91 protein-coding genes, 3 tRNA genes and 2 pseudogenes (1 of these 96 running past the window's edge) are annotated in these 115343 nt (G+C 47.2%); 62 read left to right on the forward strand and 34 right to left on the reverse strand.

Going from position 1 to position 115343, the window contains the following annotated elements:
- Positions 1-270: 270 nt before the first annotated feature.
- From HMPREF1254_RS09790 to mnmG, 5 genes are all read right to left on the reverse strand, one after another.
- Positions 271-666 (reverse strand): hypothetical protein, encoded by a 396-nt coding sequence (locus HMPREF1254_RS09790; protein ID WP_023058618.1) that lies wholly within the window; start codon positions 664-666, stop codon positions 271-273.
- A gap of 276 nt (positions 667-942) precedes the next feature.
- A complete protein-coding gene (locus HMPREF1254_RS09795; protein ID WP_036878494.1) occupies positions 943-1371 on the reverse strand; it encodes a hypothetical protein in 429 nt (142 codons plus the stop codon).
- 128 nt (positions 1372-1499) lie between these two features.
- Entirely contained in the window at positions 1500-3338 is a 1839-nt protein-coding gene (uvrC, locus tag HMPREF1254_RS09800) for an excinuclease ABC subunit UvrC (RefSeq protein ID WP_023058621.1), read from the reverse strand.
- Positions 3339-3488: 150 nt separating this feature from the next.
- Positions 3489-4019: an adenine phosphoribosyltransferase gene (locus HMPREF1254_RS09805; protein ID WP_004350676.1), complete on the reverse strand. Its 531-nt coding sequence runs from the start codon at positions 4017-4019 to the stop codon at positions 3489-3491.
- Positions 4020-4099: 80 nt separating this feature from the next.
- Positions 4100-5971, reverse strand: a complete 1872-nt coding sequence (gene mnmG, locus HMPREF1254_RS09810) for a tRNA uridine-5-carboxymethylaminomethyl(34) synthesis enzyme MnmG (protein ID WP_036878495.1) — start codon at positions 5969-5971, stop codon at positions 4100-4102.
- Between the two features lie 320 nt (positions 5972-6291).
- Between mnmG and HMPREF1254_RS09815 the strand changes: the two genes are divergently transcribed.
- On the forward strand, positions 6292-8853 hold the full coding sequence (locus HMPREF1254_RS09815) for a beta-N-acetylglucosaminidase domain-containing protein (protein WP_036891226.1): 2562 nt from the start codon (positions 6292-6294) through the stop codon (positions 8851-8853).
- Between the two features lie 85 nt (positions 8854-8938).
- Here the strand turns inward: HMPREF1254_RS09815 and HMPREF1254_RS09820 are convergent, their stop codons facing one another.
- Positions 8939-9859 carry a YitT family protein gene (locus HMPREF1254_RS09820; RefSeq protein ID WP_023058641.1) on the reverse strand — a complete coding sequence of 307 codons (921 nt, stop codon included), beginning with the start codon at positions 9857-9859 and terminating at the stop codon, positions 8939-8941.
- 908 nt (positions 9860-10767) lie between these two features.
- Here HMPREF1254_RS09820 and HMPREF1254_RS09825 point away from each other — a divergent pair.
- The 5 genes from HMPREF1254_RS09825 to HMPREF1254_RS09845 all read left to right on the forward strand — a co-directional run bounded on the left by HMPREF1254_RS09825 (position 10768) and on the right by HMPREF1254_RS09845 (position 15505).
- On the forward strand, positions 10768-11082 hold the full coding sequence (locus tag HMPREF1254_RS09825) for a DUF3467 domain-containing protein (protein WP_023058550.1): 315 nt from the start codon (positions 10768-10770) through the stop codon (positions 11080-11082).
- Positions 11083-11459: 377 nt separating this feature from the next.
- Positions 11460-12146: a succinate dehydrogenase cytochrome B subunit, b558 family gene (locus HMPREF1254_RS09830; protein WP_023058610.1), complete on the forward strand. Its 687-nt coding sequence runs from the start codon at positions 11460-11462 to the stop codon at positions 12144-12146.
- 34 nt (positions 12147-12180) lie between these two features.
- On the forward strand, positions 12181-14160 hold the full coding sequence (locus HMPREF1254_RS09835; RefSeq protein WP_023058515.1) for a fumarate reductase/succinate dehydrogenase flavoprotein subunit: 1980 nt from the start codon (positions 12181-12183) through the stop codon (positions 14158-14160).
- Positions 14161-14256: 96 nt separating this feature from the next.
- Complete coding sequence (locus HMPREF1254_RS09840; RefSeq protein WP_023058644.1) at positions 14257-14616, forward strand: four helix bundle protein; 360 nt, start codon at positions 14257-14259, stop codon at positions 14614-14616.
- A gap of 130 nt (positions 14617-14746) precedes the next feature.
- Positions 14747-15505: a succinate dehydrogenase/fumarate reductase iron-sulfur subunit gene (locus tag HMPREF1254_RS09845; protein WP_023058565.1), complete on the forward strand. Its 759-nt coding sequence runs from the start codon at positions 14747-14749 to the stop codon at positions 15503-15505.
- Between the two features lie 147 nt (positions 15506-15652).
- Here HMPREF1254_RS09845 and HMPREF1254_RS09850 read toward each other — a convergent pair whose 3' ends face one another.
- Both HMPREF1254_RS09850 and rbfA read right to left on the reverse strand, forming a co-directional pair.
- Positions 15653-16888: an FtsX-like permease family protein gene (locus tag HMPREF1254_RS09850; RefSeq protein WP_023058614.1), complete on the reverse strand. Its 1236-nt coding sequence runs from the start codon at positions 16886-16888 to the stop codon at positions 15653-15655.
- 32 nt (positions 16889-16920) lie between these two features.
- On the reverse strand, positions 16921-17256 hold the full coding sequence (gene rbfA / locus HMPREF1254_RS09855) for a 30S ribosome-binding factor RbfA (RefSeq protein ID WP_004350660.1): 336 nt from the start codon (positions 17254-17256) through the stop codon (positions 16921-16923).
- A 142-nt stretch (positions 17257-17398) separates the two neighbouring features.
- Between rbfA and HMPREF1254_RS09860 the strand changes: the two genes are divergently transcribed.
- Positions 17399-18316 (forward strand): acyltransferase family protein, encoded by a 918-nt coding sequence (locus HMPREF1254_RS09860; RefSeq protein WP_036878593.1) that lies wholly within the window; start codon positions 17399-17401, stop codon positions 18314-18316.
- Positions 18317-18350: 34 nt separating this feature from the next.
- Here the strand turns inward: HMPREF1254_RS09860 and HMPREF1254_RS09865 are convergent, their stop codons facing one another.
- Both HMPREF1254_RS09865 and aroQ read right to left on the reverse strand, forming a co-directional pair.
- Positions 18351-18992 (reverse strand): O-methyltransferase, encoded by a 642-nt coding sequence (locus HMPREF1254_RS09865; RefSeq protein WP_023058563.1) that lies wholly within the window; start codon positions 18990-18992, stop codon positions 18351-18353.
- Positions 18993-19133: 141 nt separating this feature from the next.
- Positions 19134-19550, reverse strand: coding sequence for a type II 3-dehydroquinate dehydratase (aroQ, locus tag HMPREF1254_RS09870; protein ID WP_023058570.1), 417 nt, complete (start codon positions 19548-19550; stop codon positions 19134-19136).
- A 108-nt stretch (positions 19551-19658) separates the two neighbouring features.
- Here aroQ and xerA point away from each other — a divergent pair.
- The 3 genes and pseudogenes from xerA (at position 19659) to HMPREF1254_RS09890 (ending at position 23121) form a co-directional block, all read left to right on the forward strand.
- Positions 19659-20623, forward strand: a pseudogene (gene xerA, locus HMPREF1254_RS09875) (site-specific tyrosine recombinase/integron integrase).
- 34 nt (positions 20624-20657) lie between these two features.
- Positions 20658-21548, forward strand: a complete 891-nt coding sequence (locus HMPREF1254_RS09880; RefSeq protein ID WP_023058617.1) for a LysR family transcriptional regulator — start codon at positions 20658-20660, stop codon at positions 21546-21548.
- Positions 21549-22080: 532 nt separating this feature from the next.
- Positions 22081-23121 carry a YeiH family protein gene (locus HMPREF1254_RS09890; RefSeq protein WP_023058634.1) on the forward strand — a complete coding sequence of 347 codons (1041 nt, stop codon included), beginning with the start codon at positions 22081-22083 and terminating at the stop codon, positions 23119-23121.
- Positions 23122-23216: 95 nt separating this feature from the next.
- Here the strand turns inward: HMPREF1254_RS09890 and HMPREF1254_RS09895 are convergent, their stop codons facing one another.
- Entirely contained in the window at positions 23217-24098 is an 882-nt protein-coding gene (locus HMPREF1254_RS09895) for a PfkB family carbohydrate kinase (protein ID WP_036878514.1), read from the reverse strand.
- 291 nt (positions 24099-24389) lie between these two features.
- Between HMPREF1254_RS09895 and HMPREF1254_RS09900 the strand changes: the two genes are divergently transcribed.
- The 14 genes and pseudogenes from HMPREF1254_RS09900 to HMPREF1254_RS09970 all read left to right on the forward strand — a co-directional run bounded on the left by HMPREF1254_RS09900 (position 24390) and on the right by HMPREF1254_RS09970 (position 43601).
- The gene (locus HMPREF1254_RS09900) at positions 24390-26273 is read left to right on the forward strand and encodes a DEAD/DEAH box helicase (protein ID WP_023058585.1); all 1884 of its coding nucleotides are present in this window, start codon (positions 24390-24392) and stop codon (positions 26271-26273) included.
- Between the two features lie 51 nt (positions 26274-26324).
- Positions 26325-29147: a M16 family metallopeptidase gene (locus HMPREF1254_RS09905; protein ID WP_023058543.1), complete on the forward strand. Its 2823-nt coding sequence runs from the start codon at positions 26325-26327 to the stop codon at positions 29145-29147.
- A 930-nt stretch (positions 29148-30077) separates the two neighbouring features.
- Positions 30078-31338: pseudogene (gene metK, locus HMPREF1254_RS09915) on the forward strand (methionine adenosyltransferase).
- A 3-nt stretch (positions 31339-31341) separates the two neighbouring features.
- On the forward strand, positions 31342-32364 hold the full coding sequence (locus HMPREF1254_RS09920) for a DUF4271 domain-containing protein (RefSeq protein ID WP_023058572.1): 1023 nt from the start codon (positions 31342-31344) through the stop codon (positions 32362-32364).
- Between the two features lie 7 nt (positions 32365-32371).
- On the forward strand, positions 32372-33121 hold the full coding sequence (locus tag HMPREF1254_RS09925) for a uroporphyrinogen-III synthase (RefSeq protein ID WP_023058619.1): 750 nt from the start codon (positions 32372-32374) through the stop codon (positions 33119-33121).
- 8 nt (positions 33122-33129) lie between these two features.
- A complete protein-coding gene (locus tag HMPREF1254_RS09930; protein ID WP_036878524.1) occupies positions 33130-33543 on the forward strand; it encodes a ribonuclease P protein component in 414 nt (137 codons plus the stop codon).
- A 29-nt stretch (positions 33544-33572) separates the two neighbouring features.
- Positions 33573-33791 carry a membrane protein insertion efficiency factor YidD gene (yidD, locus tag HMPREF1254_RS09935; RefSeq protein ID WP_023058623.1) on the forward strand — a complete coding sequence of 73 codons (219 nt, stop codon included), beginning with the start codon at positions 33573-33575 and terminating at the stop codon, positions 33789-33791.
- Positions 33792-33852: 61 nt separating this feature from the next.
- The gene (gene tyrS, locus HMPREF1254_RS09940) at positions 33853-35154 is read left to right on the forward strand and encodes a tyrosine--tRNA ligase (protein WP_023058571.1); all 1302 of its coding nucleotides are present in this window, start codon (positions 33853-33855) and stop codon (positions 35152-35154) included.
- 295 nt (positions 35155-35449) lie between these two features.
- A complete protein-coding gene (locus tag HMPREF1254_RS09945) occupies positions 35450-36208 on the forward strand; it encodes a glycerophosphodiester phosphodiesterase family protein (protein ID WP_023058633.1) in 759 nt (252 codons plus the stop codon).
- Between the two features lie 57 nt (positions 36209-36265).
- The gene (locus HMPREF1254_RS09950; protein ID WP_023058601.1) at positions 36266-36940 is read left to right on the forward strand and encodes a M15 family metallopeptidase; all 675 of its coding nucleotides are present in this window, start codon (positions 36266-36268) and stop codon (positions 36938-36940) included.
- Positions 36941-36985: 45 nt separating this feature from the next.
- A complete protein-coding gene (locus tag HMPREF1254_RS09955) occupies positions 36986-38242 on the forward strand; it encodes a class I SAM-dependent methyltransferase (protein WP_023058514.1) in 1257 nt (418 codons plus the stop codon).
- A gap of 408 nt (positions 38243-38650) precedes the next feature.
- A complete protein-coding gene (locus HMPREF1254_RS09960) occupies positions 38651-39799 on the forward strand; it encodes a hypothetical protein (RefSeq protein ID WP_023058537.1) in 1149 nt (382 codons plus the stop codon).
- 195 nt (positions 39800-39994) lie between these two features.
- Entirely contained in the window at positions 39995-41959 is a 1965-nt protein-coding gene (locus HMPREF1254_RS09965; RefSeq protein ID WP_036878533.1) for a DNA topoisomerase IV subunit B, read from the forward strand.
- A 70-nt stretch (positions 41960-42029) separates the two neighbouring features.
- Complete coding sequence (locus HMPREF1254_RS09970; RefSeq protein WP_036878536.1) at positions 42030-43601, forward strand: S41 family peptidase; 1572 nt, start codon at positions 42030-42032, stop codon at positions 43599-43601.
- Between the two features lie 186 nt (positions 43602-43787).
- Here the strand turns inward: HMPREF1254_RS09970 and HMPREF1254_RS09975 are convergent, their stop codons facing one another.
- Together HMPREF1254_RS09975 and HMPREF1254_RS09980 are read right to left on the reverse strand one after the other, a co-directional pair.
- A complete protein-coding gene (locus HMPREF1254_RS09975) occupies positions 43788-45080 on the reverse strand; it encodes an L-cysteine desulfidase family protein (RefSeq protein WP_023058586.1) in 1293 nt (430 codons plus the stop codon).
- A gap of 124 nt (positions 45081-45204) precedes the next feature.
- Entirely contained in the window at positions 45205-47253 is a 2049-nt protein-coding gene (locus tag HMPREF1254_RS09980) for a protein-disulfide reductase DsbD family protein (RefSeq protein WP_023058510.1), read from the reverse strand.
- A 1085-nt stretch (positions 47254-48338) separates the two neighbouring features.
- Between HMPREF1254_RS09980 and HMPREF1254_RS09985 the strand changes: the two genes are divergently transcribed.
- From HMPREF1254_RS09985 to dusB, 12 genes are all read left to right on the forward strand, one after another.
- The gene (locus HMPREF1254_RS09985) at positions 48339-48491 is read left to right on the forward strand and encodes a hypothetical protein (protein ID WP_155945461.1); all 153 of its coding nucleotides are present in this window, start codon (positions 48339-48341) and stop codon (positions 48489-48491) included.
- A 171-nt stretch (positions 48492-48662) separates the two neighbouring features.
- The gene (locus HMPREF1254_RS09990; protein ID WP_231385847.1) at positions 48663-50624 is read left to right on the forward strand and encodes a hypothetical protein; all 1962 of its coding nucleotides are present in this window, start codon (positions 48663-48665) and stop codon (positions 50622-50624) included.
- Between the two features lie 319 nt (positions 50625-50943).
- A tRNA-Gly gene (locus HMPREF1254_RS09995) sits at positions 50944-51016 on the forward strand.
- A 99-nt stretch (positions 51017-51115) separates the two neighbouring features.
- Positions 51116-51201: transfer RNA gene (locus tag HMPREF1254_RS10000), tRNA-Leu, on the forward strand.
- Positions 51202-51224: 23 nt separating this feature from the next.
- The gene (locus tag HMPREF1254_RS10005; RefSeq protein ID WP_023058520.1) at positions 51225-52898 is read left to right on the forward strand and encodes a tetratricopeptide repeat protein; all 1674 of its coding nucleotides are present in this window, start codon (positions 51225-51227) and stop codon (positions 52896-52898) included.
- 14 nt (positions 52899-52912) lie between these two features.
- A complete protein-coding gene (locus HMPREF1254_RS10010) occupies positions 52913-53908 on the forward strand; it encodes a DUF4369 domain-containing protein (protein ID WP_023058554.1) in 996 nt (331 codons plus the stop codon).
- 11 nt (positions 53909-53919) lie between these two features.
- Positions 53920-55461, forward strand: a complete 1542-nt coding sequence (locus HMPREF1254_RS10015; RefSeq protein WP_023058628.1) for a YifB family Mg chelatase-like AAA ATPase — start codon at positions 53920-53922, stop codon at positions 55459-55461.
- Between the two features lie 96 nt (positions 55462-55557).
- Positions 55558-57621, forward strand: coding sequence for a methionine--tRNA ligase (metG, locus tag HMPREF1254_RS10020; protein ID WP_023058556.1), 2064 nt, complete (start codon positions 55558-55560; stop codon positions 57619-57621).
- A 95-nt stretch (positions 57622-57716) separates the two neighbouring features.
- Positions 57717-59024, forward strand: coding sequence for a DUF2851 family protein (locus HMPREF1254_RS10025; protein ID WP_023058615.1), 1308 nt, complete (start codon positions 57717-57719; stop codon positions 59022-59024).
- A gap of 60 nt (positions 59025-59084) precedes the next feature.
- Complete coding sequence (locus HMPREF1254_RS10030) at positions 59085-59483, forward strand: acyl-CoA thioesterase (protein WP_023058530.1); 399 nt, start codon at positions 59085-59087, stop codon at positions 59481-59483.
- Positions 59484-59485: 2 nt separating this feature from the next.
- Complete coding sequence (gene dprA / locus HMPREF1254_RS10035) at positions 59486-60619, forward strand: DNA-processing protein DprA (protein WP_036878602.1); 1134 nt, start codon at positions 59486-59488, stop codon at positions 60617-60619.
- A gap of 102 nt (positions 60620-60721) precedes the next feature.
- A complete protein-coding gene (gene dusB / locus HMPREF1254_RS10040) occupies positions 60722-61711 on the forward strand; it encodes a tRNA dihydrouridine synthase DusB (protein WP_023058528.1) in 990 nt (329 codons plus the stop codon).
- 260 nt (positions 61712-61971) lie between these two features.
- On the opposite strand, the gene secDF is transcribed toward dusB, so the two are convergent.
- From secDF to HMPREF1254_RS10055, 3 genes are all read right to left on the reverse strand, one after another.
- Positions 61972-65016, reverse strand: coding sequence for a protein translocase subunit SecDF (gene secDF, locus HMPREF1254_RS10045; protein WP_023058625.1), 3045 nt, complete (start codon positions 65014-65016; stop codon positions 61972-61974).
- Between the two features lie 107 nt (positions 65017-65123).
- Positions 65124-66212 (reverse strand): endonuclease/exonuclease/phosphatase family protein, encoded by a 1089-nt coding sequence (locus HMPREF1254_RS10050; protein ID WP_023058561.1) that lies wholly within the window; start codon positions 66210-66212, stop codon positions 65124-65126.
- An 11-nt stretch (positions 66213-66223) separates the two neighbouring features.
- Positions 66224-67138, reverse strand: coding sequence for a rhomboid family intramembrane serine protease (locus tag HMPREF1254_RS10055; protein ID WP_023058551.1), 915 nt, complete (start codon positions 67136-67138; stop codon positions 66224-66226).
- A 212-nt stretch (positions 67139-67350) separates the two neighbouring features.
- Between HMPREF1254_RS10055 and HMPREF1254_RS10060 the strand changes: the two genes are divergently transcribed.
- Positions 67351-67623 carry an HU family DNA-binding protein gene (locus HMPREF1254_RS10060; RefSeq protein ID WP_023058604.1) on the forward strand — a complete coding sequence of 91 codons (273 nt, stop codon included), beginning with the start codon at positions 67351-67353 and terminating at the stop codon, positions 67621-67623.
- Between the two features lie 73 nt (positions 67624-67696).
- Here the strand turns inward: HMPREF1254_RS10060 and HMPREF1254_RS10065 are convergent.
- A tRNA-Gln gene (locus HMPREF1254_RS10065) sits at positions 67697-67767 on the reverse strand.
- An 838-nt stretch (positions 67768-68605) separates the two neighbouring features.
- Between HMPREF1254_RS10065 and HMPREF1254_RS10070 the strand changes: the two genes are divergently transcribed.
- The 15 genes from HMPREF1254_RS10070 (at position 68606) to HMPREF1254_RS10140 (ending at position 89116) form a co-directional block, all read left to right on the forward strand.
- Positions 68606-71434: a TonB-dependent receptor gene (locus HMPREF1254_RS10070; RefSeq protein ID WP_023058532.1), complete on the forward strand. Its 2829-nt coding sequence runs from the start codon at positions 68606-68608 to the stop codon at positions 71432-71434.
- A 25-nt stretch (positions 71435-71459) separates the two neighbouring features.
- Entirely contained in the window at positions 71460-72665 is a 1206-nt protein-coding gene (locus HMPREF1254_RS10075; protein ID WP_023058607.1) for a DUF4876 domain-containing protein, read from the forward strand.
- Positions 72666-72745: 80 nt separating this feature from the next.
- Positions 72746-74332 (forward strand): DUF6850 family outer membrane beta-barrel protein, encoded by a 1587-nt coding sequence (locus HMPREF1254_RS10080; RefSeq protein WP_036891230.1) that lies wholly within the window; start codon positions 72746-72748, stop codon positions 74330-74332.
- A 92-nt stretch (positions 74333-74424) separates the two neighbouring features.
- Entirely contained in the window at positions 74425-76593 is a 2169-nt protein-coding gene (locus HMPREF1254_RS10085; protein WP_036878548.1) for a HEAT repeat domain-containing protein, read from the forward strand.
- A complete protein-coding gene (locus HMPREF1254_RS10090) occupies positions 76586-78085 on the forward strand; it encodes a hypothetical protein (protein ID WP_023058638.1) in 1500 nt (499 codons plus the stop codon). Before HMPREF1254_RS10085 ends, HMPREF1254_RS10090 begins: the two co-directional genes overlap by 8 nt.
- Positions 78082-78477 carry an HmuY family protein gene (locus HMPREF1254_RS10095; RefSeq protein ID WP_036878551.1) on the forward strand — a complete coding sequence of 132 codons (396 nt, stop codon included), beginning with the start codon at positions 78082-78084 and terminating at the stop codon, positions 78475-78477. The genes HMPREF1254_RS10090 and HMPREF1254_RS10095 overlap by 4 nt, the downstream gene beginning before the upstream one ends.
- A 723-nt stretch (positions 78478-79200) precedes the next feature.
- On the forward strand, positions 79201-80607 hold the full coding sequence (locus HMPREF1254_RS10100) for a DUF6242 domain-containing protein (protein WP_023058509.1): 1407 nt from the start codon (positions 79201-79203) through the stop codon (positions 80605-80607).
- 19 nt (positions 80608-80626) lie between these two features.
- Positions 80627-81310: a type IX secretion system protein PorG gene (locus HMPREF1254_RS10105; protein ID WP_023058598.1), complete on the forward strand. Its 684-nt coding sequence runs from the start codon at positions 80627-80629 to the stop codon at positions 81308-81310.
- Positions 81311-81314: 4 nt separating this feature from the next.
- Entirely contained in the window at positions 81315-82094 is a 780-nt protein-coding gene (locus HMPREF1254_RS10110; protein ID WP_255325176.1) for an isoprenyl transferase, read from the forward strand.
- Positions 82091-84706, forward strand: a complete 2616-nt coding sequence (locus tag HMPREF1254_RS10115) for a BamA/OMP85 family outer membrane protein (RefSeq protein ID WP_023058591.1) — start codon at positions 82091-82093, stop codon at positions 84704-84706. Before HMPREF1254_RS10110 ends, HMPREF1254_RS10115 begins: the two co-directional genes overlap by 4 nt.
- Positions 84707-84811: 105 nt before the next feature.
- A complete protein-coding gene (locus tag HMPREF1254_RS10120) occupies positions 84812-85324 on the forward strand; it encodes an OmpH family outer membrane protein (RefSeq protein WP_023058525.1) in 513 nt (170 codons plus the stop codon).
- 28 nt (positions 85325-85352) lie between these two features.
- Positions 85353-85853, forward strand: coding sequence for an OmpH family outer membrane protein (locus HMPREF1254_RS10125; RefSeq protein ID WP_023058587.1), 501 nt, complete (start codon positions 85353-85355; stop codon positions 85851-85853).
- Between the two features lie 271 nt (positions 85854-86124).
- A complete protein-coding gene (locus HMPREF1254_RS10130; RefSeq protein ID WP_036873017.1) occupies positions 86125-86646 on the forward strand; it encodes an OmpH family outer membrane protein in 522 nt (173 codons plus the stop codon).
- A gap of 16 nt (positions 86647-86662) precedes the next feature.
- Complete coding sequence (gene murI / locus HMPREF1254_RS10135; protein ID WP_023058630.1) at positions 86663-87502, forward strand: glutamate racemase; 840 nt, start codon at positions 86663-86665, stop codon at positions 87500-87502.
- Positions 87503-87574: 72 nt separating this feature from the next.
- Complete coding sequence (locus tag HMPREF1254_RS10140; RefSeq protein ID WP_023058521.1) at positions 87575-89116, forward strand: sulfatase; 1542 nt, start codon at positions 87575-87577, stop codon at positions 89114-89116.
- A 580-nt stretch (positions 89117-89696) separates the two neighbouring features.
- On the opposite strand, the gene HMPREF1254_RS10145 is transcribed toward HMPREF1254_RS10140, so the two are convergent.
- Positions 89697-90890 carry an FprA family A-type flavoprotein gene (locus HMPREF1254_RS10145; RefSeq protein ID WP_023058642.1) on the reverse strand — a complete coding sequence of 398 codons (1194 nt, stop codon included), beginning with the start codon at positions 90888-90890 and terminating at the stop codon, positions 89697-89699.
- A gap of 38 nt (positions 90891-90928) precedes the next feature.
- Positions 90929-91873 carry a carbohydrate kinase family protein gene (locus HMPREF1254_RS10150; protein ID WP_023058605.1) on the reverse strand — a complete coding sequence of 315 codons (945 nt, stop codon included), beginning with the start codon at positions 91871-91873 and terminating at the stop codon, positions 90929-90931.
- Between the two features lie 173 nt (positions 91874-92046).
- Here HMPREF1254_RS10150 and HMPREF1254_RS10155 point away from each other — a divergent pair, with 173 nt between their 5' ends.
- The gene (locus tag HMPREF1254_RS10155) at positions 92047-93282 is read left to right on the forward strand and encodes a M16 family metallopeptidase (protein ID WP_023058606.1); all 1236 of its coding nucleotides are present in this window, start codon (positions 92047-92049) and stop codon (positions 93280-93282) included.
- Positions 93283-93397: 115 nt separating this feature from the next.
- On the opposite strand, the gene HMPREF1254_RS10160 is transcribed toward HMPREF1254_RS10155, so the two are convergent.
- The 6 genes from HMPREF1254_RS10160 to HMPREF1254_RS12090 all read right to left on the reverse strand — a co-directional run bounded on the left by HMPREF1254_RS10160 (position 93398) and on the right by HMPREF1254_RS12090 (position 98131).
- Entirely contained in the window at positions 93398-93946 is a 549-nt protein-coding gene (locus tag HMPREF1254_RS10160) for a DUF3332 domain-containing protein (RefSeq protein ID WP_023058513.1), read from the reverse strand.
- A 168-nt stretch (positions 93947-94114) separates the two neighbouring features.
- On the reverse strand, positions 94115-94747 hold the full coding sequence (locus tag HMPREF1254_RS10165; protein WP_023058608.1) for a WbqC family protein: 633 nt from the start codon (positions 94745-94747) through the stop codon (positions 94115-94117).
- On the reverse strand, positions 94740-95198 hold the full coding sequence (gene lepB, locus HMPREF1254_RS10170) for a signal peptidase I (RefSeq protein WP_036878568.1): 459 nt from the start codon (positions 95196-95198) through the stop codon (positions 94740-94742). The genes HMPREF1254_RS10165 and lepB (HMPREF1254_RS10170) overlap by 8 nt, the downstream gene beginning before the upstream one ends.
- A 36-nt stretch (positions 95199-95234) precedes the next feature.
- Complete coding sequence (gene lepB / locus HMPREF1254_RS10175) at positions 95235-96680, reverse strand: signal peptidase I (protein ID WP_036878571.1); 1446 nt, start codon at positions 96678-96680, stop codon at positions 95235-95237.
- A gap of 44 nt (positions 96681-96724) precedes the next feature.
- Positions 96725-97480 (reverse strand): 4-hydroxy-tetrahydrodipicolinate reductase, encoded by a 756-nt coding sequence (gene dapB, locus HMPREF1254_RS10180; RefSeq protein ID WP_023058558.1) that lies wholly within the window; start codon positions 97478-97480, stop codon positions 96725-96727.
- A 507-nt stretch (positions 97481-97987) separates the two neighbouring features.
- Positions 97988-98131, reverse strand: coding sequence for a hypothetical protein (locus tag HMPREF1254_RS12090; RefSeq protein WP_155945462.1), 144 nt, complete (start codon positions 98129-98131; stop codon positions 97988-97990).
- Positions 98132-98207: 76 nt separating this feature from the next.
- On the opposite strand from HMPREF1254_RS12090, the gene HMPREF1254_RS10185 reads away from it, so the two are divergent.
- From HMPREF1254_RS10185 to HMPREF1254_RS10195, 3 genes are read left to right on the forward strand one after another with little or no spacing between them, the layout of a single operon-like run.
- Positions 98208-98636, forward strand: coding sequence for a Fur family transcriptional regulator (locus tag HMPREF1254_RS10185; protein ID WP_036878575.1), 429 nt, complete (start codon positions 98208-98210; stop codon positions 98634-98636).
- 4 nt (positions 98637-98640) lie between these two features.
- Positions 98641-98874, forward strand: coding sequence for a hypothetical protein (locus tag HMPREF1254_RS10190; RefSeq protein ID WP_023058599.1), 234 nt, complete (start codon positions 98641-98643; stop codon positions 98872-98874).
- 12 nt (positions 98875-98886) lie between these two features.
- Positions 98887-99852, forward strand: coding sequence for a sodium Bile acid symporter family protein (locus HMPREF1254_RS10195; RefSeq protein ID WP_023058567.1), 966 nt, complete (start codon positions 98887-98889; stop codon positions 99850-99852).
- A 127-nt stretch (positions 99853-99979) separates the two neighbouring features.
- Here the strand turns inward: HMPREF1254_RS10195 and HMPREF1254_RS10200 are convergent, their stop codons facing one another.
- The 6 genes from HMPREF1254_RS10200 to prmC all read right to left on the reverse strand — a co-directional run bounded on the left by HMPREF1254_RS10200 (position 99980) and on the right by prmC (position 103841).
- Positions 99980-100555, reverse strand: coding sequence for a hypothetical protein (locus tag HMPREF1254_RS10200; protein ID WP_023058592.1), 576 nt, complete (start codon positions 100553-100555; stop codon positions 99980-99982).
- Positions 100556-100607: 52 nt separating this feature from the next.
- Positions 100608-101021 carry a hypothetical protein gene (locus HMPREF1254_RS10205; RefSeq protein ID WP_023058540.1) on the reverse strand — a complete coding sequence of 138 codons (414 nt, stop codon included), beginning with the start codon at positions 101019-101021 and terminating at the stop codon, positions 100608-100610.
- A 37-nt stretch (positions 101022-101058) separates the two neighbouring features.
- Positions 101059-101697: an orotate phosphoribosyltransferase gene (pyrE, locus tag HMPREF1254_RS10210; RefSeq protein WP_023058584.1), complete on the reverse strand. Its 639-nt coding sequence runs from the start codon at positions 101695-101697 to the stop codon at positions 101059-101061.
- A gap of 92 nt (positions 101698-101789) precedes the next feature.
- Complete coding sequence (locus tag HMPREF1254_RS10215) at positions 101790-102485, reverse strand: ComF family protein (protein ID WP_023058542.1); 696 nt, start codon at positions 102483-102485, stop codon at positions 101790-101792.
- On the reverse strand, positions 102478-102981 hold the full coding sequence (locus HMPREF1254_RS10220; protein ID WP_231385848.1) for a regulatory protein RecX: 504 nt from the start codon (positions 102979-102981) through the stop codon (positions 102478-102480). The genes HMPREF1254_RS10215 and HMPREF1254_RS10220 overlap by 8 nt, the downstream gene beginning before the upstream one ends.
- Positions 102978-103841, reverse strand: a complete 864-nt coding sequence (gene prmC, locus HMPREF1254_RS10225; RefSeq protein WP_023058640.1) for a peptide chain release factor N(5)-glutamine methyltransferase — start codon at positions 103839-103841, stop codon at positions 102978-102980. Before prmC ends, HMPREF1254_RS10220 begins: the two co-directional genes overlap by 4 nt.
- Before the next feature lie 29 nt (positions 103842-103870).
- Between prmC and ribD the strand changes: the two genes are divergently transcribed.
- Together ribD and HMPREF1254_RS10235 are read left to right on the forward strand one after the other, a co-directional pair.
- Positions 103871-104815, forward strand: coding sequence for a bifunctional diaminohydroxyphosphoribosylaminopyrimidine deaminase/5-amino-6-(5-phosphoribosylamino)uracil reductase RibD (gene ribD, locus HMPREF1254_RS10230; protein ID WP_023058512.1), 945 nt, complete (start codon positions 103871-103873; stop codon positions 104813-104815).
- A 470-nt stretch (positions 104816-105285) separates the two neighbouring features.
- The gene (locus HMPREF1254_RS10235; protein ID WP_023058643.1) at positions 105286-107277 is read left to right on the forward strand and encodes a sialate O-acetylesterase; all 1992 of its coding nucleotides are present in this window, start codon (positions 105286-105288) and stop codon (positions 107275-107277) included.
- Positions 107278-107282: 5 nt separating this feature from the next.
- On the opposite strand, the gene HMPREF1254_RS10240 is transcribed toward HMPREF1254_RS10235, so the two are convergent.
- The gene (locus HMPREF1254_RS10240) at positions 107283-108050 is read right to left on the reverse strand and encodes an ABC transporter ATP-binding protein (RefSeq protein WP_023058553.1); all 768 of its coding nucleotides are present in this window, start codon (positions 108048-108050) and stop codon (positions 107283-107285) included.
- An 86-nt stretch (positions 108051-108136) separates the two neighbouring features.
- Here HMPREF1254_RS10240 and HMPREF1254_RS10245 point away from each other — a divergent pair, with 86 nt between their 5' ends.
- From HMPREF1254_RS10245 to HMPREF1254_RS10255, 3 genes are read left to right on the forward strand one after another with little or no spacing between them, the layout of a single operon-like run.
- Positions 108137-110116: an AAA domain-containing protein gene (locus HMPREF1254_RS10245; RefSeq protein ID WP_023058595.1), complete on the forward strand. Its 1980-nt coding sequence runs from the start codon at positions 108137-108139 to the stop codon at positions 110114-110116.
- 31 nt (positions 110117-110147) lie between these two features.
- On the forward strand, positions 110148-110564 hold the full coding sequence (locus HMPREF1254_RS10250; protein WP_023058533.1) for a hypothetical protein: 417 nt from the start codon (positions 110148-110150) through the stop codon (positions 110562-110564).
- A 34-nt stretch (positions 110565-110598) separates the two neighbouring features.
- Positions 110599-111564 (forward strand): glycoside hydrolase family 43 protein, encoded by a 966-nt coding sequence (locus HMPREF1254_RS10255; RefSeq protein WP_155945464.1) that lies wholly within the window; start codon positions 110599-110601, stop codon positions 111562-111564.
- Positions 111565-111733: 169 nt separating this feature from the next.
- Here the strand turns inward: HMPREF1254_RS10255 and HMPREF1254_RS10260 are convergent, their stop codons facing one another.
- Both HMPREF1254_RS10260 and HMPREF1254_RS10265 read right to left on the reverse strand, forming a co-directional pair.
- Entirely contained in the window at positions 111734-112690 is a 957-nt protein-coding gene (locus HMPREF1254_RS10260) for an alpha/beta hydrolase (RefSeq protein WP_023058518.1), read from the reverse strand.
- Positions 112691-112701: 11 nt separating this feature from the next.
- Positions 112702-114519 (reverse strand): glycoside hydrolase family 2 protein, encoded by a 1818-nt coding sequence (locus HMPREF1254_RS10265; RefSeq protein WP_023058539.1) that lies wholly within the window; start codon positions 114517-114519, stop codon positions 112702-112704.
- 182 nt (positions 114520-114701) lie between these two features.
- Between HMPREF1254_RS10265 and HMPREF1254_RS10270 the strand changes: the two genes are divergently transcribed.
- A protein-coding gene (locus HMPREF1254_RS10270) for a calcium-translocating P-type ATPase, PMCA-type (RefSeq protein ID WP_023058552.1) crosses the window boundary here: on the forward strand, positions 114702-115343 show its 5' portion. Its footprint extends 2001 nt past the window's final position; only the first 642 of its 2643 coding nucleotides appear in the window; the start codon lies at positions 114702-114704; its stop codon lies off the right edge, out of view.

Here is a 115343-nt window from a genome sequence, read left to right on the forward strand (position 1 = left end):
CGCGCTTTTCCTTTGATCTATAGGTAGTTATGGAGGCGTTTTAATTGCATTGACTTTGGCGGCCAATCTCAATGACTTTGGTGCTTAAACTCATTGACTTTGACGGCCAATCTCCATGCAATTGAAAAGTCATGTTATTCTCCTTGTTTTGCTGATGTTGTGCATCACGTTGTATGTAGTAGTTCTGTTCATGAAAAATCTCCCATTTGTCATCGCTTGACAGATGGGAGATGAGTTGCCAAAAGCCCGATGAAATGGCTCTTTTTGGTCTTATAGCATTGCGGCAATGGCTTGTGCTGCTTCGCCCTCAAAGTATTTTACATCACAAATGGGCGTGTTGCGGAAGTCGGCATAACTCAGCACCTGGATGGCAACAAACTGTTTGTCGTCGGCTACGCACGCCTCCAGGCGATAGTTGCTGATGCTCAGTTTCGCGGGAGGTGTCATCTTTTTTGCCTGACTGACAACTTCCCCTTCCGCCATTTTGATAAGTTTCACGTATGCCTGGGCATCTTCTGCACTGTAGTAATTGATAACTGCTTTCAACTTGCTGTTTGTTGGTGTGTAGGTGGCTTTGCTGCCCATGCCTAAGAACCCCTTTGATATTTTGATATTTGGATTATTGTAAATGGTTTCTGCCATCTCTAAATTTTTTATGCTTGCCATAATTTTCTTCTTTTGATTGATTGTCTTGCTGATTTGTTTCCGAGCTGCTCAAAAACGTATATAATCTTGATATACAGGTTGTTGGAACTTCTTTTCGGACGTTTTGACCCGATTGAAGGTAAAGTAGCCATGTTTATGACCTCTCTGTGGGCGAATGGTAGGCTACCTTGCTAACAACATGTTTGAAGCAGCTTTTTACGATTTATTAGTTAAATCTCACTGTGCACACATGCTTTGATTGCTTGCGATGTGCGTAAGGATTAAAAAGAAGATGGATCAACGAATGATTTGCCTCAATGCGATGACGTAATAATCGCATACGGCAGAGGATGGAATAGGGGTTGTGACCGTTGTGAGGTAGCGGTCGATTCCTTGAAAATGAAGCGAATAAAACTTGTTGTGAAACATGTTTCGGCCAAGCAGATGTGTTGGCTTAGCTGTAAACGTGGGCAGGATGCGTTGTGGGCGAGTGTTGCACAGGCGTACGGTTTGACTGGTGTCGGTGATGTTGGCGGTCTGTCGTTGGGCCGGTTCTATTGTGTCTTCGTAGATGCGGTCTTTTCCCTTTCCATCATCGTAATAACCGGATGTGGCGCCTTTTTCAGCCATGTCTGGTCTCGTATCGTTGGCATGTGCTATGCAAGTGTTCTGGTTGCCCAGCAATAGGACCAGAAGAAGCAGTAGGGTTTGTATCCAGGTTTTCATCAGTCAGTTGACGTCTTTTGATAAGTTGTTTCTAAAAGATGCAGGTAGTGTGTACTACTGTCAGCGGCTATGAGATTGCGTTCAAATTGCTGTTGCGTAGCCTATTGGCCGCAAAGATAAGCAATTTTTTATGGATTGTTGGGGTGAAAGTGATTGAAAATGATTTTTGCCTTTGCTTCTTTGATGATTTCGGTGAGCGTTTCAAGATCTGAGTCTTTGATTCGTTTCACACTTTTCAGGGCTTTCAGGAGTTGCTCTTTGGTTTTGGGACCGATACCCTTGATGTCGTCTAATTCGCTGTGCAGTGCGTGTTTGCTTCGTTTGTCGCGATGGAAGGTGATGGCATACCGATGCACTTCGTCCTGAATGTGTGTGAGGAGGTGGAATAGTTCGCTATCTGCTTTTAAACCAACGACTTGCGGTGGAAAACCGAATAGCAGCTCGTTGGTTCTGTGGCGGTCGTTTTTTGCTAGTCCTGCGATGGGTATTTGCAGGTGCAGCTCGTCTTCTACCACCTCTCTTACTACCTCCATCTGTCCTTTTCCGCCATCGGTGATAATCAAGTCGGGTAGGGGTGTCTGCTCTTCCATCATCCTGCTATATCGGCGGCGCACCACCTCTTGCATGGAAGCGTAATCGTCTGGACCGCTCACGGTCTTGATGTTGTATTTGCGATAGTCTTTCTTTGAGGGTTTCATGCCCTTGAATACGATGCAACCTGCAACGGCATCGGTGCCGGATATGTTAGAGTTGTCGAAACATTCGATGTGATAGGGGAGCTTTCGGAGCTTGAGTTTGGTTTGTAATTCCTTCATTAAACGGGTCTGTTTTTGTTCCGGATTCAGCTTTTCCGATCGTTTGAGTCGATCAAATTTATACTGTTTTCCGTTCATTTCAGACAGGTCTAGAAGGTGTTTCTTATCCCCGCGTTGGGGAATAAAAAAGGTGGCGTTGTTCAAACTCCAGTTGATGTCGAAAGGTACGATGATCTCTTTGGCCTTGCTTTTAAACCTGCTTCTGATCTCTTGAATGGCAGTAATGAGCAGTTCTTCATCGTTTTCATCAAGTTTTCGCTTGTATTCAAAGGTGAAACTCTGGTTGATGGTGCCGTTTTTGACGTGGATGTAGTTGATAAAAGTGTTCTTTTTCTGGTCATCATCCGTGAGGGTAAACACGTCTAAGTCTTGTATGGTGTTGCTTACTACCTCACTCTTCGCCACGAAATTGTTGAGCATTTCGTACTTTTGCTTAAGCTCTTCAGCCTCTTCAAATTTCAGTTCTTCTGCCTTTTTTAGCATTTGTTGGTAGAGTATTTTGCTCACTTCGCGGGTGTTTCCCTTTAATATTTCACGGGCTTGAGCAATGTTTTCCTGATAGTTTTCATGTGTCTGTTTTCCCACGCAGGGCGCTTTACAGTTGTGAATGTGATATTCCAAGCAAGGTTTGTATTTGCCCTGAGTGATTCCTTCTGGTGTGATAGGGAAGCGGCAGGTGCGTGGTTTGTAGAGTTTTTTGATGAGTTCAAGAAGAGAATACATGATTGTGATTTGGCTATAGGGGCCGTAGTAGGTGCCAAATCTCTTGTCTATTCGCCTGGTTTTGAAGATTCTGGGTAGATATTCTTTCGTTACACAGATACTTGGGTAGGTCTTTCCGTCCTTTAGCAGTACGTTGTAGCGTGGATTGTACTTCTTGATAAGGCTGTTTTCGAGTAGTAGTGCGTCCTCTTCCGTATTTACTACGGTGTATGTGATGTCCCAAACTTTGCTGACAAGGACCTTGGTTTTGTAGCGATCTACTTCTTTTCGGAAATACGAAGAGACACGATTTTTCAAGTTCTTGGCCTTACCTACATAGATAATCTGGTGGTCTTGATCATAGAATTGGTAGCTGCCCGGCTTCCCAGGCATGCTCAATGCTATACTTTTTAGGTGGTCAATTCTCTTTAAGTTTTCCTCTTTGTTCATTGCTATAAGTCCCTGTATCACAGGAAATGATGGTCTAATTGTTTCATGTGAAACATCTGCGTGTCTTCCATTACGGAGCGCTCCGGCGCAAATATCGTGAGAGGGTAGTGGAGTTTACTTTCCACTACCGCTTACATTTGTTACTGTTGATTAAAATTGCAACAGTGATTCAATCTCGATGTCTTTGTCAAATTGCTCTCTGCAGTGTGGGAACTCGCTCTTGAGTTCAATGATAAAGTTCGCATAAATCTTTTTGGGATGGAACTTCTTCACTAGATCACAGGCCGCTTTCATCGTCCCTCCTGTTGCTAACAAGTCGTCGTGTAATAGAACAATGTCATTCTCGTTGATAGCATCTTTATGGATTTCGATGGTGTCGATGCCGTATTCTTTGGCGTAACTTTCTTGCACTGTTTCACAAGGAAGCTTGCCCGGTTTGCGACACAAGACGATACCGGCACCTAATTTGATGGCGATGGCCGATGACATCACAAAGCCGCGACTCTCGATTCCCACAATTTTTGTGATTCCTTTGTTTTTGTATAATTCGTACATTTCATCGCTGATGGTACGTAAACACTCAGGATTTTTGAATAGAGTAGTAACATCTCTGAAGTTCACTCCTTTGATTGGCCAATCTTGTATGCTGCGCAAATTGTCCAAAAGTAATTTGTTGTTCATTATTAATGTGTTATGTTATTATTAAATATCTTATTGTTTCATGTGAAACATATCTGTTATGTGATTCCTTTCGATATAAGTTATCTCCCTAATAGAACCAGAAGAACATTGATATCGCTTGGTGAAATACCCGGTATTCTGCTGGCTTGTGCGAGCGTGTCGGGGTCAATTCGCTCTAATTTTTGGCGAGCTTCCGTAGATAATTCATGTAATTCGCTATATTGAAAGCGTCCTTTTATCTTGATATCCCTTAGGCGGTGCATCTTTTCGGCCATGAGTTTTTCACGCTCAATGTAACCTTTATATTTGATCTTTATCTCCGTTGCCTCTGCAATCTCTTCCTTTCGGTTGCGAGGTTTGTTGAGCATTTCTTTCAAAGTCGTGATATGTTCGGCAAGTTGTGTCAACGATACTTGTGGTCGTCCCACGAGGTCAGATATCTTGGAGGTGCCGTGAAGGGGGGAAGTTCCTATGCTTTCAAGGAAATTGTTGATTTCATTCGGTTTAATCGGTGTTTGATCACAGAAGTCAAGAAGAACCTTAATGCTTTCCTTTTTCTCCATCCACCAATCGTAACGATCACGACTTGCCTGTCCTAATTGGTACGCTTTCTCCGTCAATCGGGCGTCGGCATCGTCTTGTCTCAATAGAATTCTGTATTCAGCGCGTGATGTAAACATGCGATAAGGCTCATCAACTCCTTTGGTAGTCAAGTCATCTATCAGTACACCGATGTAGCTTTCATCGCGGTGCATGACGAAAGGTTCGCTGTTAGAGCAATGCAGTGCAGCGTTCACTCCAGCCACTAAACCTTGTCCGGCCGCCTCTTCATATCCGGTAGTACCATTCACTTGCCCAGCCAAGAACAAACCTTTCAAAACCTTCGATTCCAACGTTAGTTTCAATTGCGTAGGGTCAAAGTAATCATACTCTATGGCATAACCTGCCCTGTAGATCTTTGCATCACGAAAAGCTGGTATCTTGTGGATTGCTTCCAGCTGTATTTGCAGCGGCATACTTGATGAAAAGCCGTTTAAATACATTTCGTTAGTGCATTCTCCTTCAGGCTCTAAAAACAGTGGATGTTGATCTTTGTCGGGAAAAGTAACAAGCTTTGTCTCCACAGAAGGGCAATAACGTGGGCCTGTACTTTGTATTTGACCGTTGAAAAGGGGAGAATCTGACAATCCTTGCCTCAATACTTCGTGACATTCTTGATTGGTATAACATATCCAACAGGGTAGTTGTTTCAGCTTTCTTGGTTCACTCATGTAGCTGAATTGATGGAAATCGTTCTCACCATCCTGACGCTCCATGTCCTCAAAATGCACCGTTCGCGCGTCAATTCTTACAGGAGTTCCTGTCTTCATGCGATCCACACGGATGCCGTGCCTCGAAATACTCTCACTCAAATTATACACAGCTGGCTCGGCACAGCGTCCGCCTGGCAGTTGATGTCGCCCGATATGCATCAGCCCATTCAAGAAGGTTCCCGCTGTGATAACCACGCTTTTCGCTCTGAACTCAACCCCCCAAACGGTAATTACGCCAACGGCTTCTCCGTTTTCTACGATTAATTCCCGGGCTTCATCTTGCCAAATGTCAAGAAGTGGGGTGTTGTCCAACACTTTTCTCCATTCCCAGATGTATTTTCCTCGGTCGCATTGTGCCCGAGGACTCCACACAGCAGGACCTTTACCCTTGTTGAGCATTCGAAATTGGATGGCAGTTGCGTCGGTGATAAGGCCCATCTGTCCCCCCAAAGCGTCAATTTCGCGAACGATTTGTCCTTTCGCTATGCCGCCAATTGCAGGATTGCAACTCATCTGCCCCACCTTGTTCATGTCCATGGTGATGAGACATGTCTTTGCTCCCATGTTGGCGGATGCCGTTGCTGCCTCACAACCAGCATGTCCACCACCTATTACTATAACGTCGTATTTGAATTTCATATTAATCAATTACCTTATTCCTCCATGGGCATTTCTTGTTTCTGCGGGCCTGAGATGGCCATTTTGTTGCCCAAATCCGTTATCCTTTCGAATCGTTGTGTCATTGCGCAGGCATTATTGTAAATGTCTGATAAACAAAGAACACAATACATCGCAAAAGTAAGCAATAAATTTTAATTATGACTTGATTACGAATTAAAAACCCTCTTTGCTCCGATTTATTCAGTATATTTTATCTATCTTTGCGTCAAATTGTCGTGGAACATCCCGGTAGAACAATGGTAGGATCGAGTTCCTACCGCCCCTTATCTTTTTAAATTATGAATTATCTTAAACTTGGAACTATTTTATTCGTAGGACTTTTGTCCTACAATGTGAGCATGTCACAGGTGTCTGCTTTCGATTTGTCATCCCAACGCAAGGAAAGTGCAGACGTACCAAAGTTGACAGGGCATCGAGTTGATCACAAAGGATTGATAATCAATCCTGTACCAAACTATCTCGATCTATCCATTAGTGGAACACTTGACGTCACGGCTGGTGTCAAATTATCTACTAAACTCGGTCGGCAGAAACGAGATATCAAAGAAGATTTGTCCTTTCTGTCCTTGCAATCCGCTGGCATTCCCTTGAACATTGCCTTGGAAAAGACAGTTAAAAGTCACGATGTGAAGCCTGTCAGTGGCGCTTATTCGTTGCGCATTCACCAGCAAGGAATTGATATTGTCGGCTATGATGATGCCGGTGTGTACTATGGCATCCAGACTTTGCGCCAGATTATGGAAAGCCCCATCGCACAAAACGGCAAGACCCTGCCTTATTTGGAGGTCAATGATTATCCCGTTTTCCCATACCGTGGCATCATTGAAGGATTCTATGGAACTCCCTGGTCACACAAGGTGCGCCTGTCCTTGATTGATTTTTATGGCAAATACAAGTTAAACACATACGTTTACGGACCCAAAGACGACCCCTATCACAGTTCACCCAACTGGCGAAAACCTTATCCGGCGGACGAAGCTAAGAACATTCATGAGCTGGTAGAAGCCTGTGATAAAAATAGGGTAGAGTTTGTTTGGGCCATTCATCCAGGCAAAGACATCAAGTGGAATGAAGAAGATTACAACAACCTGAAGCACAAATTCGACCTGATGTACCAACTGGGAGTCCGCTCGTTCGCCATCTTCTTTGATGATATCTCTGGTGATGGAACCAATCCAGTCAGGCAAGTAGAGCTGTTGAACCGCCTGACAAATGAGTTTGTCAAGGTCAAAGGAGACGTTTCGCCACTCATCATTTGTCCCACAGACTATAGCCGAGCCTGGGCCAACCCAACGCCAGAAGGCAGCTTGTCGGTGTATGGCCGAACCTTAGACCCATCGGTGAGGGTGTTCTGGACAGGCGATGTTGTATGCAGTGACGTCACACGAATGACCTTAGCGTGGGTTAATTCACGCATCAAGCGGCCGGCTCTCTTTTGGTGGAACTATCCCGTGACCGACTATGTGCGCCACATCGTGTTGCAAGGGCCCGTCTACGGACTTGAAAACACCGTCACCGCAGGCGAGATGACCGGTCTGTTGAGTAACCCTATGGAGCATGGTGAGGCCTCTAAACTTGCCTTGTACAGTGTTGCTGACTACGCTTGGAACCCCACAGCCTATAACGCATTGGACAGTTGGGAGCGCGGACTGGCTGTGATGGCGCCGCAGGCTAAGGACGCATACCGCACCTTCGCTATCCATTCTGCCGACACAGAAACGGGTTATCGGCGTGATGAATCATGGGAAACAACAACCTTCAGCCTGGACCATTATACCCCAAAACAATATGATGACCTCATGCGTGAGTTTGAAAAGATAGAGAAGGTGCCGGAACAGTTGGAACAAGGATTGGCCAATCGGGGGCTGTTCTGCGAGTTGCGTCCATGGCTCACCGAGTTCGGCAAGCTGGGAACGCGCGGTAAAAATGCGTTGAAACTCATGGAGAAGTTCAAGCATGAAGCCCCAGAGGCATTCTGGAACAGCTATGTGCAGAACCTCATGAGCGTGGAAGACAAGAAGGCTTACGACGCCCATCGGTCGGGAACCATGAAGCTACAGCCGTTCTATGAAAAGGCCATGGAGGACATGAGCGAGGCCTTCTATGAGCAACTCGCAGGGAAAAAGTCAGCCGTACAGCGTCCTATCGGGTCTTATCCCAGTGTGTATACCACGCAGAGCAAGAACATGCTGGATGACGATTCCCTCTCATTCTATCATTCGGGCATCGCACAAAAGACGGGTGATTGGATTGGACTGGACCTGGGAAAGGTGATGCCGATTTGGGAAGTTGACCTCAAGCAAGGCCGCAATGCGACAGATGACGTAGATTATTTCGACCACGCCATCCTCGAATGCTCAGCTGACGGACAGACCTGGCACCCGCTTATCGCCGACCTTCAGAAGCAATACGATATCCATTGGACGGGGCAGGGCGTGCAGGGACGCTATGTGCGCTTGCGCAAACTACCTTCAGAGAAGACCCATTGGTTGGCCATTCGCACGTTCAAGGTCAATCCTATCACGTTGTCACACCTGGATTTTGACGTACAGACAGCCCAAGGCGAGCAGGCCATCCGTGCTTTTGATGAACAACCTTTGACCTCTTTCCATCTCGCTGGCACCCTTTCGTTTGACATTCCAAAGCATATGCAGCGTTATATTTTGTTGATGAAGCTGCCCGAAAATCAGACGATTAGGGTGAAACAACATGACAAGAAGGGCCGTGTAGTGGCAGAAACTATCGTTAACTCATCCTTCTATCAGTGTGATGTCGCGAAAAAAGCTATCCGCCTATCCATCGAGGGCAATGCTGAAATCTTTGAAATCATCCGCAAGTAACGAATAAAAATAAGGTGTGCCAGTTTGATGACACACCTTATTCTTATGCCGATTCTGTGGCAAATCGACCCTTGTCCGGCCACAATCAGCGGACTGGTTCTTCTTTTTTAGCTTGCGCCACTCGTGGTGATTTCTTCTTTTTATTCACCTTGAACTTGTCAAATCCCAGTCCGTACACACCGATAACCGCACTCTGAGAGACAAAAGCCTCTGGGTCAATCTCGTCAATCGTTCTGAAAATCATGGACGACTCAGTTTGTTTGGCCAGCACGAAAAGCATTTTCATGTCGCGTCCCGAGTAAAATCCGTTGCCTGTGAGCGTGGTACATCCTCGTTGAACCGTCGTATTGATGGCCCTACCTATCTCTTCGTATTTTTCAGAGATGATGAAGAATTGAACCGAACGCCGGTTCATGTTCACCACTTTGTCCACGCAAGCCGAAGAAACAATAAGTACCACATAGCCATACAACACCTGCTCCCAGTCGTGCAACACCAGGTAGCTGGACGTGATGATGGTGATGTCGCAGAGCAAAATCACCTTTCCCAACGAGATGTCATGATATTTGTTAATCATGGCCGCAATGACATCCGTTCCACCTGTACTGCCGTTGCTCGACAATCCCATTCCGATACTCGACCCCATGAGCACAGCTCCCAGAATGGCCGCCATGAAAGGTTGGTCGTTGATGATTGCCTCATCGTGCGTCACTTGTCTGATGAGCCACACAAATATGGCGAACGTCAGGGCGGCATAGATAGTCTTGACGCAGAACCGCCACCCCAGAATCTTGAGTGCAAAGGCCAGCAGGGTGGCATTGATGACCAAGTAGGTGACCTCTACGGGAATATTAAAGCCCCAATAGATGATAGACGAGATACCTGTGATGCCGCCCATGCCGATGTGGTTGGGCAGCAAGAAGACGGTTAAGCCCAAGCTACCCATGAGCATGGCCAGTGTGATGATGACGTAATCTTTCAGTTCTGATTTCTTTTTTCTTGGCATGGTGAGTTTGTTTCTTTAGCGTCTTGTTATTCCTTGTTGCACCTTGGATGGTGCAAAATGATGTCGTCGGCAAAGTTACGAAAAAGTAGTTTATCTGTGTCGCATTGCCCCTAAAATGTGCAGATGATGGATAATCCGTAACTCCAATGTAGCTGTTCTTGGCGTATCTTCGAACCATTTCCAGAAAACGGTTTGATGATGTTTCGCGCAAAAATGTTCCGTTTCTTTACTAAAAAATAGCCCTAAAATGGCACTTCAAAACTTTCAATATAGAAAAAATCAATAGGCAAGGAGGATGCAAACAAGCTATCATGAAGCAAGAAAAATGAAATTTTAGAGCAATAGCAATGCGTTTAAGGTGTTAGATGCATGATATTGTCGCTCAATAGACATGGTATTGCGCAGCAAAAGCATGCAAATATCTGTCTAAGAGCTATGCTTTTGTGCTTAAAATAGCGTATCAATTGAAGAATATTCGTGTCTTGATTTTGTAAGATATTGTATGTTAGTCGAATACAAATTCTACTCATTTTGGGCGTATTTGCAACGAAAGTGAAGACTGTTCGTAAATACGCAAATTATAAGAGAGTGTGTTGTCAAGAAAATTCACACGTTGAGGCATGATTGATTGCGCTCCTCCTCATTGTCATGATGTTCCGCATCGTTGTCATGATGTTCCGCATCCTCGTTTATTAGGTTCCTCCTCGTTGCCATGATGTTCCGCTGCATCGTCATGATGTTCCGCCTGCATTGCCATCGTCTTTCATCGCATCACGCCCTATCTTTGTGCGAATGAAATCGCAGGTTTACCTTAAAAGTGTTAAAAAACAGGAAGTTCAGCCTTGCATGTTGAAAAAACTCACTATATTTACATTCATTTTAAAACAACTAATAAACGTTTTGTCGATATGGAAGAAAACGCGCAGCAACAGGGATTGCAATTGGAGTTGAATCCCGAGGTGGCTCAGGGTAAGTATGTAAATCTGGCCCTGATCTCACACTCCAGTTCAGAGTTTGTACTTGATTTTACCAGTATTTTGCCTGGTATACCTAAACCCCAGGTGGTGAGTCGTGTGGTGATGGCACCCGAACATGCTAAACGACTTCTCATGGCCTTGCAGGAGAACGTCTATAAATATGAGCAACAGTTTGGCAAGATTCAACTGCCAGAGATGGCTGGCCGCACCATTGCTCCTTTCGAAGGCACCAAGGGGGAAGCGTAGGTCGCTCTCCTTTTGGCGCTTGGCTTTGCCTCCTTTGGCGATAGATTTTGTTCCATTTGACGAATGTGTTAAAGACTGCGGTTCGTTCGTGAAACTATTTTCGCGTTCTCTTGCGATTTCCTTTTAGGCGTATCTGCGTAAAATCGTCCCATCATCTTTGTCCATCCTGGCAGCTTGATGAGTTTTCTCGTATTTTCAACGAAAAGCTTTGAGTTATCATTAAATTGTAGTATTTTTGCAAACGGCTGGCTGTATCTGATACCTATAAATGAGGATGTTTGATGATGAACATTTGTAAAGAACACCAGCCAAGGAACAACTATTTAAACGCACACATCAATATACTAACATTTAAATACTTTAATTATCAATCATTTATGTGGTTAATCAATTCATCTATTGGTAGAAAAGTGGTCATGTCGGTTACCGGCATTGCGCTTATTCTGTTCCTGACATTTCACATGTCAATGAATGTTGTCGCCCTCTTTTCGGGAGAAGCGTACAACATGATTTGTGAACTTCTGGGTGCCAACTGGTATGCGGTAGTAGCTACGATTGCACTTGCAGCACTAACTGTGTGTCACATCGTCTATGCCTTCATCCTTACGGCACAAAACCTGCGGGCTCGCGGCAACGAACGTTATGCCGTTACGCAAAGAAGCTCTAAGGTAGAGTGGGCATCTCAAAACATGTTGGTGTTAGGCATCATTGTTCTTTTGGGCTTACTTCTTCACTTGTACAATTTCTGGTACAACATGATGTTTGCCGAGATCTTTCACATTGCCGATCCCTTAGGCAATCCTGCTGACGGATTTGGTTACGTTCGTGAAACATTCGCACAACCTCTGTACGTGGTGTTGTATGTCATTTGGCTGGTTGCCATCTGGTTTCACCTCACGCATGGCTTCTGGAGTGCGATGCAAACACTTGGAATCAGCAACAAAATCTGGTTCAATCGATGGAAGATCATCGGCGAGGTGTACGCTACGTTGCTGATGTTAGGCTTCCTTGTTGTTGTTCTCGCATTTGCCTTTGGCTGCGCGCCAAGTTTGTGCTGTGCGTAATTGTTTAATCTGATTACATGTAAGGAAGAATATTATGACACAAATAAATTCAAAAATACCTGAAGGACCAGTAGCTGAGAAGTGGACCAATTACAAGGCTCACCAACGCTTGGTTAACCCAAAGAATAAATTAAAATTGGATGTCATCGTTGTTGGTACAGGCTTAGCAGGTGCCAGTGCTGCCGCTTCATTGGGCGAGATGGGATTCAATGTATTCAACTTTTGTATTCAAGACTCGCCTCGCCGTGCACACTCTATTGCAGCACAAGGAGGTATCAATGCCGCCAAGGATTATCAGAATGACGGTGACTCTGTTTATCGTTTGTTTTATGATACCGTAAAAGGTGGCGACTATCGTGCTCGCGAAGCCAATGTTTACCGTTTGGCAGAGGTGTCGAATGCTATCATCGACCAATGTGTTGCACAAGGCGTACCATTCGCTCGTGAATACGGAGGTATGCTCGCCAACCGTTCGTTTGGTGGTGCACAGGTAAGTAGAACGTTCTATGCCAAAGGTCAGACGGGTCAACAGCTGCTGTTAGGTGCTTACTCATCACTGATGTGTCAAGTACATGCAGGCAAAGTAAAGCTCTATACGCGTTACGAGATGGAGGACGTTGTCATTATTGACGGTCGTGCTCGTGGTATTATTGCTAAGAACTTGGTGACTGGTAAGTTAGAGAGATTCTCTGCCAATGCCGTAGTAATCGCCACTGGCGGATACGGAAATACTTATTTCCTTTCTACCAATGCAATGGGATGTAACTGTACTGCTGCCGTTCAGTGCTACCGTAAGGGAGCTTATTTTGCTAACCCTTCGTATGTACAGATTCACCCCACCTGTATTCCTGTACACGGTGACAAGCAGTCTAAGCTGACGCTGATGTCAGAATCGTTGCGTAACGACGGACGTATTTGGGTTCCTAAGAAGATTGAAGATGCCAAGGCATTGCAGGCAGGAACGAAACAAGGCTGGGAAATACCAGAGGAGGATCGCGACTACTACTTGGAGCGTCGCTACCCAGCATTTGGTAACTTAGTGCCTCGTGATGTGGCTTCGCGTGCTGCGAAGGAGCGTTGCGATAAGGGCTTTGGTGTGAATAACACTGGTTTGGCTGTGTTCCTCGACTTCTCTGAGTCAATCAATCGATTGGGACTTGATGAAATCATGCAGCGTTATGGCAACCTCTTCGAGATGTACGAAGAGATTACAGACGTGTTCCCAGGCGACATGGCGAACGAAATCAATGGTGAAAAGTACTACAAACCCATGATGATCTTCCCCGCTATCCATTATACCATGGGTGGTATTTGGGTAGATTACGAGTTGATGACCTCTGTCGCAGGACTGTTTGCCATCGGTGAATGCAACTTCTCTGATCACGGTGCTAACCGCTTGGGAGCTTCAGCGTTGATGCAAGGTTTGGCAGATGGTTACTTTGTGTTGCCATACACCATTCAAAACTATTTAGCCGATCAGGCTGTTTGGCCACGTCTTTCTACCGATCTTCCAGAGTTTGAAGAGGCAGAAAAGAAAGTACAAGCAGAGATTGACCGTTTGATGAACATCAAGGGTAAACGCTCTGTCGACTCTATTCACAAGGAGTTGGGTCACATCATGTGGGAACACGTGGGTATGGGTCGTACCAAGGAAGGACTCGAAGAAGGCTTGAAGATGATAGCAGACTTACGTAAAGAGTTCGATACCAACCTGTTTATCCCAGGTTCTAAGGAAGGGTTGAACGTTGAGTTGGATAAAGCTATCCATTTGCGAGATTTCTTATTGATGGGCGAACTCGTTGCTTACGATGCCATCTCTCGTAACGAGAGTTGTGGAGGTCACTTCCGTGAGGAGTACCAAACACCCGAGGGAGAGGCGCTGCGCGACGACGAAAACTATTTCTATGTAGGTTGTTGGAAGTACCAGAACAATGATGAAACCGCCCCCGAGCTGCTTAAAGAACCACTCGAGTACGAGGCCATCAAGGTACAAACACGTAATTATAAGAATTAAATTGATGAGTTGACGAGTTAACAAGCTGACGAGTAGACAAGATGATAGTGATTTCGTGAGGTTCTTCTCATAGCTAATATGTAATCCGAATTGGATATGAAATCTACGCACAAAGACTTGATTGTTTGGCAAAAGAGCATCATTCTTGTGAAAAGGATTTATCAAGTAACGAGATGTTTTCCACATGAAGAACTCATGGGAATCTCCTCTCAAATGCGTAGAGCTGCAATTTCAATACCTTCGAACATAGCCGAAGGTTATGGAAGAGGAACGACAAAAGAGTTGTTACATTTCTTATATATAGCCTTGGGTTCAGCTTCTGAATTGGATACTCAAATTATTCTCTGTAAAGAGTTGGGCTTTATTAATGATTTGGAGGCTTACCAAGAACTCTATCAATTAAATATAGAAGTCTTAAAAATGCTAACAGCACTCATTAAAAGTCAGCAACAATAGATAAAATATTCATCAAACCGTTGCATTTAGAAAATATAGCTATCTATCAATTTCTGTAACTATTGAACAAAAAGTCTATTAGCTTGTCAACTTGTCAACTCGTAAACTTGTCAACTAAAAAATAAACACCATGTCAAAAAATATAAGTTTTACAATTAAATTTTGGCGTCAGAACGGTCCTAAAGACAAGGGACATTTTGACACTCACGAGATGAAGAATATCCCAGACGATACTTCTTTCCTCGAAATGCTTGACATCCTCAACGAGGAACTCATAGAGGATGGGAAAGAACCATTTGTTTTTGATCACGACTGTCGTGAGGGTATCTGCGGTATGTGCTCACTCTATATCAATGGTGTGCCACACGGAAAGACGGAACGAGGTGCGACAACCTGCCAGTTGTACATGCGTCGTTTCAACGATGGCGATGTCATTACCGTAGAACCTTGGCGTTCGGCAGGCTTCCCAGTCATCAAGGATTGTATGGTAGACCGTAACGCTTTCGACAAAATCATCGCTGCTGGTGGCTACAATACCATTCGTACAGGTCAGGCACAGGATGCTAATGCTATCCTAATACCGAAGGAAAATGCCGATGAGGCCATGGACTGTGCTTCATGCATCGGTTGTGGTGCCTGCGTGGCAGCTTGTAAAAACGGCTCTGCCATGCTCTTTGTCAGCTCCAAAGTTAGTCAGTTGGCGTTGTTGCCACAAGGCCGTCCTGAGGCTGCTAAGCGTGCCAAAGCCATGGTTCTCAAGATGGATGAGCTGGGATTTGGTAACTGTACCAACACTCGTTCATGTGAAGCCGTATGTCCAAAGAACGAGTCGATTGCTAACATCGCGCGACTGAACCGTGAATACATCACGGCAAAGTTCAAAGATTAAGCAACTTTTGTTTTGCAAATCCACGCTTTAAACGAACGTATTTGCAATTCTTAAGCTCATAAAAATAGCCCATACGTCATCTTTGACGTATGGGCTTTTATAATGTTCATCATGAGGTGACGCATCAAATGGATGCGTGTTCGTGGTTTAACGATTGGCCAGAAGGCGTTTACTAAAGTATCTTACGGGATACCATACAGCCATCCAACCAACGGCAATCACCGTGATGAAGATTAAGAAAATATCCAAATAGTGCACACTAACGGGATAAGCATTGACAACAAAGTCACCAGATCTTTGCCCAAGTGATACGAAACCGAAGGTCTGTTGAAGCCAACAGAGCAACAAACCCAACAGAATGCCTATGAGAGCGCCTATGACTGATATCATTCGACCTTCGAAAAGAAAGATTTTAGTGATTTGTTTGTCGCTGGCTCCGATGTTTCTTAACGTCACAACGTCGTTCTTCTTGTCAATCATGAGCATGGAAAGCGAGCCGATGATGTTAAAGCATGCCACCACCAAGATAAACGTTAGGAAGAAATAAGCGATAATCTTCTCTATTTGCATAATCTTGAATGTGTCTGCTTGTTGTTCAAAACGGTCAAGCACTTTGTATCGACTTCCTACGATAGCTTGTATCTCTTTCTTCACCTCCTTGAGGTTACTGTTCTCTTGAAGTCGCAGTTCAAGCGAGGAGATGCGCCCCTTCATGTCAAAAAGGTTGCGTGCAAATTCAATGGAAGTGAGTATATGTCCCTTGTCATATCTGGCTTGATTCACCGAGAACACCACGCCTGGCGACAGAAGAGAGTCTACCGCAAACCCGCTGGCAGGATTACTCATGTCTAGTTGTCCTGACCGCTTGGGTGCGTAGATCTTGAGGTAGCCGTTCCAAGTTGCGCCTACATCAAGTGTTTGTGCCAATCGAATGCCGATGATACCATATTCTAAATTGCCGGCGTGCAATTCATATTCGCCGTCGCCATATAGGATTTCCTTGATGTGAGTGAGCTTATCAAAATTGTCATCCACGCCTTTGATGGTCACCATGGTTAGTTTGTCGCCATACATGGCCATTGCCATGTCCTCCACATTTTCTGTGGCTACATCCACCTGACGAAGCTGTTTAACCTTCGTTAGCAAGGGATCATTGGCGTTGGCTGATTTCCCTTCCGTAGGAACAACTTCGAGTTGTGGGTCGAAGTTGGTCAGAAAAGAGGCCACCAAGTCATGAAAACCGTTGAAAACGCTTAGCACTATGACCAATGCCATCGTTGCCACCGCAACACCTACCACAGAGATAATGGAGATGACATTGATGGCATTCGTGCTCTTTTTTGAAAAGAGATAACGACGTGCGACAAATAAAGGAAAGTTCATCTACTGGAATATTTGTACTCTGAGTCGTCGTTTTATTTCTTCAACAGTTCGTCGATGTGTTCGATGTAATCAAGGCTGTCGTCGATGAAGAATCGCAATTCGGGAACAATACGCAGCTGATTGCGTACGCGTGTGCCCAAGTCGTAACGAATGGTTTTCTCATTTGCTGTGATGTTCTTAATGATTTCCTCCGCTTTTTCTGATGGGAAAATACTTAGATAGGCGGTGCAAATACTCAAATCAGGACTGACACGTACCCGGGTGACGCTTACCATGACACCATGGGTAGCTCTTGTTTGCGATTGAAATATGATGGCGAGTTCTTTTTGAAGCAGTCGCGCGATGCGGTTTTGTCTTGTCTCTTGCATAAAATTTGTATTTTAAGGGTGTACAATTTAGTGGAAGACTTAGTGGAAGACAAAGATAATTATAATAGTTGACAATTAATTCTTTTTTCGTAATTTTGTGCCGATGGTGACTACTTCTCCTACAAAACCTCGGGCAAGAATCTTGGAATTAGATTATCTCAAGTGCGTGTTTATTCTCTTGATGATCGTCTTTCATCTTGTCTATATTGGCAATCGCTATCCTGTTGCCAAGGCTTTTGTGTACACGTTCCACATGCCTGGATTTCTCATTATTTCGGGTTATCTTCTCCATGTACAGAAGCCTGTCCCAAAGTTCTTGCGCTATATACAGTGGATTTTCGTACCTTATTTGCTGATGGAGAGTGGGTATGTGGTCATGGCATCTATCTTACCCATTCGTGAACATATTCAACAGTTAACCTTTGGTTTGTTTCTTGATAAACTGTTTTTACACCCTTTGGGTCCTTATTGGTACCTGCATACGCTGATGTTGTGTGGCATCGTTACATATTTCGTTGCCCAATTTGCGGGTCGTCATCGTTTGTTAATGCTGTTGGGCGTGTTACTGTGTTTGTGGGTGTTGGCACTTTTGGGACTTGTTATCTGGATCAATGCCGTGTATTTTTGTGTGGGTGTCGCATTGAGTCTGTATCATCGTCCTTTCGTTGATACATTTCACCCCGCATGGTGGTCGTTCATAGGTGTTGTATTAGTTGCCACTTGCGTGCCAAACGCGCTTCAACGGCACACCATAGGGGGCATGCTTATCGTGTATTTCGTCATCTCTTTCTTGCTTTGGCTGTATCCCCGTTTGCCCAAAGGTGTGGCAAAAATCTCCCATTTCATCGGTAGAAATTCTCTTATCCTGTTGCTTTTCTCTCCCATGTTTACGGCGCTTTCCAAGCTGTTTCAATCCTACCTGTTGTTCGAACCGTCAGGAATGCTTTTCATGTTGGTGGCTTTGCTGTTTACGGTAGTTGGCAGTTTCACCGTTGCCTATATCTTACAAAAGTTGCAGGTAGCACGGTATGTGTTTGGAATGTCAAGGATTATCAATTGACAGCCCAGCTGTTTGTCCTTTTAAGAGCTTCTTGTCATTCGTTTAACTTCTTTCTAATGATGGTCAAACCGTCGCGAATGGGCAAGATCACCTTTTCCACTCGTGCATCTTGTGCGATGAAATCGTTGAAATGGACGATTCCTTGTGTTTGCTGGTCGTGTTGATAGTGTTCGTCAATCACATGTCCATCCCACAACGTATTGTCGGCAAGAATGAATCCACCAGGTCGCAATAGCTTTAATACCGTTTCGTATGTCTCTATATAGGTGCGCTTATCACCGTCTACAAAAGCCATGTCAAACACGACATTTAGCTTGGGAGCTTCAACGTTTGCATCGCCAATGATGAAATGAATCTTTGACGCCACAGGACTGTTTTCTATCCATGGCCGTGTAAAATCCTCCATTTCATCGTTGATTTCAAACGTATACAGTCGTCCGTCTTCATCCAATCCCTCCGCCATACAAATAGCACTGTAGCCACTGAAGGTACCTACTTCTAAAACATTCTTAGGCCGAATCATCTCTACCAGCATCTTGAGTAGCCGTCCTTGCAAATGTCCACTGGCCATACGTCCATGCACGGTGTGGATGTTTGTGGCGCGATAAAGGCGGTATAGGTAATCGCCTTCGGCATCAATGTGTGCGAGCAGATAACGTTCTAATTCAGAATTCACGGGAAGTTTTTTAGTTTATGAGTTTTTTAGTTTATGAGTTTACAAGTTCACGAGTTGATAGTTTTTTTTGACTGACCTGTTCATCAGCGTTCAACTTGCAAGCCATTGACTCGTGAACTTGTCAACTCGTGCACTCGTGAACTATCCAACAATTCCCTCAATTGCCAGCTTATACGAGTTCAGCCCGAAGCCTGCAATGACACCAAGACATGCCGATGAAATCATACTTTTATGGCGAAACTCCTCCCGGGCGTGCACGTTCGAGATATGAACCTCCACGACAGGTGTGGTGAGCGAGCGGATACAGTCGAGCAAGGCAATGCTGGTGTGGGTGTAAGCACCTGCGTTGAGCACGATGCCGTCGTACGAAAAGCCCACTTCTTGCAACTTGTCAATAAGCTCACCCTCGACGTTGCTTTGGTAATAGTCAATCTCCGTCTGTGTAAAATCGTGGCGCAACTTCTGTAAAAACTCGTCAAACGAGCGGTTGCCGTAAATGTCTGGCTCCCGTTTGCCCAGCAAGTTGAGGTTCGGGCCGTTGATGATCATTATTTTCATAATTCGCCTTAATTGTTTATCTTTGCAGTATTGCTGCCACCCGCGCTTTTCTCTCTTTGATGCAGCGTGAATGCGTGGCAGGTGTATGTTGCAAAAATACGCATTATTATGGAAAGCAACAAGGAATCTATCGCGAATGTTGTCAAGGCCTATACGCGCTATCTAAAACTTGAACGCAACTATTCTCCCCATACGTTGGATGCCTATCAGCGCGACTTGCGTTGGCTGTTGGATTATTGTGAGAACGTTGGGATGCATCCCAAGGATATGCAGTTGAAAGATTTGGAGCTGTTCGCAGGCCAGTTGCACGAACACCATATCGGTCCAACTTCGCAAGCTCGCATCCTGAGCGGGGTGCGTTCGTTCTACCGTTTCCTGGTTCTTGATGGCTACATCGAACAAGATCCCACCGAGTTGTTGGAATCTCCGCGGCTTGGGGAGCATCTGCCGGAGGTGCTGTCCACCGAGGAAGTGGACATGATAGAGAACAGCATCGACCTATCCAAACCCGAGGACAGCGCAACAAGGCCATCATCGAGGTGTTGTTCTCGTGCGGTTTGCGCGTGTCAGAGCTGGTCAACCTGAAGCTCTCCAATCTTTATTTGGACGAAGGCTTCATCCGCGTCACCGGAAAGGGCAACAAAGAGCGGCTCGTACCCATCTCGCCCAAAGCCGTCAAAGAACTGAATCTTTGGTTTCTCGACCGCAATTTGATGAAGATAAAACCCGGTGAACAAGACTATGTGTTTCTCAATCGCCGTGGCGCTCATCTCACTCGCACCATGATTCTCATCCTGCTGAAACGCCAAGCCCAGGAGGCTGGCATCCAAAAAACCATCTCTCCGCACACCCTTCGCCACTCGTTCGCCACCGAACTGTTGAAGGGTGGGGCCGATCTCCGCGCCATTCAAGTGATGCTGGGGCACGAAAGTATCGGCACCACTGAAATCTATACGCACATAGACACCACGACTTTGCGCGAGGAGATACTCCTGCATCACCCGCGAAACGCCAAAGATAGGACTGATGAGGCCAGCAGACCGTCTGCCAACGACCTTGAAAGCCAACAATAGGCGCACGCTGACCAAAATGAACATGCAAACTCTCATGAATCTCGATTTACAAGTATTTAGAAGTGTGGCTCACCATCTGAGCTTCACCAAGGCCTCACAAGAGCTCTACATCAGTCAGCCTGCCATCAGCAAGCACATCCAGAAGCTGGAGGCCGCGTATCATGTCAGGTTGTTCGACCGACTGGGCAACCGCATCTCGCTGACACAGGCCGGGCGACTGTTGCTGAAGCATAGCGACGTGTTGGCGGCCGACTACCAGCGTCTCGACTTTGAGATGAACCGGCTGCGGCAGCGCGTCAGTGGCGGGATACGCATTGGTGCCAGCACCACCATCTCGCAGTATGAGCTGCCCCAGATGTTGGCCAGCTTTCTCAAAGCTTACCCGCAGACGGACGTCTCGGTCATCAGTGGCAACTCGCGGGAGGTAGAGGCCGCCTTGATGGATGGCAAGATAGACATTGGACTGGTAGAGGGCATCGTGCGGCAGCCGCCCTGCAGGTATTCTCTCCTGATGAAAGACGAGCTGGTGGCCATTGTCAGGGCGGGACATCCGCTGGCGCAGCGTGGTTCCATCGCTGTCGGCGACCTGCGCGTACAGCCGCTGGTGTTGCGCGAGATGGGGTCTGGTACGCTCGATGTCTTCGAGCGTGAACTGAAAAAACACCGGTTAACGCTCGCAGACATGAACGTTCAGATAAACCTCGGCAGTACCGAAAGTATCAAGCGATTCATTCTGCATTCCAACTGCATGGGCATCATTTCCATCCGCGCGGTGCGGAAAGAGGTGCTGGAAGGCGAACTGAAGGTGCTCGAGATAGAAGACATGAAGCTGGAAAGAGATTTCGTTTTTGTAGAAAAACACGGTGAGAGCGGCCAGTTGGTCAATGTCTTCAAGCGGTTTGTTACGTCAGAATGTAAGGGGTGAGGCTTGTCGAAATGCTATTCAAGGCAACTGTTAAAAGTTGCAGAAACACACATATTTATACATGCACGTTTTGTGTCGTTTTTTCTTTCAAATAGAAAAAACAAGACCTCAAATATGTGTTTTTCAGGGTACATTTTGCGTGTAGAAAACTTACTAATATGCTTTCGCCTTCCAATCTCTATGCTTTTATGCTCCAAAAGCATGCGGATTGATGACCGAATGCATAGAGATGACGAGGCAAAAAGGCTGTCTTTGCCGGGCTTTTTGCAGGGGGTCAATTAGCAAAGTGTTGATAATGAGTGCGGTGTATTTTTGCGATATTTTGAAAAATCTTATGCCTCGTTCAGAATACGCCAAGGATTTTAGTTAAAAAACGTAAAGATTTCTGCATGTTTGTATGGATATGAGGGAGGGTGAGCGTTGTGGGAATTCCGCCGTTATAACCGTGGGTTATAAGTCATAGTTATTTTCTATGCGTCGCGTCGGTTACTTTTGTGTACCTTTGCCGCTCAATCATCAAAAATTTAAATGAATGTTCAGTGAAAAAAGAAGCAGCATGCTGCATGGCGTGCTATTGATTACCTTGTTTTCGTTAGCCGCGTTCTATATCGGCGACATGGGGTTTGTAAAAAGCCTGTCGTTCAGTCCGATGATCGTCGGCATCATCCTTGGCATGCTCTATGCCAACAGTTTGCGCAACAATTTGCCTGACACATGGGTTCCGGGAATCCTGTTCTGTTCCAAGCGCATCTTGCGGATTGGTATCATCCTGTACGGTTTCAGGCTCACCTTTCAGGATGTCACGGCCGTGGGCGTGTCTGCCATTCTGGTTGATGCCGTCATCGTCATCGTGACCGTTGGCGGCGGCGTGCTGATAGGAAGGCTGTTGAAAGTAGACCGAAGCATCGCCCTGCTCACTTCCGTTGGAAGTGGTATCTGTGGCGCGGCGGCTGTGCTGGGCGCCGAGTCGGCCATCAACACCAAGCCCTACAAAACGGCTGTGGCCGTATCTACCGTGGTCATCTTCGGTACGTTGTCGATGTTTCTCTACCCAGTGTTGTATCGCAACGGCGTCTTTGACCTGTCTCCCGAGCTGATGGGGCTTTTCACCGGTTCCACCGTTCATGAGGTTGCGCACGTCGTGGGCGCAGGCAATGCCATGGGGCAGGGCGTGTCCAACACCGCCATCATCGTGAAGATGATTCGGGTGATGATGCTCGTGCCCGCCTTGTTGGTCATCAGTTGGGCGGTTGCCCGCAATCTCACCAAGCGCGATGGGGCCGAACAAGCCAAAGGAAAGATTACCATTCCGTGGTTTGCCATCTTGTTCTTGGTGGTCATTGGGTTCAATTCGTTCAACCTGTTGCCCGTTGCTTGGGTAGGATGGATTAATCAGTTTGACACCTTTCTCTTAACCATGGCGATGACAGCTTTGGGAGCTGAGACCAGTGTTGACAAGTTTAAGAAAGCGGGAGCCAAGCCTTTTCTGTTGGCAGCCATCTTATTTGTTTGGCTCATAGGCGGTGGTTATTGCTTGGCTAAATATGTCGTTCCTATGATGATGAATATATAAGGTACTTGATATAAAAGCCCTTTTAATGAACAACGCCACTTGGTTCCAGTAAAACCAAGTGGCGTTGTTCTATCTTTGGCAATGACGACGTGTTCTTATTTTTCGTGCTTTTCAATAATGGCTCGCACCTCTTCAATGCTTCTGTCAAAAGGTCCGCTGTGTTCTAACTTGAGTGTACACATGGCAGCGGCAAACTTTCCTGCCTCTTCAAAGCCTATTCCCTGTGAGCGACAGTACAAAAAGCCAGCCGAGTAAGTGTCGCCGCACCCCGTAGCATCTACTACTTCTCGAGGTGCATAGGCGGGGATGTCGTAAAAACGGTCGTTGGCATAAATGATAGACCCCTCACTTCCCAGTGTCACGATAACCTCTTTCACGCCCCATGCGTGTAGTTGTTTGGCTGCTTGGCGTGTGTCTTTGAGTCCTGTGATGACCTCCATCTCGTGTTCATTCACCTTGATGATGTCCGTACATGCCAAAATGTCCAGCTTGTCTTTCCAGTCAATGGGGTGTACATCCTGTCCGCGAACCTCGCGAAGATAGCCTTGTGCATCAATAGAGATTTGTCCTTTGGTAGATAAATACTTTACTACTTCGGGTGAAAAATCGTCATTTAGAAGCGAACCGATGTGGTATATCTTTCCCGTTAACGGCTTCATCTCCTCAATGGTGAAGGGATCAGCCTTCGCTAATACACGCTGTGAGCGAGTATTTTGATTTTCTCCGTAGATGTTTTCAAACCAAACAGTGTGTTCACTGGGGTACACTTTCACATCAATACCCGCCTCTTTCATCTCTTGTGTCACTGACATATCTTCGCTACCCACCTTGGTTACTAACTGAAAACTAACCTTCGAGGGTAGATGATTGAAAGCATAAGCAACATAGTAAGCAGTGCCTCCCGACATGGAGACGGTCTGTTTTTGTGTCGTATTCTTATCTCTCGTGATATGACCTAAACAACATACATCTGTCATCGTATTTTCCTTATTTAGGACAAAGATACTGAAAAACCGCGAATATCAAAGGATTAGCTTTACAAAAAACTGAAATGGGAGAGAAGCGTGTCGTGTCTTTTATGGGTATGAGGCGTTGGTTCTTCTTTTGTTCTTCGCAGCGTGTTGTGCCGATGCATCATGTTTGTTTGGCATTGATAATCAAAACGATGCTGAATGTTAATGTTTGTATCACAATAGGTAGAAATAAGTGCATTTACTTTGCGCATCCATGGAATAGCCGTACCTTTGTACCCGATTAAAGAAAAGAATTTGAAGACATTTGAAGAATTAGGCGTTAGCGAAGAGATTCGCCGCGCCATTGAGGAGCTGGGGTTTGTACATCCCATGCCAGTACAAGAAGAGGTCATCCCTTATTTGTTGGGAAACAAGAACGATGTAATTGCATTAGCACAGACAGGAACAGGTAAAACGGCAGCATACGGCTTGCCCCTTTTGCAGAAAATAGATGTTGCCAGCAAGCATACGCAAGCCATTATTTTAAGTCCTACACGCGAATTGTGTTTGCAAATCGCTGATGACTTGAAGGATTTTGCTAAATATATCAAGAATCTACATGTAGAACCCGTGTACGGAGGTGCCAGTATCGTCACCCAAATTCATGCGCTCAAACATGGCGCACAAATCATTGTGGCGACTCCAGGACGACTCATCGACCTGATGAACCGTGGAGTAGCAAAGCTCGACCATGTAAACAATGTGGTGTTGGATGAGGCTGATGAGATGTTGAACATGGGTTTCTCGGAGAGTATCAATACCATTTTAGCAGGTGTTCCCGACGACCGCAACACCTTGTTGTTCTCGGCAACCATGAGCAACGAGATAGAAAAGATTGCCAAGACCTACTTGCGTGACTACAAAGAGATTGTAGTGGGAAGCCGAAACGAGGGTGCCGAAAACGTGAACCATATTTATTATATGGTGAATGCGCATGACAAATACTTGGCACTGAAGCGCATCGTGGATTACTACCCACGCATTTTTGCCATTATCTTCTGCCGTACAAAGATTGAAACGCAAGAGATTGCCGACAAACTTATCAAGGATGGATACAACGCAGAGGCGCTGCATGGCGACTTGAGTCAGCAACAGCGCGACCTCACCATGCAGAAGTTCCGCCAACACGTCACCCAGTTGTTGGTGGCAACCGATGTGGCTGCACGCGGATTGGATGTGGACGACCTGACGCATGTCATCAACTATGGCATGCCCGATGATACCGAGAATTACACGCACCGTAGTGGACGAACGGGACGTGCGGGGAAGAAAGGTACTTCTATTTGCATCATTCACACCCGTGAGCGTTCCAAAGTGCGTGCCGTAGAGAAAATTATCGGCAAGGAATTTGTGGACGGCACGTTGCCTACCGCACAGGAAATTTGCGCCAAACAGTTGTATAAAGCCATGCACGACATCGAGAAGATTGATGTTGACGAAGATCAGATTGCTCCATTTATGGTTGAAATTAACCGACACTTTGAATATGTCGACAAGGATGATATCATCAAGAAGATTGTCAGTTTGACGTTTGGACGCTTCTTGGATTACTACGCGAATGCGCCAGAGATAGAGAAACCCTCGCTCAAACGTGGCGACAGAGGTGAGGAAAGGGGTATGCGTGGTGGTCGAAAAGCTCGTTCGGAGCGAGGCGGAGGCCGTTCTCGTACGCCCGAGAGAGGTTATCGTAGGCTGTTCATCAACTTGGGTAAGGACGACGGATTCTATCCCGGAGAGGTGATGCAGTTTATTAACCAGCATGTAAAAGGTAGGCAGCAAGTGGGACATATCGACCTGTTGGGAAAAATATCCTATATTGAAGTACCCGAAAAAGATGCCAACAAGGTGATGCGTTCTTTGTCGGGAGCCACCTACAAGGGTAGAGAGGTGCGCTGCAATGATGCCAACGAAGAGGGTCATGGACGCAAAGCGCAAGCCACAAGAGGTGGCGGAAGGGCTGCAGGAAGACGTGCGGAGGGCGGACGAAAGAATGGAAAAAGTGCGAAACGCCCCTCTTATCAGCAGGAAGATACGGGTGACTGGCGACAGTTCTTCCAGCAGCCCGAGGTGAAATTCAAGGGCGAGACCCCCGATTTCTCCGAAGAAGGTTGGGCACGCCGCAAGCCTCGAAAGAAATAGTGACGATGCAATAATAAATATAAGTTTCCATTTTATAAAATTATTTCACCTATGAAAATCAGACATCTTTTTAGTGCTTTGCTTCTGTTGTGTGCAGGTATGTTGCATGCCCAGATGCAAATGCCGCCCGTACCGGTAGACACTGCCGTGCGAATGGGTAAGCTTGACAATGGCTTAACCTATTTTATTCGTTACAATAACTGGCCCGAACACCGTGCAAACTTTTACATTGCACAGAAGGTAGGGTCCATTCAAGAGGAAGAAAGTCAGCGAGGATTGGCGCATTTCTTGGAGCACATGGCGTTCAATGGCAGCGACAACTTCAAGGGAAACGACCTGATAGAGTACCTGCGTTCCATTGGTGTGGAGTTTGGAAGCGACCTCAATGCTTACACATCCATTGACCAAACAGTTTACAACATTGACAATGTGCCCACTACTCGACAGAGTTCGCTCGACTCTTGCTTGTTGATATTGCGCGATTGGTCTACGGGTTTGACACTCGATCCAAAGGAGATAGACAAGGAGCGTGGTGTGATACATGAGGAATGGCGACTACGTACCAGTGCACAGAGCCGCATGTTTGAGCGCAATCTGCCCAAACTGTATCCCGGAAGTAAGTACGGTGTGCGTTATCCTATCGGTCTGATGAGTGTCGTAGACAACTTCTCGCCCAAGGAATTGCGCGACTATTATGAGAAATGGTATCATCCATCCAACCAAGGCATCATTGTGATTGGCGACGTGGACGTTGATCATACTGAGGCAATGATCAAGAAACTCTTTGGAGGTATCAAGAACCCAGCCAACCAAGCACCTGTGCTCGATGAGCCAGTGCCTGATACAGCCGAGCCTATCGTCATCATCGACAAGGATAAAGAACAGCGCACCAGCGATGTACAAGTGATGTTCAAGCACGATACTTACCCAGATTCGTTGAAAAATTCCGTCGAATATATCGTCTATGGTTATTTGAAAGGAGCCGCGCTTAACATGCTGAACAATCGCTATACCGAAGCAGCACAAAAGGCAGACTGCCCATACGTGGGAGCTGGAGCCAGTGATGACAACTATATTTTTGCGAAGACAAAAGATGCGTTCAGTATCTTTGCTCAACCCAAAGACCCCTCGCAACTTGCCGCTTCGCTCACCGCAGCCGTGGTAGAAGCACGCCGTGCAGTAGAATTTGGCTTCACCCCAACCGAATACGCTCGATACAAAGCCAACCTGTTGAGTAACCTTGACAAGGCATACAGCAACAAAGACAAGCGCAAGAACACGCAGTTCTTCAACGAATGTTTAGGTTATTTCTTGACCAACGAGCCTATGCCGTCCATCGATTACACCTATCAACTGATGAAGCAGATGGTTCCAGCCATTCCAGTTGAGGCGGTCAACGAATACATGAAGCAGCTGATTCCCAAGAATGACAGCAACATTGTCATTGTGAACTTTAACAACGAGAAAGAGGGTGCTGTGTATCCAACCCAGCAAGAACTGCTCACTGCCCTCCAAACGGCTAAACAACAGCAGGTAACGGCATACGTTGACAACGTGAAGAACGAACCGCTGATTACGAAAAAGCCCAACCCTGGAACCATCAAGAGTGAGAAGAAGAACGATAAATTGGGCTATACAGAGTTGAAACTGTCTAACGGTGCGACGGTTGTGCTCAAGCATACCGACTTGAAGAAGGATGAGGTGCTGTTGTCGGCAGAGGGCTTTGGAGGCTCTTCGTTATACGGTGAGAAGGATTACCTCAATGCCAAGATGTTTAATGACGTGATTGGAAACAGCGGATTGGGACAGTTCTCGCTGACCGAACTGCAAAAAGCATTGGCCGGTAAGATTGCCAATGTCGACCTGTCATTGGGCTTTAAAAATACCGAGGCTTCGGGGTCGTCCACGCCTAAGGATGTAGAAACGATGCTGCAAATGTTGTATCTCTACTTCACTGGCATCAATAAGGACCAGAAGTCGTACGACAACCTCATCAATCAGTATCAGGTAAGTCTGAAAAACCGCGCGCTCTCGCCGGAGGTGGCCCTCTCTGATTCGCTCACGGCGACGATGTATGGACACAATCCACGGTTGGCTCCCGTCAAGGTAGATGACCTTCCAAACGTGTCTTACGACCGTATCTTGGCCATGGCTAAGGAGCGTACAGCCAATGCGGCAGCATGGACATTCACCCTCATTGGAAACTATGATGAGGCTACAATCCGACCTTTGATTTGTCAATACATTGCCAGTCTGCCCTCGCAGAAGAAGATAGTGAAGGGGCACCGCGTCACCTTCCTGCAGAAAGGCAAGATAGACAATACCTTCAAGCGCAAGATGGAAACCCCAAAGTCAACGGCTTATAAGATATGGTACAACGAAGACATGCCTTACACCGTGGAGAATGATGTCAAAGCATCTATCGCCGGACAGGTATTGTCGATGGTTTATTTGCAGAAGATTCGTGAGGATGCCGGTGCAGCCTACTCGTGTGGGGCGCAAGGTGCAGCAACCATCGACGATGATTATCACGTGATTCAATTATTAGGCGTTTGCCCCATGAAGCCAGAGAAGAAGGATTTGGCCTTGAGCATCATGGAGAGTGCCGTGCAGGAGCTTGCTAAGACGGTAGATGCTACGATGGTTGACAAGATTAAAGCCGTGATGCTGAAGCAGGCGGATGATGTGGCTAAGACCAATCGTTATTGGAATGGTGTGGTGGATTTGTATCGTAAGCACGGTATTGACTCGCACACTGACTATAAAAAGGTGATTAGTGCACAGACACCACAGACCATCGCCGCCTTCATGAAAGAATTTTTGAAGGCCGGAAACTACATCTCGGTAACCATGTTGCCAGAAGAAAAGAAGTAAGGGATGGGGTGACAGCCCCACCCCCAACCCCTCCCCAAAAGGGAGGGGAGTGATTAGCTTGTTTGTTCACAGGTATTGCCATTGAACTTGATCAATAGTTCAATGGCATTTTTCATGGTGGTAGGTAACGGCACGTTACGATGCAGAAACATCAAAAGATGAATCAAACGAAGGTGCGTGATTCATCACGTTCCGCCCGCAATCATGCCCCTACGGCACCGTAACCGCTTCATCATACTGCCCCAAAACGTCCATGTTCAAAGTAGAATTTCAATTGTCCTTTTTCTTGACAAACACCTCTTCACCTTTGGGGTATTTGCCAACAACATCCCTGCTTGTTGTAAATACGGGAAATATGAGTCGATTTTGTAATATTATGTTTATCAACTAGTTGCGTGGAATTGTCGGCTTTTCAGTCCTTTTTGACGCCTGTTTTTTGTGCAAAAGCATTGAGATTGGCTGGCAATAGCAATGCTTTAACGCCGCAAACCCATGTGAATGACAGCCCAAACAGATGCAAATAGGCCGTCAATTGCGATGTTTTAAGTCGAAAATATCGATTTTCTACGCTTTTTATCCCATTGATGCATCCTGTAAGCATAGTTAATTTTTCTATTTCACCACTTTGCACATACCATTTTATAGACACTTTTTTAGGACAAAAAGCGTCAGCTAAACGTGCCAAAGGCACATCAAAACAATTCGGACATGCCTGTTTTTTGCTGTCGTCACCTTTTGGCAGGTGCTACGCAAAACCACCATTCAAAGGCGTGTAAACATCGCGCTTCCATACGTACGGACAGTATCGAGTTGACTCTGTTTGGTGCGCATGCGGAAACGTCTTAAAGGAGTTAAAATAAAGCAGATGCGTGACAGATTGTGTTTTTTTTGCTAACTTTGCATGTTCAATAAATAACAAGAATCATAGATATGGCCTATTTATTTTCATCAGAATCAGTTTCAGAGGGACATCCAGATAAAGTTGCTGACCAGATTTCAGACGCTTTGCTCGATCAGTTTTTGGCTTACGACCGTGACGCACATTGTGCCATCGAGACCTTTGTGACCACCGGACAGGTAGTGATCATGGGAGAGGTTCGCTCGAAAGAATACGTTGACCTGCAAACCATCGCGCGCAAAACCATCAAGAAAATGGGTTACACCAAGTCGGAATATCAGTTTGACGGCGATTCGTGTGGCATCATGTCGGCCATTCACGAGCAGAGTGACGACATTGACCGTGGGGTGAATCGTGCGAACGAGGACGAACAGGGCGCCGGTGACCAAGGCATGATGTTTGGTTATGCCATCAACGAAACCGAAAACTACATGCCGGTATCACTGGACTTGGCTCACCTCATCATGCGTGTGCTGGCCGATATCCGCAAGGAAGGCAAGGAAATGACCTATCTTCGCCCCGACTCGAAGAGCCAGGTGACGATAGAATACAACGACGACCACACGCCCCGTCGCATCCATACCATTGTGGTGAGTACGCAGCACGACGAGTTTGACAGCGACGACGACCGCATGTTGGCCAAAATCAAGGCCGATGTCATCAATATTCTTATACCCCGCGTTAAGGCAGCGTGTGATGACAAGACGCGCGCACTGTTTAATGATGACATCTTATATTATGTGAATCCTACGGGAAAGTTTGTTATTGGCGGGCCTCATGGCGACACCGGACTCACCGGAAGGAAGATTATCGTAGATACATACGGTGGCAAAGGTGCGCACGGTGGCGGAGCATTCTCGGGCAAAGACCCCAGCAAGGTGGACCGATCGGCAGCATACGCTTCGCGATATATTGCTAAAAACCTGGTGGCAGCAGGCGTGTCAGACGAGGTGTTGGTGCAGATTAGTTATGCCATCGGTGAGGCTAAGCCCATCAATATCTATGTAGATACGTACGGACGAGGCAAAGTTGGGATGACAGATGGCGAGATTGCTCAGAAGATTGGTGAGATGTACGATCTCAGACCGAAAGCCATCGAGAAGAAATTTGGCCTTCGCAATCCTATTTATTTTGTAGACGGCGGCTTACGGACACATGGGACGGCAGTACGAAGTGAAAGAAAAAACGTTTGAAAGTCGTTATCATGAAACGAAAGTCATGCAGGTAGAACTGTTTACTTGGGAGAAGCTGGACGACGTGGAGCGCATCAAACAAGCCTTTGGCATTAAATAATAAATGTTGCAGACCGACTCTCTTTCACAGTCAATCATTGCCGATACTGCGCATACTGGGTCCTCTATGGCACGACAGGCCAAGCAACTTACGCCGGCACAGGTGCTGAAGTGGTTGCCCAAAGATGCCACTCCGGCACAACAAGACTCGGCCATTCAGGCCCATATCAAGCCCGGCAAAATCAGTTGGAGCCAGATGCCGGACACCCTTCACTTGCCGGGTCATCCGGTAGGGAAGAGTTTTCGCGATGTCAGTCTGCCGCAATATTACAAGGAGTCGTTCTTTTCAAAAGATTCGATGTTCCATCCTGAACTCGATGGAGGGCGCGTGGGAGTGGTTGGCGACCCTGTTCCATACACGGTGTCGGGTGACGACTTGATTACAGGTGTGCTGCTGGGGTGCTTTATCCTGGCCATGCTCGCCTTTTCAAAGTCTAAACGATTCTTGGAAAAGCAGGTCAAGACCTTCTTTTATCAACCGCGAGGACGAACGACAGAAGTCACGGAAACGGGTGAAGAAATACGGTTCCAGTTCTTTTTTGTCTTTCAATCGTGCCTGCTGTTGGCCCTCTTGTTCTTTTTCTATTCACGCACCTATGTCACCGATATCTTTGTGCTGGAATACTATCAGATGATGGGTATTTATACCGCCGCTCTCGTTTTGTATTTCATGGCGAAGACCTTGATTTATACATTCACCAACTGGGTATTCTTTGATAGGAAAAAAAACGGACAATGGATGAAGGCTCGGTTGTTCTTGGTGTCGATGGAAGGCGTGGCATTGTTTCCCATCGTCATGCTGTTATCCTATTTCGATGTCTCGATGAAAAGTGCTGTTATTTATGCGGTTTTCGTCATCATACTGATTAAATTGCTTACACTCTATAAGGCGTACGCCATCTTTTTCCGTCAAACGGGGTCTTTTCTGCAAATAATTTTGTACTTTTGTGCACTTGAAATCATTCCAATGCTCGCCTTGTGGGGCGTTTTTGGATTGGCAAACAATCATTTTAAAGTAAATTTTTAGGACACTGATGGTCAAAAAAATATTGGTATCCCAGCCGCAACCAACAAGTGAGAAGTCGCCGTATTATGATATTGAGAAGGAATATGGTGTGAAGTGTGTGTTCCGACCTTTCTTCAGAGTGGAGGGACTCTCTGCAAAAGAATTTCGTAAGCAACGCATTAACATTCTCGATTATTCAGCTATTGTGTTCACTTCTCGCCATGCGATAGACCATTTTTTCACGCTGGCCAAGGAGATGCGTATCACCATACCGGAAGACATGAAGTACTTCTGTGTACTTGAAACCATTGCGCTGTACATCCAGAAATATGTGCAGTATCGCAAGCGCAAGGTGTTTTTTGGAACAAGTGGCAAGATTGCCGACCTGGTTCCGTTGATGGTGAAGCATAAAACCGAGAAGTATCTCGTTCCGATGAGTAGTGTTCACAACGATGATCTCAAAACCTTGTTGGACGCAAAGAAGATCAAACATACCGAATGTGTAATGTATCGAACGGTGAGCAATGACATGACAGAAGAGGAAGTGAAGACGTTTGATTACGACATGATTATCTTCTTCAGTCCTACGGGCGTGAAGACATTGCAACAAAACCTGCCTCATTTTGAACAAGGTGACATTAAGATTGGTGCCTTTGGCCCTGCCACATGCAAGGCAGTTGAGGCAGAAGGGTTCCGATTGGACTTGCAAGCACCCGATGCTGACAATCCTTCGATGACGGGAGCCTTGAAGGCTTATCTGAAAAAACATAAAAAATAAAAAGTCAATTGCCGACCGTTAGGCCTTTTAAACTCAGTAAGTGGGAGCGGATATGTGGTAGAACACTGCTGGAAAAGCTCTTCACCGGAGGCAAAAGTAAATCCTTTTCGGTGTTTCCTTTAAGGGTTGTCTATTTGCTAACCGATCAACCTGATGGTGATTTGCAACATGTAGTACCCGTCAAGATGATGGTGAGCGTGTCGAAAAGGCACTTCAAGCGAGCCGTTAAACGCAACCGCGTGAAGCGTCAAGTGCGCGGGGCATACCGGCTGAACAAAGAGATTGTGGTGTCAGCCATGGCAGATTCACCCAATCGTCAGTTGTTATTAGGCTTTATATGGATGTCTGATGAGCTTCATGATTCGGACACCGTGACACGAAGTATGCAGGTGTTGTTAAAACGAATAGCTGATAAACTGTGAATATCCTAAGGTCTATAAATCACGGTATGATGCAGATTCTCCAAGGAATCTTGCTGACTCCCATCTTGTTCTATCAGAAATTCATCACGCCTTACACGCCCCCGTCTTGCCGATTCACGCCGACATGTTCGGAATATGCGCGGCAGGCCATCATCAAACATGGGCCGTTCAAAGGACTGGCGTTGGCCGTATGGCGCATCTTACGATGTAATCCGTGGGGTGGTAGTGGATATGATCCAGTGCCGTAAGTTTCTCTTTGAATAGAGGCCCCAGCTTCATAATACAAACGAAAAATATAAATTTGATTCGATGACAAAGAACTTTGTTGAAGAACTGAAATGGCGTGGCATGTTAGCGCAGATGATGCCAGGCACCGAAGAACTGCTTGAAAAAGAACTCGTGTCGGCTTATTTGGGCACTGACCCAACGGCCGATTCCTTGCATATCGGCCACTTGTGTGGCATCATGATGCTCCGTCATCTGCAAAGATGTGGGCACAAGCCCTATTTGTTGCTGGGTGGAGCGACGGGAATGATTGGTGATCCGTCGGGAAAGAGCTTGGAACGCAACCTCTTGGACACTGCTACCTTGTACCATAATCAAGAGGCTATCAAGCAACAGGTGTCCAAATTCCTCGATTTTGATGGTGACACACCCAACAAAGCCGAGCTGGTGAATAACTATGACTGGATGAAAGACTTCACTTTCCTTGACTTTGCACGCGAGGTAGGCAAGCACATTACCGTGAATTATATGATGGCCAAGGACAGTGTGAAGAAGCGTTTGAACGGTGAAGCCAGCGATGGTTTGTCGTTTACCGAGTTCACTTACCAGCTGTTGCAGGGCTATGATTTCCTTCATCTCTATCAGAAGCATGGCATCAAACTACAACTTGGCGGTAACGATCAATGGGGAAACATGACGACGGGTACTGAGTTGATTCGCCGAACATTGGGCGCTGAAGAGAATGCTTACTGTCTGACGTGTCCCTTAATCACGAAGGCTGACGGGAAAAAGTTCGGCAAAACGGAGAACGGTAACATTTGGTTGGACAGAAACCGCACAACACCGTATGCGTTCTATCAATTCTGGTTGAACGTTAGTGATGATGATGCCGAGAAATACATCAAGATATTTACCTCCCTGGAGCGTGAAACCATCGAAGCTCTTGTGCCCGAACATCAGCAAGATCCCGGCCGCCGCATTCTTCAAAAGCGTTTGGCTGAGGAGGTAACGGTGATGGTTCATTCGCAGGAAGACTTGGACATGGCAATTGAAGCCAGCAACATCTTGTTTGGAAAAGCCACCAAGGAGAGCCTTCAAAAGCTCGATGAGGCTACCTTCCTCGATGTCTTTAACGGAGTTCCGCAGTACGAAATTGGTAAGGAACAGTTGGGTTCGACGGCCGTAGACCTCTTCAATCAGGAGGGAATGGAGATTTTCCCAAGCAAAGGTGAGATGCGGAAACTGGTGAAAGGTGGCGGCGTTTCGCTCAACAAGGAGAAGCTTTCGTCCTTTGACCAGGCCATTACGGCAGACGACTTGATAGACGGTAAGTACCTGTTGGTGCAACGTGGAAAGAAGAATTACTTCCTCATTACCGTGAAATAAAACAGCAACTGGTTGCTCTCAGTTCTGTTTTTAGAAACATAAACAGCCTATGTGTCACCGGGAATCGTGCCTTTTAGACATCGTTTCAGTGACAGGTAGGCTTTTTTATGTTAACTCATGGATGGACAAACAGTCAACCTAATCCAAGCTATCCATGGCGGTCAACTACTGATGTGGCGGGAGACAATGCTGCGTTTCTCGCCTGTTTCTCGTGTTTTGGTTTGGTTGTGTCACGCCAACTTCTTATCTTTGCAGATACATACATAAATCATAAACAATCAATACGCATACCATTATGAAAAAATTATTTTGTACACTGGCCCTTGTCGCTTTTGCAACAGCCAGTATGTTTGCAGGTTCAAAAGTCATTGCTCACCGTGGTTACTGGACCACACCTGGCTCGGCTCAAAACTCACGGACGTCGCTCCAAAAGGCACTCGACTTGAATATCTATGGTTCTGAAATAGATGTATGGCTCACTACCGATGGGAAACTAATGGTGAATCATGACGCTGATTTCAATGGCGTGGTACTTGAAAAAGCTTCTTACAAGGAGTGTAAGAACCTAACACTTAAGAATGGGGAGAAGATGCCACAGCTGAAGGACTTGCTGAAGATGATGAAAAAGACCAAAAGCAAGACCAAACTCATCATTGAAATCAAGACCCATTCAACGTTAGAAGCCAACAAACGCGCTGTCCAAGCTACGTTGAATGCCGTGAAAAAATATGGAATTCAAGACAAAGTAGAATACATTGCGTTCAGTCATGACGTATGTTTGGAATTGGTGCGTCTGGACAAGCAGGCGAAAGTGGCTTATCTTTCGGGCAACAAGACGCCGGCTCAGCTCCATCAGGAAGGTATCACAGGAATTGATTACCATATCGGTGCTCTGCGCAAGCACCCCGAATGGATCAAAGAGGCGCACGACTTAGGCATGACAGTCAACGTATGGACCGTAAGTGACAAGGCGGGTATTGAAGAAATGAATAAGGCTGGGGTGGATTACATCACCACCAACGAACCCGTATTGGCCATTGAGTTGACGCGATGATGAGGCTGATGGAAAGAAAAAATCCATCTCTTCGTTAACAGAACATCCACTCAAAGCATGCGTAAAGTTATCTTTTTGCTTGTCTTGGCCACCACTTTTGCCGTGGCTCAAGACAAGCAGAAACTCGGTAAGACGGCACAGTCGCTCGAGCGTCGGGGCTATGTCAACGTGAAACAGCTCGACAAGACCATCCAAGTATCCTTGATGTACGCCCGCGCAGACAACTTCACTGGCGGCGTATTGTACGACGATTTGTGCGAAGCCTATCTCCATCCGCACGCAGCACAGGCGCTGGTTAAGGCACAAAAGCGGCTCAGGGAGTTGCGTCCTGATCTCCGGTTGAAGATTTATGACGCTGCCCGTCCCATGTCCATTCAGCAAAAAATGTGGGACAAGGTGAAGCATACCTCCAAATATTTCTATGTGTCCAATCCCGCACGCGGCGGAGGTTTGCACAATTATGGACTGGCTGTCGACCTCACGTTGTGCAATCTGAAGGGTGATACCGTTGACATGGGTACCAAGATTGACTATATGGGAGCTGCGGCCCACATTGATAACGAAGCCCAACTGGTAGCGCAGAAGCGCATCAGTGCGCAGGCTCGCAAGAACCGTCAGTTGATTCGTAACGTGATGACCTACGCTGGTTTCAAACCCTTGCGTACCGAATGGTGGCATTTTAACTTCCGTTCACGGGCGCAGGCAAAGCGTTATTATCAGGTAATCAAGTAGCCCAAGGGCTACTTTTTTTGCTTTGTTTCCGATGAAGACATGGGTATGATGAACGAAGTAACCGCTGCATTCATTCGACGGCACGCCGAAGAAGACGTGCGGCAGCTGGCTCTCAAAGGAGGTCAACACCCGGGTGTGGACATGCCTTTGGCCTTGCAACAGATTGCGGGACGGCAAACTGCCCGACAAAAACTCCCGTCTTGGGCGGCCATAGACGCGCTGTTGTACCCGCCCCATCTATCCATGGAACAATGTTCTTCCGAGCAAACGGCGCGCTACAAGGCGCAGTTGGCTGCGCGGCTCTGTGCCCATTTCGTTCAAAAATCACGGCCGCACAACTCAAAGAAACTCCACCTGCCCCATGAAATAGAGCCATCTTTGGTCGATTTGACGGGCGGTTTTGGGGTTGATTTCTCCTTCATGGCCCGTCAATTCGAGCGTTGTGTCTATGTAGAACGGCAACAAGCGTTGTGCGAGGTGGCTCAACACAATTTCTCACTCTTAGGTCTGCGGCAGGCAGAGGTGGTGTGTGCCGACGGGGTGGACTATCTTCGGCGGATGAATCACGCTACGGTAATCTACCTGGATCCTGCCCGTCGTGACCAACAGGGCGGCAAAACGGTGGCCATCAGCGACTGCACACCTGATTTGTTGAGCCTGAAAGAACTGCTCACGGACAAGAGTCTTTTCGTCATGGTGAAGCTCTCTCCGATGCTCGACTGGCACCAAGCCGTGGCTCAACTTGAGACTGATGAAGTGAAGGTGTGCGAGATACATGTTCTGTCGGTGAGAAACGAGTGCAAAGAACTGCTATTCGTCTTGAGCAAGCAACGGCATAAGCCGCTCACCCTCCATTGCGTGAACGATGACCAGGCTTTTGTTTGTTCGGCCGATGAACCGTCAGTCGTCACGCCTCCTTACGTTAGTCCCGAAGAAATGCGGCCGGGACTGTACCTCTACGAGCCGCATGCGTCAATCATGAAGGCCGGTTGTTTCCCGGCCGTGAGCGCCCAATTGGACGTTCGGAAGATAGCACCCAACTCGCATCTCTTTATCTCTGAGCGTGATCTCCCGTCGTTTCCAGGGCGGAAGTTCCGTATGCATGCCGTTTCATCGATGAACAAAAAAGAACTGAAGTCAGTGCTTCGCGACGTGCGCCAGGCCAACATCACCACCCGCAACTTCCCACTTTCCGTGGCCGAGTTGCGCAAACGGCTCAAGCTGAAGGATGGGGGAGCGGTTTATGTTTTCGCTACCACGCAGGCAGATGGGCGGCATGTTCTGTTGATTTGCGGCAAGTAATCGGTAACATTGTCATCATCCGCTGATGCGTAAGATGGATAACAACTTGCTGTTCGGCATGCATGTGGCGGTGGATGATGAACTTGTTTGATGTCACTATCACGGCAATGTATATCATTGATAAATAGGTATTTAAACTATATTCTTGCTAATTGGTAGAATACTCATAAACGCTTGTCTTCCAAACTCTATGACTTTGGGCTCTAAAATCAATGACTTTGGGTGCCAAACTCAATGACTTTGGACGTCAAACTCAATGCAATTGAAATGTTCATCTGTAGGGGCGTAATTCCATCTGCCATGCTCGTGCCCTGCGGTTGATAAAAAATGTAGGTATTTTATTTTGAAAATAGGCCAAATAAGCGTAACTTTGCCAGCCTATATTGCATACAATCTTATTAAAAAAGAATGCCATCTGTACAAATTAAGAAGGTCGAGTCGCTGCGCGATTTGAAAACGTTCGTTGACTTTCATTACGACCTTTATGAGGGAAACCCATACGATGTTCCGAATCTTTTCCTGGATGACGTGAATACATTGCGTAAAGATAAGAACGCTGCATTTGAGTTTTGTGAGGCAGAATATTATATTGCGTACAAACAAGGTAAAGTAGTGGGGCGGGTAGCAGCCATCATCAACCATCGAGCCAATGAGAAATGGAAGACTAAGTGCGTGCGGTTCGGCTGGATTGACTTCATAGATGACCTGGAGGTGTCTCGCGCCTTGTTCGATCAAGTGGCTGCCTATGGCCGTTCAAAGGGTATGACCGAGATGGTGGGACCATTGGGTTTCACCGACATGGATCCCGAAGGAATGCTTACTTGGGGCTTTGATAAGCTCAGCACGATGATCACTATTTACAATTATCCTTACTACCCACAGCATTTGCAGAAGTTGGGTGGATGGGATGTTGACCAGAATTATGTGGAATATTTCTTGGACGTTCCAAAAGAAATCCCCGAGAAATATGCGAAGATAGCCGAGGTGGTGGAAACGCGCTACAACCTGCACATCAAGAAACTTACCCGCAGGGAGGTGAAAAAGTACAATTACGGACAAAAGATTTTCGCCATCATCAACGAGACTTATAAAGACCTTTACGGCTATTCGGAACTCAGTGCGAAGCAGATTGATCACTATGTGGATATGTATCTCCGCTTTGCCGATTTGAACATGATTACGCTCATTGAGGATTGGAACAAGGACAGGAAGCTCGTTGGCGTAGGCATTTCAATTCCATCCCTGTCGTATGCCTTGCAAAAATGCCGCAGGGGGCGCTTGCTTCCATGGGGCTGGTGGCACCTGTTGCGGGCCATCAAGTTTCAAAAAACAGGAGGGGGCGGCGATTTACTGCTGCTGGGTGTGCTGCCAGAGTATCGAGCCAAGGGCGCCAACGCCTTGTTGTTCACCGACCTGATACCCGTGTTTAACAAGTATGGGTTTACTTGGGCCGAGAGTCAGGTAGAGATGGAAACCAACGAAGGTGTGCAAAGTCAGTGGGGACCGCTGAAGCCCACCAATCATAAGCGTCGCAGCTGCTTCAAGAAGAAGATTTGATTCTTGCCCACGGTCATATCGGGTAAGTGGATTCTTTTTGGGGCTTCAAACGTTCTTTCGTGCGTGACGATGGCATGTAGAGTGTGCTGATATGGTAGGAACTATCCCCTACGGCACAGCTGAAAACGAATAACAACCAACAGACCGATGACTGATAAAAACAAGCAAGAATTGCAATCAACGAATCATGATAATATGGCTTCTGCTCCGATTGGGGCAGAAGAAACCGTTTCTTATACAGACGACAACATCCGACACCTGTCGGATATGGAGCATGTGCGTACCCGTCCGGGCATGTATATCGGTCGATTGGGCGATGGAAACTTGCCGGAGGATGGCATCTATGTGCTGTTGAAAGAAGTGATTGACAACTCCATCGACGAGTTTAAGATGAAGTCGGGCGACCGAATTGAGATTGACGTGGAGGACAACCTGCGCGTGAGCGTGCGCGATTACGGTCGTGGCATTCCGCAAGGAAAACTGGTTGAGGCCGTGAGCATGCTGAATACGGGCGGAAAATACGACTCGAAGGCGTTTAAGAAGAGCGTGGGATTGAACGGCGTGGGTCTCAAAGCCGTGAATGCTTTGAGCGCGCATTTCGAGGTGAAGTCGTACCGCGATGGAAAAGTTCGCTCCATCACGTTTGAAAAGGGTGAGCTCAAGAGCGATCAGACCGATGACACGCAGGACGAGACGGGTACCTATATTTATTTTGAACCCGACAACACGCTGTTCAAGAGCTACTCGTTTCACGACGACATCGTGGAAACCATGCTGCGCAACTATACCTATCTGAATGCCGGACTCACCATCATGTACAACGGACGGCGCATCAGAAGCCGTAACGGGTTGGAGGATTTGCTCAACGACAACATGACAACGGACGGATTGTACCCCATTGTTCATGTCGTTGGCGATGATATCGAGATCGCCTTCACGCATACCAATCAATACGGAGAAGAATACCATTCGTTTGTCAACGGGCAGCATACCACGCAGGGAGGCACGCATCAGAGCGCTTTCAAGGAGCATATCGCCAAGACTATCAAAGAGTTTTACGACAAAAACTACGAGTACACCGACATTCGAAACGGTCTTGTGGCGGCCGTAGCCATCAACGTAGAAGAACCTGTTTTCGAGAGTCAGACCAAGATTAAATTAGGGTCTACGCTCATGGCACCGGGAGGTGAGACCATCAACAAGTATGTGGGTGATTTCATCAAGCGTGAGGTGGACAATTACTTGCACATCCACAAGGAAGATTGTGCGGACGTGTTGGAGGCAAAAATCAAGGCCAGCGAACACGAACGCAAAGCCATGGCGGGGGTAACGAAGCTCGCCAGAGAGCGTGCCAAGAAGGCGAACCTGCACAATAAGAAGTTGCGTGACTGCCGAATTCATTTCAGTGACGAGAAAAATGACCGCAAGGAGGAGAGTTGTATCTTTATTACCGAGGGCGATTCGGCCAGCGGTAGCATCACCAAGAGCAGGGATGTGAACACACAAGCGGTGTTCTCGTTGCGGGGAAAACCACTCAATTCGTATGGATTGACCAAGAAAGTGGTGTACGAAAACGAAGAGTTCAACCTCTTGCAGGCGGCTCTCGACATAGAAGACGGCTTGGACACGCTGCGCTACAACAAGGTGATTGTCGCTACAGATGCCGATGTCGATGGCATGCACATCCGTCTGTTGATCATCACTTTCTTTCTACAGTTCTTCCCCGAGCTTATCAAGAAAGGACATGTGTATGTGTTGCAGACACCTCTTTTCCGTGTGCGTAACCGCAGAACGAAGATTAAAAATAAGCAAGTGATAGCGGATGCGGACGCAAGTCGTGATAAAAAAGAGCGAAAGAGCGATTTCATCACCCGTTACTGTTATAGCGATGAAGAGCGACAAGAGGCGATTAAGGATCTTGGACCCGAGCCTGAAATCACCCGATTCAAAGGATTGGGAGAGATATCTCCTGACGAATTCGTCCATTTCATCGGGCCTGACATGCGATTGGAACAGGTGACGATGCACAAAAACGACCAAGTACAAAAACTTTTGGAGTATTACATGGGCAAGAATACCATGGAACGACAAAACTTTATCATTGATAATTTGGTGGTCGAGGAAGACCTCCCGGAAGACGAACCTACGCCGATTGACTGACAATCTTTGTCGTTTAGACGGAGAATCGAGGTCATTGGGGCGAACAATTCTTTTATATAAAATCAAACAAATGAGACGACTCGTTGCTTCATGTTGGGCACTATTGATAGTTTATTCAGTATCCGCACAAATCAATATCAATTTCGGAAAAGAATCACCGCTTCGCAAGTTGCAAATTGCGGAGATGGCCATCAACAATCTTTATGTTGATACGGTGAACGAAGACAAACTGGTTGAAGATGCCATTCGTGGCATGTTGGAGAAGTTAGACCCGCATTCTTCGTATACAACGGTGAAGGAAACCAAGGCCATGACTGAGTCTTTGCAGGGTTCTTTTGAGGGTATCGGCATTCAGTTCAACATGATGCAAGACACACTCATGGTCATTCAGACCATTATCAATGGTCCATCGGAGAAGGTGGGCATATTGGCTGGCGACCGAATCGTGAGCGTTAACGACAGTAGCATTGCGGGTGTCAAGATGGCACGCGAAGAGATTATGCGGCGGTTGCGTGGAAAGAAAGGAACAAAAGTGAAGTTGGGCATCCTCCGTAGAGGCATTGGGGAGCGGCTTTACTTTACCGTAGTGCGCGATAAGATACCTGTTAAAACGGTTGATGCCAGTTACATGCTCCGTCCCCAATTAGGTTATGTGCGCATAGGAAGCTTTGGTGCGACCACTTATGATGAGTTTATGACCTGTATCACCGCACTGAAAAAGCAGGGAATGCGTGATCTTGTCTTGGATTTGCAGGACAATGGAGGCGGCTATTTACAAGCTGCGGTGAAGATAGCCAATGAGTTTTTGCAGCGCAACGACTTGATTGTTTATACCAAAGGACGGCGTGCGGAGCGTATGGAATATACGGCACACGGGAACGGTAGTTTGCTTTCGGGCAAGGTGATGGTGCTGGTGAATGAGTTTTCTGCATCCGCTGCCGAGATTGTTACAGGTGCTATCCAGGATCAAGACAGAGGACAAGTGGTTGGACGACGTTCGTTTGGGAAGGGTTTGGTGCAGCGTCCGATCGATTTTCCTGATGGAAGTATGATGCGACTCACCATCGCTCACTACTATACGCCATCGGGACGTTGTATTCAGAAACCATATACTAAAGGTGATAACGAAAGCTATGCCCGTGAATTGGACACTCGTTTCAAGCATGGAGAGCTGTATAGTGCCGACAGTATTCATTTCGCTGACTCATTGAAGTATAAGACCTTGCGCCTCAAACGCACGGTATATGGTGGCGGAGGCATCATGCCTGATTACTTTGTTCCACTCGACACGACCAAATTCACACCATATCATCGGCAGTTGGCAGCCAAGGGAATCATCATTACAGAGAATCTCAAGTATGTTGACCAACACCGTAAACAGTTGCAAAAACAATATCCTACCTTCGCAAAGTTTGTGCGTGAGTTTGACGTTCCGCAGCAGTTGGTGGATGCAGTGATTCGCTCTGGTGAGAAAGAAAAGGTGAAACCGAAGGATAAGGAGGAATTACAAAGCACCTTACCCGCTGTGAAAAACCAACTCAAGGCATTGGTTGCACGCGATTTGTGGGACATGAACGAGTATTTCCAGATTATCAATGAGACCAATGACATTGTTCTCAAAGCCGTTGAACTGATGAAATAAGGCGAAGAAGGGACAAGCCATGAGAAATCTTGTGTTATCTCCTCAATGGCGCATGTCTTATTCTTTGCTGCCTCCAATAGCAGCAAAATGAGGTCATACTCATGACGATAGGCGGCATTGATGCTATCGCCAGCATTGGATGTCCATGGACTTTACGGGGGAATGATGCAGGTTTGGGAACGATACTTAGCACCGTTGTTTGCTGGTCATGATACTTAGAACCATCTCATCAGTCGTGCCCATGGCATCTTTGCCAATGCTGGTGAGGTTGCGTATCGAGCGATCCACGTCCTCGTCGATGATGCCTTCTGCCGACGTTACATGCTTATTTTCCATCGATAGCAGTGCCGAGAGCACCGCAGTGCTGACACCCGAGCTGATTTTCAGTGAGCAACTGGGCTTGGCTCCGTCGCAAATCATGCCGGTAAGGTTGGCAATCATGTTCTTGATAGCATGACAGATGTGCGCATAGTCGCCGCCCATAAGGTAGGTGATGCCGCAGCTTGAGCCAATGCTGGCCACCACACAGCCGCACAGAGCCGACAGTTTGCCCAGGCTCTGCTTGATGTAAATAGCCGACAGATGACTGAGCGTCAGTGCGCGAATAAGCTCTTCTTCCGTATTCTCGTTTTCCATGGCGTACACCACCACTGGGTTTGTAGCGCAGATACCCTGGTTTCCCGACCCACTATTGCTCATCACCGGTATCATGGCCCCACCCATTCGGGCGTCGCAGGCCAATGCTGTCTTGGCGATGATGTGCGAGTAGATGCTGTTACCGAATATCCCTCGGCTCAATGGGCGATCCATTGTCTTGCCTAAGCAGTGCCCGTAGTTGCCCTTCAGCGACTGCTCGGCAGCATTCATGTTATACTCTTTGGTTTTCAGCATGAACCTGATTTCGTCGATGGGAGTGGTGGTGGCGAAGTCGTAGACCATCCGGAAGGAAAGCTGTATGTCGTTCTGCTCCTGTTCATCTTGCTTCCTCAGGCCTTTGTCGAGCAGGATTTCCCCATTTTTACATAGGTGTACAAAGTTTGTATGCGCACCTGCGATGATGGCTTTTGCCGTTTGATGGTTTGCTTGGCATGTCACCTCAATGTACAGTTTCTCGGTAATTCCCTGTTTCAGTTGGATGTCTATGCGTTTTTCCTCTATATATTTCTTCGCTTCTTCCAGCGTCTGAGGTGTGAGATCCTTAATCACCTCCAGTTGATATTCAGCCTTGCCGACGATGCTACCCAAGGCAATGGCGATGGGTAGTCCAATCATTCCGGTGCCTGGAATGCCCACACCCATGGCGTTTTTCAGGATGTTGGCACTCAGTAGGGCGGTTATTTTCTCGGGCCGACAGCCCAACATCTCCGTTGCTTTGGCCGTACATAGTGCCACGGCCATGGGCTCTGTGCATCCAACGGCAGGCACTACTTCCTGGTGGATGAGCTGTATGATTTGTTTTCGGATATGTTCTTCAAGCATGGTTTTGTAGATTCAAATGGTTATTATATCGTGGTTTGTTTGTATGTAAGATTGCTTTACCCGTGCAAAGCAGGCTGCCTTGCCACGCGGCACAGACCGTATCGCGTGGCAAGGGCGTGCAAGGTTAGTCGCGATTGCGGTATGCCTCCAGTCCTTTCTTTAAGAAGTCGAGGTACGCCGACACATCTTCTTTATAGCTGTATGAGCCAGTCAGCGGTTTTCCTGCATTGTCCAATGGCACATAGAAGGGCTGCGTGTTGGCGCCAAACTTACTGCTTTGCAGGTAACTCCATTTGTCGCCAACGGTGCGAAGCGTGCGCTTTTTGCCGTTATCCATCACTTCCACCTGCTCTTTCAACGGTGTTTTGTCGTCCACGAACAAGGAGATGAGTACATAATCTTTTGTCAATACCTCCGCAACCGATGGATCAGTCCACACGGCCGCTTCCATCTTTCGGCAGTTGACACATCCAAAGCCGGTGAAATCGATGAAAGCAGGCTTGCCCTGAGCTTTGGCGGCAGCCATTCCTTCTTCATAATTAGTATAGGCGGCGTGAACCTCTTTGTTGTTCAGGTTGAAGTCTTGTGTGCTGATTGGGGGTGCAAAAGCACTCACGGCCTTAACAGGTGCGCCCCAAAGGCCAGGCACCATGTACACCGTGAAGGCCAGGGAAATCATGCCCAGCATAATGCATACCACCGGCATGGGTTTGCTCTCGCCGCCCACCATGTCGCTTTGGAACTTGAGGTGCCCGATGAGATAAAGTCCCAACATACCGAAGATGACAATCCACAGCGACAAGAACACCTCACGATCGAGGATGTGCCAGCCGTATGCAAGGTCGGCTACGGAGAGGAACTTTAAGGCGAAGGCCAGTTCGATAAAGCCCAATACCACCTTGATAGTGTTCATCCAAGAACCCGATTTGGGTGCTTGCTTCAGCCAAGAAGGGAACAGAGCGAAGAGTGTAAACGGCAGAGCCAGTGCCAAGGCGAAGCCAAACATCCCGATGGCAGGCCCCACCCAGTTGCCCGACGTGGCGGCTTGTACCAGCAAGAAGCCAACGATGGGTGCGGTACAAGAGAAAGATACCAGAACCAACGTGAAGGCCATCAGGAAGATAGAGAGCAATCCGGTGGTGGAAGAGGCCTTACTGTCCATTTTATTGCCCCATGACTCGGGAAGCCGCAGCTCGAACCATCCGAAGAAAGAGAGTGCAAACACCACCAGCAGCAGGAAGAAGAAGATGTTGAAAACCGCACTGGTTGCCAGCTCGTTGAGCTTGTGTGGATCAGTAAAAGCCGTCACAAGCAGTCCCAGCGACAGGAATATCACGATGATGGCCAAGCCGTAGGTGATGGCATCGCGCATGCCTTTGGCCTTGTCTTTGGTGCGTTTGAGGAAGAAACTTACCGTCATGGGGATGATGGGCCATACGCATGGGGTGAACAGCGCCAGCAATCCGCCGGCAAATCCCATCAGGAACAGAAACCACAGTGAACCGTTCTGCTCGCTACGACCATCCTGTTGTTGCAATTCTTGGATGACAGGTTGCCACAAATCTGTGCTGACAGCCACCTTATTAGTATCCACCGATGCGGGAAGTAGCGTGTCGGCTACCATGCTCTGCACGGAATCTGGGACGAGCGATGACGGCGAATCCTCATCTTTCGCCTCTTTTTCAGTCGGTTCCTGTGGTGTTGTTGCAGCCTCAACGGCCGGCGATTTCCCAACTTTCTTGAAGGCTACTTCTTGCGGTGGCATGCACGTTTGGTCGTTGCAGGCGCCATATTCCAAATAAGCATCAATGGTATAATTGGGTTTGGTGAACCTTACTTTCTGGACAAACTGCGCCTTATGCTCAAAAAAGCGCAGCTTCATGCCAAACAGGTTGTCCATCTTCGAGATTTCGTTGCCGCGCGCCACCAGGCCGCCCACTTTCTCTACACCGTCCATTTTGTTAACATGGAAAGAGGCTTCGATAGGCCCACTGCTGCCAAGGTTCACGGAATAGACGTGCCATCCCTGTTCTATATCAAGGTTGAAGACAATCTCACCTTCAGCAGTTTTGCCCGTCTTGAGTTGTACAGACGACTGTATGGGGTCCACAATTTGTGCTTGGGTGAATAGGGTCGTCAACGACAATAATGCCAACACTAAATACTTTTTCATGTTGAATGCTGTTTATGGTTGTAAAAACAATATTATATATCAAAAAAGCCGCATGCTACTACCACAGTTTATTGATGACTTCTGTCTATTATATTGGGCTGTAGATACAAAGCACTCTCACGACTTGTCCGACTTATAAAGTCGGTCTTGTTTGCAAAAATATATATTTCTGTTGATATCGACAAACGTAGGAGTGAAAAATACTTGTTTGAGAAAGCGCATTTTCAAGCCATTCTCAGCAGCCGCAGTCATCGTTGCTGTAAGAATCAAACATTCAGCACGAAGAAGGCTTAGTGTGATGAATTATCTTGACAACGAATGCGCTCATGCTTGGCTTGTAAATCAGCAACCCCAGTTCTTGCTTCAAATTCGCCCAAAATAAGAGAGTTTTCTATCTTGTAGTCCTACAAGAAGTTACGCGTATCTGTCACTGCCGTGGCTTCCTTTTTCTGACCTTTTACGAGTAAAAGCATTGCTTTTGGCACGCAATAGATATGCTGTTTCGCTGTAAGTACTTATATATTGAGAGCCAAAATGATGGTTTTAGCCACATCATTGCCTTGCTATTGGGTTGAAAGTTGATATTTTCTTCTTAATCAACGCCTTGTTTGCATCCCGTTTGCCTATTGATTTTTTCCAGATTGAAAGTTTTTGAAGGCCGTTTTAGGGGCGTTTTCTTTCAAAAATATTTTACACATTCTGTGAGGTATGGCCCCATGAGTTTCCTTATACCTCATTTTTACTTGGTTGTGGATAAGCTGACTTATTAGAATTCTTCTTCCGCTCATGCTCAGCAACTTGGACACTGTTGTTTTGTCTTTTGTAATTTTGTTAAAAACGATTAATTAGCGTTAAATTTGGAGGGGGGGGTAATTTGGAATGTTTCTATTTTTATACTTTTGCAAAAATTTTTTGTAAAGGCGCATAAGTCAACGGGATAACAGGCTTTTTCGTTTGCCAAAAATATACTATTTATCGCACTTGAGAGCGATTTTATGACAAAATTATACTTATCACTTAATCGAAATTTAGGAATTATGACGATGTGTTATGAAGATGGAAACAAACTGGAAAGATGTCTATTCATGGCATCTAAGAAAAAGGAATATGTTGCACCTCACACGCATGCTATATTTATAGAAGTTGTAAATTTGTTGGCTGCTTCTGATCCAGAGGCAAGTGTGCATGATATTGATTACGGTGGTGACCTCTATGATGAAGACATTGATGACCAATAAGCAATGGCAAAATCTGCGCTACCGTGGAGCATAAAACGTACCAGCAATTGTAAAGAAAGAAAAATGATAACAACAAACAAAATCAAAAATACGTATCACATGACTTCAAAAATATTTTCTATAACCATTATTTTTGTTTCGTTTCTATGCTTTTCGTGCAGCGAAACAGACATGGATAACGAGTTGAACCCAAACACCCCTCCTTCTACTCATGCGTCAACGACTTACGATGTAGACATCGAGGCACAAACAAACGCCCCCGAACGTCAGCATGCGTCTGCCAAACCTTTTGACATGTCATTCAAGGTCAGCGAAGAAAACATCGGTGGAAAAACGGTTTTGTACCCTAAGCTGAATATCACCAAAGAGGTCATACCGTCACTCGTGGTGCTGTACGACAAAAGAAACAACAAAAAGGAAATCGTAGAAGCCAACTGGAAAGTTGTCAAGAAAGGAACAGACGTGAGGCTGATATTAGAAAAACTGTCTCTTCAAAGCAACATAGCCGATGGCGAATGGTACTTGATGTCGATGATAGGTGGCGGAGAAAGGAAGGGCGATAACTTAGAAGTGAACACCGAGACTGCTATCAATGTCGTGGAAAAGAATCAGGAGTTCACCACGTCCTGCCCTTTTGCAACGACTTGGCGACGCATTGTTAAAAACGGCAATCAGATAAAGCTTGACAACAAAGATAAGAAAATGGTGTTCAAGCCGCAAGGGGTCTTTTTGATGGTATGGGTAGAAAACCGCACGACACTCGATACAAGGCTTCGTCGGGAAATTAGAATGGAGAGCAACGCCTTCTGTGCTTCGGGTGCGTATAAGTTCGATATCAACAAAGACCAAATTGCAGAAGATGCAGATTTGGCTGCAAGTTACTGGGAACCCAACAGCGCAAACACCATTCAGGGGCTTTCTCCTGTTTACGAGAAATACAATGCGAAGCAATATGCCACCACCATCAAGCTCAATTACCAAGATGGAAAAGACGATGGAACGCTTCGTCAAGGTAAGGGTGACCTCAACAATTATATCTATTTCAACAGCTATAAGAAACCGGCAACAGGTGTTACTGCAGCCAAAAATACAAAAACCACACGAGGATTTCTTGTGTGCCTGATGCCAGTTAATTATAAAAAGACAAGCAACTACGGTAGTATTATAGGCGAAACCTTATTCTATGGAAAGGTGGATGTCACCACCCCCCATAGGACAAACTTCACCTACGACTCCTCCATATACGGAACCGCTGGCAAGTCAGATCCCAACACATGGTGTCCATATATGGGCAACAGATATCTCTTGGGCAGCTTCTGTAAGGAACTCGAAAAAGGCACATGCTACAAAATGATGCTAAGAATCGTGCGCCCCATGCTCCCCATTGAGCGGTTGTGGGCTCATAGGCAAAATGGACAAATGCAACGGCGAAACTATAACGATGCAGAAGGTATCGCTGAGGGCACGAAAGTGGAGAAAGCTCCTTATCCCACATTGGATAGCAAACTTTATCGGTTGCCCAAATACTCTGAATTTGTCCCCATCTTCAACAACCCGAAGAAACAATTAGATAGTGGCGAGGGCTTGGGAGGTGTTAAAACCTTTGATGCTGGAGAAGGATACGGAAACAGTATACTGATGGGCTCACATCTTAATTTTGTAGACATCAATGGAAAGCAGAATAAATTTGACAACTGGTTCTGTTCGGTGAAAGACAGCAAGGTGTTATACGGAGTCATGTATATGAAACCTTACAAGGAACGAGATACATCTGCCACTAACAATTATAAAGTGGCAGTAAGAATGACTTTTCCAAATGCTAAAGCGAAAGGTGGAATAGCAACAGTAGACGTATATTATTTGGGACCAAATTATAATATAGATATACAAAATACTGGCTATTATTTGGCGCACGAAGATTTCTGGAAAAGGCTGAATAAGGAAGACATCATCCAACGTAAATTTCAGTTAGGTAATTATTGGATTAGCGACAAGAACATTACTCATCCATACGAGCCTAAATTTTCAAATGTAGATTTTACCTTGGATGGTATTTCACAGAAAGGTAATAAAAATCTTACTACAACGGGAGGGCATTATTTTCTTCCTTGGTTGAAAAGTCCGGCATGGTAATTATTAGAAAGCAATAACGTGGGTAGGAGGTAAATACGGATAGAAGTATTTACCTCCTTTGCGATGATTTCCTACCGATTGCCCTATCACACAAGCTGTGCAACTATTTATTTCATATAGTTGATTTGTCATGTTTGTAATGACGGCTAAAATGCATGGTATAATATATATTAAGGTGACAAGGTTTTTTAGAGAGAAGATTTCTGTATTAGCTTTTCGCTTGTTTATGATATTTGGCTTTACCAAACTTAATCAATAAAAAAATAAAATTTTTTTGTGGATATAAAGATTATATGCTACCTTTGCAACGTATAAAAATGCGGCAATAGCTCAGTTGGTAGAGCACAACCTTGCCAAGGTTGGGGTCGCGAGTTCGAGTCTCGTTTGCCGCTCATTTAAATATTTGTTCAGGCTGCTGTAGTCTGGTTGGTGCGACATGAAAACTTTTTTCCGTGGACAAACCTGGCAGATACAGTCGGTTTTGGCTGATTGCCGCAATGGTGGAATTGGTAGACACGAGGGACTTAAAATCCCTTGGCCAGTAATGGCTGTGCGGGTTCGAGTCCCGCTCGCGGCACACTAAAACTAAAAATGATTACTATGCGCAAAAATCTCATCTTTACTTTATCAGTATGTTCAGTGCTGGCATTCACCTCATGTTCTAAAATGGGAGCGTTGTCAGCAGACAATTTCACGGTTACCCCCAATCCGTTAGAGACAAAAGGCGGTCAGGTTCCTGCTACCATCAATGGTGCTTTTCCTGAAAAATACATGAAGAAAAACGCTGTTGTGACAGTGGTTCCTGAACTAAGATATGGAAACGGTCAGGTTGCCAAAGGGGCGGGATCTACGTTCCAAGGCGAGAAAGTGCTGGGAAACGATCAGATGATTTCTTATCGTTTGGGCGGACGTTACACCATGAAGACGGCGTTTGATTTCGTTCCAGCCATGCAGAAAAGTGACATGTATCTTACTTTCAGCGCTCGCAGGGGCAATAAGAAGATTAATATACCGGCCGTGAAGGTGGCCGAGGGCGTGGTTGCTACGTCCGAACTGTACAAGCAATTGCTGCTGGGTGACGGTGGTTGCATCGCTCCTGATTCATTCCAGCGTGTCAATGCGCGGAAGCAAGAGGCCAATATCAAGTTTTTGGTGAATCAAGCCAACTTGCGCCGGAGTGAATTGAAAAACAATTCTGTCAAGGAGTTCGTTGCCATGTTGAAGCGTATCAACGCCGATCGCGAGAAATTGAACATCCGCAACGTTGAGGTTCAGGCTTATGCATCACCGGAAGGTGGATTCAGTTTCAACGACAAGTTGGCTGGCAAACGCCAGAATACATCTGAGGCTTATGTTAAATCGCAGCTGAAGCAGACGGGTGTGGCCACTGGTATTGACGCTCACTACACCGCACAAGACTGGGATGGTTTCCAGAAATTGGTTCAGGCCAGCAACATTCAAGACAAGGATGTCATCCTGCGCGTGCTGTCCATGTACAAAGACCCCGAGCAGAGAGAGCAGCAGATTCGTAACATGAGCGCGGCTTTCCGCGAATTGGCAGACGGCATTTTGCCTGAGTTGCGTCGTTCTCGCCTGATCATTAACTATGAGACTATCGGCAGAAGTGATGAACAAATCAAGGCACAGTATGCCACCGATGCTACCAAACTTGGCGTGGAGGAAATGCTCTATTATGCTACTTTGGAAGACAATGTGGCCAAGAAGGAAGAAATCTACAAGCGCACGGCAGAATATTATGACAAAGACTATCGGGCTTTGAACAACCTGGCAACCTTGGCATTCATGAAGGGTGACGAGATGGAAGCCACACGTTATCTCGAACGTGCTTTGCGTGTTAATCCGCAAGCTCCTGAGGCTTTGGCTAATCTGGGTATCATGGAACTGGTTAACGGCAACGTGAAAGAGGCCGAAACCAGCATCGCCAAGGCACTGGGCGAACAGAATGTAAACGTGGCTATCGGCAGTTTGAATCTGGCAAAGGGCAATTTTGCACAAGCAGAGAAAGACTTTGAAGATGTTAACAGCAACAGTGCGGCACTTGCACAGTTGATGAACAAGAACTATGCTGCAGCAGCGGCTACGCTTGACAAGGTAGCTAACCCCAATGCTTTGACCGACTATCTGCACGCCATCGTGGCTGCACGTCGTGGTAACAAGTTTGCTGCAGAATCTTATTTGAAAGAGGCTTTGAAGAAAGACCCCTCATTAAAGACATACGCTGACAACGATTTAGAATTGTCTATCTTGAGATAAGGCAACAGTTTGCTATGAAGCATATTGCCTATTTCTTTTGGCTCACTTTGGTTTTGATGTCGTGCGGTACCGACAGTCATCATTTTAAACTCGATGGCCGGCTGCTGCATCTCAACCAAGGTGAGTTTTACGTTTACAGTCCCGATGGCATCATCGATGGAATGGACACCATCAAGGTGACGGGAGGGCGGTTCACGTACGAGATTCCTTGCGAGAAACCAGGAACGTTGCTCATCGTGTTTTCTAACTTTTCAGAACATCCCGTCTTTGCTGTACCTGGTAAAAAGGTTGAGGTGAAGGGGGATGCTTCGCATTTGAAGGAATTGGAAGTGAAAGGAACGGATGACAACGAGCTGATGTCTAAGTTCAAGAAGAAGATAGCCAACGCATCTCCTCCAGAGGTATTGAAATACGTAGAACAGTTTGTGAACGACCATCCCAGCTCGGATGTAGGCAGGTATCTTGTTGCCAAGTACTTTCTCAGAACGCCCAAGCCCAACTACCCCAAGGCCAAACAGCTGGTGGGTGTGATGGTGAAGAAACAGCCCAAGAATGGGGCTTTGAGCCGGTTGCAACGGCAACTCTCGGGAGGAAATGTGGTAGAAGGTGACCGATTGCCATCCTTCTCGGTGACTGATGTGAACGGCAATGTGGTGACCAGCGCAGTTTTGAGTCAGGCTCCACTGGCCGTCATCAATGTTTGGACTTCGTGGAGTTACGAAAGTCTGGATATACAGCGGCAGCTCAATCAGTTCCAGAAGAAACATGCTGGTCGCCTCAAGGTGGTTGGACTATCGATTGACCCCAGCAAAAAGGCCTGCAAGGAGACGTTGGATCGTGACTCCATTCGATGGTCGAACATCTGTGATGAGGCGTTGTTCGAGGGCAATCTTGTCCGACAATTAGGCATTTCATCCATACCTTATAATATCATCTTGAAAAACGGACTCGTAGTAGCATGTGGACTTGACGCTCAGGCTCTCATGAAGAAGTTGGAAGAGTTGATCTAAAGCGACTTATCATGCTGGTTAAAACCTATTGTGCAGCTGTCAACGGAATGGAAGTGACAACTGTGACTATTGAAGTTAGTTTAACAAACGGCATCATGTACCATTTCACCGGACTGGGAGATGAGGCCGTGAAGGAAGGGCGTAGCCGTATTGCTGCCGCCATGCAGTTCAATGGTTACAAGTTTCCGCATGCTGACATCACGGTGAACATGGCACCGGCCGACCTTCGTAAGGAGGGTAGCAGCTTCGATTTGCCCTTGGCAATTGCCATCTTGGCCGCTAATGGCAGCATCGTTTCTGAGGTGCTCGACCAGTATATGATGGTGGGTGAGTTAAGTCTTGATGGTACCTTGCAGGCAGTGAAGGGCGCACTTCCCATCGCCATTCGTGCCCGTAAGGAGCATTTTAAGGGGTTGATTGTCCCCAAACAGAATGTGCGTGAAGCCGCGGTTGTCAACAATTTGGAGGTCTATGGCATGGACTCGATGGTGGATGTCGTGCAGTTTTTGACGGGAGCCAAGTCGTTTGAACCCACCGTCATCGATACCCGAAAAGAGTTTTACGAACACCAATATCGGTTTGACCTTGATTATAGTGATGTTCGAGGACAGGAAAACGTGAAGCGAGCGTTGGAGGTAGCGGCGGCCGGAGGGCACAACCTCATCATGGTGGGACCGCCCGGAAGTGGAAAATCCATGATGGCCAAACGCCTGCCAACCATTCTTCCACCCCTCACGTTGGCCGAAAGTTTGGAAACAACACAGGTCCACAGCATCGCAGGTAAGCTGGGTGCTGATATGTCATTGATAGCGCAGCGCCCATTCCGCGCCCCACATCATACCATTAGTGAGGTGGCATTGGTGGGCGGCGGGTCCACGCCGCAGCCCGGAGAGATTACGTTGGCCCATCATGGCGTTTTGTTCTGTGACGAGCTTCCCGAGTTTAATAAATCCACGTTGGAAGTGTTGCGCCAACCATTGGAAGACCGGAAGATCACCATCTCGCGTGCGAAGTACACCATTGAATACCCTTGTAGTTTTATGTTTGTGGCGTCGATGAATCCCTGTCCGTGTGGTTATTATGGCGATCCCACGCATACATGCGTCTGTACTCCCGGTCAAATCCAGCGATACCTCAATAAGATTAGCGGTCCATTGCTCGACCGCATTGACATACAATGTGAAATCACGCCCGTGCCTTTCAAGGATATTTCCAAGGCAGCTCCTGGAGAACCTAGCGCTAATATCCGTGAACGTGTCATTGCGGCCCGTGCCATTCAGATTGAAAGGTATAAAGACTGCAAGGGTACTTATTGCAACGCGCAAATGACGGAGCGCATGATTCATCGCTTTGCCGAACCCGATGCCGATGGCATCAACATGCTCCGCATGGCGATGGAACGGCTGAGTTTGTCGGCTCGAGCCTACAATAGAATTCTGAAAGTGGCCCGTACCATCGCAGATTTGGAGGGTAGTGAGCATGTCAAGACCGAACATTTGGCTGAGGCCATAGGCTATCGAAGTCTGGACAGGGGCGACTGGGCTGAGCGATAGCACAGCAGGATGCTGTTTTAACTGCTCCCATTATTTTGCCATCTCTTTGATTTGTCGTAATTTTGCATGAAGAAACATTAAAAAACAGCTATACTCATGGAGGAGAAAAAATTCAAGCGGACAACCGTTACGGCGGCCTTGCCATACGCAAACGGTGGAGTTCATATCGGCCATCTGGCTGGAGTTTACGTGCCGGCCGACATCTATGTGCGCTACTTGCGCCTGAAAAAGGAAGACGTTATCTTCATCGGTGGCAGCGATGAGCACGGTGTACCCATCACCATCCGCGCCAGGAAAGAGGGCGTAACGCCGCAAGATGTGGTGGACCGCTATCATTCGCTCATCAAAAAGAGCTTCGAGGAGTTCGGCATCAGCTTCGACATCTATTCCCGAACTACCTCAAAAATACATCATAAGCTGGCTTCTGACTTCTTCAAGAAGTTGTACGAGGATGGGAAACTGTTGGAACAAGAAACTGAACAGTATTATGATGAGGAAGCACATCAGTTCTTGGCCGACCGCTATATCACGGGCGAGTGTCCCCATTGTCACCATGAAGGCGCCTATGGGGACCAATGTGAGCATTGCGGCAGCGACCTTTCACCCATGGAATTGATTAATCCGAAGTCGGCCATCAGCGGTTCAAAACCGGTCATCAAGAAGACCAAAAACTGGTATCTGCCGCTCAACGAGTACCAACCATGGCTCAAGAAATGGATTCTGGAGGGGCATCAAGAGTGGCGATCCAATGTGTATGGCCAGTGTAAGAGTTGGTTGGACCTTGATTTGCAGCCTCGTGCCATGACGCGTGACCTTGACTGGGGTATCCCTGTGCCTATAGAAGGAGCCGAAGGCAAGGTGCTTTACGTTTGGTTCGACGCCCCCATCGGGTACATATCGAATACTAAGGAGCTATGTGAGAAAGAACCTGAACGCTGGGGTTCATGGGAAAAGTGGTGGAAAGACCAAGACACCCGACTGGTACACTTCATCGGCAAGGATAACATCGTGTTCCATTGTCTGATTTTCCCCACGATGTTGAAAGCCCATGGCGGCTATATTTTGCCCGACAACGTGCCGTCTAACGAGTTCCTCAACCTGGAGGATGATAAGATATCTACCTCTCGCAACTGGGCTGTTTGGTTGCACGAGTACTTGGTTGACCTTCCTGGTAAGCAGGATGTGCTGCGCTATGTACTCACAGCCAATGCTCCTGAAACCAAGGATAACAACTTTACTTGGAAAGATTTTCAAGAACGTAACAACTCGGAATTGGTGGCTATCTACGGCAATTTCGTGAACCGAGCGTTGCAGTTGACCAAGAAATATTTCGGCGGAGTGGTGCCTCCATGTGGAGAATTGCTCGATGTTGACAAGCAAGCGCTTGATGAGTTTAAGGACGTGAAGAACAAAGTGGAGGGTTATCTCGATGCGTTCAAGTTCAGAGAAGCGCAGAAAGAAGCTATGAACCTGGCCAGAATCGGCAACAAATACATGACCGAATGTGAGCCATGGAAAGTTTGGAAGACCGATCCAGAACGTGTGAAAACCGTTTTGTACATCTCATTACAGTTGGTAGCCAACCTCGCCATTGCCTTCGAACCATTCTTACCGTTCTCTTCAGAGAAGCTTCGTCGCCTCATTAAGATGGATACTTGCGACTGGAATTTGTTGGGGAACCATGATTTGTTAAAGGCTGGTCACCAGCTGGCTGAGCCAGAATTGCTTTTTGAGAAGATTGAAGACGAGATCATTGAGCTGCAACTTAAAAAGTTGGAAGATACGAAGAAGGCCAATGCTGCTGCTGCCTACACGGCTAAACCCATCAAGCAGACAATTGATTTCGCTGATTTTGAGAAGTTAGACATCCGTGTTGGACATATCAAACACTGTGAGCGTGTGAAGAAAGCCAATAAGTTGCTGAAGTTTACCATCGATGACGGTTCGGGTAAAGACCGCACCATTGTCAGTGGTATTGCCAAGTTCTACGAGCCAGAAAGCCTCATTGGTAAGGATGTTTGCTTCATTGCCAACCTGGCACCGCGTAAGTTGATGGGCATAGAGAGCCAGGGTATGATACTTTCTGCCGAGGACTTTGACGGTTCGCTCAGTGTCACGGCCCTCGAACATCCTGTCAAACCAGGTAGTCAGGTGATGTAGAGAGCCTTTCATGGGCATGCATCATCGGGATGAACCCCCATCTGTTGCCGCTCGTTTGGCCACATTTCGTCGAGCTTGAAAACAGTTTTAAAATCATGGAGCAGCTATTGCATTATTGTTGGAAGCATCGCCTGTTTACATTACGGCAACTCACTACCACTGACAACCAAGCGTTGGAAGTGATAGATGTGGGGCTGCATAATGCCAATTCGGGTCCTGATTTTCTCAATGCTAAAGTCAAGATAGGCAACACGGTGTGGGTGGGTAATGTGGAAATACACGTCAGGACGAGCGACTGGTATGTGCATCGCCACGAGCAAGATGCGGCTTATAACAATGTGATACTGCACGTCGCGGGTGAAATTGATGCGGAAGTAAAAACCGAGAGTGGTCGTGTTGTGCCCCAGTTGCAGCTTTCTGTGCCAGCTTCGGTTGCGCAGCATTACGAGCAATTGCAGACCATCGACACCTATCCTCCGTGCTATGAGATTATTCCCAACCTGTCAACTTTGACGATTCACGCATGGATGTCGGCCTTGCAGACAGAGCGTTTAGAACAAAAAACGCATGACATCGAACGCCGTTTGCAGCAGTGTGACGGCGATTGGGAGGCTGCTCTCTTCATCACATTGGCGCGCAACTATGGATTTGGCATCAATGGAGAGGCCTTTGAACAGTGGGCAAGGTCGATTCCGTTGCACGCTGTGGATCATCATCGCGATGACCTGTTTCAGATAGAGGCGTTCTTTATGGGGCAAGCAGGATTACTCGAGCGTCATCTTATTCCGCAGAAATATCACGGAACGATGGATGAAGAGGGCTATTTTGAGCGTCTGCGAACAGAATATCTCTATCTGCAACGAAAGTTCTCGCTACAACCCATCGATGGAAAAATGTGGAGATTCTTGCGATTGCGCCCGCAAAATTTTCCCTACATCCGCATCGCACAGTTGGCCAATCTATACCATTCCCGTCGGTTTGGATTGCGTAATTTGGTGGAAAGTGAGACCCTTGACGACTTAAAAGTAGCGATGAAATCGGCTGTTTCGCCCTATTGGGAAACTCATTATGTGTTTGGTTCGGTGAGTAGGAAGAGCGAAAAACGGCTTTCGGAAGCGTCACTGAACGTTCTTCTCATCAACACCGCCATTCCATTTTTGTTCGCCTATGGTCGGCACGAGTCGTCAGAATCGCTTTGCGAACAGGCCATTCATTATCTGGAACAGCTCAAACCAGAGCGAAACCACATTGTCACCATGTGGCAACAATGTGGCCTTGATGTACAAAATGCTGGCGACACCCAGGCTTTAATCCAACTCAAGACGCAATATTGTGACCGGAAAGAATGTCTGCGTTGTCGTTTTGGCTATGAATATTTGAAAGGTAAACAACAGAACATGTAAGAGAATCATTGGCTATACGCCTTCTCTAAATATTATTTTTAAACCAAGGAATTTGAAATAATGGAATATATTTTTGAAACGGAAATGGAAGTTCGCGACTATGAATGCGACATACAGGGTATCGTTAACAATGCCAATTATCTGCATTACACAGAACACACGCGCCACTTGTTCTTAAAATCATTGGGCGTGAGTTTTGCCAAACTGCACGAAGAAGGTGTAGATGCCGTGGTGGCACGTATGAAATTGGAATATAAAGTGCCACTGAAATGTGATGACCACTTTATATCCAGACTATCGATGAAAAAGAAAGGATTGAGATATGAGTTTTGTCATGACCTATATCGTGCCGCAGATGAAAAGTTATGTTTCTCTTGCCAAGCTGATTTGGTATGCTTAATCAATGGGCGACTGGGACATAGCGAAGACTACGACCGCGCGTTTGCTAAATATCTATGAACATGACAGACCCACAAGAACTCATCAACACCATCGCTTTGACGCGCATCAACCATTTTCATCTTACGGGAATGGTTCAGTTGTATCGTAGGTTAGGCTCGGCGACAGCCGTGATAGAGCATCGACATGACATCCGAGAGGTGCTGCCCGATGCTTCGCCTAAGTTGGTGTCATCGCTTCAAAACGTAGACCAATACTTGCGTAGAGCAGAGGAAGAGCTCGAGTGGGACGTGTCAAATGGTGTCATGCCGCTTTGCATGAATGACGAAAACTACCCGCAACGGCTCAGGGAATGTGACGATGCACCGTTGATGTTGTTTTACAAAGGGTCGGTCAACCTGAACCAACGCCGTGTTATCAGCGTGGTGGGAACTCGAAGAAACACTGTCTACGGAGAGGATTTAATTCGTCGGTTCATGGCAGAACTGCGGCAGTTGTGTCCACAAGTACTCGTGGTTAGCGGCCTCGCTTATGGCGTAGATATCCTCGCTCACCGCCATGCTTTGCAAAATGGATACCCTACAATGGGCGTTCTGGCGCATGGATTGGATTATCTTTATCCTCCCAGACATCGGCAAACAGCCGATGAAATGGTGCAAAAAGGAGGGTTGCTCACAGAATTTCTCACGCAGACCAATGCGGACAAAGTGAACTTTGTGAGAAGAAATCGCATCGTAGCAGGAGTTTCTGATGCATGTATCGTTGTAGAAAGTGCTGCCCATGGTGGAGGTTTAATCACCGCCAGTTTGTCTCGAACCTATAACAGAGAGGTGTTTGCCTTCCCTGGTAACGTGGGTAGCCCATATAGTGAAGGATGCAACAACTTGATACGAGACAACGTGGCAGGGCTCATCAATCATGCTTATGATTTCGTTAAAAGCATGGGATGGGAAGATGATGCAAGGCTCAGTCGTGCACATCATGAAGGAATAGAGCGACAGTTATTCCCGGATTTATCGGCTGAGGAACAGCAAGTTGTTGGCGTGTTGCAAAAAAACAACGACTTACAAATCAATATGCTGAGTGTTCAGGCGGGCATTCCCATTGCCAAACTCTCTGCCATTCTCTTTACTTTGGAAATGAAAGGCGTGTTGAAAGCCTTACCTGGTGGTATTTACCACTTGCTCTTGGGTTGATAGGAATCTGCTCATGGATTGACATCGTTCATGAGCATTCTATGCCATGTCGTTTAGGCTTGGCAGCTTAATACAGATGAAATCAGTAACCTTTTCAGGAAAATGAAGATAGGAAACATAGACTTAGGCGTGCAACCAATCTTGTTGGCTCCGATGGAAGACGTGACAGACATCGGTTTCAGACAGTTGTGTAAGCGTTTTGGTGTATCCATGGTATATACCGAATTCGTCAGTGCAGAAGCACTTGTGCGGTCCATTCAAGCCAGTTTGAACAAGTTGACTATTAGTGACGCCGAACGACCCGTAGGCATACAAATTTACGGAAGGGACGTCGAGTCTATGGTGGAAGCTGCCAAGATTGTTGAACAGGCCCATCCTGACGTGATTGACATCAACTTTGGATGTCCTGTCAAGAAAGTGGCAAGCAAAGGTGCAGGCGCTGGTATGCTGCGTAACATACCGCTTTTGTTGGAGATTACCCGAGAGGTGGTCAAAGCTGTGCGTACGCCAGTAACGGTGAAGACACGCTTGGGATGGGATGAAAACAATCTTATTATCACCGAATTGGCCGAACAACTGCAAGACTGTGGTATCCAAGCGCTGACCATTCACGGCCGCACACGCAGTCAGATGTACACCGGAAATGCTGATTGGACGCTGATTGGCGGGGTGAAAAACAATCCTCACATCCACATTCCTATCATTGGCAACGGCGACATTACCTCGCCTCAGGAAGCCAAACAGGCTTTCGAGCGTTTTGGTGTAGATGCCATCATGGTTGGCCGGGCAGCCTTTGGACAGCCCTGGATCTTTAAAGAGATGCGTGACTATCTCGACGGAAAACCTTACGATGCGTCGCTTGACATCAATAAAAAGATAGACATATTGAAGGAACAGCTGCACATCAATGTATCGCGCATCGATGAATACCGTGGTATCTTGCACACCCGGAGGCATTTGGCAGCCAGTCCCATCTTCAAAGGCATCCCCGATTTCCGACAAACCCGCATCGCCATGCTGCGGGCATCTACCGTTGTAGAACTGGAAAACATTTTGGAAGCGTGCAGAAAACGATTAGTGGATGAACGCTAAGTTCTCTGTTTTAGAACATCGCCAATACGCTATCTTTGTCTAAATGGAATGTGCTAAGAGAATGCTTCTCGGTCGTTTATCTGTCCATCGAGCCTGTGCTTCTCTTGATATTCTGCTCTGTTCTACAAGGCTATAGGCGTTCGTTCCGTCCCAGCATCCTCTTTTCATCTTCCTCATTCCATAAATAAAAGCGGCATAACCTCACCGAGGTTATGCCGCTCTTGTTAGTGGTTTATTTCTTTGTTCAGCGTTCCATGTCGTTATGATACAACGACAGCCTCTTCTTCTTGTTCTTTCTTGATTTTGCGTCCCAATACTATGTAAGCGATTGGTGATGCCAAGAAGATAGAACTGAGCGTACCAACGAAGACACCGATGATTAAGGCAAAGGCGAAACTGCGAATGCTGTCAGCACCGAGGATGAAGATTGGAACCAACACAATCAATGTAGACACTGAGGTGTTGATGGTACGAGCCAATGTCTGGTTGATAGAATCGTTGAACGTCTTTTGTATATCTTGTTTTGGATGCAACTTCAAGTTCTCACGGATACGGTCAAATACCACCACCGAGTCGTTGATGTCGTAACCAATCACCGTCAGGATAGCACCGATGAACGTTTGGTCAATCTCCAAGGAGAAGCCTATCCATCCGTAGCATAACGAGAACAAGCCGACCACAATCAAGGTGTCTATAATCAATGCTGCAACTGAACCAATGGAGAAACCAATGTTGCGGAATCGCAGTAAGATATACAAGAAGATACATATCAGTGCAATTACAACGCTCTTGATGGCGTTATTTGTGATGTCCTTAGCGATGGATGGCCCCACTTTAGAAGAACTGATGATTGATCCACCTTCGCGGATATCAGGATTCTTGAATGCCTCTATACTGGATTGCTTCACAAGTCCGGCTTTCTTCAGCGAGGTATATAGAATCGTTTCTGCCTGATCATCCATCTGCGGGTCATTGCTTTCCAGATTGTAGTTGGTAGATACGCGGAAGGTCTTGCCGTCGGTACCGATGGCAATCACGGTGGTGGTTGCGGGTTTGCCTATATTCTTACCTACCGTGTTTTGGAATGCATTGTCCAAAGCGTTGCGTACTTCCTCCACATGTGTGTTCTTATCAACCGTCACAACGTAGTTGCGTCCACCCGTAAAGTCAATGCTCTGACTCAAACCACGAACAACAAAGCTGCCGATGCAGATGGCAATTGCAATGGCGTAAATCGTGCCACTGGTCTTGAACATGCTCATAAATTTATAGCGTGTGTTCTGCATCATGTGCTCTGATATGCCCGTCCAGAACTTGAGGTTCTGCCACTTGTCTTTGTTCAGCTTGTGTTCATAAACCAAACGAGTCAAGAATACGGCACTGAAGAACGAACAAGCCAGACCAATTAACCATGTGGTAGCAAATCCCTGGATGGGCCCCGTACCGAATATCAACAGGATAACACCCGTGATGGCTGATGTCAAGTTGGAGTCGAAGATGGCACTGAAGGCGTTGCTGTAACCAGCTGCTACCGCCTGTTTCATATTCTTTCCGGCTCGCAGCTCCTCTTTGATGCGTTCGTATATCAGCACGTTGGCGTCGACGGCCGTACCCAACGTAAGCACCATACCGGCAATACCCGACATGGTAAGGGCGGCTTGAAATGACGTTAGAATACCCAAGGTGAAGAATACGTTTACTATCAAGGCGCAGTTGGCGATCATACCTGGGATGAAATTGTACATCACAATCATGTAGATCATCAACAGCACGAAGGCTATCACGAATGAGATGATGCCTTGCTGGATAGATTGTGCACCCAGCGTAGGACCAACAACCTCTTCTTGTACGATGCGTGCAGGTGCCGGCATACGACCTGATTTCAGGGTGTTGGCCAAGTCTTTGGTGTCTTCGATAGTGAAGCTACCCGTGATGGATGATTGTCCACCATCAATTTGGCCTTGGATGCGAGGAGAGGTGTACACCAATCCGTCCAACACAATGGCAACAGCTCTACCGATGTTAGCCTTGGTGATGGCCGACCAGCGGCGTGCACCGTCTGCGTTCATGGTCATGGAAACCTCTGGCTTACCTGACAAGTGGTCAAACTGGTCGGATGCGTCAACAATCACATCGCCTTCCAACGGAGCGCGTCCGGTGGTGGTTGTAATCTTCAAAGCATGCAGTTCATAATAGTTTTTCACTTGCAGTCCATCTGCTGGTTTGGCACTCCAAAGCAGTTTCAAGTCAGCAGGAAGAATCTGCTTGGCGAGGTCTGAATGGATAATTCTGTTTACTTCTGCGGTATCGCGTACACTGGCATAACCTACGAGGCTCAGTGCATTGCGACCTGTGGTACTCAAGATGGCCAACAGTGGGTGCTCTTTCTTGGCAGCAGCGATTTGTTTTTCATTCGAAACTTTTACGTCGCCTTCTTTCTGGTCTTTCTTAAGTTGGAACTTAGGATCTGCTTTTTTAACGGCTTTCTTTTCACTGGCATCCGCAACGGCCTTGGCCGCAGTGGTGTCGGCAGCGGTTGTGTCGGTCACATGTGTGTCGCCATTGGCCAGACGAGCGTCCAGTTGTGTCAGGTAAGGAATGATTTCTTCAGCATTGAAAGTCTCCCAGAATTCGAGATTGGCACTACCTTGCAACAGTTTACGCATACGCTCTGGCTCACGAATACCCGGCATTTCAACCATGATGCGACCTTGTTGTCCCTCCAATTTCTGGATGTTCGGCTGAACAACACCAAATTGGTCGATACGCGTGCGCACGACGTTGAACGAGTTGTCGATGGCCGATTGGGTTTCTTGGCGCAATGCTTTCTCTACCTCGGCGTCGGTGCTTTGTGGGTTCACCTTGCCTTGAAGTTGCTGCGTGGCAAAGATTTCAGCCAATCTGTGGCCTGGCGCATTCTTCTTGTACGCTTTAATAAAGAGAGAGATAAAGTCTTCCTGGCTGGTTTCTTCCTCTGCTCTTGCCTCTTTCATCGATTTCACGAAGGCGGCATCTGTCTTGTGGTCAGCGAGCATTTCTACTACGTCAGGCACCGATATCTCCAATATCACGTTCATACCACCTTTCAGGTCAAGGCCCAATCCGATTTGAGTTTCCAAACATCTTTGGTAAGAATAGATGCCCAGATACTTCACAGAGTCTTTGTACTCTTGTTGTGCAATCGGATCTTTCAGCTTTGCTGCTTGGCCATCATAATAGCGAGTGGCAACTGAAAATGACAAATAGAAGATGCTTGCAAGCGTCAGTAGGACAGCCGTTACAATTACAATTCCTTTGTTTTGCATTTTAATTTATTATTATTGATGATTGTTTTTTCACAACTTTTGATAGACGTGCAAAGATACTATTTTTTTGTTAGTATGAAAAATTTATGGCATTTAAATGCACATTTTTAAGCATTTGGAGCCTTTTTCAGCCAGCAATAGATGGGATAGTGGTCGCTTGCTTTTATTTTGTTGTCTACCTTGCAGTTGTAGGGTGTCCAGTCTTTCGAGCACATCATGTGATCGATGCGCACATAAAACCCACCAATGTGATAAGAAATGCCAGGCCCGTTTGCCGTTTCAACGTAGCAGTCGCGCAGCTGTTTGGCAATGGTTCGGCGGGCATACGAATTGGGTCCGTCGTTGAAGTCACCGCAAACAATCACGCTCTTGTTCCGATGTGCTGCGATGTATTGGGCTATTGCATCGGCTTGAGCGGCTCTAATGCTTGACGCCTCTCCCAGTTTTCTAATGAGTGTTTTGGTGCTTACTTGAGCTAATTCGCCCTTGATGTCGCCTTTGACAACACCCTTAAAGTTGGCTTTGTCTTCTGATGACAGACCGATGGACTCCAGATGGTTGTTGATGACAATCACCGTGTCGCCATGAATGTTCAGATAGAAAGCCGTTGAGTGGTTGCCTTCAGAGGGATAGTTGATGTCTTCTTGGCTGATGATGGGGTGACGGCTGTAGATATCCATGATGTCTCCTTTGTTCTTGGCGTGCGAACCGGCATGGTATGGATATAGTGAGTCCATCTGTGCTTTTGCTTTGTCTGCGTACTTGCCCCATGCGTCAGACTCCTGAAGACATACGATGTCTGCGTCTTGCTCTTTGATAAAATCCAGCACGGGGTTGTTCTCGTGTTCAAAACCATTACCACCAAAGAACCAAACATTGTAGGAAAGCACCTTGATGGCACCTTCGGGTGTCTGTTTGGGAAGGTTGATGGGGAAGTAAGCCCTGATAGGTTGGTAGCATGCGAGAAATCCCAACAGGGGAATCCAGACATGCTTTGGATGGAAAAAAATCCAGAAAACAAGAAATCCTAAATTGATGCAGAGCATCACGGGGAGTAGCAATCCCAGGTTGGATAGTGAAGGGTGGAGGGCCGGATTGATTCGGTCGGCGTAGCCAACCAGTAACATGGCGATGATGGTGGTGATATTTGCTCCGGCAAAGAGCTGGAAAACAAACTTCTTGATAGCTTTTCCCATTCCCCTTCTGCTTATCGTCGATTGCTGCTGTCAAAAAGTTTTTGTTTCTCTTCTGACGTTAAACTGTCGTAACCGCTTTTGCGAATTTTATCAAGTATCTTGTCTATTTCCTCTTGCTCACGCTTCTTCTGGGCGTTATAATCCCAGTCACTTTGGCGCTCGTTGTAGGCATCGTGCTTCGCGCTGTCAGCCTTCTTGTGGGAGTGCTCTTCCCACTTCTCCCGCAAGTTGTCAAAGAATTGTTGCCCGTCCGATCGCGATGACCCCCCGTAAGGATGATGCTTCCAATAGCGAATCATGAAAAATCCGAATGCCATGCCACCGAGATGAGCAAAGTGGGCCACGTTCCCGCCGGTTGTGGTCAAAGCCATCACCAGCGAAAGACCTGCGTAGAAAATCACGAACCACTTGGCTTTGATGGGGATGGGCAGCGGGAAAATAAAGATTCTCTCTTCTGGGAAAATCATGCCGAAAGCCAAGAGCAGTGCGTACACGGCTCCCGAAGCGCCCACGGTGGTCCATTTGTTGAGAAAGTCGCCCATGGCGATGCGCATTCCGTCGAACGACACGCTGTCGTAAGCGGCAAGTCCTTCGGCCATATAAGATCCGTATTGCGCCAGCTCTTGGAATAAACCGGCTCCGATACCGCACGAAAGGTAATAGAACAAAAACTTCTTTGGCCCCCATACGCGTTCAACCACGCAGCCGAACATCCACAAGGCAAACATGTTGAAAAAGATGTGTTCGAAAGAAGCATGCATGAACATATAGGTCACTAATTGGTAAATCCGGAAGTCGGAAGCCAAAAAGAAATGAAGCCCTAAAATATCATTCAGGTCTACCTGTGACCTGAAAACGTACATGGCGGCAAAAGCCAATACATTAATGATAAGCAAGTTCTTGGTAACTGTGGGTATACTGCGCATAGATAATTCGTTGTGTAAAAGTCTTTTTAATGTGCGCAAAATTACGAAAAAACTCCATCATTCGGCATAAAATCGGTGATTTATCGGTATTTTTTGAGCAAATCGTATAATTTTCCTGGTTTTTTGTTTGTTTTCTGAAATGTTTGACTTATATTTGTCCACAATTAGCATGCACATTAATTTTTATTAATCATTTTATAAACACAACAGTAATGAATAAAACAGAATTAATCGACAAGATTGCTGAGGCAGCAGGCATCAGCAAGGTAGCTGCGAAGAAGGCATTGGATGCAACAACAGATTCCATTAAGGAAGCTTTGAAGGAAGGTGACAAAGTACAGCTCATTGGCTTCGGTACTTTCAGTGTTTCTGAGCGTTCGGCTCGCGAAGGAATCAATCCTTTGACAAAACAGAAGATCAAAATCGCAGCTAAGAAGGTTGCTAAGTTCAAGGCTGGTGCTGAACTTACAGACGCCCTCAACTAATTATTGTAGTTAAGACAAATAAAAAAGGTGATTTCCGATGTGGAATCACCTTTTTTTATTTTTCTTTTGTTTGTTGTCCTAAGCGGATTCGAACCACTACAAACAGAACCAAAACCTGTTGTGCTACCATTACACCATAGGACAAACATTTCAGTCTTCTCATCCTCTTGTTTTGCTTCATGAAAAGCGTCACTCGCTGAAAAGACGGTGCAAAGGTAATCGTTTTTTAGTCTTCCGCCAAATTTTTACGTTGATATTTTTTTGGCAGCTTTACTTTCATACTGCGATTCCTTATGAACCCCACTATCGTTAATTTAAAATTAAATGGGTTTTAGTTGTGAATTTTCTTGACAGGCAACCTCTTCATATTTAGCGTATTTAGTAATCGCTCCTCTCTTTGTCGCAAATACGCTAAATATGAGCGAAATTTGCAAGGTTTTAGTTATCAACGTTTTACAACAAAGTCTATCTATTTGCACCGCAATTTTCAAGTAATAAAACGACAAAAGCCTTCATGTTGTACCGCAATCATCATGCATTTATGGTGCAAAGTCATGTAATTTACCCGTCAAAGTGATGTGTCTAATAAAGTAATACGATTGCTTTTGTGGTAAAAATCGTTTTACTCCAACTCAATCATCATCTGTTTGCATCTTGTGTGCCTATTGATTTTTTCCAGATTGAAAGTTTCGTAGTGCCGTTTTAAGGCCGCTTTTTTATGAAAAAACATGACATTTATGGCGGCTTTCTCTGGTTCTCGCAGGGGCGTGATTTGTCACGCTCTGCTCTAATCAGCCAAACAAGCGGTCGGTAGGTATTGGCTTTTGGAGGGCTAAGTGTGACTGTACGTGAGGCGACAAACAAGTAAATACCTATTTTTAGGTATTGTCGAAAAATGGCGAAATGAGTACTTTTGCAAATTATTGGTAGTTATGGTCTTAAAAATTTTTGTTGTTTTCAGCAGTCCTATTCCATTTCTCTTATGAAAAGATTGACCGTTTTTATCTTTTTCATCAGTATCAGCGTGTTGTTGAACCAGGCTTACGCACAGTCGCAAGGCTGTAAGTTTGCAGGTAAGGTGACTGATGAGCATGGCCAGGCCATCGAGTTGGCCTCGGTCAGCCTCAACAACAGCTTGGTGGCATTTACGAACAAGGACGGGCTGTTCGAGTTTCTCAACGTTCCGGCCGGTCGTTATGATTATCGCATCACGTTCGTTGGGTACGAAACGGTCAGTGGAGTGGTGGCGATAAACGCCCATACCCCACAGCTCAAGGTGCAGATGCGTGAGTTGGGCTTGCAGCTCAAGACGGTAGAGGTTACCGCCCGACAGCAGGCAATGGGTTCGAAGTCGCTCATCGGGCAAGATGCCATCAGGCACATCCAACCCAAGAGCGTGACCGACATCCTGCAACTGGTTCCGGGTAATCTGATTGAGAATCCCACGCTGAACAAGTTAGCGCAAGCCCATATCCGTGAGATAGACGGTGACAGAAACAACGCGCTTGGTGCTCTTGTGGTGGTGGATGGCACGCCGGTAAGCAACGACGCCAACCTGCAAGTGTTGGGTACGGCCCGGTTCAGGGCTTCTTCGGGAGCGCAAGCTGACGGTATGGGCGACCAGACCACGGCCGGACGTGGAGCCGACTTGCGTACGGTGAGTGCCGGCAATGTGGAGAGCGTGGAGGTAATTCGGGGCATTCCGTCAGTCGAATACGGCAACCTTACGTCGGGCATGCTCATCGTCAAGACCAAGATGGGGTATACGCCGTGGGAGGTGAAGGCGCAGGCTGACCCGTTTTCCAAGCTACTTTATGTAGGAAAGGGCTTCAACTTGAAACGCGGAGGCGCAGTCAACTTCAGTGCAGACTGGAGCCAGTCGTGGGCTGATACGCGCAAACATAGCAATGGATACGACCGCCTGACGTTCACGGGAGGGTATTCAAAGACCGCCGGGCGTAATACCTTTAGTATCAAAGGGGCTTTCTACAGCAACGTCAACAATCGCAAAGACGACCCACAATACCGGGAAATGCAGCTCCGTTTCACCAATAAGAACATTGGAACGCGCCTGTCTGTATCCGGAAAATATCATGCGCGCAGTACCTTTCTTTCGGCATTGTTGTACAATCTGTCGTTACAATATTCCAAAACCACTGACCAACACGACAATCTTGTGTCCAATCCCGACGGTGTCATCACGGATGTCCGCACGCCGGGCATCCATCCTGCCATCTTCAAGAACAAGAGTTATTTCTCCAAATACGAGATTCTTGGGGCCCCACTTAACCTCTATGGTCAGGTTGTGGGCAACAAGTATCTGCAATTGGGAACCGCCAATTATACCAATGTAAAGCTGGGCGTAGAGTTCGTTCATAGTGCCAACCATGGCAAGGGCTTGCTGTTCGACATGCAAAATCCGCCTCAGTCAATGGGAACGCAGACCCTTCGCCCCCGTGCTTTTAAGGATATTCCTGCGCTGAACACCCTGTCGGCATTCGTCAGTGACAAGCTGTCGTTGCAGGTTTTTCAGCGGCATCTGACGGTGGAAGGTGGCCTTCGGGTAAGCAACTTGTTCCTGAACAAGCGAAAGAGCGGCGGAAAGCGAGGAATGTTTGTTGCAGAGCCTCGACTGAATGCTTCGTATACGCTGCTGGACAAGACGTGTAATTCATGGATAGACGAACTCTCTTTGACGGGTGGTTATGGCATTTCCAACAAGATGCCCACCTTGATGTATCTCTACCCCGACAATGTTTATTATGACAACGTGTGCCTGAGTAAATACGGTGAGCGTGAGGAAGACCGGTTGGCTCTGCTGCAGACAGATGTGATAGGGCAGGTTGGCAACCCCGACTTGATGCCTACGCATACTCAAAAATGGGAGTGTGGGCTTACTTTCCGAATCGGGAAGGTTAGAGGCTTTGTGACTTATTACAACGAGCGTCATCATCATGAGTTTGGATTTGAAAGCAGATTGTATTGGAATAGATACCCTAAATTCAGCCTGCCGGTGGAGGCTACCCTCCCGAAATATCATGAAGAGACAGGGGATGTGAGCTATCTGCACAATGGTGTGCGTATGATGGCCGGAAAAACTGAGCAGGTGGATATGTCTACTTGGAGCCGACCAACCAACAATACACGGTCGCACAAGCATGGAATAGAATATGGCATAGACCTGGGGTCGCTCAGTCTTTTGCGTACATCCTTGAGCATCAATGGCGCTTGGTTCCATACGGAGCGTACTGATGAGAAAGACCAGCTTAGGTATGTTGACTACAACTACGACTATGTTCCTGTCATGCCAAGCGGTTCGGGCTACATCCGGGACCGCGTCAACTCTACTTTCCGCTTCGTTACCCATGTGCCGGCAGTCAAAATGGTCTTCACTACGGCCGTGCAAGTGGTGTGGTATGAAAGCGAAAGGGCGGTATATAAACAGCCGGATGGCAAGAGTCGCTATCATCAGTTTACTTATGAGGGGCATGAATATCTGGGTGTCGCGCCTATAGGATATTACACACGGGACGGTCATTACTATCCCTGGTCGGCCGATGCAGAGCGTGATGTCGTGCGTCAACGCATGATGGGACGTTATTATCTATACGACTTTGAGAAAGATGTAACGCATCCATGGGTGTTGTTGAGCCTGCGGTTTACAAAAGAAATAGGCAAGGTGGCCGAACTTTCATTCACGGCCAACAACTTTCCTAATGTATCACGATGGCACACCAATCCTCACAGTCTGTCACGAACACAGTTGTACTCTGCTCCTTATTTTGGTGCGGAAGTGAAAATCAAATTATAAAAAACAATTTAAATCAGTAATAAGTATGAACAAATGTATTGGAAAAATGGTCTCGGCTCTGTTGCTGCTGACCGTTGTTTTAGGCTTCGTTTCTTGTAATAAAAACGATGAGCCGAGTATTGCGAACTACGAGTTGACGCTGTCTTATCAACTTCCTGACGGATTGAAGGCAGACGATGTCAGCGATGCTAAGCTGGTATTGACAAAGGGAACGAAAGAGGATACTCTGGTGTTGAAGGATATGAAGGACTTATCAACAACGCTTCCGCAGGGGCAGTACAACTTGCTGCTCACGGCAAAGGTCAAGGATGAGGCCAACGCTTACCTCACAGGGACGCTCTCAGTAGACCTCTATGCGAACAAAAAAGCCACTATTGAGTTGCAAAAGGTGCGCAAGTCGACGCTCATCTTCAAGGAAATCTATACCACAGGAGGCAAAAAGGGCTATGTGTTGGATAACTATTTTGAGATTGTGAACAACTCTGATGAGGTGCAATATCTCGACGGTGTTATCCTGATGACTAATCGTGGAGGACAAAAGAAGGAGCAGAACGTTTGGCAAGCTAACGGCTACAAAGACCGCTATGCTTGTGGACAAGGTACCGTTATCGCCTTCCCCGTAGGTAAGGACGGTAAGTCGATTGCCCTCAAGCCTGGCGAAAGCACCGTGATTGCCAGTGACGCTGTGGACCATGGCAAGAAGGCTCCAGAGGGAAACCATTGCCCAGACCTGTCGAAAGCACAGTGGGAGGTATATATAGACAATGTAAAAGGTGAGGTGGATTATCCCGCTCCCAACATGGATGTCATCTTCCAGAACAATAAAAACATGAAGGCCTTTGGGGCAAGTTTCTTCCATGGTGGCTACATCTTGGCCAAACTGCCCGCCGGCATCACCCCTAAGAAGTTTGCTGCCGACCAGAATAATTTAAAGACTACGCCAGGAACCACATCAAAGATGCAATTCTTGCTGATGCCAAACAAGTATGTGCTGGATGCTGTGGATATGTCAGAATCCGATGCAGAGACATATTTCCCACAATTTTTGCCTGTTGACGATGCCAAAGCTGTCAAGGCCAGCAAGGCTTGGGAGGGCAAATGCCTGCGTCGCAAGGTGGAGAAAGTGGTGAACGGGCGTGCTTATTTCAAGGACACCAATAATTCATCGGTCGACTTCCTCAACAACCAGCCACTTCAGCCGGGGCGTGTTTTCACGGAGGTTGATAAATAATCCAATTCATTCAGCTATCATTTCCGCTGCCAAGACCATCGTCGTGAGGTCTTGGCGGTGGAACCTTTATTCAGTCATTTATGATACATGTTCCATCCATTCGCGTCTTGTGCTGCCTGTCGTGCACGTTATTTGTGCAGGCTGTTGTTGCACAAACCGTCTTTATCCATACTGATGACCCGTGGCATGAGGACCATCTGAACGAGTTGACGAATGTCAGATATTCCGGCAATAACCCCATTCGCATCGCTTATAATCAGCGGTCTACGGCAGGAACAGCGAGGGTAGCCTATGACGAACATAATGGATTGTTCAAGGCTGTGGATGCTGCCAAAAGGCAACGGCAGCTGGATGTGTATGTCGGTGGGCTCAAAGATTTGAATCAGGTCAAGCTTAGTGGACATCTGCAATATCAAAACAGGCAGGAAACAGACCGTCGATGGAACTCGTCATTCTATCTCATGCCGGACAATCCCTTTGTATTGGGTGATTCTGTTTGGAGCGAACCTTCCTCCGAAGTGTTCCGTATGAGCGCCGAGTTGGCATGGCAATGTTCCAAAAGATGGCTGTTGGGAGCCGGTGTCGGTTTGATGATGGGCAGCTCTTCCGACCAGGATGACCCTCGTCCCAAGACGCTCTCATCCTCCTTCCCCGTTTTGCTTGGTGCCGAATGCCAACTAAACGCAGCCTGGCACTTGGGCGTATCGGTGGGTATGGAAATGGTTCGTACAAACATAAGCTATACGGTTGTCAATCCGCTTAACAACCATCGTTTCTTTCTCATGAAAGGACTTGGCGAATATTTCAGGCGGTCTACAGCCAGCAATCCTGGCTATCAGCGCAAATATGACGGTCAAACAGCACAAGTTGGTACCCAACTTACCTATACGCCCACGGCCTCTCGATGGAGCGGTTTCACAGAGATAGCGTTCTCACGTGGGTATGAAAACGCTGTAGACGGTGGTGAGGCTTACGTCTTCAAAGGTGGAGATTATCAGTTTTCAAGCCTGAAAGGACAAGCCCGGCTTATCTTTCATTCTGGACGCAGCACGACTCATCAGCTTCTGGCGCATGTACATTTCCATCAGGGAGATGGCTATTGGTACGACCAGAAGGCAGTAACAGACATCGAACATGGCAACCGAACCGATTACAAGGTATTGGGAAAGGCGCGCGTACACCAAGACTATCGGTTGTCAACCGACTTGGGTTATCGGTTGGACATGCCATTTTTTGTGGAGGGCAAGATAGGAACAACGCAAACATGGATTAAACATGCCAGTGATTTGGGGGCACAAAAACAGGCATGGATGCTTGCTTTCATGCAGGCAACAGTGGGTACAAGCGTACAATGGAGGCATTATACGCTCAACACTTCAGTACATGGAGGGTTCTATCTCCCATTGTCAGAACGCCAATTTGCATCAGCATCTGAAGAAACGGGTAACATCACCGACCGCTATGTCGCTCCTCAATTTGAGTATTTGAGTGCGAAGCGTGTGCGCATGGGCGGCATGTTGGACGTGCAGCGTTCCCTGAAACGGATGAATGTCGGACTGAACATCAAGGTGGATGCATGGCTTCATGCGGACGATGCCGCATTCGCTCGTTCGCTGAGTCATACATCGCGGGTGGGTATCAGTACCGGTCTTTACATGCAATTTTGACATGTTGAAATCCAAGAAGACTGAATGAGCATACATAAGACAAGCATCAAAAACGCCTAATGAATACTTTTTTACATCTAAAAAACATTGAAATGAAACGAATCATCATCATATCGCTCTGCCTACTTGTGTTGGTAGGGCATGGTATGGCCAAGAGTGGATTTGCCATTGTGGTTGATACCAAAAGTTACCAATATGCCCAAGCTGAGTTGAAGGCTTATGCTGAGGCTGTAGAACAAGTCAATGGACTCAAGGTTTATACGGTTGTTGACCGTTGGGGGATACCCGATTCTATCCGTACCGCACTTCAAAGACTCTATTCTCAGAAGCGTGACCCAATTGTAGGAGCCGTCTTCGTGGGTGACATTCCTGTGCCTATGATACGCGACGCACAGCATCTCACCTCTGCCTTTAAGATGAATCAAACCAACCCCAGGCAGGAGTCGTCGGTTCCTTCAGACCGATATTATGACGACTTCTCCTTGCAATTCAAGTCTGTGGGGCATGATGAGGGTACGCCTTATTATTACTATTCACTCATGGCAAAGGGTTCTCAACGCCTGCAACCCAACATTTACACGGGAAGAATACGACCCACCGACGTAGGTGGCACCAGTAGATATGCCAAGCTGAAGGCCTATCTTCAGAAGCTGGTGGCACTCAAACGGACGAACAGAAAGCTGAACAACATGTTCTATTTTGATGGACATGGATACATCTCGGCTTCCAAAGATGCCCGGATTGACGAGAAAATGTCTTATTTCGAGCATTTTCCACAGCTCAAACGGCGCACCCATCAAGTTGGTTATATCTCTCACGACGATGTCAATCCCGTGAAGGAGCGACTGATGAGCGAGCTCATGCGCAAGGATATGGACCTTGCCATGCTGCACCATCACGGTTCTTTTGACACCCAATACCTCAATAATCTGATCTTGCCCAACACGGTAGCCAGTGCCAAGACCTTCATCATGCGCAATCTTAGGGAGCATATTTATCACGCTAAGCAGCGCAATAAGAATGCCGACTCGCTGTCTACCGCCCTTTTGAAGAAGTTTGACCTGCCCGATTCGTGGGTTCTGCATGCGCAGAGTGATTCGTTGGCTCGCCTGGACTCCATCTACGAGGCCGCAGCCGACCTGCATCTTGAAGACTTCCGCGCATATCAGTTCACTCCCAACACGCCTGTCGTGGTGATTGATGCCTGCTTTTGTGGGTCGTTTCATCTGAATGACTGCATCGCCAACGAGTATGTCTTCCAGCCCGGGAACACCGTGGTGTGTATCGCAAACAGCGTCAATGCGCTGCAAGACAAATGGGCAGACAAACTCATTGGACTGATCGCGGATGGCGGTTGCGTGGGTGATGTCGTGAAGTACGCCCATTACTTGGAGCTGCATGTCATTGGAGACCCCACCTTTAAGTTCGCCACTGAGGGCAAGGCCATGGACGTAGACCGGTTGGTGAGCGAGAACAAAAAGGGCGCATGGCGCAAACTACTCAAGTCAGACCAGCCTGAACGCCAGTGCTTAGCTATGGAGGCTCTTTGTCAGCTCAAGGCGATGTCATCGGCCGAATTGTTGAATATCTACCGCAATTCGCCTTCTTATATCGTCAGAATGCAAGCCTTTACACTCATTTGTGATTACAAAGACGACAATTTCATCAAGTTGTTGCAGCTGGCTGCCAACGACAGTTACGAACTGTTGCAGCGTTGTGCCGTGGTGATGATGGGTAAGAGCGGTGACGAGCGGCTCATCCCGCAGCTCATCAGCATTGCCATCGCCAATGCCACGTCTGCCCGAATCAATTTCGATGCGCTCAACTCGTTAACCGTATTCCCCAAGAGTCAGCTCCTGAAAGAGTTCGCACTTCAGTTTGACCGACCTGAAGTGTGCTACATACATAAGGACTCTGTCCGTACGTTGATATACAATGCCATCGATCATGCTTCAGAACGCTGGGTTGAGGACACGCGTAAGATTTTGGATCCTACCGTTCCCGTAAAGAAAAAGCTGCAGCTGATACGCTTCACACGCAATTATATGATTCATGCCATGATTCCAGATTTGTTGCGCTATCTCGAGCAAGAGAAGAATGAGCAGGTTGAGATAGCTTTGCTGGAGGCCATGGGTTGGCGTACGCATTCTTATCAGCGTCCACTTATCTCGGCTGCATGCCAGCGCATCATCAATGGCGACGGTTATACGCAAGCAGTAAAAGACGAGGCGCTGAAAACGTATAAACGGATTAATGAATAAAATAATCTTTTGTTGGAGCTTGTGCCTGGCGGTGGGAATAGGTCGGGTACAAGCTCAATTTGTACAACGCAAGATCTACCCACAACCACGCCTCACGCAGGCGGTGGTGGACATTCGGCAGCTACGTACCACCGTTAGCGAGTCTGCGGAAGATGCCGTTCAGTTGCCCACCTCGGTGGATAACAGCAAGACGAAGTATTTTCCACCCATCCTTTCACAGCGTGGTGGCTCGTGCGCACAGGCTTCGGCCATCGGCTACATGCTCACTTACGAAATCAACAGACTGTTGGATCGTGACGCGTCGGCCAGTGCTGAGAATCGCATGGACTATCTGTTTTCATGGAATATGCTGAATGGCGGTGAGGACCAGGGAGGGTTTGCAGAGGAAGGACTGTACCTGGCCCAACGGTATGGCATGATGAGCGAGGCCGATTATGGCGGGTCGGCCGTCTCGCAGTTCAGATGGTGCACCGGCTATGACAAATACTTGCGGGCCATGCAGAACCGGGTGGAACGAATTCTGGTCTTTGATGACAGCATCCCTTTGCTCAAACGCTATCTTTATGATGCAGGAAACGGCAGCAGACCGGGTGGAATATTAACCTTTTCCACGCAGAGTGACGGGTGGAAGATAGATGAACAATACAAGGGACCGTCGGCAACAGGCTACCACTCTTTGCTGAAAAAACTGGCTACCCGCGGCGCTCATGCGCTGACCATTGTGGGCTATGACGACCTGGTGGAATACGAGGATGAGAAAGGACGACTGCACAAAGGTGCTTTCATCGTGGCCAACACATGGGGCTCGTGGGCGCATGACCATGGCCGCTTTTATCTGCCGTACGATTTCTTCCGTGACCCCAGTGTAGGCAATCGTCTGCTCAGCGGTGAGTTGCAGGGTGTGGTGCCTAAGCGGTATCAGCCCAAAGTGGTCTTCAAGGTGCGGTTGAGCTATGACTCGCGCGACGACTTGAAGTTTTCCATGGCTGGCGTTGAGCGTGGGGAAGGCGACGCACTGCCCAACTATCACTATTGCTACGCCTTTCACAACCAAGGTGGCGACTTGCCCATGCAAGGCAAGTGGTTGGAAAACCGCATAGAGTTTGCCATGGATTTCACTGAGTTCATGTCCAGCCCGGAAGCGCAATACGCCTCTTTCAAACTGAATGTCGTCAAATCAGCCATCGGGCAAAAGGTAGGGCAGGGGTGCCTGGAAAGTGTCTCTGTCATCGATTACCGTACGCAAGCGCCGACGGAGTATGTCTTTCAGCCAAAAGCACCAGTCGAATTGGTTGGCGGTGACAACGTCTTCACCATCGAACCTTTCAAGACCTTTGATGTGAGCGTTTCGCCTTATCGGTATACCGATGAAGGTCAGCCCTCTGCCAAAGTGTTCTTGCTCAGGACTGCAGATGGCAAGGCAGCCAAATTGAAAATAGAAAAGACGGATGCCAAAAGCCAAAAAGTAACCCTCAAATATAAAACAGAATGAAACGTGTATGCTTATGGATGTTGGCTGGCATGATGCTGCTTCTTGCAAGCTGTGCCACAGAAGATGCTGTCGGTCGTGGTGTTCAGGATGTCTCGTTGACGGTCAACGATGTCCCTAACCGGTGGACGTACGTCTCGCTGTCTGCCCATGAGGTGGTGGGAAGCAGCTCCTTGGGCGATACCCATGAGGATGCCCTGTGGATGCTGCGCACCGACTGGGATATCGCCTTTTGTAACGGAATGATTCGGACTAACAGTGGCTCTTCTGGCAAAGGGAAGGGTGGTATCACGTGGACACCGGTGGATTATGATGACGTTGACAATCTAAGGGCACCTTCCTACCAAACGGACACACGGCAGACGGTAACGGTAAAAAGTGTAGAGATAGAATGAAAATACTCTTTTTTCTTCCCCTATTTTTGTTTGTTAATGTCAATTAAAATGACAATAATCTAACACTTCTCAATAACTTATTCTAGAAAGATAATACGAGAAAAAAGTTGTATGGGAAGCCATTTCTCTCTAATCTCTATCGTTTTGGAGATCAAACTCAATGAGTTGATGCCCGTAAAGCATTGACTTTACCCTGAAAAGTGGCGATGAAATCGGCCGATTTTGCACGTTTTTTGGCAAAAAAGCACCTGATTTTCAGTCCTTATTTTGGCCGTTTTCTTATAAGTGTTTGTGAGTCAAAGCCATGTAAAAAGCTTCAAAATTCGCGTATTTCTGAGCAGAAGACCATCTTGTTCAAAATAATCGAAGCATACGAAAGTTAATGTAAAATAAATTCTGAATTAATTCTTGCTTTTTGGTTAGCTGTGGTTTTTGTAGAAGCAGCTTTGCGTTTTTATGCTGTTCGCTTGTTCATTTGTGTTTGAAACACTCCATGGAGGCAGGTCGTTGGTGGTATGTAAGTTGATAAATCGCACTCCTGCTTTGCAAATATAGGAAGCCGCATGTGAGTAATCAGCCTGCTTGTGAACAGCCGCGGCTTAAACCCTAAACAACCTTAAAAAACGTTCTATAAATCACTATTTTGCATAATTAAGCCTTAAAAAGATGTGCTATTTGCGGAATTCTATATAAATTTGCAGCTAAAATCATAATCAGAAGTAAATGAATAGAAGATTTTTACCGCTTCTCATGCTGTGCTCAGTGATGCTGCTGTTCGCCTCTTGTCTTGGTGGCAACGACGATGAACAGATGTCATACGACGATGCGGCCATTATAGGGTTCTCGGTTAAAAATGTCAAACGCTTGGTGCATACCAAATCGAGCAAAGGTACCGACAGCACGTATACTACGACTTTTGCTGCAAGCGACTATCGGTTTTATATTGACCAAATCAACAGGGTGATTTATAATCCCGACTCGTTGCCGGTAGGTGTTGACGCTTCGAAAGTGGTAGCGACCATTTCGGCTAAGAATGCGGGTGTGATTGGCATCAAGAGCGCTACCAGCGATACGATTAAATATTTCAATTCGGCCGATTCACTCGATTTTACCAAGCCCCGTCAGGTTGTTGTTTACAACAATTCGGGTACGGGTATGAATACCTATACCGTCCATGTGAACGTTCACCAGCAGGATGGTGACACGTTCAACTGGAACAGTCAGACAAAGAATGAGCCTAAGCTGGGCGAGCTAACAGCCATGCGCTTGCTCGCAAATGGGGAAAACTTGTATGTTTTTGGCAACAAGGGATCGGAAGCAAAGATTTATACGGCCGCACGAAAGGCGGCAGGACAGTGGCAAGATATCAAGCCCAACATCCAGTTGGCAAGTGACTTTTGTCGTCAGGTAGTATTACAGGGCAACACGTTCTATGGCTATCATGACGGCCAAGTGGTGAAATCAGCCGATGCCAAAAACTGGTCTGTTGTGTTTACCATCGCACTGAAACAGCTGGTAGGTGCCAGCAAAGCTAAGTTGTATGCCCTGACTGAAAATCATGAAATAGTAGTTTCGGCCGACGGAGGTGCTACCTGGACGACGGAAGCCTTGAGTCCCTCGAACGCGCTGTTGCCAGAGGCTGACTTGAATTTTGTGGTTCAACCCTCGAAAACCAATGCGGGTGCCAATCAGCTGTTCATGGCAGGAACCACTGATAAGCGTGTTGCGCAGTGGGGAAAGCTTGAAGAGAACGATGAAAAGGCCGAGAATCAGCCTTGGACATGTTATACGCCATCGGCCGGAAACCGGTTCGCATTACCCAACTTGACCAACCTTCAGGTGGTGAAATATGGCGACGCACTCGTGGCTATGGGTGGTGCCGGAAAAGGCGAGAGCAGTGGTGTGAAAGCGTTTAGTGAGATATATGGCAGCGTGGATGGCGGTTTGACGTGGAAGAAACATGCCACGTTGGTCGTCCCAGAAGGCTTTCACAGCAGTGAAACCTCGTTTGCCATGACGACCGATGCCGACCACTACCTGTGGATTGTCTGTGGAAAAACCGGACAAGTTTGGCGGGGGCGGCTCAACAAGATGGGCTGGCCAGTGGTGAAAAGGGTGATTACTGAATAGCGATACAACATAACGAAACATGCGTCAAGGTCTGCTCTCCATATTGTTGCTCGTGGCCGCTGTGCAAACGCAGGCGCAGGACGACGTGGAATATCGTATGGAGGTGGGGGCCGGAGCGGGCTTGGTGTCGTATCTGGGCGACTTCAATGGTAGCGTAGTGAAGAACATGCAACCCATGGGTTCGCTTGTGTGGCGATGGGTACTCAACCCTCGAATGGCCCTAAGAGCCAAGGGTAGCTATGGCAAGCTCAAAGGCTCGTCGGCCGATGTGCAGACTTATTATCCTGACATGCAGGCCAAACCTTACCAGTTTAATCATTCGTTGGGTGACCTGGGCGTTACCTTCGAATATAATTTTTGGCCATACGGCACGGGCAGAGACTATCGGGGAGCCAAACGGCTCACCCCTTTCATCTTCGGAGGAGTGGGAGGTACGTATGTTTCGGGTGGACCGAAAGACGTGTTGACCGCCCATGTGCCTTTGGGATTGGGTGTGAAATACAAGCTTGGCGACCGTGTCAATGTAGGATTGGAGTGGGCGGCACACTTCTCGTTGAGTGACAAACTCGACGGCGTGGTTGATCCCTATCTCGTCAAAAGCAGCGGACTGTTCAAGAACACCGATGGCTATTCGGCACTGCTGGTGACGCTTACTTACAGTTTCCAAGCCAAGTGTAGAACGTGTCATAATGATGCTGAGTAACAGAATGACTACAAGAACAACGATGAATAACGAACTGGACATGAAACGTATCCCGACACATGTCGCCATCATCATGGATGGTAATGGGCGTTGGGCAGCCGAACGCGGCAAGGAACGCAGCTTCGGACACCAGGCAGGCGTGGAAACTGTGCGCCGAATCACGTCAGAATGTGTCCGGTTGGGCGTTAAGTACCTCACGCTGTACACCTTCTCTACGGAGAATTGGAATAGGCCGGAAGATGAGGTGTCGGCTCTCATGGGCTTGGTATTGAGCTCTCTGGAAGACGAAATCTTCATGAAGAATAATGTCCGTTTTCGGGTCATTGGCGACATCAAGCGTTTGCCGGAAAGCGTGAGAACAAAACTTCGTGAGACCGAGGAGCATACCGCACCCAACTCAGCCATGACCATGGTGGTGGCTCTGAGCTATTCGGCACGGTGGGAAATGACCCATGCCCTGCAAAATATCGTGGCGGATGTGCAGGCAGGACGTGTTCATGCAGATGACGTTGATGAGGAATTGATAGGTCAGCATCTTGAAACATCTTTCATGCCCGACCCCGATTTGCTCATCAGGACGGGTGGAGAATTGCGGGTTTCCAACTTTCTGTTGTGGCAGATAGCTTATTCGGAATTGTATTTCTGCGATACCTATTGGCCCGACTTCAACGAGGCTGACCTGCACCATGCCATTATGGACTTTCAAAGTAGGCAGCGACGATTTGGAAAGACAGAGCGTCAGATAGAAGACCAGATTAAGATTGATAATAATTCAACAAGATGAATCATATATATAAGGTGTTGATGGTAGCAACGGCAATCACCTGTGGGGTGACCGTTCATGCACAAGATAAGATAATACATCCTGACATCAATTACGCAGGGACGCCCCGAACGGTAGTTATTGGGGGCATTGCCGTGTCTGGTGTGCAGGGGTATGAAGACTATATGCTGTCGGGTATCTCCGGCTTGTCGGTGGGACAGACCATCTCGGTGCCTGGTAATGACATTACGGATGCCGTGAAACGCTATTGGAAGCATGGTTTGTTTTCCGACGTTTCGATATCGGCCGACTCCATTGTTGGTAACAAGATTTATCTGAACATCTATCTGCAAACGCTGCCTCGCGTGTCTGAAATCAATTATATTGGACTGAAAAAGTCGGAACGCGAAGCCATGGAGACGAAGTTGGGGTTGCTCAAAGGAGGACAGGTAACACCCAATACCATCAGTAGAGCGAAGTTCCTGGCCAAGAAATACTTTGATGACAAGGGGTTCAACAATGCCGACATCGACATTATGCAGCGGGATGACGTGTCCAACAAGAACAGTGTGATTCTGGATGTCATCGTGGATAAGAAGGCAAAGATGCGCGTTCGACACATCGAGATTGTTGGTAACAAGGCTCTCAGCGACAAGAAAATCAAGGGTACCCTGTTCACCAAGGGTGCCTTTAAGAAGATTCATGAGTCGGGAAAGTTTGGCAATATCTTCAAATCAAAGAAATATACGCCCGAAAGATGGAAGGAAGATAAGCGCAATCTCATCAAAAAATACAATGAATACGGGTTCCGCGATGCTGTCATTCTTGAGGATAGCGTGTGGAATGTGGATGACAAACATGTCAACATCTTAGTAAAAGTAGACGAGGGAACCAAGTATTATCTCCGCAATATCACTTGGGTGGGCAACACGGTGTACGCTACTGATTATCTGAATGCGCTGCTGGGCATGAAGAAAGGTGACGTGTATAATCAGACTTTGTTGAACAAGCGACTGACCGAAGATGAGGATGCGGTGGGTAATAAGTATTGGAACAATGGTTATTTGTTCTACAACTTGCAGCCAACGGAGGTGAATATCGTGGGCGATTCCATTGACCTGGAGATGCGTATCACCGAGAATCAGCAGGCAAGATTGAACCATGTACGCATTAATGGTAACGACCGACTGTACGAAAATGTGGTGCGTCGCGAGCTAAAGACAAAGCCGGGCGATCTCTTCTCCAAAGAGGCACTCATGCGATCGGCTCGTGAATTGGCATCCATGGGACACTTTGACCCGGAAAAGGTGAATCCAGATGTGAAGCCAGACCCAGAGAATGGAACCGTTGACATCAACTGGAATCTTGAACAAAAGAGTAATGACCAGATTGAGTTTTCACTCGGTTGGGGACAAAATGGTTTGATTGGGCGTGTGGGATTGAAGCTGAATAACTTCTCTATCCGCAACCTTTTCAATAAGAACAGTGAGCGACGAGGCATCCTGCCCATTGGAGATGGTGAGGTGTTGTCATTGGGTGTGCAGACCAACGGCCGTTTTTATCAGTCGTACAACATGAACTATTCTACCAACTGGTTTGGAGGTAAGCGACCTACCCAATTCTCCGTCGGTGCTTATTATTCAAAGTCAACGGATGTGTCCAGCAATTTTTACAACAGTTCATGGCGCAACAATTACATGAATTACATGTACGGGTACGGAAGCTATGCTTACAATAATTACGAAAACTACCTCGACCCTGACGCCTACATCAAGATGATGGGAGCCAGTTTGGGTTGGGGTAAGCGCCTGAGATGGCCTGACGATTACTTTATGTTGTCGGTACAGCTTGCCTATACACGCTATATGTTGAAAAACTGGAAGTACTTCTTGATGACGACCGGTAATGCCAACAACTTGAACTTGAACTTCTCTATCAACCGTACTTCAACGGACAACCAGCTGTTCCCACGTCGTGGATCAGAGTTTACGGCATCGGTTTCGCTCACGCCACCATGGTCTAAGTGGGACAAGAAAGACTATAAGAACTTGGCATTGGACCGCCAATCAAGTACTTTCTTGGCGGAACAACAGGAGAAATACAAATGGGTGGAGTATCACAAGTGGAAATTTAAGGCCAAGACTTATACGGCTTTATCAGGTGGACAGAAATGTTTTGTCTTGATGACGCGTGTGGAATTAGGACTCTTGGGCAGCTATAATCGGTTTAAGAAATCACCCTTTGAGACCTATTATGTGGGTGGTGACGGCATGAGTGGCTATTCTACTGGCTATGCGGAGGAAACCATTGGACTGCGTGGATATGAAAATGGCTCGCTGACACCATACGGATACGAGGGTTATGCATACGACCGCATGTCGCTGGAGCTTCGTTATCCATTCCTTTTAGGTAACACCACCATCTACGGACTGGGCTTCCTTGAGGCCGGAAACGCTTGGGATGACACCCGAAAGTTCAATCCTTTCGACATGAAACGTAGTGCCGGACTTGGCGTACGCATCTTCCTTCCCATGGTGGGCTTGATGGGTATCGACTGGGCTTACGGCTTTGATAAAGTGTTTGGAAAGAAAGGTGGTAGCCAATTCCACTTCATTCTCGGTCAAGAATTTTAAGGAAGTTAAAACTGGTTTGCCAGTGGTTAAATACTCTTTAGTGGCTAAACGAAAGGACATTGCATAACGTCCATCTAATAATACAATTAAATTAAAAGAGAGCTGATGAAGAAAATAATATTGATGAGCTTGATGTTGATGGCGACATTAGGTATCGGTGCGCAGAAATTCGCACTGGTTGACATGGAGTATGTGTTGAAGAATATCCCCGCATACGAACGTGCCAATGAACAATTGAACCAGGTGAGCAAGAAATGGCAAGCTGAGGTGGAAGCCCTGAATACGGAAGCAACCACGATGTATAAGAACTATCAAAACGAGGTAGTGTTTCTCTCGCAAGAGCAAAAGAAGGCTCGACAGGAGCAAATCATGAAGAAGGAGAAGGCCGCCAGCGAGCTGAAACGCAAGTATTTCGGGCCAGAAGGCGAACTGTTTAAGAAGCGTGAAAGCCTGATGAGCCCCATCCAAGAAGAGATATATAACGCCGTAAGGGATATATCCGAATTGCGTGGATACTCATTGGTCGTTGACCGTGCGTCCAATTCGGGCATTATCTTCGGCTCACCCAAGATAGACATCAGCAACGAAGTGTTGCAGAAACTGGGTTATTCGAATTAATAATTAATCAAATAAAGAACAAAAGAAAATGAAAAAGCTTATTTTAATGTTGATGCTGTTTGCACCAATGTCGATGTTTGCACAAAAGTTTGGCCATCTGAACTCACAGCAGGTAATGAACGACATGCCTGAATTTGTGAAGGCACGCGGCGAGATTGAAGCCACTGCCAAGCAGTATGAGAATGACTTGAAGGCCATGCAAGACGAATTGCAGCGCAAGGCTGAGGAATATGAGAAGACAAAATCGACCATGAATGCTACGAAGCAAAAGGAGACAGAGGATGAGTTGATGAAGCTGAATGAGAAGATTCGCACGGCTTACAACGACAATTCACAGGCTTTACAGAAGGCTCAACAAGAGAAAATGCAGCCCATCACGGCCAAATTGGTCAACGCCATTCAGGCTGTAGGTAAGGCAGGAAACTATGTTTACATCATGGATGTCACATCGGGTATCCCTTATATCAGTCAGACGCTGAGCGAAGATGTCACCTCAAAGGTAAAGGCTGAGCTGGCCAAGACAAAGTAATTTGAAGTGTTTCCGACACGCTTCCTCGGGTTCATTAACATTGAAAGAACCAATTGATGGGAAGTGAAGACTTGGATAAAACTTACAATTAAACAGAAAAGGAGTTGGCAGACAAGGGCTGATGTGCAAGACACAGACAACTGTTTGCTAACTCTTTTCAGCTTTTTTCATACGGCAAATGGCCATCACTTGTGACGGAATGCCGCATGAAAGAATCAAGAAGAGGAGGGAAACACAACCCTCCGATAATAACAACATAAATCATTAGATGATGAAAAAGCAACTCTTATTTCTATTTTTGTTGATGATGCCCTTCGTGGCACAGGCCCAACAAATGCTGCCGAAGTTTGGTTATTTCAACTTAAGCACCTTGATGAAAGCCGTTCCAGAGTATGCTACGGTTCAGAAAAACATTGCTGACCTGCGCGTAAAGTATGAGGCTGAAACCAAAAGGTCGGAGGATGAGTTCAATAAGAAATATGAAGAATTTCTCGATGGTCAACGTGATTTCGCACCAACCATTATGCAGAAACGCCAAGCCGAACTGCAAGATATGATGGAAAAGAACATCGCTTTTAAGAAAGAAGCACAACGGTTGCTGGCACAAGCCGAACAAGATGCCATGGCACCTGTCAAGGGAAAAGTGCTTGATGCCATCCGGAAGTTGGGGCAGGAGCGTGGTTACGCCTTCATACTGAACGCCGATGGCGATGCTGTGCCTTATATAGATATGGCTTACGGCGACAACCTCAATGACGCCGTGCTGAGCCTCTTGGCACGAGGAGGCAAGTAATCGCGGCAGCCACCCTATGACTCAAATGCCTCAAACGCCAGGCCCCATCGGGGTGTTCGATTCTGGTTATGGCGGATTGACCATCCTTCATGGCATCCGTCAGTTGCTGCCCGAATACGATTATGTGTATCTGGGTGACAACGCTCGTGCGCCTTATGGAATGCGTTCGTTCGATGTGGTGTACGAATTCACGCGGCAAGCGGTAGTCAAACTTTTCGAAATGGGGTGTCATCTCGTCATCTTGGGGTGCAATACCGCATCGGCCAAGGCACTGAGAACCATCCAGCAACATGATTTACCCTCGCTCGATTCCAACAGAAGGGTATTGGGCGTGATTCGTCCAACGGCCGAAGTCATTGGCAGTCTCACCAAGAATCGGCATGTAGGTCTGCTGGCTACCGAAGGAACGGTGAAGAGTGGGAGCTACCAACTCGAGATACAAAAGTTTTTTCCAGACATACAAGTCTCAGGAATTGCCTGTCCTTTCTGGGTGCCATTGGTTGAATACAACGAGGCTGACAGTCCAGGAGCCGACTATTTTGTCAAGAAGCGACTGGACGCATTGGCACGAAAAGATCCCCTGATTGATACGATTATCTTAGGATGTACGCACTATCCGCTGCTCATGCCCAAGATAGAGAAATACAAACGTCCGGGCGTTCGCATCGTCGCACAAGGCGAATATGTGGCCAATAGCTTGAAAGACTATCTGAAACGCCACCCGGAAATGAACGAAAAGTGTACTAAAACTGGCACTTGTCAATATTTTACTACCGAAAATCCCATCCGTTTTCAAGAGCAAGCCCAAGTGTTCTTGCATGAAAAAATACAGGTGAATCATGTTAATTTAGTTTGATTTTCCAGTTTTGTATCAATGAACTAACCAGAGAATAAGCGTGGGCTTCCCGAATCATATCCTACCTCATTTATGACCAACAAACTCTTCACAACCATGGCTGCTGCATCCTTCTTGAGTTGTGGCACCGCTTGTGCGCAGCAGAAAGACAGCCGCCCCAACATCATCGTCTTCATCGTTGATGATATGGGATGGCAGGATACGTCGGTGCAGTTTTGGAATCAGAAGACACGCTACAACGAGATGTACGACACACCCAACATGGAGCGGTTGGCCAGTCAAGGCATGATGTTCACGCAGGCATACGCCTGTCCGGTCAGTTCGCCCACGCGTTGCAGCTTGATGACGGGCATGAACATGGCACGTCACCGTGTTACCAACTGGACTTTGCAGCGGGATGTGATGACGGATGCCAGAAACGACAGCGTGAAGCCTGCCGACTGGAACTGCAACGGCATCGCGCAGGTGTCTACGGTTGCGCATACCACCACGGCTAAGTCATTCGTCCAGCTCCTGAAAGACAACGGCTATCACACCATTCATTGCGGTAAGGCGCATTGGGGAGCCATCGACACACCGGGAGAGAATCCGTGTCATTTTGGCTTTGATGTTAACATTACGGGCACGGCTGCTGGTGGTTTGGCCACTTATCTCAGCGAATTGAATTACGGTCACACCAAGGATGGAAAGCCATACGCAATTAATGCTATCCCTGGGCTGGAGGCTTATTGGGGTACGGGAACGTTTGCAACGGAGGCTCTCACCAAAGAAGCGCTCAAGGCGCTTGACAAAGCCAAGCGTTATCAGCAGCCATTCTATCTCTACATGTCGCACTATGCGGTGCATATCCCGATTGACAAGGACATGCGTTTCTTCCCCAAATATGTCCGCCGGGGGCTTTCTGACAAGGATGCTGCCTACGCTTCGCTGGTTGAAGGCATGGACAAGAGCTTGGGCGACATCATGGATTGGCTCGAAAAGAACAAGGAGGCCGACAATACCATCATCATCTTTTTAGGAGATAACGGCGGACTGGCTTCTTCTCAGCAGTGGCGCGACGGACCGTTGTACACCCAAAACGCTCCCTTGAAAAGCGGAAAAGGTTCGCTCTATGAAGGGGGAATCCGAGTTCCCTTTATCGTGAAATGGAACGACGTGGTAAAGGCAGGCGTGCGAAACGATGCCAGCATCATGGTGGAAGATTTGTATCCTACCATCCTTCACATGGCACAAATCACCCATTACCAGGTGCCACAGACCATTGATGGTATGGACTTGGTGCCCTCGTTGCAAGGACGTACTGACAAGGCTCTGCAACATAGAGCCATTGTGTGGAACGTACCGAATATATGGGATGGCTCCGGACCGGGCATCAGTCTTAATTGTGCCATACGCCAAGGTGATTGGAAACTGATTTATGACTATCCCACTGGGCGGAAAGAGTTGTACCATGTTTCCTCGGACATCGGGGAGAACGAGAACGTGGCCCAGCAGAATCCGCAGAAAGTGAAGGAACTTTCTGCATTGTTGGGCAAGAAGTTGCGCGGCATGAAAGCCCAGCGTCCCATGTTGATTCGTACGGGTAAGCCATGCAAGTGGCCGGACGAGGATTAGTCTGTTTCCTTCTTTTTTGTCCTGAAAAATGACAATAAAATGGCTTCTGTAAACTCCTGAAATAGAAATGGAGACGGTGTAAACTGTGCGTTTTAATGGCTTTGAAAGTCAAGTAAAACCGTATTTTGACTATAAAGCGTAGCGATAGTTTCGTTTTTCACGCCCTTTTGGGCGACAATTGACATGGGTTCGTGGTGCAAAAGCATTGTGTTTGGTAGGTAAACTCAATGCTTTAATACTCCTAAATGGCGTCTTTTGATGTTTAATAATATCGATTTCTTTGTAACACGTTGTGTCTTTGCGAGTTATAAAACTTGCGCATAATTCGCGTATTTGCGCCCAACAGGTTGGTTGGTTGTAAATAATGCAAGTAGAAAGGGGTTGTTGTCAGAAGAAATGACAGTGTGAGTTTGTCTGCGTTCGGCGTGTTCCGTATAGGTATAAACGAGGTGTACGATCGCTTCTTTCGCATGCGTTAATGTGCGATACGCCAAAGAATAGGTACCTATCTATAAAAGAAAAAATCCATAGACCCATGATAACAAGAAGTCATGGGTCTATGGAAATGGCCTAAACAACACTATTTTCGGTCGGCTTTCAGGCGTTCTGCCATGGCCTTCCCCAGTTCTTCGCACTGGCTGCGTACGTCTTTTGACATGGCTTGTTTCATTTCTACGGGCGTTCCCACAGGCTCAAATTTCAGCTTGGTGTTTACCCATTCGGCGATGGTGGGTACGGCCTTGCTGGCCCATCCATAGCTGCCAAACCATCCGATGTAATGGTTCTTGATGTCGTGGTTGGCTATTTCTGACAGCAGTTCTGACATCTCGTGGTACAATCCGTTGTTGTAGGTTGGCGCTCCCACAATCAATCCACGGTAACGGAAGATGTCACGAAGGATGTAAGAGTGGTGCGTCTTCGAGATGTTGTACATGCAAATGTTCTTGATGCCGGCCTGACTGGCTGCTCTCGCGATGGTTTCTGCCATGCGTTCGGTGTTGCCATACATGGTTCCATAGCAGATTACGATGCCCTCATCGGTTTCGTATTTGGACATTTGGTCATAAAGATCTATCACTTTCGCTGCCTTCTCGTGCCATACAGGACCGTGGGTGGAGCAGATGTAATCAATCTGTTGATCGGCCAACTTCTTCAGAGCGTTCTGCACGGGTACGCCATATTTGCCCACAATGTTGCTGTAATAGCGCACCATTTCCAACCAAGCCCAGCTGGTGTCTATCTCTTCGTCCAAGATACCACCATTCAATGCGCCGAAACATCCAAAGCCGTCGCCCGAGAACAGCATGTGGTCGGTTTCGTCGAGCGTCATCATCGTTTCGGGCCAGTGCACCATAGGCGTCATGAAGAACTTCAACTTGTGATGACCAAGGTCTATCACTTCGCCATGTTTCACTTCAATCGTTTGGTCTTTGATGCCGTAGAAGCCGGCCAACAAATCGAAGGTTTTCTTGTTGCCGATGACTTGAATGTTGGGATAGTACTTCTTTAGCAGTCCCATAGAACCGCTGTGGTCGGGTTCCATGTGGTTCACTACGAGGTAATCGATGGGTCGGTCGCCCAGCACCTCATGCAGGTTTTCGATGAATTGCGTGAAGAAATCCACTTGAACAGCGTCGATGAGGCACACTTTTTCATCGTCTATCAGGTACGAATTGTATGAAACACCCGCTGGCAGAGGCCACAAGCCTTCAAACAGAGTCTTGTTGCGGTCGTTCACACCTACATAATAGACTTTATTCTTGAGTTCTATCATATTTGAATTTATTATGTGATTAATGAGGTAAAATCTGCTTATCGTTGTGCCAATTCGTCTTTCATCTGGTTGGCAAAACTGGTGTCAACATAGTTATGTATGCTCTTACAGCTCTCCGAGGCGAAGCGTAAACCGTAGCTGATGATTTGATCCCATTGCTTCTCCGACAGGCCTTGTTCCAACATCTGGTGCGTAATGCCATGTTTGAGCAGCCCAAACAACACGCCTGCATTGAAGTTATCGCCCGCTCCGATGGTACTCACGGGGACTTCATCAGACACGGGGTAGGCCTTGTGGAAATTGTTTTCTGCGAACAATTGCACGGCTTCGGCTCCTTGTGTGTAAATAAATCGTTTGCAGTAGAATGATATTTCGGCCTGATATACTTTGGCTGCGTTGTCAAGTTTGTACAGCGTCTGAAAGTCTTCTCTGCTGCCTCTGACGATGTCGGCATACTCCAAATTCTCCAATAGATTAGGGGTGATGCGCATCACGTCATGCTGATGAGCCGGTCTGAAATTGACATCATAGTAGATGATGGCGCCATGATTGCGGGCATAGTCGAGCAATCCAATCACTTGAGGCCTGATGACGGGGTTGACGGCATAATAAGAGCCGAAGATAACGATATCGTCTGGTTGGATATCTGGGAAGGCAAAATCAAGTTGGTCGTGAGGGTGATCTTTGTAAAAAAGGTACTCCGCGTCGTTCTTCTCGTTGAGAAAAGCCAGGGAAATGGGCGATTTGCTGTCGGGAAAGGTGTTTACATGACTGGCATCCACGCCGTTCTGTTCCAGGAAACGGTGAATCATGTTCCCTACACGGTCGTTGCCAGTCTCGCTAATGAAGGTGGTGTGAACCCCCGATCGCCCCAATGAAATAAGGCCATTGAATGTCGAACCACCGGGATAAGCCCCGATGGGCTGGTCGTTTTTGAAAATAATATCGAGCACAGTCTCGCCGATACCTATTACCTTACGCATAACAAACTTGATTTTGCTCATGCAAATATACGGTAAATAGGTAGTAACTCAAAATAAAAAGAAGTATTAAATTTTAAATCTGTCTAAATTGATTATCTTTGCAAACCATTGGCTTGGTCAAGTCTGAAACCGTAGAAAGATGATTTGATACCGAGCTATGTAAGAACGAAATCATGCTGAATTATCATACATTTGTGCTCGATAACGGTCTGCGAATCATTCATCGTCCTTCGCAATCGTCGGTAGTTTATTGCGGATATCAACTCAATGTGGGTTCAAGGGATGAGGAACCTGGTGAAGAGGGCATGGCTCATTTCTGCGAACATGCCACGTTCAAAGGGACGCAGCGGCGTCGTTCATGGCATATCATCAACAGTCTGGAGAGCGTGGGAGGCGACCTCAACGCCTTTACCAACAAGGAAGATACGGTATATCATGTGGCCATTTTGAAAGAACATGTCGCCCGAGCCATCGACGTACTGACCGACATCGTCTTTCACAGTACCTATCCGCAAGCGGAACTGACAAGAGAAAAGGAGGTGATTTGCGATGAAATCGAGAGTTATAACGACTCTCCGGCCGATTTGATATACGATGATTTCGAGAATACCATCTTCCAAGGACATCCCCTTGGACACAATATTTTGGGCACAACCGATACGGTTCGCTCCTTCATGACGGCCGACACGCAGCACTTTACTCACAAGTTTTACCGGCCGGAGAATGCCATTTTCTTCATTGATGGGGATGTTTCGTTCGACAAAATCGTCAAATTGCTCTCCAAAGCCACCGCAGACATGCCGAAAAATGCACCTGTGATGCCAGTAAATCATCCGCATCAGTGGGCCAAGAGCAATGACCCGACGGTCATTGTGCGTAAGAAAGACACGCATCAGGCGCATGTCATGATGGGCAACCAGGCGTACGACATTCACAATCATGAGCGGATTCCGCTGTATTTGTTGAACAATATCCTGGGTGGTGCTGGCATGAATGCCCGCCTTAACCTATCTCTTCGCGAGCATCATGGGTTGGTTTATACGGTTGAAAGTTCGATGGTGAGCTACACGGACACGGGGTTGTGGTGCCTATACTTTGGCTGTGACCCACACGATGTGCCGAAATGCCAGCGGTTGGTGCGTAAAGAGTTGGATAGAGTGATAGAACAACCGCTGACAGATTACCAACTCAAAGCGGCTAAAAAACAAATTAAAGGGCAGATAGGTGTGGCTTGCGACAATCGTGAAAGCTTCGCTTTAGACTTCGGGAAGGCCTTCCTACACTACGGATACGAGAAAGATATCAATTGGCTGTATGAGCAAATCGATGCTGTCACGTCACAAGAAATCCAACAAGTGGCACAAGATATCATGTCAGTAGACAAGCTTACCACGTTGGTTTTTCAATGACAAGCCGATTAAATATAAGCGGATGTGAGAAACAAAACAGGCTGCTTTTGTAAGTAACATCATCGGGTTACCTGCAAAAGCAGCCTGTTTTATATTCGTATTACCGTGCGTTTGCTTATTTCATGGCCCAATATGTGCCGTCATTCACAGCCATGTGTACCTGATAAACACCTGCTTCAGTCAAAGCAACATCCATCTTTTTGCCGTTTGGTAGGGTGGCTTTGATGGTTCCATCTTCATTGAAACGGAACAACTCTGTTTGCTTTCCGTTGGCTATTTGTGACCAAGAGTCGGTAGACTTGTCGTACAAGAACTTCGTTACCTCGCCAGTTGGTGCCGTAATCTCATAGCCGTCTTTCAGAGTTTTCACAGCATAGTACTTGCCGTCTTGGCCCATCACTTGCCTCGTTTTGCCGATATTGGCCATGGGATTGTCACCCGTCCAGAACTCAATGGTGTTGAGTACCACGACATCGGCAGTGCCACAGATAGCGTAGGCCGGAGCGAGAATCAGGAAGATGATTTCGTTTAGGAACTTGCTGTCTGTGGCTGTTTTGTTCCAACTCAACAGCTTGTTGAACAAACCAAAGCTTCCTATGCATGACGTTGTTAACATAGCACCAGCTAATAGCAGCGTGGCAACTTTCAATTTCTTCATTTTCATAATTCGATGTTTATTATAGGTGATTACAAAAGTCAAAGATACAAAATAATTAAGAATGGCCGTTAATGCTGGCATTTTTTTTACGTAATCTTCACAACGCGATCATTCTTCTGCGTCTAAAAGTGATGATGATGAATCCAATTTCTATCCCATTACCAGCTTTCCATGTTACATGAGGTAAAGCACGGCTTCGTTTCCTTCGTTCATGAGCAAGTCGAGAATGCTCAAATTGGGTAAGAATCCGTGTTTTTGGGCATACACTTGGTAATAGGGTTTGGGCGTGAAAGCGTCATCAGGGAGAGGATGTTTGGGGCGAATGGCATCCCTTAGATCTGTTATTTGGGGCATCTGCAGGGATAAGTCATCAGCGTTCAGATAGGTGGTGGTTTCCTGTATGTTCGGTTCTATGTCCAACAACTGGCACATCTTCATCGTGATTTCAAGATTGAAATCGTACAGAAAAGTCCATTTCTTCGTGAAAAAAGGGTACAAGTCATCCGCATAATACTCAAAGAAAGGGCTCTCACCGTAGGCTGACTGTAGGGCGTTCCAGTGCAGATGACGCCAGTTGGCATGGTCGCTGATGCGAATATCGCGCATTGGACATTTGAGGGAATCATACTTTTCCACCGGAATGCTCAACACCTGAACGCCGTTTGTCATGGCGATGTTGCAACGGTTGCGGTACGTTTGTTTGACATAGTTGTCGTGACTTTCTAGATAACAAACGTCATAACGATTGAGTTTCTGGTACCACTGCACGGGACCAAAGTAGGTGGAAGAAAGAAGAACGCTATTCATGATGCTTTTCAAGATGTGGCCAACGCTTCCATCTGAACAGCGAATAAGCCTTCCCGGCGATGTCACCATGCTGTACCAGAGTCTGTCTTCGGCCAATTCCCAGCAACAGATATTGGCAAGTTCCGCAGCGACAGTGTGCGTTGCAGTGGTTGGGAATGAGATATTTTTCACCCTTGACGGTAATGGTGTCGCCGGGAAGCGCCATCACTTGCCCCAACGCCTGCTGTTGCTGTCCGAACAACACCACCTCACCGCGCTTGAAGTCAGTGCGTGCCAGCCTGTTTACCAACACCCTGTCACCCTTTCGAAGCACTGGCTTGAGTCCCTCATCGGGTACGGTAAAGATGGTAAAGGCGTATGCACGGATAGCCAACATGACTATGGTGCAAACAGCGATGGATAACATCCATTGTAAGAGGTTTCGCAAAAGAGATGCTTTGTTTCTCATCATCGGCTGGCCTGTTGCGGTCAGACGGCGTTCATACTGCTATTTAATGTTGTCAACCATGTTGAACAATCGGTTCCAACGGATTCCACCCAGTCCCTTACGGTCAGGGTCGGAAGACCACCAAATGAAGATGGGTTTGCCCACGATGTGATCCTCTGGTACAAATCCCCAATAGCGGCTGTCTGCCGAATTGTGACGGTTGTCGCCCATCATCCAATAATAATCCATTTTGAAGGTGTAGCTCTTGGCCAGTCGTCCGTTGATGTATATCTGGTTGTTCGTAATCTTCAGCTCGTTATTCTCGTACACGCGGATGGGACGTTCGTACACAGCGATGTTGTTCATGTCCAGGTTGATGCTTTTTCCCTTGGCCGGAATCCATATCGGACCGTAGTTGTCGCGTGTCCAATTCGTCACGGCATTCAGCGGATAAAGGTCGCCCACGGTGGCATCGGTGTTGATGCGGATGCTCTCAACGATGTCTTTGCGCGCCGCAAGAGCCTTTGCCGTAGCCTTGGTCAGCGGCATGCAACCACGTTGGTTCAGGCTGCCAAGGTCTTCCATGGATATGCCCAGCTCTTTCATGAGGTCGTCTGGAATATGCTGTTTCAGTTTGATGTAATAGGTATATTGTACGTTGTCAGGCTCCTTGTTGGGCTTACCGTCCAAGTAAACAATGCGGTTTTTGATTTGAAGCGTCTGCCCTGGCAGTCCAACGCATCGCTTCACATAGTTCTCGCGACGGTCGGTAGGGCGGCTGTCGATAGAGCCAAACTCCACAGGATTGCTGGCTATGTATTGTCTTCCAAGTGCATACACCTGCTCAAAGTAGTCGTGTTGTTGCTGCTTATTCAGCGTGTTGAGGTCGATAGGCGCCCCGTTGTTCTGCTCAAAGATCTGTTGTCCGAAGCCATACACCATGCTGTAGTATTCAGTTTGATAGGGCAATTCGGTGCAAATGGTGTCCCCCGCAGGATAATTGAACACCACGATGTCGTTGAGCTTCACGTTGCCCAGTCCTTTCACCCGTCGATAGTCCCAGTGCGGAAACTCAATATAGCTCTTCGTGTTGATGATGGGAAGCGTGTGTTGGGTAAGCGGCATGGTCAATGGCGTTTGCGGAATGCGAGGTCCGTAGCTCACCTTGCTCACAAACAGGTAATCACCAGTGAGCAGTGACTTTTCCAATGACGAGGATGGAATGACGTAATTCTGAAAAACAAACAGGTTGATGAAGTACACAGCCACCAGTGCGAACACCAGTGCGTCTACCCAACTCATCACGAAACGCACGGGTGCCTCGGCGTCTTTCCACCACTGCCAGCGTATCTTCTTGGTGATGTACACGTCGTAGATGAAAGGAATCACCAGCAGTCCCCACCAACTTTTTACCCAATATAGAAACAAAAGATACAAGGCGAGAACCACGATAAACTTGGTCCATTGTACCTTCATATTTAGTTTTGCTTTCTGTTTATCAATCATAGTGATAACAAGATGAATTTTTAAATGTTCAAAAATAAGATTGCTTAGAACCTAAACAAGTCGCTCGTGGTGAGCAATCCTGTGTGTGTTGCGGTGTACTCGGCCGCCAACACTGCCCCCAAGGCAAAGCCCGTGCGATTGTGTGCATCGTGCGAAATGGTGATTTTATCGGCCTCGCAGTCGTAGGTCACGGTATGAATGCCTGGCACTTCTCCACGGCGTACGCTGTCTATGGGTAGCTGGTCAGCCGCCACGTCGTCTGTGCCGGACGTACTTCCGTCAGCTGCCTGCTGCACTCCTTTCACCCAACTGCGTTTTCTGCCCATTTCATCGATGATTTCTTCGGCCAGCGTGATGGCTGTTCCGGAGGGCGCATCCAGTTTATGAACATGATGGGTTTCCTCTATTTTTACCTCATATTGCGGGAAATCGTTCATGATTTTGGCCAGATAACGGTTCACAGCCGAGAAGATGGCCACGCCCAAGCTGAAGTTTGATGCCCAAAATAGCGTCTGTCCGCCTTCGCTGCACAGTCGCTTCACGTCGTCACCATGCTCTTTCATCCATCCCGTAGACCCGCTTACCACCTTCACGTTGTGTGCGAATGCGCGCAGATAGTTGCCGTAGGCGGCCGTTGGCGTAGTGAATTCGATGGCCACGTCGGCACTTGCAAACGCTTCACTGTCAAAATCTTCCTGATTTTGTACGTCGATGATACTCACGATTTCGTGACCTCTGTCCTTGGCAATCTGTTCAATCATCTTTCCCATCTTGCCATATCCTATCAATGCTATTTTCATTTCGCTTGTTCTTAAATGATGACAAAGATACTTTAAATCGGCTGAAAATCAAAATATTGTACTTTGTTTTTTGCTTTTATTGACGCTTGCGTTCCCTGTTTTTCTTGCCTTTGTGTGCGAAGAGTATCAGACCTAATTTGCCCCATGGTCAGCGGTTGAAACTGCTCAGTCACGCCCATACGGATGATGTGCAGGTGATATTTTTCTTGACAACAACCCCTTCAAGATTCGCTTATTTGCAACCAGCCATGTCCTTGGTCTCAAATACGGCAAATATGCGGCGCTTTCGCAACGTGTTGACATTCAACTTTTTCCATGAATTGTGCGCACTTTTCCTGTCAATTGTTATGCTCTTTGAGGTCAATAGCATTGCTTTTGGCTGCCAATAGCCACGCTTTTGCGTTTCAATCTCATGTAGATAGCACGGTAAAGTGATACATTTTTCGTTGAATTGGGTGGAGATGGGATGGCAAAAGCTATGTTATTGGCGACGAAAGTGATATTTCATTAACCTTTTTCACATTGCAAATGGATTTCTGATGATGCGTTTTTTCCTATTTTATCATTTTTAATTGCTCGTTTTATTGTCATTTTTTCTAACAAAACGGTTGAAAAACAGGCAGGAAAACGAACCGATAACTCCAGAATCATTCAATGATTTTTCGGCAAGATAAAGTAGCCACCAAAATTTTGAAAATACGAGAATTGTGTGTATTTTTGCATGAAAATGGTACATGAAGATTATTACACCCAAAAGTTAACCCATCGGGAAATCAAGCCAACAGCATCCCGACTGCTCATTCTTCGCGAGATGATGCGTGGCGATGAGGCCGTATCGTTGCCCGATTTGGAGCGTTATCTGCCCACTGTTGACAAGTCAACCATATCGCGAACCTTGTCTTTATTTCTCCTTCATCGCCTGATTCATGCCATTGATGATGGTTCAGGTGCGTTGAAGTACGCCGTTTGTGACGACGATTGCGACTGTTCGATTGACGAAGAGCATACGCATTTTTATTGCGAGCACTGCCATCGCACGTTCTGTCTCAAGCACATTGCCGTTCCCGTAGTCCCACTTCCGGAGGGATTCAGCCTGCATAGCATCAATTATGTGCTGAAAGGCTTGTGTCCGGAGTGTACCGAAAAACTGAAATAACACGATGGCCAACGGACGAACCACGCACATGAGAGAATCCGCTTGGACGTTGACGACGGTTACTAAACAAAGACGCGTTAAGATAGGTGCGTTCCCGTTTGGTGGTGATAAACGCAAGGACAGACAGCCCCTGGCACAGGTGTTCGCACCCATGTGCATCAGGTGCTCTTGGTTCATGTGGATTGTGTCAGCCGTGTTTGTGGGTGATTGTTTTACAATGGATGATGGTATTGGTTAATTTAAACATCTTATGAGTATCATTAGATTTATCAAAAACTGGACGTTGCCCATATCGATGGTGATAGGAGTGACAGCCTATTCTGTGTTTGCTTTCATCCCTTCTTTGGATAAAGCCGCAAACTTGTTTGCTCCTCTTTTTGACACTATTCTGCCTTTGTTCATGTTCTTAATCCTGTTTGTGACCTTTTGTAAGGTCAATTTCAGACGTTTAATTCCGGTCAAGTGGCATTTTTGGGTGAGTGTTTTTCAGGTGTTGTTCGTCTTTGTCATCATTGCCATCATCCTGTCTTTTCGCCTCAAGGGCAACAGTCTTATTTTGATGGAGGCTCTTCTCACGTGCATTATCGGCCCATGTGCGGCCGCTGCAGCGGTGGTGACGCAGAAATTGGGTGGCAATCTCGAGGAGATGACCACCTATACCTTCTTATCTAACTTTATTACCGCTTTGCTCATTCCCATTTGTTTCCCGTTAATTGAGAAAACAAGTGACATTACTTTTATGGGTGCATTCTTGAAAATACTCAATCAAGTGTGTCTTGTTTTGGTTGTTCCGATGGGCTTAGCTTATGTCGTTAAGCATTATTTTCATCGGTTTCATCGGTGGGTTGTGGGGATAAAAGACCTTTCTTATTATCTTTGGGGATGTTCCTTAATGATTGTGACGGGCACCACGATGAAGAATATCGTGCATGCAGAAACGTCCGTTCCTTTTCTCTTGCTCATCGCTTTGCTGGGCTTGCTGCTCTGTGTGATACAGTTTTCCGTCGGACGTTTCATCGGTCACTATTTCAATGCCACCGTCAATGCTGGTCAAGCACTGGGCCAAAAGAATACAGCCTTTGCCATCTGGATAGCCTACTCCTACCTCAATCCCATCTCATCCGTTGGCCCTGGTTGTTATATCCTTTGGCAGAACATCATCAATAGCGTTGAAATCTGGATGTATCGGAAGCGGGGTTTGGAACGGTCGGCATAACTGAAATCGTGTTGCCAACTTGCGTATTTACAGGAAGTTACATATGTTTTCGCACCTTCCTGGTTGCGTTGATATTAGAAAAGAATGTAAATTGGTCTGAAAGTAGGGCTAGATGAGGATCTTCCGCTTAGTGTATGGTCAACAAACCAAATGGACCTGACGTGGAAGCAACATAGCGAGTGAGGTAATTTTTCTCACCTCGAGAGCCCTTAATGATATTTCCACCCGTATTCATATTGTATTCACGGTGACAATTGTTACACGTTGCAATACCGCTGGATGAGAGGGTTAAAGGGTAATTCCTGCGTGGTATCGTGAGCCAGTCGAAGCAGTTGGGACATTGGTTGTCGTAAGCATAGAAGACGGGAGGATAGTCTAAGTTGCCAAAGCCAACGATTACGCCATTATTATAACCAAAGGTGAGAGCCGTTCTTTGGTCCCTCGAGTTGAAAATGGACATGCTTTGGCTGCCTCGGTTGTTTTTGAAAACAAAATAAGTTGCACCGCCTTTCATGGTTTGTTGTACCAAACAAAACACGCCAGGCGACGTGGCGTTCATCGCACTGGCAAGCGTTGCATCGTTGTGTTCTTGATTGTTAATCGCCACGAAGCACCGAACAGAACTGTATTGGTTCTGATTTTCTCCGCACGATGACAGCAATAGGGGCAGGAAAAGAAATAGGAATGTTCCTTTTCTATTCATCTTAAGGATGCGTTTCAGGCGTCTTATCCCAGTTCTTTGCCTGCTTTTATCCTTATTCATATTGTATCATTTGCAAGGCATCAGCCACCTTTTCGATACCTTCTTGCAACGGTTTTTTCACCATGGCCTTGATGAAAGGGTTCACTTCGGCCTTTATCGTCAGCTTCATCTTGCTCGAATAGTCGGTCACAGGCAATACCTGAATCCATAAAGTGATGGGAACCGGACTCTTCTTCGTCTCGAACTTGACGCACTTAGGTTCGTCTCTTTCGATGATGTTGAGTTGTATGTCGCCCATTGGAGAATGGATGGAGATGGAATCAGCGTTGAAGGTTAGGTCCTTAATCTTGTCTTCCGGTATCTTGTCGCGTACCTTCTCGATGTTTGTAAGGTCGCTCAGCATGTTGTAAACAGACTGCTGTGAATAGGGAATCTCGCGTACGGAACTTTCAAATTTGCTTGACATAATTTTATAGCATGTATGATTTTTACTAAATGGAGATTTACTTTCTCCAGCCGGATGGGTTCTTTCGCCACTCGTTTAGCAACTCGATGTCGCTTTCTTGGATATAACCTGTAGCCAGTGCCTCAGCCACTACATGGTCATAGTCGGTCAGGGTAACCAACTTGACGTTGGCATCTGTGAACGCTTGTGCGGCGACAGGGAATCCGTAAGTGTAAGAGGCAACCATGCCAACAACGTCTCCTCCGGCTTTTCGAATGGCCTCTACCGCCTTCAAAGAGCTGCCTCCGGTAGAGATAAGGTCTTCGATGACCACCACCTTGGCGCCCTCTTTCATCTCACCTTCGATGAGGTTTTCCAGTCCATGATCCTTTGGTTTGCTTCTTACATATATCAAAGGCATGTTCAAGACATCAGCGATGAGGGCGGCTTGTGGGATGCCTGCCGTCGCCACACCTGCGATGACGTCAGCCTCGGGGAAGTGTTTTAAGATGGCATGCACCATCCCTACCTTCACGAAAGTGCGTATGTCGGGGTAAGAAAGCGTTTTCCTGTTGTCGCAATAAAAAGGCGATTTCCAGCCTGAAGCCCATGTGAAAGGATCGTTGGGCTGTAGCTTGATGGCTTTGATGCGTAATAGTTTGGATGCAAAATCTCTTTTTAATGTGTTATTTTCCATATCGTAAGTTGTTGAGTATATATTGCAAAGATAGTTGAAATCTCCTATATTTCAAAGGGATGAGCGGCTTTTTTGGCGCCATTCGTGCTGTTCTATCCTTTTGCCCAACCCAAAGAGAGTACGCTGACGTGTACCATTCCGTCCCGCTGCAGAGCCTTTCCGCAGGCGCAGATGGTGGCCCCGGTGGTCACGATGTCATCGATGAGCAGCACATGTTTGCCCACCAATCCTGCGTTTTCGACCAGTTGAAAGGCATCTTCCACGTTCTCCGTGCGAGCCAACCGATTCTTGTGCGTCTGGCTGTCCTTGAACTTCATGCGTTTCAGTGCATGCCTCATGATGGGCAACCCGCACACCTGGCTCACCCCTTTTGCGATTTCAAGACTTTGGTTGTATCCCCTTTGACGCTCGCGGCCTTTCGTCAGCGGGACGGGTACGATGCAATCGATGCCCTGGAAAAATCCTTTAGTCTGAAACTCCTCGGCGGTTAGGCATCCTAATTGTTCGCCAATCTCTGGATGACCGCCATATTTCAGGGCGTAAATCATGCGACTTGCCTCCGACCGAGCTTGATAGAAGAACAGTGCTGCCGCACGTTCAATGGGGATGCGGGCCCAGAACAGTTGCGCCATCTCGTTGTCGTAGGCGTCGTCTTCGCAATGGGTGCGGGGCAAATGGAGGTTGCACGAGGCGCACAACGCCTGTTCGCCTTCGGTCAATCTCCGCCTGCATACCACGCAGGTGCGGGGAGATACCAGGTCAAGGATTCTGCTGATAAAACTAATCATCCATCCAGTCGTCGGCTTGGTCGATACATTGTTTAATCTGTTCAATGTCAAATCCCCTGCCCATGGCATAGCGGATGAGCTTCATGCTGCGCTCATAGTCATTACGACCCGTAACGGTTTTCCACTTACGATGGATGAGTGGCCGCAGGATGGCGATGTAGTCTTCGTCCGGAACCTCATCGAGAACCCTGTTTGACACATCCTTCGACACCCCTTTCTGATATAAGGCTTGCTCAATCTTGCGGCGTCCCCACTGGTTGTAAGTCATCTTGTCGTTGACAAACGCACGCGTGTAGCGTTCGTCATCAACGTATTTCCCGGCAATCAGTCGATCCATGATGCGCTCTTGAACCGTACTGTCCAAGCCCCAAAGGCTCATCTTCCGAACCATCTCTCCGCTGCAGTGTTCCGCTTTGGCACAAAGGGCAGACAGCTTGTTCCATGCCTCTTTTTCGGTCATTTCTTTCTTTTCGTTCATCATCCGTAATGTTTTCATGGGTTTTCGGTTTGACAAGAGCGGGTCGCTCTGGCCATTCTGTCCTTGCCAAAAGCGTCTTTTCGGATTTCTATATCGATGAAACCTACGTTTTTGAGCATTTTTTCCAGTTCGTTTCTATATAGCGGATTGATTTCAACATACAGTTTCCCGCCAGGTTTGAGTGCTTCGATGGCATAGCTGGCGATGGCTTTGTAGAACAGCAGTGGGTCGCTTTGTGGAACAAACAGAGCCGTGGATGGCTCGTATTTCAGCACGTTTTGCGCCATTTCTGCTGCTTCCGAAGGACAGATGTAGGGTGGGTTTGATACAATAATGTCCCATTTCATCGAGCCTTTTGGTGCCGCTAAGGCATCCCGAAGCGCAAAACCAACAGGTGCCTTCCATGCCTTTGCGTTTTCGCTCGCTATGAGCAACGCATCCTGAGAGATGTCCCACGCCGACACAGCCGCACCTGGAATGTCCAAATTGAGCGTCACTGCGAGGCATCCCGAGCCTGTCCCGATGTCCAAAATCGTGGTGGGTTCCCCGTCAGCCGATGTATGTTCGCTGACAATCCATGCGCAAAGCTCCTCCGTTTCTGGGCGTGGAATCAGCACCCCCGGTGCCACTTTGAACCTGCGACCGGCAAACTCAGCTTCACCTAATACATATTGTACGGGTTCTGCTTGCAGCAACCGCTGCATGATTTTCTCCAAAGAACGACCATCTTCTGCCGATAAATCGTTAACTTTGCCACACAGAATATCGGTGAGTGTCAATCCATAACGCACCTCCAATACCGTCCTAACCACTGCCTTCGCTTCGGCTTCATCGTATAGGGGGGTGAGTTGTTCCCAGAGTTCCCGATAATTTTTCATGGCAACAAATATACTAAAAAAATAAGAACATGAACCAAGAAGAGCTCGATAAAATGTACATGCGCCGCTGCCTTCAGCTGGCCAGGCAGGGTAGGGCTTTGGCTAAGCCCAATCCCATGGTGGGTGCGGTGATTGTTTATCAAGGCAGAATACTGGGTGAGGGCTATCATGTGCGGTGTGGACAGGCCCACGCTGAGGTCAACGCCTTCGCATCTGTCCATCCTGCTGACGAGCCTTTGCTGCCGCAAAGCACGCTCTACGTTAGTTTGGAGCCTTGTTGTCACACTGGCAAGACCCCTCCCTGCGCCGATTTAATCATCCGGAAACGAGTGAAACGCGTAGTGTGTGGCTGTATTGACCCATTTGCACAGGTGCACGGACGTGGTGTGCAGAAACTTCGTGATGCCGGCATTGACGTGACGGTTGGTGTGTTGGGCGACGAGTGCCGTGCGTTGAATCGGCAGTTTAACGTGTACAATACCCATGAACGCCCCTACATCCTACTGAAATGGGCCCAAACCGTCAATGGCTTTTTAGATGCCGATGGAGAGCCATTGGTATTGTCCACGCCATTCACCCAGATGCTGGTGCATCGGTTGCGGGCGCAGTACGACGCCATACTTGTTGGTCGTGTGACGGACGAACGCGAGCATCCGCTCCTCACGGTGCGTGAGTGGTCGGGCCCCGATCCCTTGCGCTTGGTGCTGCACGGCGGCATCACGCTCCCTCGGTTGTTGGCAGATTTGCATCAACAGCATATACAGTCGTTGATGGTAGAGGGTGGAGCCAAGACGTTGCAGAGCTTCATCGATGCAGGTTTGTGGGACGAAATACGCGTGGAGACCAGTGGTTTGTTGGTTTCGGAGGGTACGAAAGCACCCGTTTTACCAGCTGGACTGACTTTGCTGAAACGTGAGGTGTACGATGATAACGTGGTGGATACGTTCGGTCGAGGGGAAACCTTGGACATCTGACGATCATGGTTGTCAAGGTCTGTTCAAGGTGTTTAGGAACGACATGGCAACTCATTGAAAAATAAAGATTTATAGATACAAAAACAAACCCATTGAGATTGGGTGCCAATATCAATGAGTTTGGATGCCAATTGCATTGACTTTGAAGCCCAAAGTCAATGCAATTACTTTTGTATTCCAAAGTGCTTGTTCGGCCTATGCTCTATCGTTAATGCTAAGGTAGGCCTATTGAGGGTGTCTTGGTGGTTGATGAGCCACTTGTTGTGCGTAGAGATGGAGCGGAAAAAAGCACAGACGACAGCACAAAGCAGTATCATGATTTTGGAAATTTGTTGTCATCTGCCATGATAATCGTGATGCCGTCGCTTGCTTTTTGAGAATTGTCTTAATTTCTATTCGCATTTCAAAAAGTTTTTGTTCCTTTGCAAGTAAATCATAAAATAGTTTGTCAATTAATCTAACCAATCAACATGAAACATCAACTTATTTTACTACTCTTGGCATGTACTGTGTCGGTTCATGCGAAAGTAAAATTACAGCCCATGTTCAGTGACAACATGGTGTTGCAGCAACAAACTGATGCTCCTATCTGGGGTGAAGCTGCACCAGGAAAAACAGTTACGGTGAAAACCTCTTGGAACCATAAAACTTATTCGGCGAAAGCTAACACTAATGGTCGTTGGAATGTCAAAGTGCAGACACCAAAGGCTGGCGGTCCTTACCAAATCATCGTATCCGACGGAAAACCTGTGACCTTGAAGAATGTGATGATAGGCGAGGTGTGGCTGTGTACAGGACAGTCTAACATGGAAATGCCCGTTGATGGATGGGGAAAAATCAAGAACTATCAGCAAGAAATTGTTGAGGCTCAAAACCATCCCAACATTCGTCTGCTGAACATTAAGCGAGCAACGAGTTCAAGTCCGCTAAGCCATGTGGAGGCCGTGAATAATGGTTGGGAAGTTTGTTCGTCACAGAGCATTCATGAATTTTCGGCCGCAGGATATTTCTTTGGCCGCAACCTTCAGAAATACCGCAATGTACCCATCGGCTTGATAGAAACTTGCTGGGGTGGAACAGTGGCAGAGGCATGGACCAGTAAGGAGGCTTTGTCCATGATGCCTGACTTCCAGAACGCGCTTGAAGCCGTAAGTAAGATGCCGACGGATCAAGCTGGTAGGCAGGCAGCGTACGACCAAGAATTGGACAAGTGGTGGACTCAGCTCAATAAGGCTGACAAGGGATATACGCAATCAAAGCCTGTTTGGGCCGCAGCATCGTTGTCTGATGAACAGTGGCTCAATGCACAAGTACCTGGGATCTTTGAACAAAACGGCTATCCGGGCTTCGATGGTGTGGTTTGGTACCGCAAGGTTATTGAGATTCCCGCTAAGTGGCAAGGTAAGAAACTCACTCTTTCTTTGGGTGCGATAGACGACAACGATGTCACTTACTTTAACGGAGTAGAGATCGGACGCACACAGGGATGGAACTTGCCACGCAAGTATACCGTTCCGGCTAAGCTCGTCAAGAAGGGTAAAGCCGTCATTGCGGTGCGCATCATCGATACCGGTGGCGATGGAGGTATGTACGGTGAGGCGCATGACATGAAGTTGTCGGGGCCACGAAACGAAGAGATTTCACTGGCAGGGATTTGGAAAAGTCGTGCATCCGTCGGCATCAAGGACATAGCTCCGATGCCGGTGAATACAGCTAATGATCCCAATGTAGTTACCTTCTTGTATAATGCAATGCTCAATCCGTTGATTCCATACGCAGTCAAGGGCGCCATTTGGTACCAAGGTGAAGCCAATGCCGACCGTGCTTATCAGTATCGTGAGTTGCTGCCGTTGATGATTACGGACTGGAGGAATAAGTGGGGGTATGACTTTCCGTTCTATATCGTTCAGTTGGCCAACTTCATGCAGGTGAAAGACCAGCCGTCTGAGTCGGCTTGGGCAGAGCTTCGTGAAGCGCAAGCCATGACCCTGCGCACGGCAAACACGGGCTTGGCATGTTCCATAGATATTGGTGAGGCGAATGACATTCATCCTAAAAACAAGCAAGAGGTAGGCCGCCGGTTGGCTTTGGCTGCACTGGCCAACACCTATGGCATGAAACTGCCTTATTCGGGGCCTGTGTATCGTTCACATGTCGTTGAAGGAAATAAAATAAGAATCTATTTTAATCATGTGGAGAATGGCTTGAAAAGCAAGGCGGGTGATAAGCTACAAGGCTTCGCGGTGGCAGGACTTGACCACAAGTTCCACTGGGCTGACGCTACGATTGACGGCAACAGTGTGGTGGTTCATTGTCCTGAAGTTACCTTTCCGATAGTAGTCAGATACGCTTGGGCAGACAATCCCATCTGCAATTTGTATAACAGTGCTGATCTTCCTGCTGTCCCATTCCGCACAGACGATTGGCCAGGTGTAACTTCTCACATAGGAAAGATCCGATGAAATCTTTATTTTCGAAGTCTGACGGCTCTGTCATCGGCATCAAAACGGATATGTTCACTTTCGATGAAATGGCGCAAAGTACCATCTTCTATGAGCTGTTTTGTCGTCCCAGTGTGTAGCTTTCGTTGATTATCCAGCAGCCATATCTCGTCTGTTATCTGTAAAGCCAGTTCGATGTCATGGATGGATAAGAACACGGTTTTGTCCAACTCATGTGCCAATTGGGCCAACAGACGCAGCGTGTCTACCTTACTTTGGAAATCAAGAAAGGCCGTTGGTTCGTCTAAGATGATGATGGGCGTTTGCTGAGCCAGGGCTTTTGCCATCATCACCTTTTGCCGTTCACCATCACTTAGGCTCGAAATATTCCTTTCAGCCAACTGCTCGATGCCCACCAGTTGCATGGCATTCGAAACAATTTTGCGGTCTTCGTTCGACAAAACGCCCCAAAATCCCGTGTAGGGCGTGCGTCCCAAGCTCACCAATTCGCTCGCGGTAAGATTCCGGATGTCCATTCTTTCCGTCAGAACCACACTGATTTTTTCGGCCAATTCATGATGGGATAGCCTTTCCAAGGGCGTACCTTGAATGTATATTTCGCCCGCTATGGGCGGTATAAAGCCCGCCAGTGTACGCAAAAGAGTAGATTTTCCCACGCCGTTCCGCCCCAGCAAACAGGTCAACCGACCGCTGTTCAGAGTAGCGTTGATATCCGATACGACCGCATGTTTGCCGTATCCGATGGACAAATTGTATAATTGAATGGTCTGCATGTCTGTTGCAAAGATAGCGATTTACGCAAAATATAACGTTCGTAGCTCGTCAATTCTTGCTAAAAAGCGTATCTTTGTCCGTACTTATGTCATTACAATCGGCCATTTCAGAACTCAAACGTCAGAAGTTGTTACTCCAATTGGAGTACGCAACCGAGAAGGATGCTTTCCGTAAGCAGACGGAGATGATGGGTATAGCCCGAAAGGTAAAGCGCGGTGATGCATGGTTTCCCGTCCGCGTGGGCAAGAGTTTTTACAATTCGCTCAATCAGTTGGCTGTCGAAGTGTTTCGTCATGTCGATGAAGAGATTAGTCACAATTTTGAATACGGCCGGCCGGTTGCCTTTTTTCAGATGGTTCAGAAGGCAGGAAGACACGATGAAATGGGCAAAAACAATGCATCCACAGCTTCAAAATCACTTTCTTATTTCCCCGTCACAGGTATGGTAAGCTATGCCGATAACGACCGAATGGTGGTCACGTTGCCTGACAATGGCATGGTTACCTCCATCCAAACGGCCGAGCAGGTGGGCGTACAACTGTTCTTTGACGAGACTTCTTATCGGTTGATGTTCGATGCCTTAGACCGCGTGATGAATGCCAAAGACAACCGACTGGCCTATCTTCGCAACCTTTTTTATTCGACTTCGCAGACTGCCGAGTGCTTTTCTTTTGATGACATTAGGTTTCCTTGGCTCAATGACCTGCAAGCAGAAGCCGTGAACAAGGTGTTGAAAGCCAAGGATGTGATGGTAGTTCACGGTCCTCCAGGCACCGGCAAGACCACCACACTCGTGGAGGCAATCTACGAAACCCTCAAGCGTGAGAGTCAAGTTTTGGTCTGTGCGCAGAGCAATATGGCGGTCGATTGGATTAGTGAGCGGCTTGTTGACCGGGGCGTGAACGTGCTTCGCATCGGCAATCCCACACGGGTGAACGATAAAATGCTGTCGTTTACCTACGAACGTAGGTTCGAATCACATCCCGATTATCCGCAATTGTGGGCCATACGCAAAGCCCTGCGGCAACTCAAACAGCACCGTAAGGCCGCTGGTTCTGGCTTCCATCAGAAGGTGGAACGTCTTCAAGAACGGGCAACCGAATTGGAGATACGCATCAAAGGACAGCTCTTTGGAGAAGCAAGGGTCATCGCTTCCACCTTAACAGGTGCTGCAAACCGTCTTCTGGTGGGTCAAAAGTATCAGACACTGTTCATTGATGAGGCTGCACAGGCATTGGAAGCTGCCTGCTGGATAGCCATCCGCAAGGTTCACCGCGTGGTGTTGGCGGGCGACCACTGCCAGTTGCCGCCGACAATCAAAAGCATTGCTGCCTTAAAGGGTGGTCTGGACAAAACGCTGATGCAACGCATTGTAGAGAATAAACCAGAAGTAGTGACGATGCTTGGCTTGCAATACCGCATGAATGATCAGATTATGCGCTTCTCGAGCGACTGGTTTTATCACGGAAAAGTTCAGAGTGCGCCAGCTATTAAGTATCGGGGAATCTTGGATTATGATGTTCCCATCCAGTGGATAGATACCGCCGAACAGGCAGAAAACGCCCATTTCATCGAGGAATCTGCATCGGACACACCGACTTTTCAAGAACATTTTGTGGGTGAAAGCTTTGGCAGAATCAATGAAGATGAGGCCGAATTAACCCTCAGCACGCTTGAACAGTATTTCAATAAGATTGGTAAGCAGCGTTTATTGGACGAAACTGTCGACGTAGGTATCATCTCTCCGTATCGCGCACAGGTGCAGTATTTGCGACGATTGTTGAAAAAACGCGCCTTTTTCAAGCCCTTTCGTCATCTCATCAGCGTGAACACGGTTGATGGCTTTCAAGGACAGGAACGAGATGTGATTCTCATTTCGCTGGTCAGGGCAAACGATGATGGACAGATAGGCTTTCTTCGTGACCTGCGGCGGATGAACGTTGCCATGACACGAGCCCGAATGAAACTCATCATCTTAGGACATGTTCCCACGCTGGTGCGCCATCCTTTCTATAAAAAACTGTATGACCATACGCAGAGTTTACAACAAGATGCTGTTTGGTAAACATGCTCTAAATCTCTAAACACAAAATAATATGTTAGAACGCGACTACATTATGCGGCTTATCCGCGAGTTTCTGGCAGCCCTGGCCCGACTGTTAGAGAAGAAAGAAGTGACCGACAGGCACGAGGAACTCAAGAAACTGTACGACCAATATGTGGGTCCTTACACTTTCTACCATCTGGCCCCGGTGGAAAAAGTCATTGAGACCCTTGGCCAAGAGGATGAAGAAAAGCGATTTTACAAGATGGAAATGCTGGCTGAACTCTATCTGGCAGAGGCTGACATGGTGTCGAAACCCGAAGGCGACCTGTTGCTTAAGAAGTCTTTTGCGCTGTTCGATTTCCTCGATCATTACAGCAAGACCTACTCGATAGACCGCCTCAAGAAGATGGATGCCATCCAACAAAGATTATCAAACAACAACAAAAACGAAATCAAAACTACCTAAAATGACAAGCAAAGTAAATTCTTTCAGGAAAAGTATGATCCTGGTCGTGGCTGCATTGACACTCGCTACAAGCGGCATGGCACAGAATAAGAAAATGAGCGGCAACCCCATCTTCCCGGGATGGTATGCCGATCCAGAAGCTGTGGTATACAATGGTGAGTATTGGGTGTTCCCCACTTACTCGGCACCTTTTGAAGAACAAACCTTTCTGGATGCGTTCTCGTCGCCCGACTTGGTGAACTGGACGAAGCATCCACGGGTGCTTGACAACTCAAATGTGAAGTGGGTACGGCGCGCCATGTGGGCTCCGGCGGTGATACATGCCAACAACAAGTATTATCTCTTCTTCGGTGGAAACGACGTACACGAAGGAGAAGTGGGCGGTATTGGCGTTGCTGTGGCCGACAGGCCAGAAGGTCCGTACAAAGATGCGCTGGGCAAACCGCTCATCAACGAAATTGTTAATGGGGCACAACCTATTGATCAGTTTGTCTTTAAGGACGATGATGGACAGTATTACATGTACTATGGCGGCTGGGGACACTGCAACATGGTGAAATTGGCTCCCGACTTGCTGAGCATTGTACCTTTCCCCGACGGGGTAACGTACAAGGAAGTAACCCCCAAGAACTATGTGGAAGGCCCGTTCATGTTGAAAAAAGACGGAAAATACTACTTCATGTGGTCTGAAGGTGGATGGACTGGCCCAGATTATTGCGTGGCCTATGCCATCTCTGACTCACCTTTCGGTCCCTTCGAGCGCGTAGGAAAGATTCTCGAACAGGATGACAAAATCGCACGGGGAGCAGGCCATCACTCCGTCATTAAGGGCAATGGCAAAGACGAGTGGTACATTGTGTACCACAGACGCCCATTGACAGAAACCGATGGAAACCATCGTGAGACCTGCATTGACCGCATGTATTTCGATAAAAACGGCTTCATCAAACCCGTCAAGATGACCGTGGAGGGTGTGAAGGAGGTGAAGAAACGTAAGTAAAAAAGTTGAACAGCAAAGCAAGTGTTTACTGTTAAGCATTTAAAGTCTTTGACTTTGGTGGGAAAACTCTTTGAGTTTGTACCCCAAAGTCAAGGACTTTTCCATGCAAAGTCAATGCTGTTGTTGAACCCTTTGTCAGCCTTGGATAGAGAGGGGTAGGCAGTTTATGTCAAGGAATGTATCGACTGACAAATTTCTTGACAACTTCCGTATATTCTTGCCGATGATCCCGGTAGCTCTCAGCGTGTTTAGAACCCTTAGCTATCCATAGCTGTTTAGGTTGAGATTTGGCTTTGTAAAGCGGATATACCATATCGGTTCGCACATATGTGTCGCTGTCGCCATGGATAAAGAGCATGGGCTTTTTGCATTTGGACACCTGCTTCAAGGGCGAAGCTTCCCCAAACGACCATCCGTATAGCAGCTTGTTTAGTGCGCTGGCCGTGTAAAGCAGGGGGAAGGGTGGTAGCCCAAACTGTGTTTTCAGTTCGTTTTTGAACTCGTCCCACACGCTGGTGTAACCACAATCCTCCACAAAGCACTTGACATAGTTGGGCGTGTCTTCACCCGCAACGCACATGGTGAGTGCGGCTCCCATGGAGATACCGTGGACCACTTGCTCGGAATGGCCGGTTGAATCGCTGAAAAGCGAGTCGGCAATGGCCATCCAGCGCAGCACGTCGTGGCGCTCTTTCCATCCCATTTGTACCATTTCGCCTTCACTCCAACCATGGGCATGGTGGTCGGGTAGCAGCACGTTGTAACCCATGCGGGCATAGATGTGGGCTATCTGCATCATGCCTGCGTGAGTGTCGTGGTATCCATGCAATACTATAGCCGTCTTGTGTGTGGGTTGTGGCGCATAAATGAAAACGGCATGATGCTGCTCATCGTCTTGCATCGTTACCAGGGTGTCATGGATGAGGTTGCCTTGGGTAAGGCTGTCTATCCAGGGTTTAATTTCTGGGTTGTCATTGATGACGTGCGCAAAACGGTCTTGGTAGGACACGTTGATGGGGTAGGGGCGTCTCAACGAGTATTCTATCATGTAAATACTGCCACCAACGAGTGCCAGTAGCACAACGATGGTGACAGTAATGAATGTGATTTTAAGCCTTTTTCGCATCAAAATCTTGGTTATTTATACAGTTTGTACAGCTCCAGATTAGCCTTTCTTACCCGATTTTCGTCCAGCTTAATTACCTTTCTGTCATAGGTCATCAGTCCGTTCACCTCACCTTCAACATCGGTTGTTTGTGTATATACTGCTGCGGAGAAGCCCTGACGAATCATGGGTTTGAGTTCTTCCAGCAGCTCAACGTAGCGGTCTGTAACCTCTTTGCTGTTCTTGAATTCTACATAACCCCAGTTGCGATCAGCCTGCCAGAGGTGTCCTTTCAGCGGCAGTCCCAATCCACCAAACTCGCCGAGCACTGTCGTGCGGTTGAAGTCGTAGAGATACATCATCGGTCCAGGATAGTTGTGTAGATCCAGGATGTCGCCCGTCTTAATGTGGTTGCCACCACTGGCCGGGTTGATGAGACGCGTAGGATCGAGCGCTTTCGTAAATGCGGTAATCTCTTTGGTCTTGAATTGTCCCCAAGATTCATTGAAAGGTGTCCACACAACGATGGAAGGATAGGAGTAGAACTGGTTGATGATGGCTTTCCACTCTTGCTTGAAGTTTTCTTCCGATTCGGCTGAACGGCTGGCCAAGCGGCCTGTTTCCTGATAGTACTCGTGGTTCTGCCAATCGGGTCCGTGCTGAATGTCGCCCATAGGCATGTCCTGCCATACCAGAATCCCCAGCTTGTCACAGGATGTATACCAACGAGCCGGCTCCACTTTCATGTGCTTGCGAATCATGTTGAAGCCCATGTCCTTGGTCTTTTTGATATCGTACACCATGGCTTCTTCTGTGGGAGCTGTGAAAAGACCGTCGGGCCAGTAACCTTGGTCGAGTGGGCCATATTGGAAAAGGTTCTTGTTGTTGAGCTGCATACGCCACACACCAGCACCATCACGCACCGATGAAATCTTGCGCATGGCACTGTAGCTCTTCACAACATCCACGGTTCTGCCACCCGAGAGGAGGGAGATTTCTAGGTCATACAAGAACGGAGAATCTGGTGTCCACAGTTTTTGGTTCTGTACAAACAGCTCTACTTCCTGACCGGCGATGGCCTTTCCCTTTGCAACAATCTCGTTGCCGTCTTTCATCACAACGCTAATCACGTCGCCCTGTTGAGCTCCTTCTGTCTTTGTGCATACCGTCAGCTTACTTTCATCAATGTTAGGAGTGTTGTAAACGGCTGCAATGTGCTTCTTGTTGACAGGCTCCAACCATACCGTTTGCCAGATGCCGGTGACGGGTGTGTACCAGATTCCTTCTGGTTTAGTACGTTGTTTTCCTACAGGTTGGTGTCCGTCAGTCGTCGGATCCCATACCCTCACGACCAACTTTTGCTGTCCGCTCTTTAAATATGGTGTGATGTCAAAGCTGAAAGCGGAGAAACCACCCTTGTGAGAGCCTATCTTGATGTCGTTAAGGAACACGTCGGCTTTCCAATCAACCGCACCAAAATGCAGCAGAACGTTCTTGCCCGACCAAGCAGCCGGCACATTGAAGGTGCGCTCGTACCACAGTTCTTTGTCCTTGCCAACGGTCTTCTGTACCCCTGAAAGGCTCGACTCGATGGCGAAAGGCACCAAAATCTTGCCGTCGTTGATATTCGTTCCGGCAGCTCCACGGTTGCGAATGGCATAGTTCCACAATCCATTGAGGTTTTGCCATTGACTTCTTTCCATGATTGGGCGGGGGTACTCGGGCAACACGTTGTTGGGGTTTACCTTGTTGGCCCAGTCTGTCTTAATCTTGTCACCAACAGGTTTCCATTGTGCCATGGCTGCCGTATAGACAGACAAGGCGAGTAAAAGAACGCTTAGTTTTTTCATTTTTTTTAGTTATAACGATGTTAAGATAAATAATGATGCTTCAAAGTTACGCATTTTCATCCGAATAGTAGGCGGAAAGAAGATGTTGTAGCATCTTTTTACAATTATTAGCAAAATGAATAAAGAGGAATCGTTGCATTTATTTTGCTATGCTCTTGAATTCAAGTAACTTTGCACAAATTATGAGTACGCAAGACATTAAAAACGTAAGGAACCATCATACAGGCTTGACAGATGAACAGGTGGCGGCTAACAGGATAAAATTTGGTAAAAACATACTGACGCCACCCCCCACAGCCTCATTGTGGAAATTGTATTTGGACAAGTATCGTGACCCCATCATTCAAGTGCTTTTGGTTGCTGCTGCTGTCTCTTTGGTATTGGCTTTCGTTGAACAGAACTTTACAGAGACCATTGGTATCTTTGTTGCCATCTTCTTTGCAACCAGCATCGGCTTTTACTTTGAGCGGGATGCAGCCAAGAAATTTAACATTCTCAATGCGCTGAATGAAGAGTCGTTGGTGAAGGTTCGACGCAATGGGCATGTTGTTGAGATTCCTCGTAAGGATGTGGTAGTAGGCGATTTGATGATTATCGAGGTGGGTGACGAGATACCTGCCGACGGAAAACTCGTCAAGGGCGTGGATTTGTTGATAGACGAGTCGTCGTTGACGGGCGAACCCATCTGCTCAAAGGGTATTGATGTGGATGATGACGAGGAGGATGAAGCACATGAAAAAACCTACCCTCATGATGCAGTCTTGCGCAGTACGATGGTCATGAATGGCAGTGGCGCAGCCGTTGTTACAGCAGTTGGTGACGCT

Source organism: Prevotella sp. BV3P1, assembly GCF_000479005.1.
GTDB lineage: Bacteria > Bacteroidota > Bacteroidia > Bacteroidales > Bacteroidaceae > Prevotella.

Excerpts from the sequence above, each read along its gene's own strand:
- HMPREF1254_RS09790 (WP_023058618.1), bottom strand. The coding sequence starts at position 666 with ATGGCAAGCATAAAAAATTTAGAGATGGCAGAAACCATTTACAATAAT.
- HMPREF1254_RS09795 (WP_036878494.1), bottom strand. The coding sequence starts at position 1,371 with ATGAAAACCTGGATACAAACCCTACTGCTTCTTCTGGTCCTATTGCTG.
- uvrC (WP_023058621.1), bottom strand. The coding sequence starts at position 3,338 with ATGAACAAAGAGGAAAACTTAAAGAGAATTGACCACCTAAAAAGTATA.
- HMPREF1254_RS09805 (WP_004350676.1), bottom strand. The coding sequence starts at position 4,019 with ATGAACAACAAATTACTTTTGGACAATTTGCGCAGCATACAAGATTGG.
- mnmG (WP_036878495.1), bottom strand. The coding sequence starts at position 5,971 with ATGAAATTCAAATACGACGTTATAGTAATAGGTGGTGGACATGCTGGT.
- HMPREF1254_RS09815 (WP_036891226.1), top strand. The coding sequence starts at position 6,292 with ATGAATTATCTTAAACTTGGAACTATTTTATTCGTAGGACTTTTGTCC.
- HMPREF1254_RS09820 (WP_023058641.1), bottom strand. The coding sequence starts at position 9,859 with ATGCCAAGAAAAAAGAAATCAGAACTGAAAGATTACGTCATCATCACA.
- HMPREF1254_RS09825 (WP_023058550.1), top strand. The coding sequence starts at position 10,768 with ATGGAAGAAAACGCGCAGCAACAGGGATTGCAATTGGAGTTGAATCCC.
- HMPREF1254_RS09830 (WP_023058610.1), top strand. The coding sequence starts at position 11,460 with ATGTGGTTAATCAATTCATCTATTGGTAGAAAAGTGGTCATGTCGGTT.
- HMPREF1254_RS09835 (WP_023058515.1), top strand. The coding sequence starts at position 12,181 with ATGACACAAATAAATTCAAAAATACCTGAAGGACCAGTAGCTGAGAAG.
- HMPREF1254_RS09840 (WP_023058644.1), top strand. The coding sequence starts at position 14,257 with ATGAAATCTACGCACAAAGACTTGATTGTTTGGCAAAAGAGCATCATT.
- HMPREF1254_RS09845 (WP_023058565.1), top strand. The coding sequence starts at position 14,747 with ATGTCAAAAAATATAAGTTTTACAATTAAATTTTGGCGTCAGAACGGT.
- HMPREF1254_RS09850 (WP_023058614.1), bottom strand. The coding sequence starts at position 16,888 with ATGAACTTTCCTTTATTTGTCGCACGTCGTTATCTCTTTTCAAAAAAG.
- rbfA (WP_004350660.1), bottom strand. The coding sequence starts at position 17,256 with ATGCAAGAGACAAGACAAAACCGCATCGCGCGACTGCTTCAAAAAGAA.
- aroQ (WP_023058570.1), bottom strand. The coding sequence starts at position 19,550 with ATGAAAATAATGATCATCAACGGCCCGAACCTCAACTTGCTGGGCAAA.
- HMPREF1254_RS09880 (WP_023058617.1), top strand. The coding sequence starts at position 20,658 with ATGAATCTCGATTTACAAGTATTTAGAAGTGTGGCTCACCATCTGAGC.
- HMPREF1254_RS09890 (WP_023058634.1), top strand. The coding sequence starts at position 22,081 with ATGTTCAGTGAAAAAAGAAGCAGCATGCTGCATGGCGTGCTATTGATT.
- HMPREF1254_RS09895 (WP_036878514.1), bottom strand. The coding sequence starts at position 24,098 with ATGACAGATGTATGTTGTTTAGGTCATATCACGAGAGATAAGAATACG.
- HMPREF1254_RS09905 (WP_023058543.1), top strand. The coding sequence starts at position 26,325 with ATGAAAATCAGACATCTTTTTAGTGCTTTGCTTCTGTTGTGTGCAGGT.
- HMPREF1254_RS09920 (WP_023058572.1), top strand. The coding sequence starts at position 31,342 with ATGTTGCAGACCGACTCTCTTTCACAGTCAATCATTGCCGATACTGCG.
- HMPREF1254_RS09925 (WP_023058619.1), top strand. The coding sequence starts at position 32,372 with ATGGTCAAAAAAATATTGGTATCCCAGCCGCAACCAACAAGTGAGAAG.
- yidD (WP_023058623.1), top strand. The coding sequence starts at position 33,573 with ATGCAGATTCTCCAAGGAATCTTGCTGACTCCCATCTTGTTCTATCAG.
- tyrS (WP_023058571.1), top strand. The coding sequence starts at position 33,853 with ATGACAAAGAACTTTGTTGAAGAACTGAAATGGCGTGGCATGTTAGCG.
- HMPREF1254_RS09945 (WP_023058633.1), top strand. The coding sequence starts at position 35,450 with ATGAAAAAATTATTTTGTACACTGGCCCTTGTCGCTTTTGCAACAGCC.
- HMPREF1254_RS09950 (WP_023058601.1), top strand. The coding sequence starts at position 36,266 with ATGCGTAAAGTTATCTTTTTGCTTGTCTTGGCCACCACTTTTGCCGTG.
- HMPREF1254_RS09955 (WP_023058514.1), top strand. The coding sequence starts at position 36,986 with ATGATGAACGAAGTAACCGCTGCATTCATTCGACGGCACGCCGAAGAA.
- HMPREF1254_RS09960 (WP_023058537.1), top strand. The coding sequence starts at position 38,651 with ATGCCATCTGTACAAATTAAGAAGGTCGAGTCGCTGCGCGATTTGAAA.
- HMPREF1254_RS09965 (WP_036878533.1), top strand. The coding sequence starts at position 39,995 with ATGGCTTCTGCTCCGATTGGGGCAGAAGAAACCGTTTCTTATACAGAC.
- HMPREF1254_RS09970 (WP_036878536.1), top strand. The coding sequence starts at position 42,030 with ATGAGACGACTCGTTGCTTCATGTTGGGCACTATTGATAGTTTATTCA.
- HMPREF1254_RS09975 (WP_023058586.1), bottom strand. The coding sequence starts at position 45,080 with ATGCTTGAAGAACATATCCGAAAACAAATCATACAGCTCATCCACCAG.
- HMPREF1254_RS09980 (WP_023058510.1), bottom strand. The coding sequence starts at position 47,253 with ATGAAAAAGTATTTAGTGTTGGCATTATTGTCGTTGACGACCCTATTC.
- HMPREF1254_RS09985 (WP_155945461.1), top strand. The coding sequence starts at position 48,339 with ATGGCATCTAAGAAAAAGGAATATGTTGCACCTCACACGCATGCTATA.
- HMPREF1254_RS09990 (WP_231385847.1), top strand. The coding sequence starts at position 48,663 with ATGGATAACGAGTTGAACCCAAACACCCCTCCTTCTACTCATGCGTCA.
- HMPREF1254_RS10005 (WP_023058520.1), top strand. The coding sequence starts at position 51,225 with ATGCGCAAAAATCTCATCTTTACTTTATCAGTATGTTCAGTGCTGGCA.
- HMPREF1254_RS10010 (WP_023058554.1), top strand. The coding sequence starts at position 52,913 with ATGAAGCATATTGCCTATTTCTTTTGGCTCACTTTGGTTTTGATGTCG.
- HMPREF1254_RS10015 (WP_023058628.1), top strand. The coding sequence starts at position 53,920 with ATGCTGGTTAAAACCTATTGTGCAGCTGTCAACGGAATGGAAGTGACA.
- metG (WP_023058556.1), top strand. The coding sequence starts at position 55,558 with ATGGAGGAGAAAAAATTCAAGCGGACAACCGTTACGGCGGCCTTGCCA.
- HMPREF1254_RS10025 (WP_023058615.1), top strand. The coding sequence starts at position 57,717 with ATGGAGCAGCTATTGCATTATTGTTGGAAGCATCGCCTGTTTACATTA.
- HMPREF1254_RS10030 (WP_023058530.1), top strand. The coding sequence starts at position 59,085 with ATGGAATATATTTTTGAAACGGAAATGGAAGTTCGCGACTATGAATGC.
- dprA (WP_036878602.1), top strand. The coding sequence starts at position 59,486 with ATGACAGACCCACAAGAACTCATCAACACCATCGCTTTGACGCGCATC.
- dusB (WP_023058528.1), top strand. The coding sequence starts at position 60,722 with ATGAAGATAGGAAACATAGACTTAGGCGTGCAACCAATCTTGTTGGCT.
- secDF (WP_023058625.1), bottom strand. The coding sequence starts at position 65,016 with ATGCAAAACAAAGGAATTGTAATTGTAACGGCTGTCCTACTGACGCTT.
- HMPREF1254_RS10050 (WP_023058561.1), bottom strand. The coding sequence starts at position 66,212 with ATGGGAAAAGCTATCAAGAAGTTTGTTTTCCAGCTCTTTGCCGGAGCA.
- HMPREF1254_RS10055 (WP_023058551.1), bottom strand. The coding sequence starts at position 67,138 with ATGCGCAGTATACCCACAGTTACCAAGAACTTGCTTATCATTAATGTA.
- HMPREF1254_RS10060 (WP_023058604.1), top strand. The coding sequence starts at position 67,351 with ATGAATAAAACAGAATTAATCGACAAGATTGCTGAGGCAGCAGGCATC.
- HMPREF1254_RS10070 (WP_023058532.1), top strand. The coding sequence starts at position 68,606 with ATGAAAAGATTGACCGTTTTTATCTTTTTCATCAGTATCAGCGTGTTG.
- HMPREF1254_RS10075 (WP_023058607.1), top strand. The coding sequence starts at position 71,460 with ATGAACAAATGTATTGGAAAAATGGTCTCGGCTCTGTTGCTGCTGACC.
- HMPREF1254_RS10080 (WP_036891230.1), top strand. The coding sequence starts at position 72,746 with ATGATACATGTTCCATCCATTCGCGTCTTGTGCTGCCTGTCGTGCACG.
- HMPREF1254_RS10085 (WP_036878548.1), top strand. The coding sequence starts at position 74,425 with ATGAAACGAATCATCATCATATCGCTCTGCCTACTTGTGTTGGTAGGG.
- HMPREF1254_RS10090 (WP_023058638.1), top strand. The coding sequence starts at position 76,586 with ATGAATAAAATAATCTTTTGTTGGAGCTTGTGCCTGGCGGTGGGAATA.
- HMPREF1254_RS10095 (WP_036878551.1), top strand. The coding sequence starts at position 78,082 with ATGAAACGTGTATGCTTATGGATGTTGGCTGGCATGATGCTGCTTCTT.
- HMPREF1254_RS10100 (WP_023058509.1), top strand. The coding sequence starts at position 79,201 with ATGAATAGAAGATTTTTACCGCTTCTCATGCTGTGCTCAGTGATGCTG.
- HMPREF1254_RS10105 (WP_023058598.1), top strand. The coding sequence starts at position 80,627 with ATGCGTCAAGGTCTGCTCTCCATATTGTTGCTCGTGGCCGCTGTGCAA.
- HMPREF1254_RS10110 (WP_255325176.1), top strand. The coding sequence starts at position 81,315 with ATGACTACAAGAACAACGATGAATAACGAACTGGACATGAAACGTATC.
- HMPREF1254_RS10115 (WP_023058591.1), top strand. The coding sequence starts at position 82,091 with ATGAATCATATATATAAGGTGTTGATGGTAGCAACGGCAATCACCTGT.
- HMPREF1254_RS10120 (WP_023058525.1), top strand. The coding sequence starts at position 84,812 with ATGAAGAAAATAATATTGATGAGCTTGATGTTGATGGCGACATTAGGT.
- HMPREF1254_RS10125 (WP_023058587.1), top strand. The coding sequence starts at position 85,353 with ATGAAAAAGCTTATTTTAATGTTGATGCTGTTTGCACCAATGTCGATG.
- HMPREF1254_RS10130 (WP_036873017.1), top strand. The coding sequence starts at position 86,125 with ATGAAAAAGCAACTCTTATTTCTATTTTTGTTGATGATGCCCTTCGTG.
- murI (WP_023058630.1), top strand. The coding sequence starts at position 86,663 with ATGACTCAAATGCCTCAAACGCCAGGCCCCATCGGGGTGTTCGATTCT.
- HMPREF1254_RS10140 (WP_023058521.1), top strand. The coding sequence starts at position 87,575 with ATGACCAACAAACTCTTCACAACCATGGCTGCTGCATCCTTCTTGAGT.
- HMPREF1254_RS10145 (WP_023058642.1), bottom strand. The coding sequence starts at position 90,890 with ATGATAGAACTCAAGAATAAAGTCTATTATGTAGGTGTGAACGACCGC.
- HMPREF1254_RS10150 (WP_023058605.1), bottom strand. The coding sequence starts at position 91,873 with ATGCGTAAGGTAATAGGTATCGGCGAGACTGTGCTCGATATTATTTTC.
- HMPREF1254_RS10155 (WP_023058606.1), top strand. The coding sequence starts at position 92,047 with ATGCTGAATTATCATACATTTGTGCTCGATAACGGTCTGCGAATCATT.
- HMPREF1254_RS10160 (WP_023058513.1), bottom strand. The coding sequence starts at position 93,946 with ATGAAAATGAAGAAATTGAAAGTTGCCACGCTGCTATTAGCTGGTGCT.
- HMPREF1254_RS10165 (WP_023058608.1), bottom strand. The coding sequence starts at position 94,747 with ATGAATAGCGTTCTTCTTTCTTCCACCTACTTTGGTCCCGTGCAGTGG.
- lepB (WP_036878568.1), bottom strand. The coding sequence starts at position 95,198 with ATGATGAGAAACAAAGCATCTCTTTTGCGAAACCTCTTACAATGGATG.
- lepB (WP_036878571.1), bottom strand. The coding sequence starts at position 96,680 with ATGATTGATAAACAGAAAGCAAAACTAAATATGAAGGTACAATGGACC.
- dapB (WP_023058558.1), bottom strand. The coding sequence starts at position 97,480 with ATGAAAATAGCATTGATAGGATATGGCAAGATGGGAAAGATGATTGAA.
- HMPREF1254_RS12090 (WP_155945462.1), bottom strand. The coding sequence starts at position 98,131 with ATGATTCTGGAGTTATCGGTTCGTTTTCCTGCCTGTTTTTCAACCGTT.
- HMPREF1254_RS10185 (WP_036878575.1), top strand. The coding sequence starts at position 98,208 with ATGGTACATGAAGATTATTACACCCAAAAGTTAACCCATCGGGAAATC.
- HMPREF1254_RS10190 (WP_023058599.1), top strand. The coding sequence starts at position 98,641 with ATGGCCAACGGACGAACCACGCACATGAGAGAATCCGCTTGGACGTTG.
- HMPREF1254_RS10195 (WP_023058567.1), top strand. The coding sequence starts at position 98,887 with ATGAGTATCATTAGATTTATCAAAAACTGGACGTTGCCCATATCGATG.
- HMPREF1254_RS10200 (WP_023058592.1), bottom strand. The coding sequence starts at position 100,555 with ATGAATAGAAAAGGAACATTCCTATTTCTTTTCCTGCCCCTATTGCTG.
- HMPREF1254_RS10205 (WP_023058540.1), bottom strand. The coding sequence starts at position 101,021 with ATGTCAAGCAAATTTGAAAGTTCCGTACGCGAGATTCCCTATTCACAG.
- pyrE (WP_023058584.1), bottom strand. The coding sequence starts at position 101,697 with ATGGAAAATAACACATTAAAAAGAGATTTTGCATCCAAACTATTACGC.
- HMPREF1254_RS10215 (WP_023058542.1), bottom strand. The coding sequence starts at position 102,485 with ATGATTAGTTTTATCAGCAGAATCCTTGACCTGGTATCTCCCCGCACC.
- HMPREF1254_RS10220 (WP_231385848.1), bottom strand. The coding sequence starts at position 102,981 with ATGAAAACATTACGGATGATGAACGAAAAGAAAGAAATGACCGAAAAA.
- prmC (WP_023058640.1), bottom strand. The coding sequence starts at position 103,841 with ATGAAAAATTATCGGGAACTCTGGGAACAACTCACCCCCCTATACGAT.
- ribD (WP_023058512.1), top strand. The coding sequence starts at position 103,871 with ATGAACCAAGAAGAGCTCGATAAAATGTACATGCGCCGCTGCCTTCAG.
- HMPREF1254_RS10235 (WP_023058643.1), top strand. The coding sequence starts at position 105,286 with ATGAAACATCAACTTATTTTACTACTCTTGGCATGTACTGTGTCGGTT.
- HMPREF1254_RS10240 (WP_023058553.1), bottom strand. The coding sequence starts at position 108,050 with ATGCAGACCATTCAATTATACAATTTGTCCATCGGATACGGCAAACAT.
- HMPREF1254_RS10245 (WP_023058595.1), top strand. The coding sequence starts at position 108,137 with ATGTCATTACAATCGGCCATTTCAGAACTCAAACGTCAGAAGTTGTTA.
- HMPREF1254_RS10250 (WP_023058533.1), top strand. The coding sequence starts at position 110,148 with ATGTTAGAACGCGACTACATTATGCGGCTTATCCGCGAGTTTCTGGCA.
- HMPREF1254_RS10255 (WP_155945464.1), top strand. The coding sequence starts at position 110,599 with ATGATCCTGGTCGTGGCTGCATTGACACTCGCTACAAGCGGCATGGCA.
- HMPREF1254_RS10260 (WP_023058518.1), bottom strand. The coding sequence starts at position 112,690 with ATGCGAAAAAGGCTTAAAATCACATTCATTACTGTCACCATCGTTGTG.
- HMPREF1254_RS10265 (WP_023058539.1), bottom strand. The coding sequence starts at position 114,519 with ATGAAAAAACTAAGCGTTCTTTTACTCGCCTTGTCTGTCTATACGGCA.